The following is a 115,343-nucleotide window of genomic DNA, read 5'->3' on the forward strand; positions in this document are numbered from 1 at the left end:
CACATCCTGGAGTCCGATTCGCCCATGCCTCGAGAAGAGGTGGGTCCGTGCCCGTGTCGGCACTACACCCCCAAACCAATTGCTACGTTGGGTAGCTGAGAAAATACCTTGTGTATCCCCATCTTGGATAGACGCATGCCCGCGTTTCGTGCGGCCACTACCCTGGGCCGGATGACCGAATGGCAGCCACCCACACGTGAACTCGAGGACAGCCTGGTTGCCGGCGGAGCCGGCCCCGTCGCTGGGATCGACGAGGTCGGTCGGGGGGCCTGGGCCGGCCCGGTCGTGGTCTGCGCCGCAGTCCCGGGAGAGACCGCACCCCCCGAAGGGCTCACCGATTCCAAACGTCTGAGCCGCCGTCGCCGCCAGGACGTGGCCGTACACCTACGTTCCTGGGTGCGCTGCTACGCGTTCGGCCAGGCCGAGGCGGAGGAGATCGATGCCGTGGGTATGACCGAGGCCCTGCGCCGTTCGGCGCACCGCGCGCTGGACGGTCTGTCCGCGCAGGGGTGCCCCCCGCCGGAGGCGGTCCTGCTGGACGGCCGGCACGACTTCATCGGTCCCCCGTGGCCAGTCCACACCCGCGTGGGCGCAGATCTGGAGTGTCTCAGCGTCGCCGCCGCGTCGATTCTCGCCAAGTGCCACCGGGACGCCCAGATGACCGAACTCGACCAGCACTATCCAGGCTATGGATTCGCCAGTGGTGTCGGGTATCCCTCGCCGGTGCACCGACAGGCCCTCACCGACTGGGGTCCCACCGACCAGCACCGGCGTTCCTGGGCCTATATGGACGCGCTGCCGCAGTGGCGGCATCTGCGCCGTCCACGCCCCGCCCCTGGTGGCCAGACAACCCTCCTGTGATCCCGGGTGGCGTTCGGGCCGCCACGCCTGTTCCGGGACAGCGGGGGGACTGGCCCCGGTGCGTTATACAAGGTGGTGCGGAGTTGGTCCGCGAGACTCCCGCACTCCGGAGGTGCGGGGGCGTGCGCGGCCGTAGGCTGCCGCCCCCGACGGACCAAATGAGGGGATGGGATGCCACAGAACACGCCGCCCCCAGCGGCGGGCCCGGAGCGCGGCCAGACCAGGGGGGCGCTGTCACGGCTTCGGGAGTGGTACTACCGACACTCGCTGCGCTCCCGACTGGTGGCAGGTGCCCTCGTACTCGCCCTCGTTGCCCTTGCCGCGTGGCTGGCCGGAATGCCGGTGCTCGCCTCCCTGGGCACCGCCCTGCTGGGGCTGGTTCTTCTTGCGGCACTGATGCGCTCGGTCGACGCCGTGGCAACCGTGCTGGTGTGCGTGGTGTGGGCCCTGGTGGCCTATCCCCTGTTCGGCCAGACCGTGGACTACGCCTCACCATGGTCCCTGGTGCCGCTACTGCTGCCGATTCCGGTGGCGCTGCTCGCCAGCCGGATCCGCACCTTCCCCGTCTGGCATACCACGCTGCTCGCACTGCTCGTGGCTCTGATTCTGGGCCTTGCCGTGGGGCTGCCCAGGATGATTACCGACACCGTTCCGGAATGGCTCGGGGTGGGGACGGCCGTCATCGCCGCGGGCGGTGCGCTCCTGTGGCGGGCCCTCGCCGGGCTGGCACTCCAAGGCGGAACCTCCCGGCGCACGACAACCCCACCCGACTCCGCTGTGGACGACACACCGGGAACCTCCGGTCGGGCAGCGGGCCCGGAATCCGAGACGGGGCACGCCATACCGGATCGCGCGGTTGAACAGCGGCAGCGCTCCCCGGCCACCGCCACGCCGGCCTCACCGAACCCGCAGGACGACGAGCCGATTCCGGTTGAGGATGCCCTGGCCCAGCTGGAGGCCATGATCGGCCTGGATCCGGTCAAGCAGCAGGTCCGCTCAATCGCCGCGTCCATCGAGGCCGCCCGCCTTCGCGCGGACGCCGGATTGGAGGTCGAGCGCCCCCTACGGCATCTGGTGTTCTCGGGTCCGCCCGGTACCGGGAAGACAAGTGTGGCACGAACACTGGCCACGATCCTGCACTCCTTTGGTCTGCTGCCCAGCGCACGGGTTGTCGAGGCGCAGCGGGTCGACCTGGTGGGCGAGTATCTCGGGGCGACCGCGATCAAAACCAACGCCCTGATCGACCAAGCCCTGGGGGGAGTCCTGTTCATCGACGAAGCCTACGCACTGGTCAACGACGGCGACGGGCAGCCGGACCGCTTCGGGGCCGAGGCCGTGCAGACCCTGCTGAAACGGGCCGAGGACGACCGGGATCAGCTCGTCGTCATCCTCGCGGGCTACGAGGAAGAGATGGACCGGCTGCTGGCGTCGAACCCGGGGTTGTCCTCGCGGTTCGCGACACGAATCACCTTTCCCAGCTACAGTGCCGAGGAACTGGTCGCGATCGCGGAGCGCCTCTGCGTCCAGCGGGGTGACGAGCTGGACACGGACGCACGTTCCGCGCTCGCCGACCGTTTCGCGCAGGCTGCGGAGCGGATCGACGAGCTGGGAAACGGCCGATTCGCCCGGTCGTTGGTGGAGAAGGCTGCGGAGGCGCGGGATGTGCGTGTGGTCACGAGCGCGCACGGGGGGGATGCGGCCGGCACCGCACATTCCACGGGAAACGAGTCCGGGCCCCCCGACGCCACCGAGCTCACCACGATCCGGGTGGCCGACGTGAACCGTGCCTACGGCGAGCTGACCGAGCGCCTGCATGGTCACGGTACTCCTCCCGACCTCGGTCAGGCATTGGCGGAGTTGGACGCGATGACGGGGTTGGAGCCGGTCAAGGAGCAGGTCCGATCCATCACGGCGCAGCTGCGCGTGGCCCGGCTGCGGAGCGCTCAGGGGCTACAGACCCAACCGCCAATGCGGCACTTCGTCTTTGTTGGCCCGCCGGGCACCGGAAAGACATCCGTCGCACGGGTCCTGGGACGAATCTTCGCAGCACTGGGCCTCCTCAGCCGCCCGGAGGTAGTGGAGGCCCAGCGGGCGGACCTCGTGGGCGAGCACATGGGTGCGACCGCGGTGAAGACCAATCGCCTGGTGGATTCGGCCCTCGGGGGCGTGCTGTTCGTCGATGAGGCCTACTCCCTGGCCAACCCCGGATACAGCGGTGGGGACGCGTTCGGGGCCGAGGCCATCCAGACCCTGCTGAAGCGGGCCGAAGATGACCGCTCACGCCTGGTCGTCGTCCTGGCGGGCTACCCCGAGGAGATGGATCGCTTTCTCGCCAGCAACGCGGGGCTGTCGTCCCGGTTCAACATGCGGGTTCAGTTTCCCAGCTACACTGCGGCCGAACTCACCGACATCGCCGTTGCGCTCGCGGATGCCAGTGGTGATCGGTTCGACAATGACGCCCGCGACGACCTGGAGCGCATCTTTGGCTACGTCTGTGCGGAGGGCTGGATCGACCAGTTGGGCAATGGCCGGTTCGCTCGGTCCCTGTTCGAACGCGCCTGTTCCCATCGGGATCTGCGTGTGGCGGAGCAGTTGGGAGAGGCGGCAAGTGCCGCCGATCTGACCAGGATCACCAGTGCCGACCTCCGGTCCGCCTACACCCGACTTACTCAAGAGTAACTTTTGGGTCGCAGGCGCCGCCACCTGCGGTGTGCCGGTGTTAGCCTCCGGCTATGAACGCATCGACGAGCGGGAGTCCCGCACGCCAGGCCGTCATCCTGGCCGGAGGGCAGGCGACACGACTCCGCCCCTACACCGATACGCGGCCCAAGGCGATGGTGGAGGTAGCCGACCGCCCCATCATCGACTACCAGCTGGAATGGCTCGCGCGGTACGACGTGGAGCACGTTGTGGTCTCCTGCGGGTACAAGGCGGAGGTGTTGCACGACCATCTCCAGCAACGTTCCGGGGCCCCCGACGTCTCCGTGTTGGTCGAGGACGAGCCGCTGGGCCGCGGCGGGGCTCTGCGCTATGCGGCGCGTGCCCTCCCGGAGCGGGATGCGGCCTACCTGGCGCTGAACGGTGACGTGTTGACGTGGTTTCCTCTGGATGATTTCGCCCGGTACCACGCCGCGAAGGGTGGACTGGCGACCTTGGCCCTCGCTCAGTACCGGACCAGCTGGGGGATTGTGGACGTGGTCGAGGACGGAACCATCAAGGGTTTCGAACAGAGCCCGCTCCTGCCGTTCTGGATCAACGCTGGGGTCTATCTGTTCGACGCGGCCACGACCCCGCTGCTCCCCGAACGCGGTGACCACGAATCCTCCACCTTCCCGGAGCTGGCCGCGCAGGGGCGCCTCTTCGGCTACCGGATCGAGGGATTCTGGCGTGGCGTGGACACGGTCAAAGATGTCAAGGAGGCCAGCGCACAGATCCCGGAACTGACCCGGTTCCCGTCCGGGTGAACGGCGGATCCGGGCCTCACAGGTCGTCGAGACGCTTCACCAGTGCGCGGCTGTCCTCACCGTTGGTAAGGACATCCAGGAGCGTTTCCAGAACGACCATCCGACTGTGGCCCCGGTCCAGCAGCCGCCGAGCCGCCGCCCAGAGGTTGGGCGGGTCGTCGTCCCACAGCCGGCGAGCCAGTTCCTCGTGGCAGTCCAGGGCTTCCTCCAGTTCTGGACTGCCCTCGAACGAGTCCGTGCTGTGCCGCCCCTGGCTGGCCTGCTGGCCATTGAAATGGTCGAGCCGTAGCAGAGCCCGCCGCCCCTCTGGGGTGGTCGGATCGTAGGCGTCGTCCTCGGCCAGGTAGTCACTGGTCAACAGGGGGAAGGCGAATATTCGCCGTGGCAGGGCAGCCAGGTCGCCGTCCGGGAGGAGCCGGCGCACGGTTTCCGGGCGCATTCCGGTGACCGCCACCGGATCCTGGCCGGCGTCAACGAGGCACCGTGTCGCCTCCCAGAGGGCATCCAGGGTGGCGTCCCGAGCTTCGGCGGGCAGGCCGGAACGCGGGGCCGCCCACCGTATCCAGGCGGCCAGGACATGGGGCATCGCCTCGCGCTCCGCCGGGCTCAACACCACCCGGCGGGGCAGCCAGGACAGCAGGAACGCCTCCACCTTGCGGGGACTGACGCGCAGCGGACGTCCCGAGTCCAGGTCACTGCCGTAGTCGATGATGTGGTCCACACAGCGACTCGCTGTGTAGCTGTCCGAGAGATCAGCCGCCTCGGGAGAGGCGAGAAATCGTGCGGCCAGTGTCGCGCGGTGCTCCCGGCGCCAGGGTTGGGTCACCACCGAAGGAGCACTGGGAAGCTGCCGAATCCGCGCGCGTAGGAGCGCGTGGTGATGGGCGAGCGTGTCCCGGGTCAGGTCCGTGGATACCGGGCTGACCGCCTGACCCAGTCCTCGTTCGTGGGTGAGTGCGGCTTCGGTGCGGACCACGGCCGTTTCCAGCAGCGTGCGGGCTCGCGTGGCCGGCAGGGGGGTGAACGTCGCCATCGGATCCCGGTGCGTGGTGGCCCAACCATGGTCGACGAGTGTCGTCACCTTGGAGGTGACCCACACATCGCGGAGCACCCCGCCAGCGTTGTGGTCGATCACGGCGATCACCGCATGGCGGTCCGGATCATCGGCATCGCCGTAGTCGAAGGTGCAGATCACGTCGTCGGTGTCTCCGAACCGGGAGCCGGACACGTAGCAGTCTCCGGGGCGGGCCGTGCCCAGGAGTTCGGCCCAACGCGGTCGTGGTGTGCCCTGCCGGAGTAGATCGTAGAGTGCCCACCGCGCAGCCAGCCGCTGGCGCCGCGTTCGCCCCAGGGAGCTGATGCCGCTGAGGAGGGCGCAGGCTGCGGACGTCGCCGAGTCTGCCGCGTGCTGAATCAGCCCCTCACCGATGATCCGCTCGACGTCGCCGTCCGGGACCTGCTGGCCCCACCACGCACCGAGCAGCTCACTGATCGCGAGCTCGGTGTCCAAGGGATGCCGTAGTGCCAGCAGGGACCGCGCGGCACGGAGCATGCCGTCGAACACCTCCGTGGGCGTCGCGGAGGTTACCGGGCCTGCGGTCGGAAAGCGTGACGACACATCCCTGAGGCTACGTCCTGCGGAGGGCTTCGTGCGCGCCTCGGTGACAGTTCGGGTGGAGTTGTACGGGGCCGTCCCGGGGCGCGTTCACATCGGCTCGGGCGGAGCGCTGGTCCGGAGTAGGCTTCGGTTCCTCCCGTGCTCCGATCCGACAGCCGCTGCTGGGATCACGGACGGGCCACGTCGAGCGCGCAGCCGCGCCTCCGACACGCTGGAGTCGCACAGTTACCTGGAGTGCGCCCCACAGATCCGGATCAGAGAAATTCTGGTTGGGGAGTAACACCGGGGGGCTTGGCACCGATGAACCCGATAGAGGGGCCTGTCTATCGACGGCCAGACCATCAGTCAGTGCACCGAGGAGTCCTGGTCCCCGGAACAGCGGAGGGGGTGGAGTATTCGGGTCCGAACACTGTTTCGTCGTTGTTATCCCTCGGTGTCTCCTGCGCCGCGACACCGGGATTTTTCCCGGGTTGTGGCAGGTAGCGTCGCTTGGCGTAGCAGGTTGAGGCGCCGGAAGTGGGGTATCGGACCGTACGAAGAACTCCGTTGCCTTGCCTATGGTGGAAAGAGCTCCCCGCTGGGGGCGGGGTGGTCCAGGCGCGAATGCGCACAACGAAAGAGCGTTCCCCACCGTTGGGGGAGGAGCCCGGCAAGAGCCCCGGCGCGAGTGTCAGTGTCCCCTGTCCCCTTCGCCAAGCTCTCCGGCGCCGGTATCTAGCAAACTCGCCACACGTCCGTTCGAGAGGTGTTTGTGTCGCCTGCCAGTTCGACCCGCTCTAAGCAGCCGGAGTCGCTGTATGAGCCCGTCATCCAGCAACTGATCGAGCGTGGGCGGTCCCAGGGGTACCTTGAGCCCGAGGACGTGCGCCGTGCCTTCGATGAGGCTGCCATCCCGATGTCGGATGCGCAGGCCGTACTGCGCATTCTGAGTAAGGAAGGCGTGACCGTTGTCGTCGGGGCGGACCACTCCGCGCCCAAGCGGAAGCGCTCGAACCGACGGAGTACCACCACCAGCCGTACCGCGGCGGCACGTGAGTCCGCGGACACCGTGACCGCGGTGGTGGACTCCGACGAAACGGCTTCCGATGGTCAGACTGCGCAGACTGCGCAGACTGCGGGGGGCAGCAAGAAGCGTCGTGGTGCGGCATCGGCCTCCGCTTCCGGTACGTCCGCCACGGGTGGCCGCAAGCGACGGAGCCAGGAATCCGCGACGAAGACCGCGGCCGGCAAGGCCACCACGGGAAGCTCTGATTCCACCGCCGCGAAGCCCGCCGCTGGTGAGTCCACCCAGGCGGCCGCGAGTGCACCCGCCGATGGCGATGGCGTCGGTACTGAGGCCGGGGCCGCTCCCGAGGCGGACGCGGTCGCCGCGCCGGAGGCCGCCGTGGATGCCGCGGGCACCGAGGATGCTGCGGGCACCGCCGACAGCAGTGACTCCGTGCTGGACATGGAGGACACCGAGGGCCCGGATGCCGGCGCGGACGGCGACGAGTCGGCCGACCTCGAGGACGTGGGGGTCGAGCTGGAGCTCGTGGAGGATCCGCCGAGCTCGGAGCCCGAGGCGGTTGACGGTCCGGTGGCCGGCGCCGGCCTGAACCCCGAGGTCGCCGGTATCCCGGAGAAGGCGGTGGCCAACACCTCCGAGGACGAGTCCTTCGTCCTGTACGAGGATGATGACGATGCGCCCGCGGCGCAGGTCATCGCGGCCGGGGCGACCGCCGATCCGGTTAAGGACTATCTCAAGCAGATCGGAAAGGTCTCGCTGCTCAACGCTGAGGAGGAGGTGGAGCTGGCGAAACGGATCGAGGCGGGTCTGTTCGCCGAGGAGAAGCTCGCCGAATCCGGCGCCACCCTCAGCCCCGAGGTGCATGAGGAACTCGACTGGATCGCCGAGGACGGCCGTCGGGCCAAGAATCACCTGTTGGAGGCGAACCTGCGGCTGGTGGTCTCGCTCGCCAAGCGCTACACGGGCCGGGGGATGCTGTTCCTGGACCTGATCCAGGAGGGCAACCTCGGGCTGATCCGCGCGGTGGAGAAGTTCGACTACACCAAGGGCTACAAGTTCTCCACCTACGCCACCTGGTGGATCCGCCAGGCCATCACCCGGGCCATGGCCGACCAGGCCCGCACCATCCGCATCCCGGTGCACATGGTCGAGGTCATCAACAAACTCGCCCGGGTGCAGCGCCAGATGCTCCAGGATCTCGGTCGGGAACCCAGCCCTGAGGAGCTGGCCAAGGAACTCGACATGACCCCGGAGAAGGTCGTCGAGGTCCAGAAGTACGGTCGGGAACCGATTTCGCTGCACACTCCGTTGGGTGAGGACGGGGACAGCGAGTTCGGTGACCTCATTGAGGACTCTGAGGCCATCCAGCCTGGAGAAGCGGTCAGCTTCACCCTGCTTCAGGAACAGCTGCACTCCGTGTTGGACACGCTTTCGGAGCGCGAGGCCGGCGTGGTGTCCATGCGCTTTGGCCTGACCGATGGCCAGCCCAAGACCTTGGACGAGATCGGCAAGGTGTACGGAGTCACCCGGGAGCGGATACGGCAGATAGAGAGTAAGACGATGTCCAAGTTGCGGCATCCCTCTCGCTCCCAGGTTCTGCGCGACTACCTCGACTGAGCCCCGCGGTCTCGCGCCCGCGGGCCGGGGCCGATCGATGGACCCTGCGGGCCGCCTGACTGTCGGGCACGGTCGGTACCTGGACTGGCTGGGACGGCCCCGGACCGGGAATCCCGGTCCGGGGCCGCGGCACCCCCTGCCCGGCCTGGACGCTGGTGGGCGACATCCGCCTGGCACTCAGTGTTCCAGGACCGCTTCTCCGGTACTGTCGTGATGATCCCCCTCATCCGACGTTCCCCACGATCCCGCAGCCGTGGTATGAGCGAGATAAAGATGGGCAGCGCCCGGGTGGTGACGCCCCACACGCGTGTCTGTGGGGCCGCGCACGGAAGCGATTGCGGTGGGTTCTCTCGTCTGGTGCTGCCGGGTCAGCCCTGCTCGATCACGTCGATCTGGTCTGCGGAGCCGGAGTGTGCGTCCGGGCTGCGTTCGACGTGGAATCCCTGGGCCCTGAGGGCGTCTACGAGCTCTGCCGGGGACTCGGGATGGACATCGTTGGCCAGCAGGGCATGAGCCACCCGCCCCCGGGCTGCCTTCGCGTGATGGCTGACCACGGAGCGCTCCCGACGGCCCTCGACGCTACGTTCCCGGAGTACCCGAATTGTGACCGTCCTTGTTCCCCGGTGGTCCCCGGCTGGGGACTGGCCTCGGAAGGCGGGGGCGTAGGCGGCGGAGCGGCAGTCCACGAGCAGGTGCCCCCGCGTGTGTTCCCGGAGCGGGTCTTGGAGATGTCCGCGCCAGAATGTCGACAGTCGCCCCAGGGCCGGCAGCCGCACGTCCATGGATAGCCGGTAGTCGGGGATCACGTCATCGATTCCCAGCACGCCCCACAGTCCGGAGAAGATCAGGACGGAGCGGGTGACGTTGAGGCCCGATGGTCCACTGCGCAGTCCTGGCAGGTCCAGGGCGTCGTAGAGCACTCCGGTGTAGCGTTGCGCAGCGGGCAGTGTCGGTGCGTGGCGCAGTTCCCGGTTGGCGGTTACCGCGGCGCCCTGGCGTGCGGAGAGTCCCAGGATCTCCCGTGCGCTCGTGCCGGCGGGGTCACCCTGATCGTCCGCGCAGACCTTTTCCAGCTCGGCCAGGACCTGCTCCCGCGGCCAGGTGAGATCCGGGAACGTGAGCCGGGAGAAATCGACCGGAGGACCGTTCCCCGCGGGTGCCTTCCCGGCGGACGGCGGGAGTAGGACGAACATGTGATCCTCCGGGGTCAGTGATCCTGGTGCTGCCAGAGCGCGCACCCGGGAACGAGTGTCCGGCGTCGTTCTTACCACATGACGCCCCGATGCCCCGTCCGGTCAGCCACCCCAGACCCGCGAACCCCCGTGGGCCTACGGCCGGGGAGCTGTCCGCCGGCGGGTGTATTGGAAACGCGCCGGTCATGAGTTTGGGGACGACCGTGCCCCGCAAGGATAGAGACGGGCAGCCGGCCCATAAACCCGGTGCTGTCGCTGACAGCGTGGCTGACCGTGCAGTTGCCGAGCAGCGGGCACCCGGGATTCCCCGGGACCACACAGTCCGCAACGGTTGTGCGTCCCACTCGGGCGCAGGGAACCGGACATGCCCGCGACCACTGGCCCTATCCACAGGGTGGACGTCCCGCCCCAGTGACCTCGGTGGCGGTTCTGCCCGACCGGCAGAACCGCCACCGCACGTCCTGTTCGGGGCTAACGCTCGTCCTCGGCCGCGGTGGCCGGATTCTCCTGAAGCTTGCTGGTCTCGTCCTGGATTTCTGCGGCGATCTTGCGCAGTTCGTCATCGTGCTTGCGCGCGTGGTGCGCACAGAACAGCAGGTCGCCGCCGGAGTTCAGCACCACCCGGACATACGCCTGGGCGCCACAGCGGTCGCACCGATCTGCGGCGGTCAGGGGCTGTGTGGGTGCAAGAGTTCCAGTCACTTCGCCTTCCTCAATGCTCGGCGTTAGTCACCTCGCTCAACATCTAACCTGACATGGAACTTCCCGGCCAGTGCTGTTGTACGCCAACAGCGGAATCGGCCCAATTTGTGGGGTGTGTCACCGTCATCGTTTGGATCTCGGGTGGGGCTGGCCGGGCGCCAGTGTCGTGGCGTGCCGATAGCCTCGGTTCGAACGGCTGTGCCTATGCTTGCTCCGCGAATGGGACAGTCCACATGTCTGCGGGCACCCGCCGCATACCTTCGATCGTCGTAGTACCGTGCCCTCGTCCGTGACGAGGCCAGACCGCCCTCGACCGCTCGGGAGTGTCTCCGTGACCGCCGCTACTGCCGAATTGCACGAGCCCGACGACTACTCTGCGCGCCATCTCTCGGTGCTGGAGGGGCTGGAGGCGGTCCGTAAACGGCCTGGCATGTACGTCGGGTCGACGGACAGCCGGGGTCTCACCCACTGTCTGTGGGAAATCGTCGACAACTCGGTCGACGAGGCGCTGGCCGGGCACTGTTCCCGGATCGATGTGGTGTTGGCCGCCGACGGTGCCGTCGAGGTCCGGGACGATGGCCGGGGAATCCCGGTGGACATCGAGCCCAAGTCTGGGCTTCCCGGGGTCGAGGTGGTCATGACCCGGCTGCACGCCGGGGGCAAGTTCGGCTCGGGCTCCTACACGGCCTCCGGCGGGCTCCACGGGGTGGGCGCGTCGGTGGTGAATGCGCTCTCGGCCCGACTGGATGTGGAGGTGGACCGGGACGGCCGCACCAGCTCCATGAGTTTTCGCCGTGGAATTCCCGGCACCTTCGACGGCAGCGGCCCGGACGCCGATTTCACTGCGGGCTCCGGGCTGACCGTGGGGCGCCGGGTCGCACGCTCGGTCACGGGAACCCGGGTCCGGTTCTGGCCGGACCGTCAGATCTTTCTGAAGGACGCCGACATTGCCCTGGACGCGCTGCTCGGCCGCGCCCGCCAGACGGCATTCCTTATCCCCGGGCTGACCATCGCGGTCCGGGATGAACGGGGAGAGGGCAGCCCCCCGGTGGAGGAGGAGTTTCGCTTCGACGGGGGAATTAGCGAGTACTGCACCTACCTCGCTCCCGACGAACCCGTCAGCGACGTGCTGCGACTTCAGGGGGCGGGTACCTTCACCGAGACCGTGCCGGTCCTGGACGACAGTGGGCACATGGTGCCCACGGAGGTAGAGCGCACGCTGGACGTGGATGTCGCCTTGCGCTGGGGAAACGGCTATGACCCGACGGTGCGTTCCTTCGTTAACGTGATCGCCACCCCCAAGGGCGGCACCCATGTCGCGGGTTTCGAGCGGGCCCTGGTCCGGGTCGTCAACGATCAGCTGCGCAGCGCGAAGCTCCTCAAGGCGAATGAGGACCCGGTCGTGAAGGAGGACGTGCTGGAGGGGCTGACGGCGGTGGTTACCGTACGCCTGCCCGAGCCCCAGTTCGAAGGCCAAACCAAGGAGATCCTCGGAACTTCGGCGGCGAGCCGGATTGTCTCCCAGGTGGTCGGGCACGAGCTCCGGGCGTTTCTCGGTTCCACCAAGCGGGCGCAGCGTCAACAGGCGCGTACGGTGCTGGAGAAGATCGTCAACGCGGCCAAGGCACGACAGGCCGCCCGGCAACAGCGGGAGAACCAGCGCCGCAAGACCGCCCTGGAGAACTCCGCCCTGCCCGCCAAGCTGGTGGACTGTCGGAGCGAGGGGATGGAGTCCAGCGAACTGTTCATCGTGGAGGGTGACTCCGCCCTGGGCACGGCCAAACTGGCCCGCAATTCCGAGTTCCAGGCGCTGCTACCGATCCGAGGCAAGATTCTCAACGTGCAGAAGGCCTCTATGGCCGACATGCTCAAGAACGCGGAATGTGCCGCGATCTTGCAGGTGATCGGTGCCGGCTCCGGGCGCGGCTTCGACGTGACCGCGGCCCGCTACGGACGGGTCATCATCATGGCGGACGCGGATGTCGACGGTGCCCACATCCGCTGCCTCCTGCTGACCCTGTTCTACCGATACATGCGCCCCCTGCTGGAGGAAGGCCGGGTCTACGCCGCCGTCCCGCCCCTGCACCGGGTGGAACTAACCAATGTTGCCCGGAAACGGGGCGCCAAGGCGGACCGGTACCTCTACACCTACTCGGACGCCGAGCTTCAGCGGCGCCTGTTGGAGCTGGAGCGTAAGGGCTTCACCTGGAAGGAGCCGGTGCAGCGGTACAAGGGACTGGGCGAGATGGACGCCGACCAGTTGGCCGAGACCACCATGGATCCCCGCCACCGGACGCTGCGCCGGATCCGGGTGGAACACGCGGAAGAGGCCGCGGGGGTGTTCGACCTGCTGATGGGTAACGAGGTCGCCCCGCGGCGCCGGTTCATCGCCGAGGGGGCACAGGAGCTGGATCTGTCCCGGATCGACGCTTAACGTCCGGTGCGTAGGCGGCGATCGGATTCTGAAGGTCCCCTGCCAGCTGGATGGCACTGGCGGGGTCCTGGAGGTCCACCATCCGTTCGTTGTTGCGCAGTTGCAGGCGGTTCAGGCAGGACAGTCCGAAGCGTTCGGTGAACAGGTCCCAACGGGCGAACCGGGAGTTCAGCTCGGGGTGATCGTGTTGGTAGTCAGCGACGCACTGCGCAACGACCTGCCAGAAGTCCTCCTCGGCGAGCAGTCCCTCTTCGGCCAGCACGGAGTTGAGGAACCGGAGAAAACAGTCGAATACGTCGGTGAGGATCGACAGTGGACGCAGTTCCTCGTCGACCTCGGCGCGGATGCGCGCCACGCCCTGGGGGAGGGGGCGGTCCGGGTCCAACAGAGCAACTTCTTCGGCGATGTCCTTGATCAGTGCACGGTGAGGCACGCCCTGTTCCAGCACCAGGATGACGTTCTCCCCGTGTGGCATGAAGACCAGGTCGTGGGCGTAGAAACAGTGCAGGATGGGACGGAGATAGACGTCCAGATAGCGTCGCAGCCACTCTCGCGCACCGAGCTGCGACTCGGCGATGAGTGCTGCGACCAGGGACTCACCCGCACTGTCCACGTGCAACAGTGCCGCCATCGTCGCCAGACGCTGGTTGCTGCCCGGGTCGAGGTGCGTGTGGGGGCTCTCCCGCCAGAGTGCGGCGAGCATCATCCGGTACGGCGATCCGCTCTCGGTGGCTGCCTCATAGTGTTCGTGGTGGAAGCCCACGGCGGCGCGTTCCCGCAGCACGGTGAACCCGCTCGCCCGCAGCTCGGGGTCCTCGACAACGATGCGGGTGACCCAGTCGTTGATCGCCGGGGTGGAGCGCATATACGCCGCGGACAGTCCACGCAGGAACCCCATATTGCGTACGGACATGGCTGTTTTGACGTAGTGGCGGTGGGGTGCACTGCGGTTGTAGAGGGTGCGGACGGACTGTTGGGGCTGGTAGTCGTCGTCACCGTAGCCGAGGCAGATGAGGTCACGGCGCGCCAACGCGTCGGCGAAGGTGACTGTGGTGCGGTTCCACCACTGCCAGGGATGGACGGGGATGAGATGCACGTCCGCCAGCGTGAGTGCCTGTTCGGCGAGGACGCGCGTGAATCGCTCCAGCGTGTCCGGGGCCAGCTCGGTGGTGAGCAGCGTCTGGCGGTCCAGGTCGTGGCTGTGGGTGAGCGTGCAGTATTCGCGGCGTGCCGCCAGCCACACCAGTCGGGTTGTGGCACCGGTCTCCGGAGCGTAGGCCAGATACTCATTGGCATCCAGGCCGATCCGGCCGCTGTTGGCGACGAAACACGGGTGCCCCTCGGTCATCCCGGCCTCGATGGTCTGGAAGTCGCTGTGTGCGAGCTCGGCGGCGGTGTGACGGCGGGTGGCCAACTTGTGGGACCAGCTGGCCAGGGTGGTGGTCAGCTCTTCAAGATAGGTCGGTAGCAGTGTGGGATCGATGTCCAGGGTCTCCCGTAGATCCAGGACGAGGGCGGTTGTCTCCGGTGAGAGTTCCTGTCCGTCCCGGATCCGGGTGATGCTCTCGGGATCCACCACCCAGTGGTCCAGCGATCGTCGACGGGCCGTGAAGCGGTATTCGGTGCGGGTGTCGTCACTGGTGACCACGTAGTCCCGCCCTTCGAGCCGAGGGAGCACCAGCCGTTCGTGGGCGAACTCCGCGAGCGCCTTGGCGGTCAGTAGGCGGTTGGCACGGTGCCACGTGTCCGGGGTGAGATGGCTAATGACCGTGTCCGGCCGCTCGCGCGCCGGGTCGGGGCCCGTGGTTGTGGGCTGTGGGGCGGCGCCGTGCGGCGTCGTGGCGTGGTACTGCTGTCGGGTGCAGGTGCTGAGGTAGGCCTGTTTGTCGGGAAGGTCGATGGTGTGGTGGATCTGGAAGCCCACAGCGGCGTTCAACCGGTGCATCTTTCGGTTGCGCACGTCGGGTTCCACGACAACACGCTCCACTCCGGGGGTGGCGAACAGCCACTGCATGACGGTGTCCAGGACGGCACGGGTGAAGCCGTGCCGGGGCGTGTCGGTGGGTGCGACGAGAACGTGCATCCCGGTGTCGCCGGTGCGTCCCTGATAGTGGTGCCGTAGCGGGGTGTGCTGCGGACTGTAGCGCTCGACCAGGAACGCCGGCTGGCCGTCGTGCTGGCCCAGCAGGGCCAGACGGTGTGGATCTTCCTCGATCTCGGTGAATTCGCGTTCGATGTCGGCCTGGGTGGCCGATCCCAATTGCCAGAAGACGGACTTGGGGTGGGTGAGCCATGAGTGCAGCAGTGGGATGTGGCTGGCCCGGTCCACGTGGTGGAGGGAGAATCTCCCCAGGCAAGGGTCGGTACGGACGAACACGGTCTCGGTCACGGCAGCTCCATGGGTGCGGTGAAGGTCTGGAACGTGGTGGTGGACTCGACGGGGTAGGGCTCGCGGCCGGTGAGCTCACGCAGGATGGATGAGTTTCGGTAGGCAGCCATGCCCAGGTCCGGGGTGACGAAGCCGTGCGTGTGCAGTTCGGCGTTCTGGACGAAAACCTCGGAGCCACGCTGGTCCACGCTGTAGTTGCGGGCCGCGACCAGGCGGCCCTCGCCATCCCAGCGCAGCCGTTCGGCGATCGGGGAAAGGAAGTCCGGAGGACGGTAGGAGTAGCCCGTGGCCAGCACCACCTCCGCTGTGGTGTGGGTGTGGCGCACGTCCTGCTCGGTGTGGTGCAGCTGGAGCTCGAAGGTGCCGCTGTCGGGGTCGCGATGGGCACCGGTGACCGCTGTGGCCGGCAGCAGCCGTGTCGGGCAGTGGCCCCGGTGCGACTTCGTGTACAGCAGCTCGTAGATCTCGTTGATCAGGCTGCTGTCGATTCCCTTGTACAGCGGGTTCTGCTGCCGCAGCAGCGCCTCGCGGGTGGCGGCGGGGAGTGCGTGGAAGTGGTCGGTGTAGTCGGGGGAGGTGAGCTCCAGGGTCAGCTTCGTGTACTCCAGGGGAAAGAACCGGGGGGAGCGGGTTACCCAGGTGAGTGCGTAGTCGTGGCGGTCGATGTCGCGCAGTAGGTCGTAGTAGATCTCGGCGGCGCTCTGGCCGCTGCCCACCACGGTGATGCTGCTGCTGGCTACGAGCTGTTCGCGTCGCGACAGATAGTGGGAACTGTGCAGGCCCGCGGTGTCGATTTCGGAGAAGGCGTCCGGTAGGTGCGGCGGTGTGCCGGTGCCCAACACCAGACGGCGGGCGCGGTAGGTGAGCTCCTCGCCGGTCGTGGGCCGGATGGCCTGGACCAGGTAGTGGTCGGTGCCCGGGTCGTGTCGGATCGCGGTGACCCGGGTGTCGAAATGCAGGTGTTGGTTGCCGAGCCGCTCGGTCGCCCAACGGCAGTAGTCGTTGAACTCGCTGCGTAGGGGAAAGAAGCTTTCCCGGATGTAGAAGGGGTATAGGCGGTTGGACGCCTTGAGGTAGTTCAGGAAGGAGTAGGGCGAGGTCGGGTCAGCCAGGGTGACCAGGTCGGCGAGGAAGGGGGTCTGGAGGGTGGCCTCGTCGAGCAGCATGCCACCGTGCCAGGTGAATTCTGGTTCCTGCTCCAGGACCACCACGTCCAGGTCCGAAAGCGGCTCGCTCAGGCAGGCCAGGCCGAGGTTGAACGGCCCCAGCCCGACGGCTAGGACGTCGTGGGCATCGGCGCCGTGCGCGGTTGGTGCTTCGGGCATTGTGTCCTCCGTTCTCCGGTTCTCAGCTTGCGGGGGCGAGGACTCCGTTGGCAGCCAGGTACTCTTCGGCGTGGCCGGCGAGGAGGTCACGCACCGTGGTGATGTCGGCCCGGGTGGTGTCGGGGTTGAGAATGGTCAGCTTGAGATGGCGTCGGCCGTCCACGGTGGTCTGTGCCACCAGCGCGCTTCCGGAGGTGTACAGCGCGTTCCGGGCGTACACCGCGGCGGCATCACCCTGTGCCGCGGAAATACCGGCGCCCGGGACATAGCGGAACACGACCGTGCTGAGTTGGGGTGGGGCGGCGAGTTGGAAGCGTGGGTCGGCCGTCAGGATCTCGGCGGCCTCGGTGGCGCGCTCGATCACGGTGTCGAAGAGTGTGCCGATGGCCTCGGCGCCCATGATGCGGAGGGTCAGCCACAGCTTCAGGGCGTCGAATCGGCGTGTGGTCTGAATGCTCTTGTCCACCTGATTCGGTGTCTGGGTGGCCGTGTCGGCCGGGTTCAGATACTCCGCGTGGTAGGTGGCGTGGCGGAGGGTACGTCTCTCGCGCACGATGACGGCGCTGGAACTGACCGGCTGGAAGAAGGATTTGTGGAAGTCCACGGTGACAGAGTCGGCATGTTCGATCCCGTCGAGGCGGTAACGGTGTCGGGATACGAGGAGACCGCAGCCGTAGGCGGCGTCCACGTGCAGCCACACCCCGCTGCGGGTGCACTCGGCGGCGATGTCGGGCAGTGGGTCAATGCTGCCGAAGTCCGTGGTTCCCGCGGTGGCAACCACCGCCATCGGAACCAACCCCCGCCGCTGGCAGTCCTCAATTTCCGCGCGGAGTGCGGCGGGAACCATACGGCGGGTGGCGTCGCAGGCCACGGTCCGCACCGCGTCGTAGCCCAGCCCCAGGAGTGCGGCCGACTTCGCCACGCTGAAGTGTGCACTCTCGGAGGTCAGAATGCACAGCCGGGACAGGTTTGCGGAGGTGGGGCCAGTGGCGCCGCGGGGATCGTCAGCGTTCAGGCGGCTGATGGTCTCGTCTCGGGCCAGGAGTAGTGCCTGAAGGTTGGACTGGGTGCCGCCACTGGTGAAGACCCCGTCGGCGGAGGGTCCCATGCCGATCTGTTGGGCGGTCCACTCGACCAGGCGTTGTTCGATCAGCGTGGCGCCGGTGCTCTGGTCCCAGGTGTCCAGGGAGGAGTTGACGGCACTGAGGACGGTTTCGCCGAGTAGGGCCGGAAGGGCCACGGGGCAGTTGAGGTGTGCGAGATAGCGGGGATGGTGGAAGTAGACGGCATCCCGGAGGTAGATGTCCTCGAGTTCGTCCAGGGCCAGCTGGCTGTCCCGGAGGGGATGGTCCAAATCGATTCCGGCGAGTCTGGTGGTCAGCTGGCGCACGGTGGGGCCGGTGGTGGGCCCGTCGGCGCCGGCGATCCTGCGGGCCACGCGGTGGGCCCCGGCCGCGACGAGCTGTTGGTACTGCCCGCTGGTCGTTCCGGTGAGCAGGTGCGTACGGGGGGCGGTGTCGGTCCACTGGGAGGGCTCGTGCACGCTCATCGATCACCCTAATTAAGGTTAGCCTAACGAAACAAAAGTTAGCCTAACCTATTAATCGATGATGTCGATACGGGGGTACCCCTGGGCTACACGTTGATGCCGGGACCTCCGGGGACGCGTCGTGTCACGAAACCGGGAACAGCCCGCGTGCTAGGATGAGCGCGCCCGCGTGACCTACGGTTCCGGCGTGGCCGCGGGCGGCAGGGGCGGTAGCTCAGCCGGTCAGAGCAGCGGACTCATAATCCGTCGGTCGCGGGTTCAAGTCCCGCCCGCCCCACGCATCGCCCCGGAGCCTTGGTCTGTTCTGGTTGGTGGCATCGGGCTCGTGGGGGAGCGAGGGGCCCGACGGGGCGGGTATGCCGCCAGCGGCGGTGCTGCGAGTGAGACCCGGGGCCGCCGCGTCCCGCGACGCAGTCCGCAGCGTACGGGCCGATCTCACCGCAGATCGGGGACGCCGCACGTCGATCCCGGATTCTGGTCGGGCCGATCCTGCGCCCGTCGGCGATGAGGTCGTGACCGTCCGGATCATGCGGGCGGAGAGGCTCCCTGTGCTCGTCGCCACTCCGAAAAGATCGTGGTGGATCGATCGTGCTGAATCCCTGTGACCAGGAAATAAAACAATGGCCAGGCGTTCTCTAATCGTGCTCGGGCGGGATTCCTGAGTCTAGGGGTGTGCGAAACCTCCCGTTCCGCATCGACTGAATGGCATGATGTACGGGTGAATATACGGAGATGTCATCACGATCTCCTGGAAGGTCAGTGTTCCTATTGCCAGGAGGTTCCGGCCGGCCTCACCGAACGGGTGGCAGTTACTACTGGTGGCGACGTTTTCCATCGCTCAACGAACTGTGTCGCCCTGCGTGAGGGGCACAAGAAGGCTCGAGCCCGCGGGCAGGACGTATATGATCCGGAGGTTGTCCCCCTCGCGCGGGTGCGCCATGAGCGTGATCCCTGCATCGCCTGCTTTCCCGATTTCACACCCCCCGGTACCCGGCTGTGTTGGGTCTATTCTCAGGGACAATGGAACAAGGGGCTGCTCACCCGGTGGATCGGCCGCAACGCCTCCGGCCAGTGGGAGGCATGGGTGGCTTTTGTGGTGGAGGTCCCACAATTGGAGAAGATCAACGAAACTTACCTCCGGCCACGCGAGGCGGGACAGGAAACGCCGCCCGGTCGCGTTTCCGTAACACGCACCCCTGGCGCGCAACGTCGTCAGCCTGCGGAAACCGGTGGAGAGGCGGAACCGCGGGTGCCGCGGCCCCGCGACGACGGCACACGGGGCGAGCCGCCGGTGGAGGAACGGATCTGGCTTGACGTCCCCTTCGCCGAGAAGGACGAGGCCAAGGCGGCGGGAGCCCGGTGGGACGGCACGGCCCGCCGGTGGTACGCGCCCCGTGCGGGGATCGCGGCACTGGAACGCTGGGCGGCGGCGCCGGAGTTGCCCACGCTTCTCCCCGGTGAGGACCGCTCGTTGGGCTCGGGACTCTATGTCGACCTTGTCCCGAGTAGTTGCTGGTTTACCAACGCCCGCTCCTGCCTGGAGCCCAGGGACTGGGAACGGGTGCGCCGGATGGTCACAGCCCGTGCCGGCAACGTCTGCGAGATCTGCGGAGCCGAGCCGGACCGCGCGCAGCAGCGGTGGATGGAGGTCCACGAGCGCTGGGTGTACGATGCCCGGCTCCGGGTGCAGACCCTGCGCCGGCTGATCTGCGTGTGCACGCCGTGTCACACGGTGACACACTTTGGTTACGCCCAGGTGCGTGGCCTGGAACGGCAGGCGTTCGCGCACCTGATGAGCGTGACGGAGATGGGGCCCTCCCAGGCCCGTGCCCATGTCGACGAGGCGTTCGCGGTGTGGGAGGAGCGGTCCCGCCACGTGTGGTCGCTGGACCTGTCTATGCTGACCGATGCGGGGATCCGCGTGCTGCCCGCCCCTAGGGCCCGTGATCGGGTGGACACAGCGCGGCGCACCCTGGAAGGGGAGCCGTAGGAGGCCGGTTGTGGGGCGTGCGAACCCTCGAACGGATGCGCCCTATTGTGCGTGGTGCGGCCCGTCGTTGCGGAGGCGCCGATGGAGTTCGCGCCCGGGACGTCGTACCCGTCAGGGCAGTCGGCCGGCGTGGGCGAGTGCCTGGCGTACCAGGACGTCCTGGCCGCCGCTCATTTCCTGTTGGACCTCCGGGCTGGCTGCCTCTTCCGGGGTTAGCCACACGAGATCCAGTGCGTCCTGACGGGGTTCGCAGTCGCCGGCGACCGGAACGACGTAGGCCAGGGACACCGCGTGTTGACGCGGATCATGGAACGCGGAGACTCCGGGGGTGGGGAAGTACTCGGCGACTGTGAATGGTTGGGGAGCGGTCGGTAGGTGGGGCAGTGCCACGGCCCCGAGGTCCTTTTCCAGGTGGCGCAGCAACGCATCCCGGATGCGCTCGTGATGCAGGACCCGGCCGGAGACCACGGCACGGCTGATGCTGCCATCCGGGGCCACCCCCAGCAGCAGACCGACGTGGGTCACAGTCCCAGCGTCGTCGACTCGAACGGGAACGGCGTTGATGTACAGGATCGGAAGCTGATCCCGAGCCGTGGCCAGTTCGGTGGATGTCAGCCAACCGGGGGCGTCCCCGTCAGTGGTTTCGCGCATGCCGCCGTTCTATCGCATTCGGGGCCCTGAGAAACACCGACAACCCGTATCCCGTCCACCACGTGACGTTTGCGGAATCCCTCCCCAAACCGTAGTGAGATGGTTACCCTACGGGGAGTAGGGACCCGGAGACTCGACGAGAGTGGGTGCTCATGGAGGCGTTTCGCCTACCCGATTTCTACCTACCGTATCCCCCCCGTCTCAATCCCCAGGTGGAGCGTTCCCGCCAGCACAGCCTGGACTGGGCCCGCACGATGGGCATGCTCGACAGCCGCACCCCGCGTGGCGGCCTGGTGTGGGACGAGGACGCCCTGGCGTCCATGGACTACGCCCTGATGTGCGGGTACACCCATCCCGACTGTGACGGCCCGATGTTGGACCTGATCACCGACTGGTACGTGTGGGTGTTCTTCTTCGACGACGACTTCCTGGAGCGGTTCAAGAACTCCCGGGACCTCCAGGGGGCACGGGCCTATCTGAACCGACTCGACGACATCATGGCTGCCGACGGCCATCCCGAGTCCCCACCCGCGAATGCCGCCGAGACCGGGTTGTGTGACCTGTGGCGCCGAACCGTGCCGCAGATGTCGGCCGAGTGGCGCGAACGATTCACTGTCAGTACCCACAACCTCATGATCGAGTCCCTGTGGGAGCTGGACAACATCAACCGGGAACGCATCGCGAATCCGATCGAGTACATCCAGATGCGGCGTCGAGTCGGGGGAGCACCATGGTCGGCGAATCTGGTCGAGTGCGCCGTGGGTGTGGAGGTGCCGCACCACCTGCGTGACATCCGCGCCGTGTCCAGCCTCAGCGACACCTTCGCCGACGCGGTGCACCTGCGCAACGACCTGTTCTCCTACCAGCGCGAGGTTGAGGAAGAGGGGGAGAACTCCAACGCGGTTCTGGTGTTCGAGCGGTTTTTCGATTGCACGACCCAGGAGGCTGCGGATCGGGTCAATGACCTGTTGACCTCCCGCCTGGTGCAGTTCGAGGACATAGCGTTGCACGAGGTCCCGGGCCTCGTGGCCGACCACGGTGTGCCGCCCGACGAGCAGGCAGCCCTGGCCGCCTACGTGAAGGGACTTCAGGACTGGCAGGCCGGGGGACACGAGTGGCATGCCCGATCCAGCCGCTACATGAATTCCGGTGCCCGCCGCTCCGTGCATGGGCCCACAGGACTGGGTACCGCGGCGGCACGATCCCCGTTCGGGGCCACCGCGCTCGGGCCCGGTCTCCAGCGGCGGCGGGGGCAGCGGTCCCAACCGGTGCTGGCCCCCGTGGGGCATCTTCCCCTACCGGAGATCTACATGCCCTATAGCTACCGGATGAGCCCGCATCTGGACGCGGCGCGGAGTTACGCGGTGGACTGGGCCCGCCGGATGGGCATGTTCGACTCCGTGCCCGGTATTGAGGCCGGAGGCGTCTGGGACGAGCGCAGGTTCCTCTTGTTCGACCTGCCGCACTGCGCGGCCATGATCCACGCTGATGCGAGCCCCGAGCAGTTGAACCTGTCCTCGGACTGGCTGGCCTGGGGAACCTATGGTGACGACTACTTTCCGGTGGTGTTCGGGGCCAGTCGAGACGTGGCCGCAGCCAAGGCATGTAACGACCGGCTTCCGGCGTTCATGCCCCTGGACCTCGGCGCGACTCCCGAGCCCACCAACCCGATCGAACGTGGACTGGCCGACCTGTGGCGTCGGACCGCCGCAGCGATGACCACCGCGGCACGGGATCGGTTCCGTACCGCGGTCATGGACATGACCTCCAGTTGGCTGTGGGAGCTGGACAATCAGGCCCAGCACCGGGTTCCGGATCCGGTGGACTACATCGAGATGCGTCGGAGAACCTTCGGCTCGGACATGACGATGAGCCTGTCCCGGCTCGCCCACGTGGACGACATTCCGCCCGGGCTGGAGCAGACCCGCACCATCCGCGAGATGGAGACCGCGGCACAGGACTACGCCTGCTTCGTCAATGACCTGTTCTCTTACCAGAAGGAGATTCAGTTCGAGGGCGAGTTGCACAACCTCGTGCTCGTCGTGGAGAACTTCCTGTGTCTGGACCGGTTCACAGCCCGGGATGTGGTGGCCGACCTCATGCGCGCCCGTATGGAACAGTTCCAACACATCGTGGCGCACGATCTGCCCGCCCTGTTCGTCGAACACAATCTGGACCAACGGGCCCGAACCGCCCTGAGCGCGCATGCCGCCAAGCTCAAGGACTGGATGTCGGGAATTCTGGAGTGGCACCGCAAGTGTGCGCGTTACCAGGAGCATGAACTGCGGCGGCACCACCTGGGTGCGGGGAGTGCCCTGGCGCAGCCCACCCGGTCGGGCCTGGAACCCCGTCGTTGGGGACCCACCGGAATCGGAACCTCGGCGGCGCGCGTCGCGGTCCCGGCCCAGCACGTCGCCCGGTAGCTAGATCCACAGCGGGGTGCCCCGAACGGGCACCCCGCGGCACCGAATTCGTGGGCCGGGGGTCAGTCCAGAATGCGCACGACGATCTTGCCGCTGGTGTGCCCCTCGTCCCCGCGGCGGTGCGCCTCGGCAATCCCACTCAGAGGGAAGACCTCGCTGACGTGCGGACGCAGCCGACCCTGCTCGACCAGTTCGGCGATCGCCGCCATGCCCCCGTGGTCGGCCTCCACCAACATGGGTGCCACTCGGATCCCCCGCGTGGCGGCCGCTGCGTCCCGCTCCTCGTCCGGAACCGGAAGCAGGGGGATCAGAACGCCACCGGGGCGCAGAGTGGACACCGACCGCCGGCCGTACTCGCCACAGATCGGATCCAGCACCACATCGACCTCGGACACGGCCTCGGCGAAGTCCACCTCCCGGTAGTCGACCAGTTCGTCGGCTCCCAGGTCCTTGAGGAAGGCGTGTTTGCCGGCGCTGGCCGTTCCGATGACGTGGGCACCGCGGGCCTTGGCGATCTGGACCGCGAGATGGCCGACACCGCCGGCCGCGGCATGGACGAGTACGCGCTGCCCGGACTGGAGCCGAGCGGTGTCCACCAGCGCCTGCCAGGCGGTAAGCGCGGCGAGCGGCAGGGCCCCAGCCTCGGTGTGCGAGAGTCCGCTCGGCGCGTGGGCGAAGGCGCGCGTCGGCGCCGTCACGTACTCGGCAAAGGCCCCGGCCCCATGGGGGTAGGGCAGCATCCCGAAGACCCGATCTCCAGGGGCGAACAGGGTGACCCCGAAGCCCACGGCGTCGACTACCCCGGAAACGTCCCAGCCCAGCACATAGGGCGGGTCTCCCAGAAACAGTCGCTGAGCCCGATGCTTCCAGTCCGTGGGGTTAAGTCCGGCCGCATGGACCCGAACCCGGATCTCCGAGATTCCGGGAGCAGGAATCTCCGTGGTGGTCTCGTGCAGGACCTCGGGTCCGCCGAGGACGTCCTGGGATATGGCGCGCATCGTGGTTCGTTCAGTCATGGCCTCCAGCATCGCGCCCCGATTTCCGAGCGACAATGGCAGAAACGCCAGTATCCGATACGATCCTGCCATGGATACGGTGGCCGTGCTCGCCCTCGACGGCGTATACCCCTTCGAACTGGGGATTGCCAGCCGGGTGTTCGGTTCGGCGCCGGAACGCTACACGGTGGCAACCTGTAGCCCAACCGGGGACGCCGTCCGTACCGGTGCGGATTTTGACGTGGAGGTTGCGCACGATGCCGCGCTGCTCGCCACGGCCGACATCGTGGTGATTCCGCCATGTGACCTGGAACCGCTGCTCAGTACCGGCAGCCTCAGCCCGGAGGTGAGCTCTGCCCTGGGGGTGGTACGGCCTGGAACCCAGATCGTGTCCATCTGCACAGCCTCGTTCGTGCTGGCTGCCGCGGGGTTTCTGGACGGGCGTCGTGCGGCCACCCACTGGGCGGAGGCCGCCACCCTACAACGCCTCTTCCCGCGGGTGGCCGTCGATCCGCGGGTGCTGTTCGCCGAGGACGGGGACCTGCTCACATCCGCCGGGGCGGCCTCTGGGGTGGATGCCTGCCTGCATCTGATCCGGCGGGACCACGGCAGTGCTCTCGCCAACCGGGTGGCTCGCGTGTGTGTCGTTCCGCCCTGGCGGGATGGGGGACAGGCTCAGTACATCGAGCATCCGGTTCCGGCCGAGGCCGACCTCGGCACCGCGGCGACCCGTGCCTGGGCCACACATCGACTACACCTGCCGCTCACCGTCACCGAACTTGCCGAGCATGCCCGGATGAGTCCCCGAACCTTCGCCCGGAGATTCCAGGAGGAGACCGGAACCAGCCCCGCCCGGTGGTTGACGCGGCAGCGACTGGCCCGGGCCCGGGAACTCCTGGAGTCCACAAACCTTCCCGTGGAACGGGTGGCGCATCAGGTCGGATTCGGAACCGCCGCCGCACTACGCAAGCACATGCGCGCAGAGCTGGGGGTTCCCCCACTGACCTACCGCCGCACATTCCGCGGTGCGGTACTCGACCGCGCGGAGTAACCGTTGCGGGAGGCCGGATGACCGTGCACCGATGTGTGCGCGAAAATGGCTCTGGGCACCGTATCCTGGAAACCGCCTCTTCAGGATCGTGTGGCCCGGCCCGGTGAGGGACGTGACCCGCAACTGGCAAGGACCCCTGCGGTCGCTGCGTGACATGGCCGACCGTACGCCCGCCCACCGCAATCGGCATGTCGACCTGATGCGTGCGGTGGCGATCTGTGCCGTCGTCCTCGGGCACTGGTTGCTGCTGGTGGTGGAAGACAGGCCGAACGGTCTCCACGGGACCACAGTGCTCGCCGAGCTGTCCTGGACCTCCCCGCTGACCTGGCTGTTCCAGGTAATGCCGGTGGTTTTCTTCGTGGGCGGCTATGCCAACGCGGCCTCCCTGACTGCTCACCTGGGCCGGGGAGGCCAGGCCGCCTCGTGGTTGTGGGGCCGTGCGGTGCGGCTCCTCGCGCCCACGTCGGTGCTTCTGGGTGTGCTCGTCTGCTGTGCGGTATTCGTGTTCGCCGTGAGGGGTGACACCGAACTGGTGGCGTTGGCGGCATGGGTCGCCACCATGCCGTTGTGGTTTCTCGCGGCCTATATGGGCATGGTCCTACTGGCCCCGGTGACCTTTCGGCTGCACCGTCGGTTCGGGTTGGGGGTGGTGGCGGGACTGGTGGTCGGTGTCGCCGTGTTCGACCTGATCTACGTCACCCACGTCACGGACACGCAGCCGGAATCGATGCGAATTCTTCGGCATCTGTGCGCCTGGCTGGCGGTGCACCAGGCCGGATACTGCTGGTACGACCGGCTGCTGCCCACGCGGCCCAGCGCGTGCGCGCTGCTCGCCGGCGGTGGCCTGACGGGGGCCGTACTGTTGGTCACCGTGGGCCCCTACCCGGTCAGTATGGTCACCGTGCCCGGGGTGGAGGCCTCCAACGCGGGCCCTCCGACGATTCCACTCCTTGCGCTGGCCACGGCACAGATTGGGATGATCCTCCTGCTGTCCGGCCCCAGCAACCGGTGGCTGCGGCGCAGGCGGCCGTGGACCGCGGTGGTGGCGGTGAACGCGGTGGTGTTCACCGTGTTTCTGTGGCATATGAGTGCCGCTGTGCTCGGTGCGATGGTGTTGTATCCGACCGGGATTCTGCCGCAGCCTCCGGTGGACTCCGCGGAGTGGCTGCTCCTGCGCCTGCCCTGGCTGGGCGTCCTCGCCGCACTGCTGATCACGCTCGTGGCATTGTTCGGCTGGGTGGAGGCCCGAGCCACGGGCGTGGCGATCGCGGAACACCTGTCGTTGGGCCCCCGCGTGCTGGTGCCCGCCGGGATGGCGCTGTGCATTGTCGCTTTGATCCTCGTGGGCCTTTCCGGACCAGAACTTCACGGTCCCGTGGGAATCCCACTGGGACTGTACGCCCTGTACCTGATCGGTGTCCTCATGGTCTACGGGACACCCCGAATTGCCCGAGCACTGCGCTGACCACCATGCCGTTGATTCCGTACAGCCACCGTGGGTACGGTGACGTCACTCCACGGTGGCTGTGGTCGCGCGTCCCCGGTACACCTCGACGTCGTCACGCTCGGTACGAGAAGGAGCAACATGTCCACGAACGAGCGGTCCGCCGTTCCCGAGCGCAGTCGTGGCGTGAACATCGCCCTGTGGGGGGCGCAGATCCTCCTGGCGGGATATTTCGCCTTCGTGGCTGCGAATAAGCTTCTCGGGGCCTCCGCCGAGGTCGTGTTGTTCGACGAGATCGGGCTGGGACAGTGGTTCCGCTACGTCACCGGAGTTGTGGAGCTCGCCGGTGCCGTAGGCCTGCTTCTGCCCCGACTGGCCGGGATCGCCGCACTCGCATTGGCTGGGGTTATGGTCGGCGCCACCGCCACGAATCTGTTCGTGCTTGAGGACGGCGCGATTCTCGCGGCCCAGACCACTGCACTGCTGGTGCTGTTCCTGCTTCTCGCCTGGGGCCGCTGGCCCTGGACGCGGAGCCTGGTGGACCGGATCCGGGGGCTCTGAGCCAGCGCCCTGGGAACGCCCCGCGCTCGTTCCCCCCACGGGCCCACGACGTGGCCGGGGAACGGCTACGCGGACGTGGGTACGGATCAGCACCACCGCCGCTCCCGGCAGCAGGGCAATCGTTGTCAGCACGCCGTAGGCCACGGCTGCGCTGAGCCCGTCCGCGGCCCCCAGGCCCACCATTGCGAACGTGCCCGCAGCCGCGACTTCCCGCGGCCCCCAACCCCCGACGTTCACCGGCAGGGCCATCGCCACCAGGGCCACCAGCAGCAACGGCACCAGCACACCCAGGGGGGCGGTCGTCCCCGTGCTGCGCGTGGCAACCAGGAACAACGCGAGATAGGCCCCCAGCGCACCCGTGGACAGCGCCACGATCCCCAGCCAGACAGGCAGGAGCCCGGTGCGGACCTCCCTCCAGACAGCCGTCACCGCCCTGCGCAGCCACGAGCGGGGCCGCAGCCATCCGGCCAGAGCCACCCCGGCGGCGAGACCCGCGGCCAGCACGAGAGCCACCCCGGGAACCACCCCCAGCTCGCGAGCCGCCTCCCCGAAGAGTCGCGGATAACCAGCCAGCGCCACCAGGGACGCCCCGATGAGGACAAGCTGCCCCGAGACCCGTTCCAGGACCACGATGCGGGTACCCCGGCCGAGATCCCCGACCTGCCGCCCGTGGCACCAGGCACGGTGCACGTCACCGAGGACACCGCTGGGCAGCACGGCGTTGACGAACTGTGCCCGGTAGGTGTCGGCCAGCGCGGCCGACCAGGGCAGTTCCACCCCGAGCTGCCGCGCGACCAGGCGCCACCGGGCGGCATTGCAGCCGGTCCACACCAGCCCGGCTGCCAGCGCGGTTCCCACGGTGTCCGGCCGGACCGCGGACACTCCGGACGCGAAGGACTCTGCGCCCAGGTGCAGTCCGAGCATCCCCAGCAGGGCGGCAGCCATCGCCAGCCGCACCCACGGCCTGAGCCGGTTCGGCATCAGCACCTCCCCTCGGCAGACCTGGGCAGGGCCAGCACGTCGATATGCGGCACGGTCACCCGGAGCGTCCCCCGGGCCAGCTCCTGGCGGCGCCGAGCGAGGTAGTCCGTTGCGGACTGTTCCAGCGCCGGACGCCAGGCACAGCCGGCCTCAATCCAGCCCAGCAGCCACTGTGTCACCAGCTGTGGCTGTCCTGCCCCAATCCGCCACGGACTCGCGGCGGAGTACGGCACCATTCCCTGCCGCCGGAACTCAGTACACAGGGCCTGTGGTGCGGCCGCACCGAGTAGCGTGCCACGGCCGGGAACAGACCGTTGCTGGTGGGCTGCGAAGGCCGATGCGAACGCCGCGTCGCGCTCGTCGGCGGGATCCAGCTCGGGACGCCGCACCACCGACAGGGCGAACAGTGCCGCACAGCCCACGGACCGGACCACAGTGACCAACTGGCGCAGCTCCGTGGCCGTGAGCAGGTCAAGCAGCGCCGAGGCGCCGACGAGCACGGCGCCACTGGAGCGCAGGTCCCGAGGATCCAGGGCGGCGACGTCACCGACCCGGGTTTCCACGGTGACCGTCCCCCCATCGGCGGTGACTGTTGGCACGCACGCAGCGGCGTGGCGGAGTAGCGTCGCGTCGCGGTCGCAGAGGACCCAGTGCTGGGGGCCGGGTAGCAGCGGTGCCAGCCATCGCATCAGCGCCCCCGTTCCACACCCCAGATCCCAGATGACCAGCGGGTGGTTGGCCGGTGGATCCAGCTCCGCTACCAGCCGGTGCACCAGTTCCGCACTGCGGGCCGCCGCGTCGGCGTCCGCACGCAGGGCCAGCCACTCGGGATCCACGCTGGGCAGGTCCGGGGTACTCAACGTGCAGCTCCTCCAACGCTCAGGGCCACGGCAAGCTGCCGCGCTGTGTGGTCCCACGATTGCAGCGTGGCGCGTCGCCGGATCGCCGCACCGCGCATCCCGGCCCGCAACTGGGGATGGGTCAGCCAGCGATGCAGGCCCCACGCCAGGGCTCGGGCATTTCTGGGGGGGACCAGGATTCCCGCCTGGGCCCCGTCCTCGTCCTGCCCCAGGGCCTCGGGCAGTCCCCCCACCGCTGGGGCCAGGACCGGGATCCCCCGCGCCAGTGCCTCAGTCACCACCATCGCGTAACTCTCCACCCGGGAGGCGAGGACCAACAGATCCGCGTCCGCATAGGTGGATTCGAGTGCCGGGCCGCTACGCGGTCCGGCCAGGTGGATTCGTGTTCCCAGATCGGTGTCGTCGCGCCGACGCCGTACGTGTGCCACGAACTCCGGAGCTCGGCGGAGGGAACCGACCATGGTGCAGGTCCAGTTGTGGGTGCGCAGCCGTGCCAACGCATCGACAAGGAGGTCATGTCCCTTGATCGGACTCACCGACGCGACACAGAGCAACCGCCCGCCCGGATCACTGGGCCGGGTCACCGGTGCGGCCGCGGTGCCCGGGTACGCCACGGACACCCGGCTGGGGGGCACTCCGTGCACCTCCACGACGCGCCGGGCCGCCCAGCTGCTCACGGTCACCACAGTGTGGGCTGCGTGCACCGCGGCGCGTTCCGCACGGTCCAGAACCGCCGGGTCGCCGTCCTCGCCGTTGCGCGCAGCATCGCCCACCGGCAGGTGCAGAAGTATGGCCAGGTGGATCCGTTCGGCGTGGCGGCGCAGCCGTTGGGGCGCGCCAGCCGCAACGAGCCCATCGACGAGAACGGTCTGGCCGCTGGGGATTCCGGCCAGGCAACGGTCCAGCCGTTCCTGTGCCTTCACCTCCGGGTGGGGCCAGGGGCCGTGCACGGGATGTTCGTGCACCTGGTGTCCCCGCGTCGACAGGGCCCGCGCCAACCGCAGGTCGAAAACGTTGCCGCCACTGGGTACGGTCGCGTCCGCCACATCCCCGGGGGTCACGGTGTGGACGATGCGCGGGAGGGGAGGCGTGGGGTCAGGGACCACAGTCACCGGCATACCCCCGTTTCCTGGCCGTGCGCGGGTCGCTAGAGCCGCCGTTCGTAGCTGGCCCAGGCAATGTGTGACTCGTGCAGGGTGATGGTCAGTGCCTCCAGCCCGTGACCCGCGTCCCCGAAGGCACCCGCCCGGACCCGTTCGGCGAGCCGGTCGGCCACCACCTGGGCCAGACGTTCGGTGGTGGTGTTGAGATGCGCCAGCTCGGGGTCCTCGTCGAGGTTGCGGTGGTTCAGGGCGGACAGGACCTGCGACAGTTCCTGTGTGGCCAGACCGATGTCCACCACGATCCCGTTCGGGTCCAGCTCCGGACGCTGGAAGGTCGCGTCCACGAGATAGGTGGCTCCGTGGAGCCGTTGGGCGGGGCCGAACACCTCCCCGTGGAGGCTATGCGCGATCATCATGTGATCCCGGACCGTGACTCGGAACATGGTGAGCTCACCTCGGCATGGTGTCGGCGGCGTAGGTGACGCGATGGGCCAAACCGGGAGGGCGTTCCCGGGCCAACCGTGGCAGTGTGCGCGGTAGCTCCGCAAAGCTTCCTTCGCTTGTGACCAGTGCGTCGAACGTCGGATCGCGCAGCAGCTCCAATGCGAGTTCCATCCGTTGGCGCGAGCTGCGCCGCGCCTGTCGGGCAGGGGAGACGGTTCCGACCTGGCTGCTGCGCAGGGTCAGGCGTCGGGAGTGGAATCCGGCACCCAGGGGAACACGCACCGCCTGGTCTCCGTACCAGCTGAGCTCCAGCACCGTTGCTTCGAATCCGGCTAGCTCCAGCGCGTGGGCCAGCCCCTCCTCGGTGGCGCTACAGTGCACCACGAGATCGCGTTCGCCAGCCGCCTCTGGCGGGGTAGCGAAGTCGGCTCCGAGGTGCGCCGCCACGCCCGCGCGTTCCGACTCGACATCCACCAGCTGGACCTCAACACCCGGAATGCCCGCGCACAGCCGCGCTACGGCGCAGCCCACCATGCCGGCTCCCAGCACCGTGATGCGGTCCCCGATCCGCGGCGCCGCGTCCCACAGTGCGTTGACCGCGGTCTCGACAGTTCCGGCGAGTACGGCCCGCTGGTCTGGAACGCCGCTGGGAACCGGCACCACCGCGGAGGTAGGCACCACGTAGTGCGTCTGATGGGGGTAGAGGCAGAAGACGGTGGTGCCCGTCCACGCAGCCGGCCCCTGCTCAACCACCCCCACGTTGAGATAGCCGTACTTGACGGGAGCCGGAAACGCACCTTCCTGGAAGGGTGCACGCATCGACTCCCGCTGTTCCGGGGGCACCCCACCACGCAGCACCAGGGCCTCGGTGCCCCGGCTCACTGCGGAGAAGCGGGTCCGGATCAGGACCTCGTCGGGACCCGGATCCGGCACCGTCACTGGGCGGATGTCGACGTCCCCCACGGCGCGCAGCCATAGCGCCTCGGCTTCAGTGGGCATCGTCGACCCCTCGGTGCTGGTTCGTGTCCTGCGGGTGGGCTCCGGTGCGCAGCGCGGCCAGGTGACGGCCGAAGGCCGCGACCAGCCCCTCCAACAGTGCCGCTCCCTTGTCGGCGCTAGCCCGGGATGGATGGCCGATGACGCCGTTGTCGGTGTAGGCCGCCATCCCCAGGGTGGGCAGGTGGCGGCGGTCGTCGGCGCGGCGGTCGCTGGTGGTGTATCCCGCACGCACCAGGTGCGGATGGGTGTACAGCAGCAGAGACACCTCGGCCTCGCCGGCGTGCATATCGCTGAGTAGGGAGCTCTCCAGCCCGGCCTGTTCGCGTGCCTCCTGCCAGTCGGCGAGGTCGGGGAACAGGGCTAGGCGCCGGCCCGGGCCGGCGGCTTCCTGGACGGCGTTGATGAGCACGTGGTTGCCGCCGTGGCCGTTGATCACGGCCAGTCGGGATACGCCATCGTGCTGGAGGGACCTGGCCACGTCCCGAATCAGAGCGGTCAGGGTGGTCGAGGTGAGGCTCACTGTTCCTGGCCACTGCGCGTGTTCCTGGGAGCAGGACAGCGGCAGCGGTGGCAGTGGCCGTAGCTGGTAACTGTGGGCGAGCCGCTCGGCGATGCTGCTGGCTACGAGGGTGTCGGTTGCCAGGGGCAGGTATGGCCCGTGCTGTTCGAAGCTCCCAACGGGAAGGACGGCGACATCCGCATTCTGGTGGTGGACCTCGGTGGTGGTCAGTGTGCGCCAGTGTGGCGGCATGGGTTCCGGAGTGCTCACGGCCGGCTCCTGTGGGCCGCCCCGTTGAGCTGGGGGAGGTCGTGGCCAAGCCGGTCGCGTTTGGCGGTCAGGTAGCGCACGTTGTCGGTGGTCGCGGGGATGAGCAAGGGGACCCGTGCGGCCACGTGGACACCGTGGGAGCGCAGGGCCTGCCCCTTTTCCGGATTGTTGGACAGCAGCCGCACCGAGCGAATTCCCAGATGGGTGAGGATCCGCGCGGCCGGAGTGTAGTCACGGGTGTCCACGGGAAACCCCAGCCGGGTCGCGGAGTCCACCGTGTCCATCCCATGCTCGTCCTGGAGAACATGGGTGCGGATCTTGGCGAGCAGACCGATCCCGCGCCCCTCGTGCCCGCGCAGATAGACGAGAACTCCTCGCCCTTCCCGGGATATGTCCCCCAGAGCCGCATGCAGCTGGTCACCGCATTCGCACCGTCGGGCTCCGAATATATCTCCGGTGACGCACTCGGAGTGCACCCGTACCAGGATCCCGTCGTGGCCGTCGGTGTCTCCGAGGACCAGTGCCAGATGCTCGTCGCTGCCGGGGCCGTTCCGGAACGCCACCGCGCGGAAGGTGCCATATCCGGTTACCAGATCGGACTCTGCGAGATCGCCGCTGTCAATACCTTGGCCGTGCATCTGCCTCCCCTTCTCGCCACTGGCGGAAACCGGCTCGGCCGTGCCATTTCGGGAATGGCGGTAATTACCATGCATTTCCCTGCCTTCGCCTAAACGTATCCCACAGTGGTGGGCTGGGGGTGGCCCAAACATCGGGAGCGGCCCAGCAGCCATGCCACGTCCCGCCCGAAGGACCACATCAGCAGCGCCAGTGCTCCAGCGACGAGGGCAGCCGCAGTGGCCACGGGCAGGACAGCTGTGCCCGTGGCCACCAGTACGATTCCCTGGGTGGCTGCCACCCACTGACGGGCACGGCTGAAGGGCAGTGGTGCGCGCAGCACGGGTAGGAACCACCCCGCGGCCACGAAGGCGTAGCGCATCAGGCCGATGGCCAGGACCCATGGCCCCAGCATCGCCGCGGCGTGCAAGCTGAGCACCAGGAGCAGAAACGCGTCCACTTCCATGTCGAACCGGGCCCCGGTAGCGGAGGTCGTGCTGGTGTGGCGGGCCACCGGACCGTCTACCGCATCCAACAGCAGGGCCACGCCGGCGAGGGGAACCAGCAACTCGGGTGGGGCCGCATCGCCAAGGCGGTCCATCACCAGCGCGGTAACCCCGCCGACCAGCAGCGCTCGCGCCAGGGTGATCCGGTCGGCCGGGCCGAGTCGACGGCCCGCTGTCGGCCGGCCGAACAGCAGAGTGAACAACACCACGCCGTAGGCCAGTCCACAGAGCCAGCCCACGGGGCCGAGACCGACCGTGCCCCAGACGCCCGCCAATAGTGCCGGTAGGCCGGCCACGACGACGATACAGTCCCGAACAGTCAGCGCCATGATCCACCCGCCCTGCGGTTGTGTGGCAGGTCGGACGGGGGAGTGTCCCCACAGCCGGGGCCGTGGTGTCCGTTCCGTCCTGACCTCGCCCTTTCGTAACACACACGTAGGCGGGGACCCGGGAGTTCACCTGTGTCGTGTCGGGATTGCTCGGGCTGGGCGTGGCAAGCGGAGGGAAGTCGGGCCGGCAACGGAACCGTGCCGCTGCCGGCCGCACCGCTACGTTCGGTGCTCGCTGAGCAGGCTGGTCAGTAGGGTGGCCATCGCCTGTGCGGGGGTGTTCTCCAGGAGGTCGTCGCCGAGTTCCAGGCGCCATTCCGCGCTGCGGTCGTTGCGCAGGAACAGCTCCAGGGTGCTGGCGTAGGGCAGGTGCGGGTTGGTGATCTCCAGTTCGGCCTCCTCGGGGCCGGTATCCCGTTTGGTCAGACTCAACCCGGCGGCGGACAGCAGCTCGACCACGGTGTCCACGTAGCGGTCGAGCTGGTCTGCGGAGAGGAGCTCCGGGGACTCCTCGTCAATGGAGGTGTCGACCTCCTGCCAGGCTTGGGCGATACTGGGGCTGGGCGGGGTGTGGGTCGTGGCACCCATGGACCGTTCTCCTTTCGAGGACACCGCCCGGGGCGAGACGGGAGCGTCACCTCAGCCTCCGCCCCGGGCGGTGGTCGCTGTCGCTGTGGAATCGGGCTGATCCCGACGGAGCCGGCTCCCGGCTGACGAAATCTTGACCATCACTTTCCGTGAGTGTGACATGGCGCATAGACTTACTGCAAGTGCGAATTCTCAATAGTCTGATTGGTTCAAGGATGACCAAACCAGGACGACGTGTCACACTCCGGGCGCAGTGGCTGGGGCAGATCCTGCGCCAGCTGCGCGAGGACAGCCACGTCACGCTCAAGGAGGCCGGGGAGTACTTGCAGAAGGACCTGTCCTCGGTCAGCCGGTTCGAGCTGGGCACCTTCCCGATCCGGCGCGGGGACCTCACCGCGCTGATGGACCTCTACGGGGTGGACGACGCCGCCCAGCGCGAGCTGTTGGTGCAGCTGTGCACCGAGGCCTGGCAGACCGGCTGGTGGGAGAGCTACACCCGCGACGGGGTCTGGGGCAGCACCATCGACTATGTGTGGCTGGAGGGGCGGGCGGTGCGGCTGGACATCTTCGCCGCGCTGACCGTGCCCGGGCTGCTGCAAACCGCCGACTACGCCCGCGCGCTGATCCACGAGACCAACGAAGGTGCAAGCCGCGAGCAGGTGCAGCGCTGGGTGGAGCTGCGGATGGGCCGCCAGCAGGTCCTGGAGCGGGAGAGTCCACCGGGGCTGTCCGTGGTGCTGGACGAGGCGGCGCTGCGTCGCCCGGTGGGCAGCCGGAGCGTGATGGCCGCGCAATTGCGCCGGCTCGCCGAGCTGGCGCACTCCGGACCGGCCGATATCCGGGTGCTGCCGTTCGCGGTCGGGCCGCACGCCAGCCCGGAGGGCGCGTTCACCCTGATCGGGCTGGAGGAGCCCTTCGACACGGTGGCGCACATTGAGTCCTCTGGTGGCGGAATCTACCTGGAGCGGGGAGATGTGGATCACCTGCGCCGCGTATACGATCGGTTGCAGAGCAGCAGTAGGGCGCCCGCGGACAGCGCGGCGTTTCTCCACGACCTGGCAGAGGACTACCAATGAGCGAGCAGAAGGCGACCAGCCCCCGCGTCGCCTGGCATGTCAGTAGCTACAGCGTGAACGGCCGCGGCGAGTGTGTGGAGGCCGGGCGGGTTCTGGATGCGCCGCGGGTGGCGGTGCGGGACTCCACCCAGCGTGAGCGGGGGTATTTGGCGGTGCCGCATGGCGAGTGGGCCGCGTTCCTGCGCGCGGTCAAGACCGAGCAGATGTGAGTCTCCCGGAGGTGACGGGTCATGGCCCTTTCCCCCAACACCTGGCAGAAGAGTACCTACAGCATGAACGGCGGCGGTGAGTGTGTGGAGGCCGCCTGGCATGTCAGCAGCTACAGCGTGAACGGCGGCGGGCAGTGTGTGGAGGCCGGGCGGGTTCTGGATGCGCCGCGGGTGGCGGTGCGGGACTCTACCCAGCGTGAGCGGGGGTATCTGGCGGTGCCGCACGGCGAGTGGGCCGCGTTCCTGCGCGCGGTCAAGACCGAGTCACTGTAGGGCGGCTAGGCCACCGGCCGCCCCGGCACGGTGGCCCGCCGGGCCGCGTGGGACCCGGCGGGCCGGGGCCGGCACACGGCCTGTTCTCAGGCTGTGCCGTGCAGTGCGGCCAGCATCGGCGGCAGCGGTGCCTCGTGCAGCACGGTCAGCCGGCGCGTGGCCCGGGTTGCCGCGACGTACAGGTCCCGCCCGCCGCGCGGGGACTGCTCCAGGATCTCGTCCGGGGCCACCAGCACCACCGCGTCGAACTCCAGCCCCTTGGCCTGGGTGCAGGTGAGCACCGCGAGTGGCGCGTCCAGCACCTCCGGGGTGGTGTTCGCGGCGGCCCGGGGCAGCAGCGCGGCGAACTCGGTATGCCGGTGGTCCGGCACGAGTACCGCCACCCGCCCTCCGGCCGCAGTAGCGCTGGGATCCGAGCTCGGGGCCGCCTCGTGGCCCGTGTCCGCTTGCTCGGCGCCGATCGCCGTGAGCTCGCCGTCCACCACCTTGGTCAACTGTCGCGACCAGTCCCCGGGCGCGACGCGGACCGCGCGGGGCTCCTCCCCGCTCTCCCGCACTGACTCGGGGGGTCGCTGCTCCGGGGCGACCGCGGCCAGGATGTCCGCGGCCAGGCGCATGATCTCGACCGGGGTGCGGTAGTTCACCAGCAGGTGCTGCTCCTGCAAGCGCCCCTCCGCGTAGGGTCCCAGCATTTCCGTCCAGCTCGTTGCCCCGGCCGCGCTGCCGGTCTGCGCGGTGTCCCCGACCACGGTCAGCGAGCGTGCCGGGTTACGCCGCATGACCGTGCGCCAGGCCATCGCGGACAGTTCCTGGGCCTCGTCCACGATCACGTGCCCGTAGGCCCAGCTGCGATCCTGCGCGGCCCGCTCGGCGGTGGAGACCGACGGGCCGTCGTCGCGGTGGCGTTCCGCCAGCGTCGCCGCGTCCAGCATGCCGGCCTCGAACAGCCCGGTGAACTCCAGGACCCCTTGGGCGTAGCGCTCCGCCTCCCGGCGGCGCTGCTCCTCGGCCTGGTCCCGGGCACGCTGCTGGGATCCGTCCTCGCCCAACAGTTCGGCCGCCTCGTCCAGCAGCGGAACATCGTCGACCGTCCATGAGGCCTCGGCCTCCCGCAGCAGCAGTGGCCACTCGTGGTCGGTGAGTACCCCGTCTGCGGGGAACCGGCGGGACTCCGCGACCGCGGCCAGCAGCCGGCCCGGATCGGAAAACAGCTCGGTGAGTAGCTGTTGTGGGGTGAGTGCCGGCCACAGTTCGTCCAGTGTCGACCGCACGGCCGGGTCGGTCCACAGGGTCTCGCGGGCCGAGGCGAGATCCTCTTCGCTCCACAGCTCGGCGTTCGGGTCCTCCAGTTCCGGTGCGGCGCCGGTCTGAGCGTCCAGTCCGGCGTCCTCCTCGGCCTCCCGCAGGGTGTCCTCCAGCTGACGCTGCTGGTCCTGGGCCAGCGCGGTCAGCACCTCCGCGACGACGTGACCGCGAGCCGCGTTGTGGGGGAGTTCTTTGTCCCGGATCCGCTCGACCAGCTCCGCATAATCCTCCTGGGCGACGCGCAGCTCCATGCCGCCCGCTGCGACGTGCAGGTCGCCGTCCGGGATGTGCTGGCGCTGGCGCACGGCGGCCGCGAGCAGACCGGCCATGCGCACCGACCCCTTGACGGCGGCGACCTCGGGGACATCCGTGTGCTCGGTGTGAACCCCCGGATACAGCCCGCCGACGGTGGTGAACACGACGTCGGTCTCACCCAGCGCGGGCAGTACCTGCCCGATGTAGCGCAGGAAGGTGGGGTTGGGCCCCACGATCAGCACCCCGCGGCGTTCCAGGGTGCGGCGGTGGGTGTAGAGCAGGTAGGCGGTTCGATGGAGCGCGGCCACGGTCTTTCCGGTCCCGGGGCCACCCTGTACCACGAGCACCCCCGCGAGCGCGGAGCGGATCACCTGGTCCTGCTCACCCTGGATGGTGGCCACGATGTCCTGCATCCGGCCGGTGCGGCCCTCCCGAAGCCGCGCCAACAGGGCCGCCTCCCCGACCAGCCCGGACTGTTCGGTGGCGTCCAGCCGGTCCAGGTCGAAGACCTCGTCGTCGATACCGGTTACGCCGCGACCACGGGTGTGGAGGTGGCGGCGGCGGGCCAGCCCTCGCGGGGCCTGGGGTGTGGCGGCGTAGAACGGTTGGGCTGCCGGGGCGCGCCAGTCGACGAGCAGTACCTCGTGGTCGGCGTCGCGCAGACCGATACGTCCGATGTACAGCGGATCCGCGTCCCGGGAAGTGGGGTCGATCCGGCCGAAGCACAGCCCATCCTCCACGCTGTTCAGTCGGGCCAGCGAGCGGGCCTGTTCCTCGGCACCCGCCTCCCGTTCCATGAGGTTGGCGTAGCTGCCGTTGGCGCCGCGAGCCCGGATCTGGTCGAGTGCGGCGCGAGTCTCGCTGCGAGCCGCGTCCAGTCGGGCGTAGTGGGTGTCGAGGACGGCTTGTTCGGCGCGGATCGAGTGGTCACGGGCAGATTCTGGGGCGGTCCGGTCAGCGGTGTCGGGGTGGCGTTGACTGCGGTCCATGTCCAGAGTAAACTCCCAGTTGAATGGGATTTTGTGTCCATTTTTCAGGCGGGTGGGCTAGCTTAGCATGCCCAGCCCAGCGGGAGCATCGAGTGCGAACCCCGGCCGGGCCAGTTGGCCATCCAGCTGTTCAGTGGGCCGCGAACCGGTCAGTCGCCCGGATCACCGCTTCGGCCATTCCCGAGTGCCCGGAACTGTGCCCCGCATTCTCCACCACCACCAACTCGCCGTCCGGCCAGGCCGAAGCCAACTGCCATGCCGTGTCCAGGGGAGCGCTCAGGTCCAGTCGTCCGTGGACCAGCACCCCAGGGATTCCCGCCAGCCGGTGCGCCTCGTGCAGCAGCTCCCCCTCCGTCAGCCAGGCCCCGTGGCTGAAGTAATGCGTGACGAGTCGGGCAAAGGCCATCCGATACTCGGGGTCGTTGAACCTGGGGTCGGGGTCGACTCCCGGAGTGATCATCACCACGGCGTCCTCCCAGGCACACCAGTGACGCGCGGCACGGTCCCGTACCGCCGCATCGGGATGGTCCAGGAGCCGGGCGTAGGCTGCGGCCAGGTCGCCGCAGCGTTCGTCGACGGGCACTCCGCAATTGAACCGCTGCCACTGTTCGGGGAGGAGACGCCCCAGGTCGCGGGTGAGCCAGTCGATCTCCGCGCGACGCGTCGTGGTCACTGCGAGAAGCACCAGCTCCGTGACACGCGTGGGAAATCGCTGGGCATAGGCCAGACCCAGGGTGCACCCCCAGGAGCCTCCGAATACCTGCCAGCGTTCGATGCCGAGATGGCGACGCACAAGCTCCAGATCCGCGATCAGATGGTGAGTGGTGTTCGTGTCCAAGGGGGTGTCCGGACGGCTGGCGTGTGGGCGGCTGCGGCCACACCCCCGTTGGTCCATCGAGACAATGCGGTAGACGGAGGGATCGAAGAATCGCCGCAGGCCGGGGACAGCACCAGCTCCGGGGCCGCCGTGCAGAAGCACTACGGGCTTTCCGGAAGGGTTGCCAGACACGTCGAAGTACACGAGATTGTCATCCCCGACGTCGAGCATTCCCTGCGTATGCGGCTCGGTTTGTGGATACCCCGAATGTGTCGGTGTCATAGCTGTGGTTTCTCTGCTCCCGAAGCGCGGATTGGTGCCGGAAGTCTAGTAGGGCTGCCCGTCGATCCCGGCCCCGTGTGGGGGAGTGGGGCGGTGCACGGATGCCGGATGTGGTTGCCTAGGCTGGGGTCGATGGATGCAGAGGTCACCCGTGTCGCGCAGTGGGTCGCCGAGGCGAATGAGATCACCGTTCTCACCGGAGCGGGGCTGTCCACCGAGTCCGGAATCCCGGATTTTCGTGGACCGCAGGGATTGTGGACCACGGATCCGAACGTGGCGTCCCTGTTTGAGATCGACCGCTATGTCGCTGATCCCGAGGCGCGGCGTCAGGTGTGGCAGCTGCGTCGGGAGAATCCGGCGTGGAGTGCCGAACCCAACGCCGCCCACCGGGCCCTGCGGGAGGTCGAGCTGCGGGGACAGCTTCGGGCGATCGTCACCCAGAACATTGACGGGCTGCACCAACGGGCCGGTAGCGAGCACGTGGTGGAGGTGCACGGCACCATGCACCGGGTGGTGTGTCTGAGCTGCGAGCGGCGTCGGCCGGCGGTCGAGGTGTTGGCACGCCTGGATACCGAGCCCGACCCGGCGTGTGTGGACTGCGGCGGAATCCAGAAGTCGGACACGATCTCGTTCGGGCAGCGTCTGCGTCCCGAGGTCATGGACGAGGCGGTGGCGGCCGCCCAGCAGTGCGAATTGTTCCTGGCGGTGGGAACCTCGCTGTCGGTGCAGCCGGTTGCGGGCCTCTGTGAGGTCGCGCTGGAGTCGGGAGCCCGACTGGTGATCGTGAACGGCCAGGAGACACCCTATGACGCCGTGGCCGCGGCCGTCGTGCGCGGACCGATCGGCACGATCGTGCCGCAGCTCGTCTCCGCGGAAGCCACACCGCCGGACTGACCCCCGCGTCAGAGCGGACACGTGCGGATCCAGACTCGATGTGCCGCGCTGCCTCGTGTCCGCGGGCTCGGTGGTTGTGCCGTCACGGTGCGACGCTCAGCGACAGCGGATCATTCTTTGGGGGCGGCGCAGCGCAGACAGCAGATGTCCTCGTCGTCGGGGTTGCTGTACCCACACAGGCGGCAGGTCCAGTTCTGGATCACCGGGTGACAGCTCCGTGGCGCAGAATGTCGGCATGCTCGGTTCATAGGGCAATAATAAGTCCGATTTGTCCGAATGTCGGTGGCCGGGATCGGTCGTTTGGATTCGCTGGCACGGGGGAAGTCGATGCTCGTGGGGTAGGATTCTCCGGCGCTCGCGCACCGCGATTCGGGAAATGGGCACGGTTTTCGCTCTCATCGGTGGTATGACATAGAGTGGCCCTGAGCCGCCCGTGGCGGGAGCTACTTCCGGATTGATCCGGCGGGAGTAGATCGGCCCAACTGGCGTCGCACGTGGACGGTCCGGCGTGTCCGGGACGCGCCAGGTGGGGTGACGGCCTACCCAGTCGGGATGTGCTGGTTCTTCGAGTCTTCGTACGCCGTCTGCCAACTGCGCAAACAGGGGTTTCTGTCGCTAGAATTGGCCGGATCGGGTGCTTTCGGGCGCCGCCGGTGGCGTAGGTGGTCCGACATCCATCGCAAACAGGGATGAATTGGCGTGAATGGTATGTCTGGTGCGATTGGCGGGTTCGCTGAGGCTGGTGACGCCGCTGATGCCACTGTTGCGGCGTCCACCGATCCGGGTATGGCAAACGCAGCCGAAGATGTGCGTGCCCTACGCGCCTTGGCCGAACTGCGAACCGCGAGCGGTGTGACTGCATTGTGGACGATAGACCTGTCCACGCGAACCCTCAGCGAACTGTTCGGTCCCTCGAAGTTGTGGCAGACCCTGTGCGGTGAGCAGCTCGATCTTCCGGAAGTTCTGACCCGGGTGCACACCGATGACCGGGATCGGCTTCGGGAAGCCGTGGATTCTTCCGCCGGTGGTGCCGACTTCGAGCAACGTTTCCGGATGGTGGACCGCTACGGTGACGAGCGCTGGCTCCACGCCCGGGCGCGATACCTGGACGCGGGACGTCCGCGGCTGGTCGGCCTGGTCGATGATGTCACCGAGCACACCCAGCTGGTACGGCGACTCGCTGATCGTCGCCGGATCGAGGCCGCCCAGGCGCGCCGAGTGAACGAATTGGCAGCCAAACTGGTCTCTGCGACGACCGTCGACGAGATCACCGGGCTGCTGACCCACGATTTCCTGCCCATCTTCTCCGGCGCCTCCTCGGCGGTGATGCTCGTGGAGGACGGGGCGCTGGTGCCCTATCCCGCGAGCGAGGCCGACCATCCTCCCTTCGCACGCATCGCGGGACGCGACGCGGCGGATACCTCGTTTCCCATGGGGGCGGTGATCCGGGACAGCCAACCCCGCTTCTACGACAATCGCGCCGAGGTGGTGGAGCGCTTTCCAGCCGTTCGGGAACTGCTGCCCCACGTACGTTCGCAGGCGTGGGCGACCGTTCCGATCTTCGGTGACGGGCGGTCGGCCATCGGTGTCTGGCAGGTGGCCTGGAACGAGGCCCGCTCCACGCCGCCCGACGAGCGCGCCCTCATGCTGACCCTGGCGGGACTCGCGGGTCAGGCCCTACAGCGTGTCCGTGCCCAGGCGGCACAACTGGAGCTTGCCGACGCCGTGCAGCAACGCATGCTGCCCGGAAAGCCACCCCAGCTGTCCGGGCTGGACCTGGCTGTGCGCTACCTGCCCGCCAGGCAGGGGTCACGCGTGTGCGGCGACTTCTATGACGCAATCCAACTCTCGGAAAACCGGGTTGGTTTGGTCGTCGGCGATGTTCAGGGGCATGGGGTCGAGGCCGCGGCGGCGATGGGACAGGTGCGGATCGCCTTCCGCGCCTATGCCAAGAACCGGTTTGATCCCGGTGAGGTCCTCGCCGAAACCAATCGGATGTTCGCCGAAGGGGTGGACGAGGACGTGTCCTTCTCCACCTGTGGCTACCTCGTGCTGGAACTGGACACGGGGCGGATGCGTGCCGCGTGGGCGGGGCAGCCACCACTGGTGGTCGCATCCGAAGCGGACTACGAGATCTGGCAGCCCGCAACCGGGCCGCCTGTGGGCGTCGACCCGGACAGCACCTATCCGGTCTCCGAACGCCTCCTGGACCCCGGCCAGACCCTGCTGATGTGCTCGGATGGCCTGCTCGAGAGCACCTCCGTACCGATGGACGAAGGGCTTGCCCAGGTGGGCCAGGCCCTGATTTCGCAGCAGACCAACGTGGAGGAGACCGCGAGTCGGCTGGTGGAACTCACCCCGGCCGGGAGAGGCGACGACATCGCCCTGCTGGTCGCCCGCATGTGGGACCGGCACATCTGCGGAATCGGGGACCAGTGAGGTGGTGATTCGCGCCGCGGCCGGTGCAGGTGCACGGCATACGTGAGGAACGGCCCGGCCTCAGAAGAACCCGAGGGACATCAGAATGACGAGGGTCCCCACGGCGATGATCGCCGCACCGACGGCGGCACCCCAGTCATCGGCCTTGTTGGATCCTACCGAGAGCAGACTACCCAGGAACGTCATCCCTCCGAGGATGACGTTCACCAGGAAGTAGCCCAGCAGTAGGGCGTGTCCGAATCCGTCCAGGGTGAAGAAACCGGGGTAGTACCAGTTGGACAGCCAGCTGGTGGACTGGGTGAGCCAAGCCCACCCGGCCGAACAGATCCAGCCGACAGGCAGCTGGACCACGGGTACGGCGCCCATGATGATGATGCCGAACATGGTTCCGAAGAACCCCACATCATTCGACGGCTGTGCCTCGGGAGCTGGCGTTGGCACCTGCGGAGGATGCAGGTTGTGGCTGTTCAGCTCCCGTTCCAGTCGCTGGAGGTCCGGGTCTGGTGGCGGACCGGCGCTTGCAGAGGCCGGAGCATTGGACGGGGGCGCTGCACCGGCCTGATTGTGGGGACGGGGACGCTGGGCAGGCTGGGGCGACACGGGGGGACTGGCTGGTGGTGGCGCCGGAGGTTGGCTCGGTGTCGGGGGTGCTGGCGGCTGGGGCGAGGCTGAGGGGGGTGCCAGGTGGGACGGGCCGCTCCCCAGGGGTGGTGGGCTGGCCGGGCTCGGGGGAGCCGTGCCCGGGTCTCGGGCGTCGGATGCGGGTGGCCGAGACTGCGGGGAACGCTCCACCTCCGGAGCGGATGGTTGCCGCATCGTCGAGCCGGCCCCGGCCGGAGGTTCGGAACGCGGGCCCGGTTCGGGCGCCGCCTCGGTGTAGGTCAGGGTCTCGCCAGGGGACTGGAGGGGTGTGGTCCGCTGCTGCAACATCTGGGTCACCCGCCGGGGAAGCCAGGCCTGTTGGACAGGAAGGCCCTGGGTCAGCCCCAACAGGTCGCTGGGCGTGGGACGTTGCCGTGGGTCTTTCTGGAGGCAGGCGGCCACCGTCTCCTGGAGTGGCTCCGGAACACCCGTCAGATCGGGTTCACCGTCACAGACCTGGCGCACCACAGATGCCAGGGAACCTCCAGTTGGGAAGGCGGTCCGACCTCCCGACGCGAATGCCAGAACGGCGCCGAGGGAGAACATGTCGCTCGCGGGTCCGACCTCACGCCCCTCCAACTGTTCCGGGGACATGTAGCCGATCGTGCCGATCGCCTGGTTGGTCATGGTCAGGCTGGTTGCGTCCGCACTACGGGCGATCCCGAAGTCGAGTACCCGAGGTCCGTCCTCCGAGAGGAGGACGTTCGCCGGCTTGAGATCCCGGTGGGTCAGACCCTGTCGGTGGATATCGAGCAGCGCTTCGGCCAGGCCGGCACCCAGCACCCGGGTGGTGGTCTCTGGTAGGGGCTCGTTCTCACTGACCGCTGCTTCCAGGGTTGGTGCCGGAATATAGGCGGTGGCCAGCCAGGGCAGGTCCGCATCCGCGTCGGCATCCAGAACCGGGGCGGTGAAGGCGCCGCTGACCTTACGTGCGGCACTCACCTCCCGGGCGAACCGGGTGCGGAAGTCCGGGTCCGCGGCGTACTGACGATGGATCGTCTTCACCGCCACCATGCGGTTTCCAGGCGACTGGCCAAGGTAGACCTGGCCCATTCCACCGGCACCGAGGCGACCGAGAAGCCGGTAGTTGCCCAGCTGGGTCGGGTCGCTGTCACGAAGCTGTTCCACGGTGCGGACATCTCCCTGGGGGCAGGAGGCTGGTGTCCTCCCAATCATAACGACGGCACTGCCCCGTGAGCCCGAGGTTGCAGCTGCCGTACGCACATCCATCGGCAGCTCCCTGCGACCGGATACGCCGCCTAGAGTGGGAACCGTGTCCGAAACACTGTTCGATGACGCCGGTGCCGAGGCCCAACGCGCCCAAGAGCCGCTTGCTGTCCGGATGCGGCCACGGACCCTGGACGAGGTCGCCGGTCAGGAGCATCTTCTGGCGGCCGGTTCTCCGCTGCGGAGACTGGTCGAGGACGACGCCCCAATGTCGGTGTTCCTGTGGGGACCTCCGGGAACCGGGAAGACCACCCTGGCTTCGGTCGTTAGCCACGTCACCCAGCGCAAGTTCGTGGAGCTGTCGGCCGTCAGCGCCGGAGTGAAGGACGTGCGGGCCGTGATCGAGACGGCCCGTCGCGATATGGGGATGCGCGGAACCCGCACGCTGCTCTTTGTGGACGAGGTCCACCGTTTCAACAAGACCCAGCAGGACGCCCTGCTGCCCGCGGTCGAGAACCGGTGGGTCAGCTTTATCGGGGCGACCACAGAGAACCCGTTTTTCTCCGTGGTCAGTCCGTTGTTGTCCCGTTCGCTCCTCCTGACCCTGGAACCGCTCAACGAGACGGATATCCGCCAGCTGCTCACCCGTGCCCTTACCGAAGAACGGGGGCTGGACGGAGGGTTCGACCTCGCCGAAGAGGCCACGCAGCAGCTGTTGCGGCTCGCGGGGGGCGATGCTCGACGCGCCCTGACCTACCTGGAGGCGGCCGCGCTGGTCGCCGCACCGGCACAGGACACTACGGTCAGCACCATCACCCTGCGGGATGTGGAACGGGCGGCCGACCGAGCGGCCGTACGTTACGACCGGTCCGGCGACCAGCACTATGACGTGGTCAGCGCTTTCATCAAGAGTATGCGCGGCAGCGACGTGGATGCCGCACTGCACTATCTGGCCCGTATGATCGAGGCAGGCGAAGATCCACGCTTCATCGCTCGACGAATCGTCGTGCACGCGAGCGAGGACGTGGGCATGGCGGATCCCAACGCACTACAGGTCGCGATGGCCGCTGCCCAGGCGGTGGAGTTGATCGGCCTTCCCGAAGCTCGCATTAACCTGGCGCAGGCAGTGATCCACATCGCGCTTGCCCCCAAATCCAACTCGGTGATCACCGCGATAGACGCCGCCACGTCCGACGTGCGCTCCGGTCACCTTGGGCCGGTTCCACCCCATCTGCGCGACGCCCACTACTCCGGAGCACGTGACCTCGGACACGGCGCCGGATATGCCTATGCCCACGACTATCCCGGCGGTGTAGCCCCGCAGCGGCATGCCCCCGAAGAGATCGCCGGGCGGGACTACTACCAGCCCACCAGCCACGGGGCCGAGCGTCGTTACGCCGAGGTGTCCGCGCGGATCAAACGCATCCTGCGTGGCGAAGGGCAACCGGACGCAGAATAGTGCGGCACTCCGCCGGTCCGGGAACACGGCACTCGGCTCGACTGGGGACGGGGCGGCAGCGGCGGAAACACAACCGCTCTCGCGCACCGTGACCCACGGCCGGCGACGTATGGTCTAAGGTCCAATCTGTCGGGGCAACGCCCCGTCCTGAGGCGTGGTTCCGCCCGAGGACGACGGCCCGAGGAGTGGCAATACGCGTGGACGCAGGGAATCACGACTACGTGGCGACACCGGTGGCGCTCCGGGAACTGCCCGAGCGTCCGGCCGGACTTGCCGGACGCGGCGACGAACTCGACGCTGTGTTGGCCGCGCTGGCCCCTGGGCCGCACCAGACACAGACGGAGGGGGGACTCGTATGTGCTCCCCCGGGGATGGGAACCAGTTCGCTCCTACTCGCCGCCGGGCACGAAGCCCTACGCCGGGGCTGGTACCACCGCGCCGTCTACGTGGATGCCACCGGACCCACGAGGGTGGAACCCGCCCGGTTGTTGGACGCCGTCCTACGCGCGCTGGATGTGCCACCCGCCCACATCGGAACCAGCCTGGCCGAACGGTTCGGCCTCTACCGGACCGAGCTGGGGGTTGCGGCGGACCTGGGCCAACCCGTGCTCGTGGTCGTCGATCAGTTGACTGATGTGGAGCAGCTCGGCAACCTGCTTCCCGGGCCTGGAGGTAACTGTTTGCTGGCCTCCGCATCTGGCCCCGTCCCCGGGACGCCGACGGCCCGGGTACGTCAGCACTACCTGGATCCGCTCTCGGTCGAGGACCGGGAACGGGTGTTACAGGCTGCCCTTCGGATCGCGGGAACCGATGACGTCCGGATCGCTACCGATTCGGCGGGGCGGCGTGCCCTGGCCCAGGCGTGCGGAGGCAGCCCGTTGGCTGTACGCATCGCCGCGGCGTTGCTGGAGGTAGAGACCGGTACCGGCCCCGCGGACATCGCGGATGAACTGGCCGAGCGTGTGGCCGCGTGGGAGGAAACGACCGTGCCAGCCGCTGCCGTGGCTCCCACCCTGGACAGTGACCCGACAGCCGATTCCCACGTTCATCGGGACTGTGTCCTGACAGGGAGCGACAGGTCGTGGCCGGCTCGCGAGCCGGAGCTGCGGGCCTGCCTCAGCGCTGCCTGTGCCCGACTAGCGGCGGACCAGGCCGAAGCGCTGCATATGATCGCTCGCGCGCCAGGTGTAGCGATCTCCACCCGCGCCGTCGCCGCCCTGGACGGCCGTTCGCATGGAGAGATCCTGCCGCTGTTGCGAGAACTGGCCCGGCTGCATCTCGTCCAACCGCAGCAGTCCGGATGGTTAACCATGCACCCCCGGGTGCGTTCCTTCGCCCGTACCCAGCTCGGTGGGGTCAGTGACCGTCGGTGGGCGCAGGCGGAGGGTCGCCTGTTGCGTTACTACACCCGGGCCGCGCGGGAGGCAGCCGTTCGTTCGGCATCCGGGGGCGGTCCAGCGGGCATGGGCGCAGCACCGACGGACGCTCCGGAGACCACCGCCCAACACGCCGAGGAGGCGCGGGCATGGCTCGCCGCGGAGCGACGCACCCTGGTAGCGGCCACCCTGCGCGCGCGGGACACGGGGCACACCGACGTAGCTGTCCAGCTTCCCGGACACCTGGCCCGCTTCCTCGACGACAACCGCTATGTGGAGGACTGGGTCACGATCGCAGAGATCGCCAGCAGCAGCGCGGTGGCTGCCGGTGAGCCGCGGGACGTGGCCACCGCCCTCAATCACTACGCCGCCGCCCTCGCACGTGCCAGCCGGACGTCCGAGGCCATCACCGCCTATGAGCGGGCGTGTGCGCTTCTGGGTGAGCTGGACCTGCCCACACAGGAGGCGTGGTCCCGGGAACGGCTCGGGGCGGCCCTCCTTCGTACCAAGGAAGCCGAACGGGCCGCGGAAGAACTGGAACGTTCCCGGGAGCTCTACCAGGAGCGGGGGGAACGGTTTCGGCAGGCCGCCTGTGCCGATCGTCTCGGTGTTGCCCTGACCCGAGCCCAGCGCACCCCCGAGGCGGTTACGGCACACCGGGAGGCCAGCGACCTGTTCGCCGAGCTGGATCGGCCGGCCAACGAAGCCGGTGCCCGGGACCGCCTGGGCACAGCCCTACTGCGCTGTGGCAGTGCAGGGGCCGCTGTGGACCACCTCAGGCGGGCCCGAGAGCTGTACCGAACGCTGGGGGATGCCACGAACGAGTCCGCGGTAGGGGAGCGGCTCGGGACCGCGCTGTGGCGCGGCGCGTCTGCCGCTGACGCCGCCACCGTGTTGGAGGAGACCTGCACCCACTACCGCACCGCCGGTGCGGGCTATCGGGAGGCAGTGACGCGAGACCGGCTGGGGCGGGTCTATACGTCCATGGAGTATTTCGAACGGGCGATGCAGGCTCACAGGCGTGCCTGCACCCTGTTCGCCGAGCTGGGGGAGGCAGGTCGGGAAGCGGCCGCCCAGGATCGTCTGGGCTACGTCTGCTCCCGTCTGGGGCATTACGACACGGCGATCTCGGCCTACCAACGGGCCCAACACCTGTTCCGCGAACTGGGGGATTCTCCCGCGGTGGCGGCATGCAGTAACCGTCTGGGGTCGGTGTTGCTCACCGCCCACCAGTACCCCGAGGCCCTGGCCGCACACGAGGTCGCGCTGGCCCACCTGTCCGTTGAGCGGGAAGAACCGCACCGTGCCGTGGCCGCACACGGCCGGGGGCTCGCGCTGCACCACCTGGGGCGCAGGGACGAGGCGATCGCCGCTATGGAAGACGCCCGCCGAGGGTACGCCGCTGTCGGGGACCACGCGGGTGCGGAACGTGCGGAGGAGAGCCTGCGGCAACTGCGACAGGTGATTCCACAGTCATGGCCCACCCATACCCAGGACCCCGGCCCGTGCTGGTCGGTGGCCAGAGCCACCTTCCGCGCGGGCCGTAGTTGTTTTTCGGGGGGATGCCCCCCGTGCCCCCGTGTGGGGATCCTGCCTATGAGGATCTCCGGCCCGTGTGTAGGACGTGAAACAGCGGGCGATTGACGCACGCCGGTGCGGCCATCCGGAATGTTCCGGGCACGTGGGGCAGCGGGCTGCGTCACACGCCCGTCGGGCACCGCTTACTGTGTCCCACTCGAGGTCCCAGTTGAGGACTGCTCGTCACTCGTCTCCGCGGCTGCGGCTGTGCTTCGCTGCCGGCGCCGAGAAAACTCCCGCAGCTGCTGGAGATACCGGCGTGCCCGCCCCAGCAGCGAGCGTGCCCAACCGAACTCACTGGCCAGCACCGCAAGACCGAGAATCACGGCGGCCCAGCCCGGCCCCGGCGTAAACCACATCACCGCCCCGGCGAGCAGCAGAAAACCCCCGACGATCGTCACACCGATCCGCCATGTCCACAGCAGTACCGGGTGGGAGCGCATCCGGAGCCGCCACAGCCGGCTTCGCGCGCGCAGTCGCCGCCAGCGTCGGTGCCGGCGCTCGGCTCCCGAGCGTTCGTGCCTGTCCTGGCCAGCGGGTGGGCTCGGTGCCATGGCCTTCACCATACCCACCAGGCCGAACCTCCCGAACACGGGGAGCGTATAGCCGCGACACAACATCGCGGCGGCGAACAGCCCCGAGTCCCGATAGCATCGGCACAGATCCATCCGCAGTGGCCCCGGTCGGGGAGTGTCGAGTCAAACGTGGGAGTACACCGTGTCTGTCGTGCCTGATATGCGCATCCATGTCGCCGGAACCGAGCGCGTGGTGGCCGCGGGCACGACCGCCGGCGACGCGCTGGAAGCCGATGGCCGCACCGTTATCGCCGCCCTCGTCAACGGGGAGCAGCGGGACCTCACCCACCAACTCCAGCCCGGTGACGACGTCGCACCGATCACCATCGACTCCGAGCCCGGGCGGGCGATCGTGCGGCACTCCTGCGCGCACGTCCTCGCGCAGGCCGTGCAGGAACTCTTCCCCGAAGCCAAACTCGGTATCGGGCCGCCGGTGGAGAACGGCTTCTACTACGACTTCGATGTCACAGAGCCCTTCACCCCCGACGACCTCAAACGTATCGAGAAGCGCATGCAGCAGATCGTGAAACAGGGGCAGCGCTTCTCCCGCCGCACCGTTTCCGATGAGGCCGCACACGCCGAGCTCGCCGACGAGCCCTACAAACTGGAGCTGATCGGGATCAAGGGTGGCTCCACCACCGACGACGGCTCCAGCGTCGAGGTGGGCGAGGGCGAGCTCACCATGTACGACAACCTGCACCCGCGCACCGGTGACCTGTGCTGGAAAGACCTCTGCCGTGGACCCCACGTTCCCGACACCCGGGCTATTCCCGCGTTCACCCTGATGCGCTCCGCCGGGGCCTACTGGCGTGGCAGTGAGAACAATGCCCAGCTGCAACGCATCTACGGCACCGCCTGGGAGAGCAAGGAAGCCCAGCAGACCTACCTGGAGCGGCTGGCCGAGGCGGAACGCCGCGACCACCGCAAGCTCGGGGCCGAACTGGACCTGTTCAGCTTCCCCGAGGAGATCGGCTCCGGTCTGGCGGTCTGGCATCCCAAGGGTGCCGTGGTCCGACGCGTCATGGAAGAGTACTCCCGGCAGCGGCACGAGTCCGCCGGATACGAGTTCGTCTACACGCCACACATCACCAAGGACATGCTCTTCCAGAAGTCCGGCCACCTGGACTTTTACAAGGACGACCTGTACCCGCCCGTGCACATGGACGCCGAGTACGACGAGAACGGCAACGTTCGCAAGCCCGGGCAGGACTACTACCTCAAGCCCATGAACTGCCCCATGCACACCATGGTGTTCAAGTCGCGGGGGCGCTCCTACCGGGAACTGCCACTGCGTCTTTTCGAGTTCGGCATGGTCTACCGCTACGAGCGGTCCGGAGTCGTGCAGGGGCTGGTGCGTTCGCGTGGGTTCACCCAGGACGACTCGCACATCTTCTGCACCCCGGAGCAGCTGTCCACGGAGCTGGCGAGCCTACTGGAGTTCGTCCTGGGACTGCTGCGCGACTACGGCCTGACGGACTTCCGGGCGGAGCTGTCTACCCGCCCGGAGAAATTCGTCGGCGCGGTCGAGGACTGGAACCAGGCCGAGGCCGCGTTGGAGGAGGCTCTGCACAAGGCTGAGCTGCCCTACACCGTCAACGAGGGAGACGGTGCGTTCTACGCTCCCAAGATCGACGTTCACGTCACCGACGCGATCGGTCGTAGCTGGCAGCTGTCCACACTCCAGGTTGACCTGCAAACCCCCGTGCGGCTGGATGTGGAGTACACCGCCGCCGACGGCAGCCGCCAGCGGCCCTACATGATCCACCGGGCCCTGTTCGGCTCCATCGAACGGTTTTTCGGAATCCTACTGGAACACTACGCCGGCGCCTTCCCCGTGTGGTTGGCTCCGGTGCAGGCCGTGGGTATTCCCATCGCCGACACCCACGCCCCCTACCTCGACGAGGTCGTTGCGAAGCTGCGGCAGCGGGGAATCCGGGCAGAGGTCGACACGTCCGACGACCGCATGCAGAAGAAGATCCGCACCGCGCAGAAGCAGAAGACGCCCTACATGCTGATCGCCGGGGATGACGACGTGGCGCAGGGAGCCGTTTCCTTCCGGTATCGCGACGGCCAGCAGCGCAACGGGGTACCGATCGACGAGGCGATTGCGGAGATCGTCACCGCGGTCGAGGAACATCGCCAGGTGTGACCCGATCGCCCCCGGCCCCGGGGCCAACCGGGCCGGGGGCGCTGTCAGGCGCTCTGCATGGCCACCGCGCGGACCGGGGCCCCGTCCCCACCGTCGATCTTCATGGGAAGCGCACTGAGTAGGGGAGTGGGAAAGTCGATCTGATGCAGCCCACACAGGTTCTCGATGAGGACCCCGCCGTGCGCCGCCACCGTGTGGTGCACCGGCCAGCCCGCACCGGGGTGGGCCTCGTCCGGGGTCTCGTCCGGATTGGGCGCGTCGATGCCGATGGTGCGGATGCCCGCGGCCATGAGGTGGTGTGCGGCGTCGCCGGACAGGTAGGGATGGTCGAAGTAGCGGGGTGTGCCGTGATAGCGATCCCAGCCGGTATGCAGCAGCACGATGGTTCCGGGGGCGAGCGAGTCCAGCTGAGGGGCGATCTCGGTCCAGGTCACCGGCTGGCGATCCACGTGCGCGGTCACGTCCACCACTATCGCCGGGCCGAGGAACAGATCCAGCGGCAGCCGGTCGATCCGTTCCCCGTCGTCCCGGAAGTGGTACGGCGCGTCGACGTGGGTGCCGGTGTGCGAACTCACCGCCACGTGGAGCCGGTTGTACCCCTCGTCGGCAATCGTGGCTGCACACGTCAGCTCGGGCGGCTCGTCCCCGGGAAACGGCTGGGTATCCGGGCCGATCGTGCGGCTCAGGTCGACGACACGCCTCAGATGCATCCCGTTGCTCCCGTCCGGTCGCGGTATGTGCACGGATTCCGCCGCTTCCGCCGTGCGGGCTCCTGCGCCACTGAGCCTAGCGGCCGTGTGGGGCTGGGGCGCCCCACACCGCACGGAGACCACACAGCTCCTATGCTGGCTGCGTAACGGAGGTGAACGTCAATGAGTGAGGCACCACCGGGAGCCGGGGCGGACCCGGGCCAGGGGGACAGCTTCGAACGGTTGTGGACCCCACACCGCATGGCCTACATCAAGGGTGAGGGAAAGCCCGAACGTGGCGCTGTCGGCACGGGGTGCCCGTTCTGTCGTGCACCGAGTCTGGACGAGACCGAGGGGTTGGTGGTCGCCCGGGGCAAGGCGGTCTATGTGGTGCTCAACCGCTACCCCTACAACAGTGGCCACCTGCTGATCTGCCCCTACCGGCATGTCGCCGAATACACCGAGCTCGACGAGGACGAGACGACCGAGTTCGCCCTGCTGACCCAGCGTGCCATCGCATCCCTGCGCACCTCCTACTCTCCTCAGGGGTTCAATGTGGGGATGAACCTCGGCACGGTGGCCGGGGCCGGAATCGCCGCCCACCTTCACCAGCACGTGGTGCCGCGCTGGGGTGGCGACACCAACTTCATGCCGGTGATCGGGCACACGAAGGTGCTTCCCGAGCTGTTGGAACAGTCCCGGGAATTGTTGGCGAGCAACTGGCCCCAGGAGCAGTCGTGACCCACCCGGCCGTCGTGTTGTACGACGGTGAGTGCGCCTTCTGCACCGCCGCAGCCGAGCTGGGTCGATGCCACGTGACCTACGTTCCACCGCAGGCCAGGATGCGTTCCTCCCCGCCACCCGAGGTCTTTCCCGGGGTGGTGTGGCTGCCGTGGCAGGGAGCCAGCTCGGCTGTGGCGGCGCACCTGCGGGAACGGGCACGCCACGAGGTGCTGGTGGTCAGCGCGGACGGTCGGCGGGTCTGGGGTGGAAGCGAGGCCGTGGCCGCACTACTGCTGAACAGCCCGCGTCGCCGGTGGTGGCCCGTGGGGAGCCTGCTGCGCGGCCCGGGTACGCGTCGGCTGGCCCGGGCGCTGTACCGCTGGGTGGCACGCAACCGTGACCGGTTCCCGATGCCCGTCACCGGGGCGCGCTGCCGGGACACGCTTCAGGCCCGCGGGGCGCTCGTGGGTGAGGCGGCTGGTCGGACCTAGGATCGTAAGTAGTCATGTTGCGAAACCTACGTCCTGTTGTGGCGTCAACCCTGGACCCGGTCGGCCGGGCCTTGGCACGGGTCGGTCTGACTCCGAACGCGGTGACCGTGCTCGGGTCGGTCGGCGTGCTCACCAGCGCCCTGGTGCTGTATCCGCGAGGTGAACTGCTCCTCGGGACCCTGCTGGTCACCTTCTTCACCCTGTTCGACATGCTGGACGGCGCCGTCGCCCGGGCGCGAACCAGGGACAACGAGTTCGGAGCGTTCCTCGACTCCTTCATGGACCGCCTCTCCGACGCCGGAATCCTGTGTGGTCTCCTGCTGTGGTTCATCGGGGGCGGGAACTCGCCGGTGTTGACCCTGGTAACCCTGTTCTGCCTGGTCGCCGGGTTCGGAGTGTCCTACGTCAAGGCGCGCGCCGAGGGGCTCGGAGTGCGCTGCGATGTCGGGATCGCCGAGCGCACCGAGCGACTGGTCATCGTGCTGACGGCAGCGGGCCTGGAAGGCATGGGGGTTCCCTACGCCCTGCCCACCGGCCTGTGGCTGCTGGCGCTGTTGAGTGTGGTGACCATTGGCCAGCGGCTACTCGAGACCCACAATCGGCTCGGCGGCGCCGAGCGTAGACCCACGAGTCACTGAGGAATCTGTCGTGCGCAATCCCGCTGTCGGCTACGCCGTGGCCTGGGCCACCCTGCCGCGGATCCCGGAGCGGCTGGGCCGTTGGGCCTTCACCCGGATCGCGGACCGCGCCTGGACACAGCGCGGGTCGGGCGTACGCCAGCTCGAGGCGAATCTGCGCCGTGTCGTGGGCCCCGCGGTGAGTGAAGACGAGCTGCGGATGTGGTCCCGTTGTGGGATGCGCTCCTATCTGCGCTACTTCTACGAGGTGTTTCGCCTGCCGGCACTGCGGCCACACGAGATTCGCGGCCGCACTCAGGTCAGTGGGGTGGCCAACCTCGAAACCGTCCTCGACTCCGGCCGGGGCGCCGTGGTGGCCCTTCCGCACATGGGGAACTGGGATCAGGCCGGGGCCTGGATCACCCTGCGTGGGTATCCCCTGACGACGGTGGCCGAACGCCTGCGCCCCCGATCGGTCTACGAGCGGTTTACCCGGTTCCGTGCCGGCCTTGGGATGGAGGTCCTGCCGTTGGATCGTGGCGACGCCAGCCTGTTCGCGCGGCTGGCGCGTCGCCTCCGGGCCGGTGGGCTGGTGTGCCTGCTCGCCGATCGGGATCTCACCGGAAGTGGAGTGGATGTGACCTTCTTCGGCGAGCAGGCCCGGTTTCCGGCTGGTCCCGCGCTGCTCGCCCACCAGACCGGGGCCGCCCTCGTCCCGGTGACCCTGACCTCCACCCCCCACCAGTGGCAGATCACTATCCACCCCGAGGTGCCCCGCCCGGAGAACGGGGGGCGTGCACAGCGGTGCATGCAGATGACACAGCAGCTCGCGGGGGTGTTCGAGGAGGCCATCACCACCCACCCCGAGGACTGGCACATGCTTCAGCCCGTGTTCATCGCCGACCTGGTCCCGGAGCCGTCACCACGCGGCCAGACCTCAGGCCAGCCGGCTGGCCCTGTCCGCGGCCGTGACCGTAACCGTGGCAGTGGCAGTGACAGTAACACAGCCATGCGGGGGGCTGGATAGCTGTGCGTGTGGGTCTGGTCTGCCCCTACACCTGGGACGTGCCCGGTGGGGTCCAGCAGCATGTGCACGACCTCGCCCAGGCGTTACGGGGTTTTGGGCACACGGTGAGCATCCTGACCCCGGCCGAGGACACCGACGGGTTGCCCGGCCATGTTGTTGCGGCTGGGCGTGCCATCCCCGTCCCCTACAACGGGTCGGTGGCGAGGTTGGCGTTTGGTCCGCGGGCGGCCAGCCGGGTGCGGCGCTGGCTCCGGGACGGCGCGTTCGATGTGGTACACGTGCACGAGCCCACGGCTCCGAGCCTGTCCCTGCTGGCGTGTTGGGTGGCCGAGGAGCCGCTCGTGGCCACCTTCCACACGGCGAATCCGCGGTCGCGGGCCATGGCCCTGTCCGCGGCCGCGTTGCGCACCGCGGTAGAACGCGTGCACGCCAGAATCGCCGTCTCCGAGGCGGCCCGGCGCACGCTCGTGGATCATCTGGGCGGGGATGCCGTGCTGATCCCGAACGGAGTGTCGGTGGACGACTACGCGTCGGCTGCGGCCCACCCCCGGGATCGGGAGCTGGGCGATGGCGGCACCGTGGGCTTCCTCGGACGTCTGGACGAACCCCGCAAGGGGCTGCCGGTGTTGATCCAGGCGTTCCGGATGCTGGTGCAGCACCGTCCGGAGCTGCGACTGCTGCTCGTCGGCCCTGGGGACGCTACCGCCGCACTGCGGGATCTCACCCCCGCGGAACGTGAGCGGGTTGTGGTGCGGGGGCAGGTCACGTCCGCAGAGAAGGTGGACGCCCTGGCATCGATGGACGTGTTCTGCGCCCCCAACCTGGGTGGGGAGAGTTTCGGGATCGTGCTGGCGGAGGCCATGGCCGCTGGTGCGCCCGTTGTCGCCAGCGATATTCCCGCGTTCCGGGCCGTGCTCGCCGACGGCGCTGCGGGAGCACTGTTCCCGGTTGGTAACGAGACCGGTCTGGCCCAGGCCGTGGCGGCACTGTTGGACGCCCCGGACCGCCGTGCCGAGCTCGCCGCGTCAGCCCTGCACGCCGTCCGCGCCTACGACTGGTCCACCGTCGCTGTGGATGTGCTCCGGGTCTATGAGACGGTGACGCTGCGTCCCGCGGGCAGCCCCGGCCCGGGCGGGTTCGGCCCGACAGGAGGATAACGGTGTCCGGAAACCTGGCGGACCTGGTGTTGACGTTCAGTGTCGTTGTGGTGACGGCGCTGCTGGTGGCCTTCTATGTCTCCTGGAGAGCTAGCCGGCTGGATCGGCTGCACACCAGGCTGGAGACGGCGCGGGCCGCGCTGGAGGCCGCCATGGCGCGTCGACACGCGGCGGTGGTGGAGCTGGCTGCCTCCGCCCATCTGGAGCCGGCCTCCCGGATCCTGTTGGCCGACGCCGCCGGACGGGCCCTGCGTGCCGACCGGGACCAGGAGCCTGAGCCGGCACAGGGAGCGGAGCCGCTGGAACAGGCGGAGAGTGCCCTGTCGGGTACCCTGCGCGCCGTGCTGGAAGAGCCCGGGGTTCCCGAGGAGCTGCGCCGGGTCCCCGGGGGACAGGCGGCCCTGGGCGAGCTGTTGGCCCAGGCACGGCGGCTGCAACTGGCGCGTCGCTTTCACAACGATGCGGTGGCGACGATTCGCCAGGCACGACACAGGTGGCTGGTGCGCGTGCTGCGCCTAGCCGGGCACGCCCCGCTGCCCGAGTATGTGGAGATGGACGACCAACCTCCTGACCTGCCCGACGATTGGCCACGGCCGCCCGCGGCGACCGGATAGGGCCGGTTTCGTGTAGCTGGGAGCGAGCTTGGGCCTGACCTGGGGCGCTCCCCAGCCCGCTCCCCCCACCCCCCGTTGGCCGTGGGGTTGGGGCTTCTGGCCGGGGTTGGGGCACTGCCCACGCCGCCCGCACCTCCGCACGACGGCCAGCGGAGATTGGGGGAGTGCGGACGTAGCGTGGGTGGGGGCGCTACCACACTCGAAATACGGGCGCCGGTGGCTCTGGCACGTCCGCAAGAACAGGCACCACTCGGCCCGGAGTCGCCACCAATCGCGGTGCCAGCATTCGGTCCGCGGCACGCACCGTCTTGGCCGCCGGCGGCGTCGCGCCCTGGGGGCGCTCCCCCGTACGACGTCCAGCGGGACGTGGTGGTAGCGGTGGTTGGTTGGCTGTGCGCGCCGCAGTGGCCGCTGGCGGCCGTCATGGCGCTGGCAGGTGGGCCTGTTGTCGTCGTCGGCACTCGTTCCCGGCGGTGGTGGGACGGGGGCGCTCCTCCAGCCTCCCCGGGGGCGTTCCTTCGCGGGCGCCGGGGCGGCGCCCGCGGGTGTGGTGTGGGTGGGACGGCTGAAGTGTCCCTGGCGGCTAGGAGACTCTGCCTCCCGCGTCCCGCACTAGCTGATTGATCCCCAACGGCCTTTTCCGCCCCCATGCACTGGGGGAACCGGCAGGCGTCAGCGTCCCAACCCCGATACCGACCCCGAGCGGCCGAGCGGCCGAGCGGCAACACTGGGTAGCGCCTATGGGGACACGAGCACGGCGACAGTCCGTAAGGAGTACAACGGAGCACAATCCAGTGTGTCCGGAACCGCCCGAGGTGCCGTGTTCTACCATGGGGTGGGGAGACAGCGCCCTGCCGTCCCCAATCATCCCAGTTCAGCTTATGTACGTCCTGTGGAGGCCGGTACCGTGACCCAAACACCCCAGAGCCCAGTCGAGCCCGCGGTGGGCACCGCGCGGGTCAAGCGCGGTATGGCAGACATGCTCAAGGGCGGTGTGATCATGGACGTGGTCACGCCGGATCAGGCCAAGATCGCCGAGGACGCCGGAGCGGTCGCGGTCATGGCGCTGGAGCGTGTCCCCGCCGACATCCGCGCCGACGGCGGGGTGGCTCGCATGTCGGACCCCGACATGATCGACGGGATCGTCAACGCCGTGTCGATTCCCGTCATGGCCAAGGCACGCATCGGCCACTTCGTCGAGGCCCAGGTCCTCCAGACGCTCGGGGTCGACTACATCGACGAGTCCGAGGTGCTCACGCCGGCCGACGAAGCCCACCACATCGACAAGTGGGATCTGACCGTGCCTTTCGTGTGCGGGGCCACCAATCTGGGTGAGGCGCTGCGGCGTATCGCCGAGGGGGCGGCCATGATTCGCTCGAAGGGTGAGGCCGGTACCGGTAATGTCGTCGAGGCCACCCGGCACATGCGGCAGATCCGTGCCGAGATCAACCGGTTGACCCGGCTTGACTCCGCCGAGCTGTTCGACGCCGCCAAGCAACTGCGCGCCCCCTACGAACTGGTGCGGGAGGTCGCCGAGCGCGGCACGCTGCCGGTGGTGCTGTTCACCGCGGGTGGCCTGGCCACCCCCGCGGACGCGGCCATGATGATGCAGCTCGGCGCCGAGGGGGTGTTCGTCGGGTCCGGCATCTTCAAGTCCCGGGAGCCGCAGAAGCGTGCCGAGGCGATCGTGAAGGCCACCACCTTCTACGACGACCCCGACACCATCGCCAAGGTCTCCCGGGGGCTGGGTGGTGCCATGGTCGGCATCAACCTGGATGACCTTGACGACTCCCAGCGTTACGCGGAGCGCGGCTGGTAGTTCCCGTTCGGCCGTTGAGTGTGTTCCGTGTCTTCCACGAGTGAAGGTGAGTCCTGGGAGTGTCTACGTCCCCCGCCCCCACTGTCGGGGTGCTCGCGTTGCAGGGCGACGTCCGCGAACACGTCGCTGCGCTGAACGCCTGCGGGGCACATGCGCACGGGGTGCGCCGCCCCGAGGAACTGGACGCCGTCGATGGGCTGGTCATCCCCGGTGGGGAGTCCACCACCATGTGGAAGCTGGCGGCTGCTTTCGAGCTGTTGGAGCCCCTGCGTAAACAGGTGGCGGCGGGCTTGCCGGTCTACGGGTCCTGCGCCGGGATGATCATGCTGGCCGATCAGGTTCTGGATGGGGCCGAGGGTCAGCAGACGGTCGGCGGAATCGATGTCACGGTGCGGCGGAACGCTTTCGGACGCCAGGTCGACTCCTTCGAGGCCCCGGTGGAGATCCGGGGCCTGTCCGGCGATCCGGTCGAGGCCGTGTTCATCCGTGCACCCTGGGTGGAGTCGGTGGGCCCGCAGGCCGAGGCGCTCGGACACGTCGCCCACGGCCAGCGGGCCGGTAGGATCGTCGCCGTGCGCCAGCAGCGGCTGCTGGCGACGTCCTTCCATCCAGAACTGACCGGAGACACGCGGATTCACCAGCTCTTCGTCGATATGGTGCGGGGACGGCAATGAACATGCTGGCAGGGCAGGCCAGCCACCCCCGGCCTGCCCCCAGCGCGGAACGGGCGAGGACGCCGGCTGGCAGGGCCCACCGCCGCCCGGCGTCCCGGACAGCGATCGGGAGACACACAGTATGAGCGGCCACTCAAAGTGGGCCACTACCAAGCACAAGAAGGCGGCCCTCGATGCTAAGCGGGGAAAGCTCTTCGCGAAGCTGACCAAGAACGTCGAGGTGGCCGCGCGAACCGGGGGCGGGGACCCCGACGCAAACCCCACCCTGTGGGACGCGATTCAGAAGGCCAAGAAGAACTCGGTTCCCGCGGACAACATCGAGCGTGCCCGGAAACGCGGTGCCGGGGAGGAAGCCGGCGGTTCGGACTGGCAGACCGTCATGTACGAGGGGTACGCCCCGGGTGGGGTGGCCTTGCTCGTGGAGTGCCTCACCGACAACCGCAACCGCGCCACCTCCGAGGTGCGGGTGGCGGTGACCCGCAACGGCGGATCCATGGCCGATGCCGGTTCGGTCTCCTACCTCTTCAACCGCAAGGGCGTGGTGATCGTCGGTAAGGAGAAGGTGACCGAGGACGATGTGATGCTTGCGGTCGCCGACGCCGGAGCCGAGGATGTCAACGACCTCGGCGAGTCCTTCGAGATCGTTTCGGATCCGTCTGACCTGGTCAACGTGCGTACCGCCTTGCAGGAGGCCGGGATCGAGTACGACTCTGCGGACACCAGCTTCCTGCCCAGCATGGAGGTGCCCCTGGAGGAGGACACGGCCCGGAAGGTGATGCGGATCGTGGACGCGCTGGAGGACTCCGACGACGTGCAGAACGTCTACAGCAACGCCGATATCCCCGACGAGGTCATGCAGCGCATCGGCTAGGGCCCGGGAATCCTCAGTTTGACCGTGCCGGGAAATTGGTGGATCTTTCGGCGGTCGTGGTTCGCGCGACGGGTCGTGGGCGGAGCACCCGGACGGCCCCGCAGAGCCTGGGCGCCAGAGGCCAGAGCAGCGGAGACGCACTCCCCGGCGAGCAGGCCACCTCCAACTGGGCGGGGGTTTTGGCGATACCCGGGGAGGATGCCCGCTCGCACCGCAGCCCGTAGGGGAACGGAGCGGGCGGGCTTCGTGCCAGCCGACCCGTTCCACGAGTGCCACACCGGAAGTATGGCCTCGGCTGTTTCGCCCGGTTCGACATCTGGCACGGCGCAGTGAGGCCCCCCGGAGGCGATGGGCAGGCGGCGTCAGGGCGTGCGGCGCCACGTACCCGCTCCGTTGGCCAACCGCATACCCAGCCCCAGTCACCGATGCCGATCACTGCGCGAGCACAGCGGCAAGTAGGCGCGCAAACACCAGGCGCCCGGCCCAGGCGAGGGGCATGCTGAATAGTCGGGGTAGCTTCGCCACGCGCACCTCTTCGCGCCACACAACGATCGACCGGTCCCCCCGAGGGTGCACCTCAATCTCGGCCCAGCCCAACACGACGGTGCCGCGTTTCTCCAGACGGCACACACCTGGGTGGTCGTCCCGGGGCGGGGTCCAGTGCACGACCTCCATCCGGTCGTCGAACCCGAATCCACCCACGCCGGTGTGCGCCACGACCACGGTGCCCAGTCGGGTCGGTTCCGGAGGCTCCATGGTGACGCTGGTCAGGGGCACGCGGCCGCCATGGCTCGGCCAGTGGGTGACGCGTCGCCACGCTTCGTGGGCCGGCAGCGACGACGCACGCACAACACGGAAGGTCGGCACAACTGCACTGTAGGCGACGCAGCCTCGTCCGGTCGCCGACTGCTACGCCCGGTAGGGGCCTCTGGGGCTGAGGCCTGCCTGAACCCCCGTATGCCCAGGCGTCGCCCGCAGTGCGGCGATATGTGGTATCCACGCCACCAGCCACTCGTGGGGCGACGTCCTGCGGTCCTGAGCGGGGCCAGCTCGACCCGGTTCGCCCGGGCCGGGCAGGCGACCAGTGCAGCCGCAGCGGGCCCGGCGCGGCACTGTACTCGGATCGATACGGATGAGTCCGGACATACGTGCCCGAGTGCCGCCCGATGATCGATAGTTTCGGAGGCATCTCCACACGCAAGGGCGGAAGAGACGCTCATGGGTTACGGCCAGCTGCACTACACCTGTCACGGACCGACAGCTTCGGCGACCGCCCGGACTCCGACCTCGGCGGAGTGCACGCGCGCTGCGGCCACGTCCGGGCTGGCGGCGCACACGCTGGGTGTGGTCGAACGTTTCGTGGCTACTCAACTGCCCACGGGCAGGGACACTGCTCCGACGGCGGACACTTTGTGTTACACCGCGGATCGTGCGGGGGTGCGGGCCGTCGCCCGCATCCGAGCCGCCCCCACACCCTCGCCGGACCCACCGGACGTGGGCCCGGCGAAGCAGCCTGGGGAGCACCCGCCGGTGTGGTTCGCGCACGTCGTGGTGGTGGAGCAGGCCCCCGCCCACGCAGAGACGCGAACCGACGATTCCCCGGATGACGAGCCACTGCCGATCGAGTTGTGGGACTCGCCCGTGTGGTCGGCCACCGCCGCGGAGTCAGGGGAACTTCCGGAGGTGAGCACACCGTGTCCACCGGGGCCACTGAACCGGTCCCGGATCGCCGCCTGGCTGCGTAACCACCCCACCCAGCTCCTGGCACGATTGGTCGCCGCGGCCGACCGGGCGATCGACGGCGGCCCCCCGATCGTTTTGGTCGCCGATGGTGACACCGTCGCACACTGGATCGCTGCGATCTCCCAGACGCTGGCACCCGAGCGTGCCCGGCGCCTGTCCTTCGCCACCACCAGCCAATCCAGCGATCCTGGCCTGCATATTCGCGGGGTGCCGCCGCAGTACGCCCCACCCCGGAGCCAGGGAATCCTCCGGTTCGACCTGTCACTGGAATGTGCGCTGGCCGACACGGACACCTCCGAGCGGGCCGGTGACGTCCCGCATCCACTCGCGGTGCGCCTGGCCCAAACCGGGGTCGAATTCACCCCCACCCTGTGGCAGGAAGCCCGAGAGCTCGGAGACGGCAGCCAGGCCAGCCTCACCGACTGGCATCCCATCGTGCTGGCCTCGGCAGCATTGCGTCTGGGACAGCGCCTGTCCACCAGTGAGCTGGGGCTCGTCTGCCACTGGCTGCCGGAGGGAGCCCAGCGCATGGCCCGCGAGGAAGTCGCCGAGCTGGTCGGGCTGATTCTCGACGCTCTCGAGCCCACCCTCGGCGACAGTGCCCTGCTGGAGCTCCACCACGCCGCCGAGCGCAGTGGTGCCACCGACGCCGCCGAGCGACTCGCCGAGTCGCTGGCCCTGCGTGCCCTGGACCGGATCGTCCACGGCGGCGGCGCCCCGCCCGTGGTTTCGATCCGAACCGGCCAGGTGCGTCGCACGGTGACCGACCGGGTCTGCGCGGTTTTCGTGGAGGCGGCGCAGGGTTCCGCGCACCTGTGGGTGTCCGTCCTGGCCGAGCTCCTGGACTGGATGCGTTCCAGCGGGCTCGAGCCCCCCGAGGCCGAAACCCGACGGCTTGGGCGTGACGTGATCGCGCCGGTCCTGGTGACCCGACCGCAGGACGAGGCGGTGGCCGCACTCGTGCACACGTATCCGGCCATCGCCCGAGGGGTCGGGGACGCGTTGGCCGGCCACCCCCGGAGCGCACTCCTCGTGCTGCTGCGTGGCCCGGCGGGCACGGTCCTCGCCGGACGCACCAGCGCCCCCGACGTGCCCCCCGCCCTGGTGGAACACCCCCGTCTGTACGAGTTGTACCGTATCGCCGCAGCCGGTCCCCGAACCGATCCCGCCACCGTGCTCGCCGAGATCATCAACCTGCGCCAGGAGATGCGGCACAACGGGAGGGCCAGCGCCAGCGCCGCCTACGATCTCGACATTGACCTGATCCGGGACGTGTGGGGACACCGCAACGATCCCGAGGCCGTGGCTCGTACCCTGCGCGTGCTGCCCGCACCGGTCCAGGTCGACCCCGAGGTCGATACCTGGGTCACGGACGCGGTTCTTCGGTTGCCGGAGCGGGCCGAGGTCAACGCCTGGACGGAGCTGGCCACCGAGCTGAGCCAGCACTGGATGTGGCCGCGGCTGCCCTCCTCGGTCCGGTGGTCGACCCGGCGGTGGGAGCACTACCGCAACCGAAAGGCCACCTACGAGCAGCCCGCCTCGGCGCTGGCCGAGCTGGTGGAGTTCGCCGAACTGGCTGTCCACCAGGCGCCCCCCTCAGTCGAGGACACCCGCACGGCGCGGGCGGGTACCACCGCAACCGCGGTCACCGTCGCCGAACCCGACGACGTCGCCGTGGCCGCTGGCATCCTGCGCCGGGTCGTGCACACGGACCTGTGCGCGGTGCTGTTGCGCACCCGCTGTGTGGAGACGCTGGCCCAGGCACTCCAGTACTGCACCGAGGAGCTGTTCCGCAGCTACTGTGCGCAGCTGTCGCTGTTTCTGGCCCAGCATCCCGCCCCCGAGCTGGCCGCGCGGATCTACCTCGCCGCGGGGGACCCACACCTCCGTGCCACCCACCCACGGCGCTGTCAACACCTGCGTGCGGAGGTTCTCACCCCGGCCGTAGCCCTCTGGCGGCGGCGGGACGTGGCCGCTCTGCGCAACCGCCTGCCGGAGGCGCGGCGACCCGGCCGCAGCGAGTGGTCCCGCCGCGGTGCCGTCCTACACACCGTGGGCGTGCTGCGTGGCCGCCTGCGTGCCCACTCCACCCGCGTGCTGGTCGCGCTGGTGGACCGCCTCCGCACACGTGCCCCCGAGCCCGATACCGGTGCGGCGCCCCGGCCCGACGGGGCCGGAGCGCGATAGGCTCACGACGAACGAACGTTCGAACAACGGGGGAAGGCGGTTGTCCGGTGCGGGTACTGGGGGTCGACCCGGGGTTGACACGGTGCGGTGTGGCCGTGGTAGAGGGAGCTGTGGGGCGGCAGCTGCACCTCGTCGATGCCGGGGTGGTGCGCACCGAGGCGGACACGGAACTCGCGCATCGCCTTCTTGGAATCGAAACCGGACTCGATGCCTGGTTTGAGCGGCACCAACCCGACGCCGTGGCCGTGGAACAGGTATTCGCCCAGCACAACGTGCGCACAGTGATGGGCACCGCCCAGGCCAGCGCGGTGGCACTCACCGCCGCCGCGCGGCGCCAACTGCCGGTGGCGCTGCACACCCCAAGTGAGGCCAAAGCTGCCATCACCGGCAGTGGCCGGGCCGACAAGGCCCAGGTGGGCACGATGGTCGCCAAGCTCCTCGGGCTGGATGCGGCCCCCCGTCCCGCGGACGCCGCCGACGCGGTCGCCCTGGCGATCTGCCACATCTGGCGGGGCGGTGCCCAGGCCCGGATCGCCCGCGCACAGCAGGAGTTCGCACGTAAGGTGGAGCTGGCCCGCACCACCCGTTCCCAGGGCCGGGCACGGTAACGCGAGGGGAGGCAGCCGGGTGATTTCGTTTCTGACCGGCCGGGTCGCCAGCCGGGGCGGCGGCACCGCGGTCATCGACGTCGGCGGGGTGGGCATGACACTGCTGTGCACGCCCGCGTGCCTCGCACAACTCGAAGTGGGCGCGGAGGCGACCGTGGCCACCTCGCTCGTCGTGCGGGAGGAGTCCCTGACCCTGTACGGATTCGCCAGCGACGACGAGCGTCTCGTGTTCGACCAGGTCCAGTCCGCCAGCGGGGTGGGGCCACGGGTGGCCCTCGCCATGGTGTCGGTGCATTCTCCGGCCTCGCTGCGTCAGGCTGTGGCGGACGAGGATACCGCCGCCCTCACCCGGGTCCCCGGGATTGGTAAGAAGGGTGCCCAGCGCATCGTCCTGGAACTCAAGGGCAAACTGGACGGGCCGGTTGGTCCCACCCCCGGAGCTGGAGACGGGCCGGAAGCCGGGCCTGTGGGGGGTGCCGCGCCATGGCGGGAGCAGGTTGTCTCCGGCCTGGTGAACCTGGGCTGGTCCCAACGGGACGCCGAGGCCGCCAGCGACGCGGTTTCCGCGGAACTCAGCGACGCGGAGGCCGCGAACGCCGATGTGGCGAGCCTCCTGAAATATGCGCTACGTAGGCTGAGTCGGGCCTGAGTCAACGGGAGTGGGGGAAGCACGCCGCAATGGCAGAGTCGACACCGAACCCGGAGCCGGCGCCCGAGGAGCCCGGAGGAGGGGATCGGGCGCGGGGCCTGGTTTCCGCGGACGCCGATCTGGACGACCATGCGGTGGAGAGCGCGCTGCGCCCGAAGACCTTGGACGACTTCGTGGGTCAACACCGGGTACGCGAGCAGCTGTCGCTGGTGCTGCGCAGCGCGCAGCGACGTGGTCGTGTGCCCGACCATGTGCTCATGTCCGGCCTGCCCGGGCTTGGTAAGACCACACTGGCCATGATCATTGCCTCGGAACTGGGGGCGCCGTTGCGGATCACCTCCGGGCCGGCCATTGAGCGGTCCGGCGACTTGGCGGCGATCCTCTCCAGCCTCACCGAGGGCGAGGTGGTGTTCCTCGACGAGATTCACCGGATGGCCCGTCCCGCCGAGGAAATGCTGTACGTCGCCATGGAAGATCTGCGGGTGGATGTGGTGGTCGGCAAGGGCCCAGGGGCGACCTCGGTCCCGCTGGACATCGCCCCGTTCACCCTGGTGGGTGCCACCACCCGGGCCGGTCTGCTGCCGGCGCCGCTGCGTGACCGCTTCGGGTTTGTCGCCCAGATGGACTTCTACGAGCCGGCGGAACTGGAGCAGATCCTGCGCCGTTCGGCGACACTGTTGGGGGTCGAGCTGTCCCAGGACGCGGCCGCGGAGATCGCCGGACGCTCGCGGGGCACCCCCCGGATCGCCAACCGGCTGTTGCGTCGGGTACGGGACTACGCCGAGATTCGCGCCGACGGTGCCCTGAGCCGTGAGGTTGCGTCAGCGGCCCTTGATCTCTACGAGGTGGACCAGCAGGGCCTGGACCGGCTGGACCGGGCGGTTCTGCACGCCCTGCTGCGTCGGTTCGGTGGCGGGCCGGTGGGGCTGTCCACACTGGCGGTGTCGGTGGGGGAGGAGTCCCGCACCGTTGAGGAGGTGGCCGAACCGTTCCTCGTGCGTTCCGGGCTGATCGCGCGGACTCCGCGGGGACGCGTTGCCACGGCCGGCGCGTGGCAGCACTTGGGCTTGGCGCCCCCGCCCGATGCCGCCTTCAGTGCCGCGACCCTGTTCGATGAGGTCGACGGCGGCACCGAGGGCGGCTAGGGAGGGCGGCTGCCCTGGCTGCGGATCGGGGTGCGGCGTAGGCTGGAGGTAGGCTGGGGACCGTACCCCGCCCGTCGGGCCGGGGAACACGTGAACGTGCCCGCTCGTTGTACGTCCGGTGCGTTGTCCTGACAGTCACCCGCCGCGTGACGGTTACACACTCTGAGGAAGGATGCCCCGTGCCGGAGGCCCTATTTATCCTGGCGCAGGAGGGACAGCAGGAAGGCCCTGGTCTCTTCATGCAGCTCCTGCCGTTCGTGCTGATCATTCTGGTGTTCTGGCTGCTGTTCTGGCGGCCCCAGCAGAAGCGGCGCCAGCAGGAGCAGGAGATGCAAAGCAGTCTGCTGCCGGGCCAGGAGGTCCTGACCAAGAGTGGGATCTACGGCACCGTGGTTGACGTGCGCGATTCCGATGTCGAGCTGGAGATTTCGCCGGGTACTCGGATCCGGATGGTCAAGCAGGGGATCGGTGAAGTACTGACGCCGCAGGATCCCTCCGGGATCGAGGACCATCCCGACTTCCCGACGCGGGGTCCGGACGACGACCAAGACAACCCAAACCGGCCGTAGTCCCCCACCACGCCTCGGCCCGCCGGAACGCGTGCCGGCGGGCCGACATGCGTGTTTGTGTTTCCGCGTTTCCGCGGTCGCGTCGTTCCGTGCTTCTGGGCCCCTGGGTTGCCCCCCGCTGCCCGGGCCGAATTGTCGAACAGGAAGGAAGTGTCGTCGCTCATGTCCCCCGTGGAACTGGAGCAACGCATCGCCGAGCATGTCCGGGATATCCCGGACTATCCGAAGCCGGGGGTGGTCTTCAAGGACATCACCCCGCTGTTGGCGGATGCGGCGACCTTCGCCACGGTGGTCGAGGCCCTCGCGGCCCCGTTCACCACCGGCGCGGAATCCGGTTCGGAGGGCACGCTGGCGGTGCCGGATGTGGTGGTGGGGATCGAGGCCCGCGGGTTCATCCTGGCGGCGCCGGTCGCCCATGCCCTGGGGGCCGGTTTCGTGCCGATCCGCAAACAGGGAAAACTTCCGGCGCGAACCCTCAGCGCCACCTATGATCTGGAGTACGGCAGCGAGACGATGGAGATGCACGCCGACGCGTTCGCACCCGGGGCACGGGTGCTGATCGTGGACGACGTGCTCGCCACCGGCGGGACCGCGGCGGCTGCGATGGATCTCGTGGCCAAGGCGGGTGGTACCGTACACGGACTCTCGTTCCTGCTGGAGTTGGGTTTCCTGTCCGGCCGGGAGCAGGTGCCGACCGCGCGGCCACACGTGCTCATGACCGTCTGAGCTGGGCGGAGAGGCGGCTTCGTCGGGGCGGAGGGGCGGCGTCGGACTACACTGGCGGGCATAGCTGGTGTGGTGTGGACGTTACGAGGAGTGAGACGGCGTGGTCCGGCGCCGTGGTGGCCTACCGGGTGCGCGGGCGGGACCGCCCGTGCCGGGGGCGGGGCGCCGGCCCGATGTGCGGGCGCCAGCGCCGGCTCGTCTCGTCAGTGACGTCGTCACCGTCGCCGAGGTGGACGGTATGGAGGTGCCGGCCATGCGCGGCCAGGTAACGCAACCGCCGTGCGCGGGGACGAGCGTGGTCACGCAGCAGCCGGGGAGACGTACAGGTAACCCTGCGGGCCGGCCGCGACGGTGCGGCGTGGCTGCACACGACGTCGTACCCAGCGGGGGGTAGGCATGAATCCGGTACTCGAGCCTCTGGTCAAGACCGTGCGGGCCACGCACCCCAAGGTCGACGTGGCACTCCTGGAACGCGCCTATGCGGTCGCCGAGCGCCAACACGCCGGGCAAACCCGCAAGAGCGGTGAAGAGTACATCACGCATCCGCTGGCGGTCGCCACCATCCTCGCCGAGCTGGGAATGCAGGAACCGACCCTGGCCGCGGCGCTGCTGCACGACACGGTGGAGGACACCAACTACCGTCTGGAGGACCTGCGCGACGACTTCGGCGACGAGATCGCCGAGCTGGTGGACGGGGTCACCAAGCTGGACAAGGTGACCTATGGTGAGGCCACCCAGGCCGAGACCGTCCGCAAGATGGTCGTGGCCATGTCGCGGGACATCAAGGTGCTGGTTATCAAACTGTGCGACCGGCTGCACAATATGCGCACGCTGCGGCACCTGCCCGCCGCAAAGCAGGATGCCAAGGCCCGAGAAACCCTGGAGATTTTCGCTCCGCTGGCCCACCGACTGGGGATGAACACCATCAAGTGGGAGCTGGAGGATCTGGCCTTCGCCACGCTGTATCCGAAACGTTTCGACGAGATCGCGCGGCTCGTCTCCGAGCGTGCACCCCGCCGTGACGTCTACCTTCAGGACGTCATCGAGGCGGTGTCGACGGACCTCGCCGGAGCCAAGATCAAGGCCACCGTCAAGGGCAGGCCCAAGCACTACTATTCGATCTACCAGAAGATGATCGCCCGCGACTGCGGGTTCGACGAGATCTACGACCTGGTGGGGATCCGCGTCCTGGTGGACAGCGTCCGCGACTGTTACGCCGCCTTGGGAACCATCCACGCCCGGTGGAACCCCGTTCCCGGGCGGTTCAAAGACTACATCGCGATGCCGAAGTTCAACATGTACCAGTCCCTGCACACCACGGTGATCGGGCCGGAAGGCAACCCCGTGGAGTTGCAGATCCGAACCTTCGCCATGCATCGCCGAGCCGAATACGGCATCGCCGCCCACTGGAAGTACAAGGACGACGCGAAGGCCGGGGCCAGTTCGGGCTCGTCCAGTGGCAAGCGCGGCGATATGGAGTGGCTGCGTCAGCTGCTGGACTGGCAGCAGGAGGTGCAGGACCCGGGGGAGTTCCTGGAGTCGCTGCGTTTCGACCTGTCCGTACAGGAGGTGTTCGTCTTCACCCCGCAGGGAGACGTGATCTCCCTGCCCCAGGGGGCCACCCCCGTGGACTTCGCCTACGCCGTGCACACCGAGGTGGGACACCGCACGGTTGGCGCCCGGGTGAACGGCAAGCTGGTCACCCTGGACTCGGAACTCAGCAACGGTGAGACCGTGGAGATCGTCACGTCGAAATCGCCGGATGCGGGGCCGAGCCGGGACTGGCTGAGTTTCGTCAAGAGCGCACGGGCCCGCAACAAGATTCGGCAGTGGTTCACCAAGGAGCGGCGGGAAGCCTCGATCGAGCGAGGTAAGGACGCCATCGCCAAGGTGATGCGCAAGCAGGAGCTGCCGATCAAACGGTTGCTCACCGGGGAGGCGCTGATCGCGCTGGCCCGGGACATGCGCTACGCGGACGTTTCGGCGCTGTACGCCGCGGTGGGGGAGGGGCACACCAGTGCCCAGAACGTCGTGCAGAAGCTGGTGGACTCCCTTGGCGGCTTGGAGAGCGCTGAGGAGGATATCGCCGAAACATCCATGCCGACCCGGCAGCAGCGGCGACAGCGCCCCACGGGCAACCCCGGGGTCGTGGTCGACGGGGATGCCGACGTGTGGGCGCGGCTGTCCAAGTGCTGCACTCCGGTTCCCGGCGACGAGATCGTTGGTTTCGTCACCCGGGGCAACGGGGTTTCGGTGCACCGCGCGGACTGTGTTAACACCCGCTCACTGGACCGGGAACGCATGGTCGACGTGCAGTGGCAGCCCACCGAGGACTCGATGTTCCTGGTGGCCCTCCAGGTGGAAGCGCTGGACCGAACCCGGCTGCTGTCGGACGTGACCCGGGTGCTTTCGGACCAGCACGTCAACATTCTCTCCGCGTCGGTTCAGACCAGCCGGGACCGGGTGGCGTTGAGCCGGTTCACCTTCGAGATGGCTGACCCCACGCACCTGGGCAGCGTGCTCAAGGCCGTACGCACGATCGACGGGGTCTATGACGTGTACCGGGTGCGCAACTGAGCCCGGTGGGCGTGGCATCGGGACCGCGCGGGGTGTGGGCGGGCACACTTGCCCCATGAAGAAGCTCTCGCTGGACGCGCTGGCCCGGCTGCATCTCGAGCGTGCGAAGCTGTCCTCGGCGGGGCGCAGCTCGGAGACGATCTTCGGTGGACACGATCGCACCCTGCGGCAGACGGTGATCGCGCTGCTGGCCGGCTACGGGCTCGGCGAGCATCCCAACCCGGGGGAGGGCACACTCCAGGTCGTGCGGGGCCGGGTCCGGATGGCCATGGGGGAGCACACCTGGGAGGCACGGGACGGAGACTTCCTGCCGCTGCCAGAGGCCGACCACGCGTTGGAAGCGATCACTGACGCCGCCGTCCTGCTCACCGTGGCCAAGTCCCGCTGAACGCACCACGACCGTGGTCGTGTGCCTGGCGTTGAGCGGGACAACCAGGCTCAACACTGGCCACACGACCACCACGGACGACGTGGGATCCTCCGCGCAGGCGCTAGTTCATCTCCTGGAGGGTCTTCTCCGCTTCGGCCAGCCACGCCCGCCGCGTCTCCAACGACTCACTGGCTTCCCGCAGCTTGCGTTCGTTGCCCGAGGCCCGGGCCTTCTCCACCTGCTGCTCCAGCTGCTCAATGGACTGGCGGAGCTGGTCCACCGTGTCCTGGGCGCGCGCCCGCGCCTCGGGGTTGGTGCGCTGCCACTCCTGTTCCTCGGCCTTGCGCACGGTCTCCTCGATCTTACGGAACGCCCCCTCCAGCTGGTCCCGGGAGTCGCGCGGCACCGGGCCCGCGGCGTCCCAGCGTTCCTTGAGGTCGCGCAGCTGGCTGCGGGCCCGGCGTGGATTCTGCACCGGGAGGAGCTGTTTGGCCTCCTCCAACAACTGCTCCTTGGCCCGGGCGTTGTCCTGAAGCTCGGCGTCCCGCTCGGCGAAGGCCGCGGAGCGGGCCTGAAAGAACACGTCCTGTGCACCCTTGAACCGAGCCCACAGCTCGTCCTCGGCGGACCGGTCGGCCCGGCCGGCAGCTTTCCACTGCTGCATGAGTTCCCGGTACCGGCTGGCTGTCTCTCCCCAGTCCGTGGAGTCCTGCAACGCCTCCGCCTCGGCGACCAGCTTCTCCTTTTCCACCCGGATCCGTTCCCGCTGCTGGTCCAGGTTGGCGAAGTAGGCCTTACGGCGTTTGGAGAAGGCGTTGCGCGCCGCGGACATCCGTTTCCACAGTGCCTGCTCTACCGAACGTTCGGTCCGCGGAGCGGCCTTCCACTCGTCGATGAGTTGCCGCATCCGCTCCCCACCGGACTTCCAGTGGGTGGTTTCCTCCGCGACACGCTCGGCCTCGGCGACGATACGCTCCTTGATTTCCCGCGCCTCGGTGCGCGCCTGTTCCTGGGCCTCCCGTTGGGCGGCGCGGCGCTGTTCGGCCGTTTCCGCGAGAGCGTCCAGCCGACGCTCCAGAGCCTCCAGGTCACCGACCGCGTTCGCGCCCTGCACCGAGGAGCGCAGACGATCGATGCTGGACTGGGCCTGGGCGGCCGACAGGTCCGTGTTGGTGAGCCGCTGCTCCAGCAGTTCGACCTCGGTCACCAGCGCGTCATACTTGCGCCGGAAGAACGCGAGTGCTTCCTCCGGAGCGCCGGCCTGCCACGACCCGACGACGCGCTCGCCCGAGCTCGTGCGCACATAGACCGTTCCGTCGTCGTCTACGCGGCCCCAGGGGTCCGTGGTCACCGTGTCCTCCTGCTGTCCGGGTTCTGGCCGGTAGCCAGTCCCACTGATCGTAGTCGCCTCCCGACGTCTCGGAAGACGCAGCTGTCTGCCCGCCGAGCGATGGATCCGCGTGTTCGGACCGTGCAGTTTGTCGACACACCGCATTCGTTCCGGCGACCCAACCGAGGCGACCAGCGGGTCCATGCCGGATCCACGTTACGGGCATGGCCCAATATTTCACCGCCGCGCCGATTCGCAAAGAGCTGGTGGCCCGGTGGTGACCGAAAGGTGATGCGGTGCCGGCGCCGGCCGGACACCCTGCCCCGGTCCTGGCCCCGGATGTCGCCTCGGTAGGCTCGTTTCCAGGTTCCCACCCGTCCCGATTCCACGGAAAGCCGAGGTCAGTACCCACCGTGCTCGTGCTGGAGTTTCCCGCCGGACTGCTCGCCGCCAACTGCTACGTCCTGGCCCCCGAGCCGGGGGGACCCTGTGTCATCGTCGACCCCGGGCAGGACGCCACTTCGGGTGTGGCCGAGCTGGTGCAGCGCCACCAGCTCGCCCCGCAGGCGGTGTTGCTGACCCACGGCCACTTCGACCACGTGTGGTCGGCTGCGGAACTGTCGGACACCTACGACGTGGACGTTTACGTCCACTCGGCGGACCGTGTGCTGTTGCACGACCCCACCCATGGCCTCACCCCGGATATTGCGGCACAGCTGTCCGCGTTGACCGGTGGGCAGCAGCTTCGTCCACCCGAGCGGATCGTGGAACTCGACCAGCGTGACCGTCTGGACCTGGCCGGGATGAGTATCGGGGTAGAGCACGTTCCCGGGCACACCCCCGGATCAGTGCAGTACGTGCTTCCCGGCCATCTGTGCACCGGGGATCTACTGTTCGCGGGTTCGATCGGACGCACCGACTTTCCGGGTGGGGACCACTCTGCGATACTCGACAGCCTGCGGCGGGTCCTGGCAACCCACCCCGCAGACGCAGCCGCAGACGGAGACGGAGACGGAGACACTGTGGTGCTGCCCGGGCATGGGCCGCGCACTACCCTGGCCCAGGAGCGGGCGGGGAATCCGTTTCTCACTGACATCGCCTGAGCGGTATCCTCACGGCTGACCTGTTCAGACACCTCGATTGACCTGGCGGAGCCCCGTGCGGCCCATGTGTTGCTCGCTCACCCCTCCCGTTCTGGCGTACCCCGCCGCCGCACGAGATAGCGGCGCCGGGCCCGATTGAGGTCCGGCTGCCCCGCCCGGGGCCAGGATTCGCAGGATGTCGCATGCACACGTGAGGGAGAGCACCGTTGATCCGCACACATCAGGCGGGGACGCTACGCGCGGCCCACGCCGAGGAGACCGTCGTTCTCGCCGGCTGGGTGGCGCGCCGCCGCGACCACGGCGGGGTCGTGTTCCTGGACCTGCGCGAAGCTTCCGGGGTGGTGCAGGTCGTGGTTCGGGAGGACGACCTTGCGCACGACCTCCGCGCCGAGTACTGCCTGCGGGTGTCGGGGCGGGTGCGGGTCCGGCCGGACGGTAACGAGAACCCGGAGATCGCCACCGGCGACATCGAGGTGGTCGCCGACGAGATCGAGGTGCTCAGCGAGGCCGCACCGCTGCCGTTCCAGCTGGACGACGCTGCCGACGTCGCCGAGGAGACCCGGCTGACCTACCGGTATCTGGACATGCGGGACGGCGCGACGGCCAACGCGCTGCGCGTGCGGTCCCAGGCCAGCTATCTGGTGCACGATGTGCTTCGCGAGCACGACTTCACCAACATCGAAACCCCCTACCTGACCCGCTCCACGCCGGAGGGGGCGCGGGACTTCCTCGTCCCGGTGCGGCTCCAGCCGGGTCGGTTCTACGCGCTTCCGCAGTCCCCGCAGCTGTTCAAGCAGCTGCTGATGGTTGGGGGGATCGAGCGCTACTACCAGATCGCGCGCTGCTTCCGGGACGAGGATTTCCGCGCCGACCGGCAGCCGGAGTTCACCCAGATCGACGTGGAGATGAGCTTCGTCGACCAGGACGACGTGATCGCGGTGAGCGAGGACCTGGTGGCGCGGCTGTGGTCCGAACTGCTGGGCTACGACATCGCGCGGCCGATCCCGCGGATGCCGTTCTTCGAGGCAATGGACCGCTTCGGCTCAGACAAGCCCGATCTGCGCTTCGGTCAGGAGCTCACCGAACTGACCGGATACTTCGCCCAGACGTCGTTTCGGGTGTTCCAGGCGCCCTACGTCGGGGCCGTGGTCATGCCCGGCGGTGCGGAGCAGACCCGTAAGGAGTTGGACGGCTGGCAGGACTGGGCCAAGGCCCGTGGTGCCAAGGGGCTCGCCTATGTGCTGGTGCAGCAGGACGGCACCCTCGGTGGCCCGGTGGCCAAGAATCTCTCCACGGCCGAGCGGGACGGTCTGGCGGCCGCGGTCGGAGCCACGCCAGGTGACGCGATCTTCTTCGCGGCCGGTGGCCGCACCGAAGCCCAGGAGCTGCTGGGGGCGGCCCGGCTGGAGATCGGACAGCGGCTGGGCCTGATCGACACCAGCCAGTGGTCCTTCGTGTGGATCGTGGACGCGCCCATGTTCGCCGAGGACGGCAACGGCGGCTGGACCCCGGTGCATCATCCCTTCACCGGACCCAAGCCGGAATGGGCGGAAAAGTTCGCCGACGACCCGGGCAACGCCCTGGCCTACGCCTACGATCTGGTGTGCAACGGCTCGGAGATTGCGGGTGGGTCGATCCGTATCCACCGGTGGGACGTGCAGCAGCGCGTGTTCGACGTGTTGGGTATCGACGAGCAGGAGGCCCGCTCCAAGTTCGGGTTCCTGCTGGAGGCATTCCGCTACGGTCCACCGCCGCACGGCGGGATCGCCTTCGGCTGGGATCGGATCGTGGCGCTGTTGGCCGGTGCTGGATCCATCCGTGACGTGATCGCCTTCCCCAAGACCGCCTCGGGCGGGGATCCGCTCACCGGTGCGCCGACGCCGATCACGGCCGCACAGCGCGCCGAAGCCGGCATGGACGCCACCCCGGAGGAGGACGCGGGCACCACGGCCGGTACTGCCAGCGCTACCGACCCGGGAGCCTAGCCCGCCGGGTCCGTGCTGCGTCGATGCCGGTTCCGGGCTGCGGGGCACGTGTGCCCGGAACCGGCATCATCCTCCCGCCGCAGGCGGCAGATGTCCCCTGCCCGTCCACAGGGGCGGGGGTAGACATGGCAACTGAGGCTGGACAACCCCACGATGGAATTCGTGAGGATGGAGGAGGTCGGGGGTGGTTAGCCCCCGGACGGGGTGGGGCGCGGTTGAACACCGCGTCGTCGACGGCCCGGGGCCGCATGAGCCGTTGGTGATGCAGTGTGGCCCGATGTGGCCATTGGGTCGGCAACGGCCCGAATGTGGTGGCGCCGTGCGCGCTGCCCCGGCACCATGAGCACGATGCCCCATCTTGTATATCCCGATGTCCGCTACCGGGACTCCTTCCTGGCCGCGCTGGGGGAGCCTGACCCCCTGGCCGCGGGCGCTCCCTTCCGCCCGGACAGTGACCGTGTGGACATTCCGTTGGCGCGGATCCGGTCCGACTTCGCTGGCTATGTGGCCCAACGCCACGCCGAGGCCCACGAACCGCCCTGGCCCGGCGCCGTGACGGCCACGGCCCTGTGGTGGGTCGAGGGGGAGGAATACCTGGGTCGCGTATCGATCCGGCACGAGCTCAGCGATGCCCTGCGCAGTCACGGCGGACACCTCGGCTACGAGGTTCGTCCCAGCGCGCGGGGACGCGGGCACGCCACCGCGATGCTGCGGGCCGCTCTGCCGTGGGCGGCGAAACTCGGAATTGATCCCGCCCTTATGACGTGCGATGTCATCAACGTGGCCTCCCGGCGTGTGATCGAGAAGAGCGGCGGCAGCCTGGTGGACGAGGACGGCGAAACCTGCTGGTACCACCTGCCCACGGGGGCGTCCGGCTAGAGCGTGGTGTTTGGAGTGTCTGCGGGGTGGGGTGTTGGTGCGGCCGCCTCGGTGGGCGTGGTCGCAGGCCGGGAACCGGGCACTCTCCCCGGATGCCGCATGGGGCTGCGCTGCTGCGCGCCGATCCGCCCAGGTGAGGCTAGAGGGAACGACCCGCATCCACCCGGGGGTCGGGGTGCGGGGAGCGTTTCCGGGTGTGCAGGAACGCCCACGGCGCGGCTTGAGGGGGCGCCCGAGTCCTGGGCTCCCCGGGGAACATGCGGGTGACGGTGATTGGTTGCCTGCACGCGCCGTCTCGGCCGCCGGCGGCATCGCGCCCTGGTGGTCACCGGTGGTGTCCTGTTTCCGGGGCGCTCCCCCGCACGACGGCCAGCGGGATGGGGTGCCGGTGATCGTGGGGCGCATCTCGCTGCCGGGGAGCTCGCTTTTTCCTCCACGGTGGCCAGCGGAGTGGGGGCGCGGTAGGTCGTGGGGCGCGGTCCCTGTCGCCCCCATCGGCCGTTGCACACCCCCAGTGGCTTCCAGTGGCGCTCATGGTGTGGGGGCTGACCCCGATATGCCAATACGCCCCTAGGGCAACCCACCCCGGCCCGACCCAACGCGACCACGGGGACCCCGCCGGCACCACACCCACGCGCGCTCAGGTCGGCGGATCGTGCCCGATCTCCGCCGCACGGATGTCACGAGGGCTTTACCGCACGGTCGAATCATGGTTTCCACGCGATCGATCCCGATCACCAGCATGGGGGCGACATCAGGCACATAACCGACGTTTCCCCTGCCAGCGGCGCGGTGGGAGCACGGGAAGGATCCCCCGAATGGTGCAGTACAGGTGTCGCGGCCTCGTCACGGCCGCGCTGAGTGCAACCGTCCTGCTGCTCGCGGCGTGCGGGCAGAGCGCAGCCGAGCCCGACTCCGAGGGCGACGGTGACCAGCTCGATCCGGACACGCTGGTGATCGGTGCGGTACCGGCCGAAGAGGCCACCGGGCTGCAACAGAGCTACGACCCGATCATCGAGATGCTGGCCGACGAAACCGGAAAGGATGTCGAGTTCGAGTCGGCCACCGACTACGCGGCGGTCATCGAGGCGCAGCGCAGCGGACAGATCCACATCGCCCAGTACGGGCCGTTCGCGTACTACCTGGCCGAGCAGGGCGGCGCCGATGTGAACGTGGCCGGTGTGATGATCCAGGAGGAGGGCGAACCCCCCGGCTACGTCTCCTACGGCCTGGCGCCCGCGGACTCCGACATTGAGGAGCTGGCGGATTTCGCGGACAGGGAGGTCTGCTTCGTCGACGCCAACTCGGCGTCGGGCTACATGTACCCGCTGGCGGGCCTCATCGAGGCCGGACTCGACGAGGGCGACTATGAGGAGGTCATGGCCGGCGGCCACGACGCCTCGGCCATTTCGGTGGCGAGTGGTGACTGTGACGCCGGGTTCGCCTTCGACAGCATGGTCGACGAGGTTCTCATCGAGGGCGGTGATCTGGAGGAGGGCGAGCTGAAGGTGGTCTGGGAGTCCGAGACCATCACCAGCGCCCCCATGGTCGTGCACGGTGGTCTGGACGACGAGCTGTACACCACGGTGATGGACGCTTTCGCCGAGAAGGCCAACGTCGAGTATCTCTCCGCCAACGGCTACTGCCCCTCCGAGGAGGACTGCGACCTCAGCGACCAGGCGATCTGGGGGTGGGAACCGGTGCCCGACGACTTCTTCGACGGCCTGGAGGAGGTCTGTGAAACCACTGGTGCCCCCCAGTGCGAGGACCCCGAGGCCGGCTGACCTGCCGCCCGGCCGAACCGGCACATCGGGCGGCGGGGCGGCGGCCCCGTCCGTGCCCGCCGCCCCGCCCCAGAACGGGAACGTACATGGACGCGCACACCCACATCGCCCAGCCGCAGCCGGCCATCCGGTTCAGTGGCGTCAGCAAACACTTCACCCCGACCGTGACCGCGCTCGACGACGTTTCACTCACCGTCACCCCGGGCGAGGTCGCGATCCTGCTCGGCCTGTCCGGTTCGGGAAAGTCAACCCTGCTCCGGCACGTCGACGGGCTGCAACTACCCACGTCGGGTGAGGTCACGGTGCTCGGCGTCGACGTCGGTGCCGCCGGAACCCGTACGCTGCGTCGGCTACGCCGCCGCGTCGGGTTCGTGTTCCAACAGTTTCACTTGGTGGGGCCGCTGACCGTGTTGGAGAACGTCTGCACCGGGGCCTTGGGGCGCCTTCGGGGCCCGCGGCTGGGTCTCGTGACCTACCCGCGAACCGTGCGCACCCAGGCCCTGGAGCAGCTCGATCGGGTGGGCATGGCCGACCGGGCCTTCCAACGGGCCGACACTCTCTCCGGTGGTCAACAGCAACGGGTCGCGGTTGCCCGCGCCCTCGTGCAACAGCCAGAGATTCTCCTCGCTGACGAACCTGTGGCCTCCCTGGACCCCGAGACCGCCGCCCAGGTCTTGGACCTGATCCGTCGCGTCGCCACCGAGGACCGTCTCACCGTGTTGTGTAGCCTGCACCAGGTCGATCTGGCCCTGGGCTGGGGCGACCGGGTGATCGGCCTGCGCACCGGAGCCGTCGTGCTGGACACCCCCACCGCCGGGCTGCGGCGCGCCGACGCGATGGCGGTGTACTCCCGGGTGGGCGTACACCTGGATCCCGAGCCGGCCGGTGGGTCCCTGGCCGGTCCCAGCGCCGCACCCGCCGGAGAAGGCGCAGCGAGGTGAGTACCGGAATGACGCAGGCCACCAGGGCGCCCGGCTCCACCGGTGCAGGCCAGCCTGAGCACCCCCAGCCACACCCGCCCGGGCCGCTGGCGCCCCGGCGCACACTGGCCACGCCCCGCCCCAACACCGTTGCCGCGGCGTTGGCCGTTGTGGCGCTCCTCGCGGCTGGCGTGTGGTCCCTGGTCGAGCTGCGGATCAATGCCGCAACCCTTCTCGACAGCGCCGACAACGCCGCGGACTTCCTGGGCCGCATGCTTCCCCTGGACTTTCCCCCTGCCGCCGAGATCGCCGGCCTGGTCGGTGAAACCCTGGCCATTGTCATCGCTGCGACCCTGCTTTCGGTTCTGCTGAGCGTCCCCGTCGCGATCTGGGCCGCCGCCAACACCACCCCCAACCCCTCGGTGCGTTACGCAGCCCGCGCCCTCATCGTGATCAGCCGTGCCATCCCGGATCTGGTGCTGGCCATCGTGTTTCTGCGCATCTTCGGCCTGGGCGCCCTCACCGGGGTGCTGGCGATGGGGCTGCATTCGGTGGGGATGGTCGCCAAGCTCTACGCTGACGCTGTCGAACAGATCGACGAGGGGCCGCGGACAGCCATCCGCGCCACCGGCGCCGGTCGCCGGCAGGAACTGCGTGCCGGAGTGATTCCGCAGGTCGTTCCGGCGTTCGTTGCCACCGCCATGCACCGGCTGGACATTAACCTGCGCATCTCGGTGCTGTTGGGTTTCGTCGGCGTGGGCGGCATCGGACTTGCGATCTCCCAGGCATTGGAGATCATGGACTACCAGCGCGGTATGGCACTGGCGCTGGTGGTGCTGGTGCTGTGCGTGGCGATGGAGCTGATCTCGGGTGCGGTGCGCCGCGCCGTCCTGGGGCCCGCAGCGGCTGGTGCGGCGCCGACGGGCCTGACGGGGTTCCTCAGCCGCACGGTGCGGCCCCGCCGCCGCACAGGTGAACCCCAGCGGCCATCGCCGAGGGGCGGTGATCCCCGCGCGGACTCCGCCGCGGCCCTGCGCGTTGGACGGACCCGCCCACCCTGGACCGCGCGCCGCGTGCTTCGCACCGGATATGTGGCCATCGCACTGGGAGTGGTTGCCGCCGCGCTGTTGCCCGTGGCCCGCGAGCTCAGCGGGATCGCCGGAGCCGGCGCCGACGCTGTGGATGCGCTCCAGCGATTCTGGCCTCCCGAACACGGCGGCATCCTGCCCGCCCTCCTGGACGCCCTACTCGTGACGGTTCAGATCGCCCTGGCCGCGACCCTGCTGGGCGCGATCCTTGCCCTGCCCGTGGGCGTGTTGGCCGCGCGCAACGTCGCCCCGAATGCGCGTATCGCCCAGACCTTGCGGATGTTCATCGTGTTCGTGCGCGGTGTCCCGGAACTGATCCTCGCTATCGTCTTCGTGGTGATGATCGGTCTCGGCCCGGTTGCGGGAACGCTGGCCCTGGCCATCGGCGCCGTGGGCCTGCTCGGCAAACTGGTTGCCGATTCGGTTGAGGAGGTCGACCCTGGCTCCGAACAGGCCCTGCGCACCACCGGAGCCAGCCGAACTCAGGTGTTCTTCGGCGCCACTCTGCCCCAGGCGCTGCCCGCCTTCGTCGCCCATCTGCTGTACCAGCTGGACGTGAATATCCGCTCTGCCACCCTGCTCGGTATCGTCGGCGCGGGCGGCATCGGTTTCTACCTGCTCAACGCCGCGCGGGTGCTGGAGTTCGGCGTCGTCACCTTCATTGTGCTCCTGCTGTTCGCCGTGGTGATGGCCGTGGAGGTGCTGGCCATGTGGCTGCGCCGCAGCGTCGGGGCAGCCCGGTGACGCTGCGGCGCCCGCCCCGTCATCGGCCCGCCCCGGTCGGGGCCTGGGTGGCCCCAGGGCGGTAATGCCGTCTCGGGGTGTCCCCCAGACACTGGAGGTAGGGAGAAGCCGATGGGGGTTGGTAAAGGCCGATGGGGGTTGGTAAAGGCCGATGGGGGAGGGTTCCTGGGCGGTGTTCCGCGGGGGCGCCGGTAGCTCCGAGGGGAGGGGCTACCGGCGCCTGGTGGGGTCAGGAGTTGGCGGGGGTGTCCTGGTAGACGTCGAAGTCGAATTCGCCGTTTTTGGCGCCGTTGAGGAAGGCGCGCCATTCGGTGCGGGTGTAGATGTGGGGGCCGCGGTCGGGGTGCTTGCTGTCGGTGACGTGGAACTCGTCCCCGACCTGTTCCACCTGGACACAGGCGCCCTGCTGCGTACTGTAGCTGGATGTCAACTTCACGTGTATTCCTTCAGGTACTGGCGCATGAGGTCTGCTGAATCGTTCGGATTCAACGCGAATCCTAGGAGCTGCTCGAAGGCGTGGGAGCAGGTGGTGACTTCAGGGCTCCGCTCCAAGTACAGTTGCCCAGCCATCGTGTCCACGTAAACAACTCTGGTTCCTGCACAGTCAATCAACGTGAAGCTGCCCGAAGCGCCGGGATGTGCTCCTGCCGTATACGGGACCACCTGGATTGACGTGCGAGCCTGCCTGGACAGTTGCAGTAGGTGATCTATCTGGGCATGCATCACGGCTCTGCCACCGACGGCTCTGCCTAGTGCTCCTTCGTCCATGATGGTGAGTAGGCGTGGTCGGTCTGCCTGATCCAGGATCTCCTGCCGAGCCATACGCAGTTCCAGCCGGCGTTCGACCTCTTCGGTTGAGATCTCCTGTGGGCCATATTGCAGGATATGTCTGGCGTAGTCCGGAGTCTGGAACAGGCCCGGGACCAGGATCTCGAAGGTCCGGATCTCGGCCGCATCAGCCTCCAGGTCGATGAGCGCCGCGTACTCAGGCTGAAGCAAGTCCCGGTACGGGTACCACCAGCTGGGTCGTTCGGCGAGGCGATAGAGGGTCATGACTTCCTCGCGTTCGTTCGCGCTGACGTCGTAGAGCGCGAACAGCTCGGACATGATGGCGCGTTTCGGGACGCGCTCACCACGTTCGTAGCGCGCGAGAGTGGCCTGGTTCCAGCCGAGCTGCTCCGTTACCTCCGTCTGCTTGAGCGCCGCTCGCTTGCGAAGCTCGGCGAGCTTGCTCCCCAGGCGTCGATGTCGAATTCCCGCGTAGGCCATAGCCGACCTTTCTGGACATACCAAGGAGAATCATATGTCTAGCTTGTGCATTCACTTGCTTACTGTCATATGTCAGTCTACAGTGAGGTAATCATCACAACACCAGGAGTGATCACTATGCCAACCGTCTTCTTCCTCCGCTCGGTCGTCACACCCACCAACCTGAACAGGCTTCCATCCTGGCGCTGGGTGGTGCTAGAGCGACTGGAGGAGGGCGAACCGGGGGAGTTCCGCGATCAGCTGTACCCGTGGATGCGCGAGATGTTGGCGGGTGGGGACACCTTCGGGCTGTTCTGCGGGGAGTACGGCCTCGTCGAGGAGGAGGAACTCACCGAGGTGGGGATCCCGCTGCGGCCACCGCGTCCGTGCTGGCGGCACCAGCTGTCCGAGGCGTGCAGTTTCGAACCATCGCTGGAGACCTGTTACCGCGAGGAGCTGATTGTGTGGGACGGCAGCCAACCGCTGTTCCGCGAGATTGAGGAGCGCGTACCCGCCTGAGCGGCGCGGTGGCCTCAGCCCAGGCGACGACCGACCGCGGTCAGGTCGATGTCGATCGGGTACGGCACGCTGACCTGGAGCCGGTCGTGGTGAATGCCGGTGGGAACGTATCCGGTGGCGGCCGGGTCACGCTCGTAGGCGTATACCACGGCCCGGCCCGCGGCGTTCTCCACGCGCCAGTAGTGCGGGATCCCCGCCGCGGCGTACTTGGGGGGCTTGGTGTCCCGGTCCCGATCCACCGAGTCCGGGGACACCGCCTCCACCACCAGGTGCACATCCGCCGGAAGGTAGTGGGTGCTCGGCTTGTCCCGGTCGTAGGCCTGTGCCGTGACCACGAGGATGTCCGGTTCGGGCACCTGCCGTGCGCCGATGCGCAGGGCCATCTCGCGCTCCGCCCGCAGGTGTGGAGGAGCCTGCCGGTCCAACTCCCGCAGGATCAGGTTGATCACGCGGCTGTGCCACTTCTCCTGCGGACTTACGAAGACGAGGCTACCGTCGATCAACTCGGTGCGTGGTGGAAGGCCGGACATGCCGAGGAACTCTTCGGCGGTGAACCCTCCCGGCGGCGGAATCACCCAGTCGGGCAGGGCCTCAGCGGCGCTCATATTGTTCAGGATATCTACAAGCGACCTGTTTCCCTAGGGAAACTCCGTTAGTTTCCCCACGGAAACGCCGTCAGCCCGAGTGGCGCTGTGTCCGTCCCGGCCGAACCTCAGGCGGCTGTGGCGGGTAGGTCCGCGGCTTTGGAGAGTAGCTCCACCGAGCGCATCCGGGCATTGAGATCGCCGGCCTGGTGCGCAACAATAACCTCATCCGCCCGGGCGTAGCCGGCGAACCAGGACAGGTAGTCCATGGCCTCCGCGCCGGTGCCGATGGCCGAGTAGGTGGCCATCTGCTGGATGCGCTGCCCGGCACGGGAGGCCAACAGGGCATCGGCCTCCTCGTCCGTCAACGCCTTGCCACCGGCCAGCAGCTGCACCGCCATTCGTCGCCGCGCACGGTGGGCCTGCTGCTGGGCCTCTTCGGTCGTGTCGGCGGCGGTAACGTTCATTCCCGCGATCACGTAGGGCTCGGCCAGCTGCACCGAGGGGGTGAACTCCGCGCGGTAGGCGGCCACGGCATCCACCAGCGCGGCCGGGGCGAAGTGAGAGGCGAAGGCGTAAGGCAGGCCCAGAGAGGCAGCCAGCTTCGCGCCGAACAGTGAGGATCCCAGGATGTACAACGGCACGTTGGTGCCCGTGCCGGGGATCGCGGCCACGCCCGGGATCCGGGACTCTCCGGTGAGGTAACCCTGGAGTTCAAGGACGTCCTGCGGGAAGCTGTCCGCCGCCGAGCCGTCCCGACGCAGCGCCCGCATGGTCGCCTGGTCCGTCCCGGGGGCGCGGCCCAAACCGAGGTCGATCCGGCCGGGATGCAGGGTCTCCAGGGTGCCGAACTGCTCGGCGATGGTCAGCGGGGCATGGTTGGGCAACATGACGCCGCCCGAGCCCAGCCTGATCCGTTCGGTATGCGCCGCGATGTGGCTGATCAGCACGCTGGTGGCGGAGGAGGCGATCGTGCTCATGTTGTGGTGCTCGGCGTACCAGACCCGGGTGTAGCCCAGTTCCTCGGCGCGGCGGGCCATCGTGACACTGGCGTCCAGACTGTCGCGCACCGTCATGCCGTCGGCGATGTGGGCGAGGTCCAGGATCGAGATGGGTACGGACACGAGCGGGCCTTTCCGGGACGGCGAGTGATGCGGGGTGGGCGCGCGGCCCAGCAACCGGTCTTCCGGTTCGCTCAACCCCGCGCGGGCGGGCGCTATTTCCACTGCCGCGGGTTGCGTGTGTCATGCCCGTAGTTTGATAACGATTATCATTTTCTATAGTCTTGGGTGGTGTGGGCCGTGCCCAGCGACACCCGCGGCCCTTCGCCCTCCGGTCGGTGCCCCGGATTCTCCTCGCGGCACAGGCAGCCCGCGTCATCCCGCCCGACCGCGGGTTGCCGGCTCCGGCGGCCCGACCGGAGGACCCCGCCACCCGAGCACCCGCGACCAAGGAGGCCACCGTGTCCCGCGTCTGTCAGGTCACCGGGAAACACCCGAGCTTCGGCAACAACGTTTCCCACTCCAACCAGCGAACCCGCCGCCGCTTCAACCCCAACATCCAGAACAAGCGCTACTGGCTGCCCAGCGAGGGCCGTTTCGTGCGGCTACGACTCAGCACCGCAGGAATGCGGATCATCGACCGGCGCGGCATCGAACCCGTCGTTGCCGAGATCCGGGCGCGAGGCGGGAAGGTCTGACGTCATGGCCAAGAAGAGCAAGATCGCGCGCAATCTCCAGCGGCAGCGTACGGTCGAACGGTACGCCGAACGTCGCGCGGAACTGAAGCGCCTCATCGCCCACCCCGACACCGACGCCGACACTCGCGCCGCCGCCGTGCAGACGCTGAATAAGCAGCCCCGCGACGCCAGCCGAACCCGGGTGCGCAACCGCGACAGTGTGGACGGGCGTCCCCGCGGATACCTGCGCAAGGCCGGGGTTTCCCGCATCCGGTTTCGCGAGTTGGCCCATCGCGGGGAACTTCCCGGGATCACCAAATCCAGTTGGTGACCGCGGTGCGGCACCGGAGCTGACCAGCGGTCCAGGTCCGAACTTCCGGCCCGTGCTAGGGACCATTCCTCCGGTTCCCCCAGGACCGCCGCACCCCTCGTCCCGTGGGCGGCGCGGCACACCGCGGTGGTTCGGACCTGGACAGGCGCCGCTCCTCGCCGATGCCCGGGGATGATCATCCCCGGGCCGGCGTGCGCCCGCGCTCCAGTTCCGTCAGAACGGCACGGTCAGGAACTCGGTGTGCTCCACGTTCCGGACCACGACCGAGGCAACCTCCTCGGGACGCACATCCACCAGACCACCGGGCTCACTGCCCTCCTCCGCGGCCTCGGGAGTCACCGTCCACTCCGCGGCTACCGTGCTCGTGCCATCCTCGGCCAGAACCACGATTTCACAGTCCTCGCCCGCCGGAAGCCCCGTGATCAGCGAGTCCACCTGGGTCCCGTCCTCGGAGGGAGCCAAGGCCACCGTCGCCGCGGCACCCGTGTCCGGGTTTTCCTGCGCAGCGACCACCGTTCCCGCGTCCAGCTCCGGCACCGCCGGCTCCTCACCGGAGCCGGCCCCCAGAGCCGCACCCACCGCCAGGCTTCCGCCGATCAGGACCACGCCCGCCAGCACGGCCACCGCCGTCAGGACGAACCACTGGCGCCGGGACTGGTGTAGTCGCTGGGAACGCACCTGACGCACCGTACGCTGCAACGGCAGATCGTTCTCCGGTGGCCCGTCGAGCAGGGCCTCGGGGGGAAGCTCGCCCAGCGCCTCGCGCACCTGACGCAGTTCCGAGACCTCGTCCCGGCACCGTGCGCATTCCTCCAGGTGCGCCTCCACCTGCGTGCTCTCCTGCACGTCGAGAGTGCCCAGGACGTAGGCACCGAGCAGGTGACTGTCGTGCTCGGTCGTGCTCATCCCATCACCCCCGTGCGGCTGGCCGTGCGCTCTCCACGTTCGCCCAGGATGCGGCGTAGGGCCTGCAAGGCATAGTGCGAACGCGACTTGACTGTACCCGGCGGTACGGAAAGTTCCTCGGCCGCCTCGGCCACGGTGCGGCCCTGGAGATAGATCTGGACGAGCACCTCCCGATGCTCGACCGACAGCTGTTCCAGCGCCTCCAGCACCGTGATCATGTCGACCACGCCCTGGGCGTGATCCCCGGTCGCGGCGAGCCCCGGGGATTCGGCGACCTCGGCCGGTCGGGACGAGCGGGCCCGCGCCCGGTCCGTCACGATGTTTCGGGTCACCGTCAACAGCCATCCACGCACCGAGCCGCGCCCGTTGGTGAGCACGTCCGGATGCCGCCAGGCACGGATGAGGGTCTCCTGAAGCACATCCTCGGCGATGGCGACATCGCCGGTGAGTCTGGTCGCATAGGCGAGCACCGCGCGACCGTGCTCGTTGTACAGCGAGCGGATCAGCGCCTCGTCGCCAGACGAGCGCCGGGCACGTCTGCCCGTCATCGCCATCCACGCCCTCCGATCACGCCGCTGGCCGGCGGCGTCAGGGGATCGAACACGCCCCGCGCGCGTCCGGTCCTCGAACCGCAGGCTCACTTCGGCCGTGGCCCCGCCCGAGAACGCCCTCAGCATGGCGTGACAGCGCCCACCTGAGCAAGTCCCGCGGGGCCCGGCCGTTCCGGTCCGCCTCAGTACGCTGTGTCTTCGTCGTCGCTGTCTCCGTCTTCGTCGGCGCCGTGTCCGCCGTGCCCGCTCGTGCCCGCCTCGACAGCCGCACCATCGGGGGTGACGGCATACCAGCTGCCGTCCACACCGTGCCCCGTGGCCGCACCGGGGGCGTCGTCCCCGGCGTAGCGGTACAACGGCCACCCGCCCAGCGTCACCTGGTCGAGAGCACCGTCCCGAGCCACGGCGTCGAAGGCCGCAGGGTCCACGCCGTCGTAGCTGAACTCCGCCATATCCAACACCGGCGGCCAGGTGTCGGCACAGTCGTCGTAGCAGTGCGTCTGGGACGGCTCGGACCGGTCCTCGTCCCAGCGGTACAGCGTGTAGCCCTCATCATCCACGAGGATCTCCCCCAACTCGGGATGCTCCCAGGCCTCGAATCCCAGCGGACAGTATCCTTCCGTCCAGCCCTGCGCATTCGCCTTGGTGCCCAGCGGGCTGACGGCGTACCAGTCCCCGTCCGCGCCCTCGCCCTCCACCTGTCCCGGAGTGTCTTCGGCGTGCCGGTACAGGGGCCACCCGTCCAGGGTGACCTGCTCGACACCGTCGCCGCGGATGATGCTGCCCAGCAGGGACTCGTCCCCGTCGAAGTCGGTGTCGTCGGTGCTCCGGACCGGCGGCCACTGCTCGGCACAATCATCCAGGCAGGCCGACTCCCCCGAGGAGGGGTCATCTCGGTCGTACCGGTAGAGGCGGTACCCGTCCGCATCGGCGACCACTTCGCCCAGTTCCGGATCGCCGGTGATGTTCAGCGCGTGGCGCAGCGCCTGTCCGTCGGGACTGTCCTCGTTCGTCGAGGCCCCGGATCCCTCGTAGGAGTCCGGGTGGTCCTGCCCGGTGTCCGCGGGGGTGTCCTCGCCCGACAGCCCGGGGATCTCCACTCCCTGGCAGGCGGTGGTCAGGGCCAGGCCGGTGGTGGCCAGAGCGATGGTGAGCCTCTGGGGGATGCGCTGCATGGGGGCCTCCTCGAGTGCGGGTTCCGGGAACCGGCGTGGCGTATGCGCAGCGACGCGGCCCGGTAGCGACTTGGTTCACTCCATACACGGCCCCGTTGTCGTGGCGGTTCACCCCGGTTCGCCCGTGCCCCGGCCCAGGCGTGGTGGCACCGCCACGGCGGCCTCCAGTGTGGCTAGGCCGACAGGCGCGCCGTCGTCGCTCGGTCGAGCTGGTAGCGCCGCAGCGGAACCAGACACAGCAGCATCACAACGGCCGGGAGTACCGTGCTGCCCAGCAGCATGCCGTGTAGGGCGGTCGCCGACTGGGTGACCTCCTGGCCCGCCTCCGAGGCCGCGTATCCGGACACGGCCAGGGTTCCCGCCAACAACTGGGCGCCCACCGCCTGAGCGAGCGTCTCGGTGGAGGTCCACACCCCGGTGAGCATGCCCGCCTGGTGATGCCCACCCACCGCACGGCTCACCGCCACACAGTCGCCGAGCATCGAATAGGGCAGCATTGTGCAGCCCGCATAGCCGACCCCCACCACCATCGACATGGCGATCGCCCAGGGAAGCCCGCCCAGCTGGGGGATCAGCGCCAGGCCGAACGCACCCGCAGAGAAGATCACGGCGGCCAGCACCGCCGCTCCGCGCTTGTCGAGGCGCGCGGACAGCCGGGTCCACAGCGGCATGGTCGCGACCAGCGGCAGGGTCACACACACCACCAGCAGGCTGGTGTAGGCGCCGTCGCCCAAGACGTGGGCGGTGACGTACGGGACCCCGGCCACCATCGCCCCAGCCGCCGTCATCATCAGCACGTTGGTGACCAACAGCCACCGGAAGTGCGGATGGCGCGCCGCGGCGCCCACCTGAGCCCACACGCCCTGCTGGTTGTGGGTGGGGATCACGGCCCGAACTCTGCGGGTGCCCCGCACCGTGCCCAGCATCGCAACCAGCATCACCGTAGCCATCACCATGGCCATCGTGCGGTAGCCGGTCAGTTCGTCCTCGGCGCGGTCAACCAGTAACGGAGCGAGCGCACCCCCCAGGAGGATGGCCACACCCACGAACGCCGTGCGCCAACTCTGGAGCACCGAACGCCGATGGTAGCTGGCGGTGATCTCGCCGGGTAGGGCGACGTAGGGCACCTGAAACATGGCGGCGGCCACCGCCGCCAGGACGAAGGCCGCCAGGACGTAGGCGGCTGCGGCCGGCCCGCGCAGGGGCAGCCCCGCGAAGACGAGTACGAACAGCAGCGGCAGGGTGACCGCCCCGACCAGCATCCACGGATGTCGCGGCCCCCACCGAGACCGGGTGCGGTCGGACAGCATCCCGACATAGGGACTCGCGACCAGGTCCACCAGCTTGGGAACCACGACCACCAGCCCGGCCAGCGCCGGGGCCACCGCAAGCGCGTCGGTGAGGTAGTACAGCAGAAGCAGCCCCGGAACCGTGTTGAACAGGCTGGTGGCCACCGCCCCCGTTCCGTACCAGGCCTGCGTGCTGCGACGCAGTTCACGATCACGGTCACGCAGACCTGGGGCGGACACACCTCACCTGCCAATCCGGTTCGCACTACGGAGCCGCACCCGCCCGGGTGCGGCGTTCTATGTTCTACTCGGAGCGACCGTCCTGGGCCTCGACCTCGGACTGGTTCGCCCCCGCCTGCTCGTGCGGCACCGGGCACCCGGCCGGGAAGGTCCCCATCTGACGCACGTCGAAGCCGTTCGGGTAGCTGCGGAAGTTCGGGTTGTCCTCCGGCCAGAACGGCTCGGTGCGGGGCCGCATGAACCGCACGATCCAGGCACGTGTGCGCAGTGCGGAGCGGGCGGCCCAGCGCCACGCCGCACTCGGCCGGTCGTAGCGGAACGCCTCGATCAGCGAGTCGTCGATCAGGGCCAGGGTGAATTTGCGCATGACTCCGGCCATGCGCGGTGAGTAGAAGCTGGCCATGAGATCCAGGGTGGCGTCGGACACGGCCCGGGCCCCCGGGGTGTAGGCGAAGTGTTCCCGCTCGTAGTCGTCGAGCAGCCGCTCGAATCCGGCGTAGTCCTCCGGAATGTCGCGGATCCCCATGTAGTGGCCCATGAGCCGGTAGTAGTGCACCGTGGACGCGATCTCGTGTTCGGTCAACCGGCGCCAGCCGAAGCCGCAGTCGTTGAGCCAGCGCACCGGCATCACCACAAACGCGCTCAGCACGTAGCGGTAGTCGTCGTTACTGATGTCATAGGAGCGGTGCATCTGGTTCATGCGCTTGAGGGCTTCTCGCCCCTCACCCTCGGTGAACCCGTAGCGCAGCATCGTACCGAGCAGCAGGCCGGTGTCGTCGTAACGCTTCTGGGGCCGCTCGGTGAACTCCCCGGTCTGGTACAGCAACTCCCCGATGCTGGGAACCGCGTAGGTACGGTACAACGCCAGCCCCAACGCCCGGTTCATGTCCCACGGGAACTCGTGGGCGGTAAGGATCTGACGGATCCGGACGCAGTCCTCCTTGGCGTCGAGACGGTGGATCGTGTCACGCCACTCGAAACGTCGCATGCGCAAACTCCAACTGTGGGGGGAACGGACAGGGTGAATTCACGGTCGACTCACGGGCAGCGTGTAGCCCCGTCCGTAGCCACAGCCGGTGGGCCGGAGGGGGCGGACAGCCGCTGGAGCGCATGCTCCAGCAACGTTCGCAGCACGACGATCCCGGAGTCACGCTCCCGAGCATCGCACAGGACGATCGGGATCTCCGGAGACAGGGCGAGCGCGTCCCGAACCTCGCTGGTGGTGTAGCGTTCGGCCTCGTCGAAGAGGTTCACGGCGAGCACGAACGGGAATCCGCGCTGCTCCACAAAGTCCACCGCGGCGAAGCAGTCGGCCAGCCGACGGGTGTCCGCCAGGACCACCACACCCAAGGCCCCGTGTGCCAGGTCGTCCCACATGAACCAGAACCGGTCCTGGCCCGGGGTGCCGAACAGATACAGCATCAGCTGGTCCCCGAGGGAGATCTTGCCGAAGTCCAGGGCGACCGTGGTGGTGTTCTTCGCCGCCACCCCGGTGAGGTCGTCGACGTCTCCGGAAGCGACCGTGAGTAGTTCCTCGGTGCGCAGCGGCGCGATGTCGCTCACCGAGCGCACCATGGTGGTCTTACCGACACCGAAACCACCAGCGATCAGGATCTTGGTGGAGGATGGCAGAGTGGCCCGTGCCGGGGGCTCAGAGCCGTTGGATGCCATCGAGTACCGCCTCCAACATCTCCCGACGTGCGGGATTCTCCTGGGGATTGCGCGTGTGGACCTGGCCACGGGTGGCCAGGTCGGCAACGAGGATCTTGACCACGGCCACCGGTAAGTCCAGGCGGGCCGCCAGCTCGGCCACGGACATGGGGGCATGGCACAGGCGCAGGATCGACAGCTGCTCGGGTTCCAGACTGTTCGGCTCTGCTGCCTCGGTCGTGCTGGCCACGACCACGCTGATCATCGTCAGCTGGGCACCAGAAGCGTGCTGTCGGCCACTGGTGAGGACGTACGGTCGCACGAGCGCATCGTCGTCGTCCGGCGACGGTGGCGGACCTGGATCCGTCATGGCTCAGGAGGCTCCGGACGACTCGGGCGCACCGAGTGTCTGCCGGTCGGAGGTCTCCAGAGTTGACCCCACCCGGTTGACGAAGGCGTTCAGCTCGTAGGCGATCAGACCAATGTTGGCCTCGGCCTCCGCGAGAACCGCGAGGCAGGCACCATTGCCCGCGGCGGTGACCAGTAGATAGGCGCGCTCCATCTCCACCACACTCTGGAGTACCTGGCCGCTGTGAAAGTGCTCGCCCGCCCCGCGCGCCAGGCTGTGTAGTCCAGAGGCCAGGGCGGCCAGATGCTCGGCGTCCTCGGTGGGCAACTCGCTTGAGGACCCCAGTAGGAGACCGTCCGCTGACAGCAGCACGGCCGCCGTCGTTCCGGCCGCCCGCTCGAGGAGCTGGTCCAAGAGCCAGTCCAACTGGCCGATGTCGGTGCTCATGAGGTGTCCTCCGTGGGCAGTTCGGTTGGGGGAGGTCCGAAGTCGGCCCGGCCTTGTCGCGTTCCCTGCTGGAACGCTGCGAGGCGTTCGCGGATGCTGCGCATCCGTTCGGTCTCCTCATCGGTGTTGGTCCGGGCGCTGTCGACGGGGTGGGCGCTGTCGTCCGGGGCAACCGACGCTTGCTCCGTTTCCGCCATCGCCGATGGGGCCGACGCGGCCGACGCGGTCGACACGGCCGACACTTCGCCGTTCGCGCCGGGGTGGGCAGAGCTCGGAGCGAGCTTCGGGTTCAGGTTGGCCTGGGGGTTACGCCGGGGCAGTGGCGGACGTCCCGGTGAGGGGGCGGCGCCGGAGTCGGTGCCCGTGTCGCCGGCTTCCGCTGAGTGGGCGGGGGCCTCGGGGCGGGGATGGGATTCGGCCCCGGTGGCGGCCCCGTCCGTGCGGCTGGTGCCCGTGCTGTTCGCCGTCGGCGGGTGTGCCGTGGCTCCGCTGTCCGCAGAACCGGTGCCCGGTGTCGCAGCGGGCTCGCTCTCCTCGGGTGCTGTGGCGGCCGCGGCATCGGGATCGCTGTGGTCCGTCGGCGGCGCTGCGGAGGCGTCTGTGGCCGAACCACGTTCCAACGCCGCGGGAGGCTGAGCATCCAACAGTTCCACCGGAAGGAGCACCACAGCCAGGATGCCGCCGTAGGCGGAGGGCCGAAGCTGTACCCGGATTCCGTGCCGGTGGGCCAGCCACGCCACCACGAACAGTCCCAGCCGCATGTCCTCCCGGAGATGCAGCAGGTCGAACTCGGGCTTGTGCCCCAGCAACTCGTTGGTTTGGGCGAGCTCCTCCTCCCGCATGCCGATACCGCGGTCCTCGATCTCGACCACGACCCCGTTGGGAACCTGTTCCGCGGCCAACCGCACCTTCGTATGCGGTGGGGAGTAGGTGGTGGCGTTGTCGAGCAGCTCGGCCAGCAGGTGAATGACGTCGGACACGGCGTCGCCCCGCAGCGACAGCGCCGACACCTGTTGACGTTCGATCCGGCTGTACTCTCCGGACTCGGAGATAGCCGCGCGCACCACGTCCAGCAGCTGCATCGGGCGGACCCGGCGGGCCCCCGGATTCTCACCCCCCAGCAGCAGCAGATTCTCGGCATTGCGCCGGGAGCGGGTCGCCAGGTGGTCCAGTTTGAACAGGTCGGTGAGGTGCTGGGGCTCCTCCTGCTCCCGCTCCATCTTGTCGAGCAGGCGCAGCTGGCGCTGGGTCACGGCCAGGCTGCGATTCGCGATGCTGGCATAGGCCCGGTTGGCACCGTGTCGCAGCTCGGACTGCTGGGTTGCGGCGGCGACCGCGGTGTGTTGGGCCGTGTTGAACGCTCCGGCGACCTGACCGACCTCGTCGTCGGAATCCTGCCGCAGGTCCGGAAGCTCGGTGTCCAGGTCAATGTTGACCCGGTCCCCAGAGCTGAGCCGTCGCACGATATCGGGAAGGCGGTTCTCGGCGAGATCCGTGGTCTGGTCGCGCAGGGTTACCAGGCGGTTGACCAGGTGCAGCCCCATGCGCCGGGCCAGGATCAGCGCAGCGGTGAACACGGCCAGAATCGCCAGACTGGTTCCGACGGCGGTGAGGAGCTGCTGGTTGGCGGAGGACCGGGACACCGTGACGGCGTAGCCGGCCTGGTCCGCGCCGATCTCGGTGATCTCTTCCTTCACCGGATCCACGGCACTGCGCCACGCGCTGTCGGTGATGGGCGGCGTGGTGCTCATGCTCGACTCGCCGGTGATCGGGTCCGTGTCGATCTCGACGTCTCGGCTGATCACGGACTCTTCGAGATCGCGGAACTGGGCCCAGACCGAGCTGGCCACCAGGGTGTCCCAGGCCTCGGCCTGTTCCGGTCCGAGATGTTCGGTTACCGTGTCCACCCGGTTGTGGAACGACCCCATATGTGCGGCGAAGGCCGCATGGTCCTCGGGGGCCAGTTCCCCCGTGGCCAAGGCATCCGTGACCCGGGCATCGGCCAGGCTGAGCTGGTCGAGCGCATAGAACTGTTGGGCGGCGGTGAGTCCGGCCATCGCCGAGGGCGGGTGGCGCCCCTCCCGGGACTGCACATCGAACAGTTCGGCCCCGGCCTGGGTGACCTCGGTGTAGGCGGCCAGGGCCCCGTCGCGGTCCACATCGCCCCGGTCGATCTGGTCGCGGAGCTCCGGCAGACCGGCCACCTGCTCGTCGAGTTCGTCTACCCGCTCCACGATGGCATCGCTCAGCAGGGGACGCAGCGCGTCCAACTCCTCCAGAACCGTCTCCATGGACGTGTCAACTGTCGAGCGGTCCTCGCTGAGCTGAGCGCGATAGTCGTCCGGGGCATGCAGATACGACACGGTGGTGGAACGTTCGTCCATGACCGCGGACAGCGCCAACGACGCCGGGATCAGCAGGTCATCCGCCGCGTTGGCCATGGCGTGCTGCACGGTCGCCCGTGTGAAGAGGACGCCGCTGACCACCAGCCACACCAGCAGGAGCACCACCATCGGTATGGCCACGATGCGGCGCATCTGGGAGTGAATGGATGCGGGGCGGCGCCTGGTTGCTTCCTGCGCTTCCTGCACGGTTCTCCCTGCGCTTCGGTCCCGGAGCGGCAAGCTCGGTCATATCGGACACACAGTGTGTGTCGACCATAGCGGGTAAAATACCGGATCTTGGCGTGTGGTGCAGCAGCGCCCTTCCGGGAATGCGGCGTGACCCGTCTCGACGACACGTGGGTGGGGCCGGCGGGCATACCCGCCGGCCCCACCCGTCACGCGCTGCTTACCAGCTGGCGAACGGCTCCACCCCGTCGGGGGTCGGGCGCTGGAGATCGAAGGTCTCGATCTCGTCACCCTCGTCGCGGCCGGTGACCATCGGCTCCTGGACGACGTCAACCTGGCCTTCGTCCACGAACTCGGAGACGTAGGCACCGGTGAAGCCCGAGTGGTCCCCCTCCTCGGCGACGAAGGGCACCAGTCCGGGGCCGGACAGCTCAGTGTCGTTGATCGTGTCGATCAGGGTCTGACGGGTGAGGTCCTCCCCGGCCTCTTCCAGCAGCTGGACGAACTTCACGCCCTGGACCATGCCGTACAGCAGGGTGTCGGTGAACGGCTCGTCCGGGATGTACTCCTCGTGGATGTCGGCGAACAACGCCACCCACGGGTCGTCACTCTGCTCGGCCTGGGGCAGGTAGCCGGTCGCGATCAGGCCCTCCAGCAGCGCCGAGGCGGGCACGTCGTCGTCGGTGAACTCTTGCAGCAGCTGGAGGAGGAACACCGTGTCTCCGCCGATGCTGCTGACCACGAACTGCGGCTCGTACCCGATGCTCTCCGCGGTGAGCACCATCATCGCCACATAGTTCGGCACGCAGGAGCACACAACCACCTCGGCCTCGGCCGTGGCGAGCGCCTCCATCTGCTCGTCGATCGCGTCCTCACCCGGCTCGTAGGTCTCCTCGGCCACCACCTGGTCTTCCAGGTACATATTGAGACCCTCGGCCGCGTCGTCGGCGATGTCGTCTCCCTGCTGTAGGTAGCCGACATCGGCGTCCGGGAAGTTCTCGGCGATGTACTCACCCTGGATCTTGCCCTCGCGGGTGTAGTCCACCTGGTACCCGTAGGTCAGCGGGTACTCCTCGGGCTTGTTCCACAGCAGTGCGCCCGAGGACACGAACAGGTCCGGGACCCCCTCGTTGTTCAGCGTGTCAATGACCTGGGAGTGGGTTGGTGTGCCGAGTCCCCCAACCATCGCGAAGATCTCTTCGCGGTGGATGAGTTCCTCGGTCACCTCGACCGTGTTGGTGGGGTCGTACACATCGTCCTCGATGATGTACTCGATCTCCCGGTCGTGGATTCCCCCCTGGTCGTTGGCGTAGTCGAACACGGCCTCGGCCCCCACGGGAATTGAACTGTAGCCGGGGGAGGCGGGTCCGGTGAGCGGGCTGTGCGTGCCGATGGTGACCGTGTCGTCGGTGACACCGGTCGACACGTCCAGATCGGCGTCCTCGGTTTCGGCCACGTCGCCGGCGCCCGCACACGCGCTCAGCAGCACGGCGGCGGCGCTAGTGACCGCCACCATGCGGAGTTGTCGTCGTGCCATTGGAATCTCACTTTCGGATCGGACGGTAACGGGGATCAGTGGTGGGGTGCTTAGAAGCGGGACTGCACCCAGTTGCGGGCGCTGCGCAGCGCACCCTGGATACCGCCGGGCCACAGCCGGATCACAAGAATGAGCAGCACCCCGTACAGCACCAGCGGCAGATTGTTCGCCACGTTGGTGGGAAGCTCGAGGGTGCGACGCACCTCGTCGCCCCACACTTCGATGTAGACCATGGCGACGGCGGCCCAGAACGCACCCCACAGACTGCCGAGGCCCCCGAAGACGAGCACGGCGAGCAGGGTCAGCGACAGCACCACACTGAAGGTGTCCGGGCTCGCCGTCCCCAGCGTGTACGCCTGGAGTGCTCCGGCCAGGCCGCCGCAGCCCGCACTGATGACAAACGCGACCACCTTGGTCCAGCCGACCTGGATCCCGCACATGGCCGCGGCGGTCTCGTCGTCCCGCAGCGCGCGCATCTGACGCCCGAGCCGCCCCTTGCTGATGTTGGCCAGTACCACCAGTGCCAGCAGGACGACGAGCCACACCACGATGGCCTGCCACTGGGTGGAGGGCACCATGGTGCCCAGGAAGTCCGGTGCGCCGCGGGTCTGGAACGTCAACCCGATATTGCCCCCCAGCACGTCGGGGAATCGCAGCGCGAGTTCGGGGAGTCCCAGGGCCAGGGCCAGCGTCGCACCGGCGAGATAGGGCCCGTGCAGCCGGGACGTCGCGGCTCCCACGAGAAGCCCCGCAACACAGCTGACCGCCACTGCGAGGAGTAGGTTCAGCCACAGGGGCACCATCGGTGCGTTGAGGATCAGCAGCGCCGTGGTGTAGGCGCCGACGAACATGAATGCGCCGTGCCCCAGTGAGATCTGTCCGCTGTAGCCGATGAGGATGCTCAGACCGGCGAGGGCGACCAGATAGAAGCCGATACGCGCGATGCGGATATCGGTGATCTGGTCGGTGATGGAGGTGGCCGCTACGACGATGAGCAGTGCCGCGAGCGCTGCCAGAATGTGTCGCACCAGCATCGGCAGGGTGTTCCAACGAGTCACCAACGTGTGGGGGCCACCCCCGCTGTCGGGACCCGTGCCGTCGTCCGCTGTGGACAGCGCGTTTGAGTTCCGGGACAACACAGTCAGACCTTCCGTGCGGTGGGCCGGGTGAACAAGCCGTCAGGGCGGACGCTGAGCACGACGATGAGTACGCCCAACGCGGCCAGCGCCGTCAGCTCGGAGCCGAAGTACCCGGAGACGTAGGACGTCGTCAGCCCCATCAGGAGTCCGCCGAGAATGGCACCGAAGGGGTTGTCGAGACCGCCGATGACCGCCGCGGCCAAGCCGAGGACGAAGATGGTGTCCAAAACGTTGGGATACAGGAACGGTGGGGCGGCCAGCATGCCCGCCAGTGCGCCGATCACCGAGGCGATACCCCAGCCCAGGGTGAGCATGCTGCCCACCCGAACCCCGAGCATGCGCGCGATCTCCGGGCGCATAGCCGCGGCGCGCATCCGCAGTCCCAGCGGGGTCAGCCGGTACAGGGCGAACAGCAGCGCCGCCGCCAGGGCCACCGACACCACCGCCCAGATATCGGCCGGGGAGGGGCGGCCCCGATAGTCGAAGGCATACCCGAACGAGTGCGGTTCGTTGCCCCAGATCATCCCGACCGCGCCCATGAGCAGCAGTAGCAGGCCCAGGGTTACGATGACCGGGTTCAGTGGGGAGGCGCTCGACTGCACCGGCCGGATCAGAACGCGCTCGACCAGGGCACCGCTCGCCAGGCCGCAGACCAGAGCGGCCACGAAGCCCAGCCAGTAGCTGCCGCTCGCCTGGGTCACCGCCATCGCGGTGTAGGCGGCGACTAGGGCCAGAGCCGGCTGCGCGAAGTTCACCACGCGGGTGGCCTGGTAGATGATGATCAGAGACAGGGCCAGGGCCGCGAAGATCGCTCCGTTCGCGAATCCGTTGATCGTGAGATTGAGGAAGTGCTCCACGGTGCGTCCTCTCAGAAGCCCAGGTAGGCGTGGCGCGTCTGTTCGTCCCCGAGCAGCTGCTCGGCCGTGTCCCGCAGGACGACCCGACCGCCCGCGAGTACGACCCCGTGGTCCGCGATGGACAGGGCGCTGTTGGCGTTCTGCTCGACGATGAGCACGGTCAGCCCGCGATCGTTGCGCAACTGCCGGATCAGCTGCATGATCTGCCGCGTCACCAGTGGAGCCAGCCCCAGGGACGGCTCGTCGAGCAGCAGTACCCGCGGCTCGGCCATCAGGGCACGGCCGATCGCCAGCATCTGGCGTTCGCCACCGGAGAGGTTGCTTGCCGGCTGGGCACTGCGTTCCCGCAGCACCGGAAACAGCTCGTAGGTGCGTTCCAGGGAGGTGGCGGCCGCGGATCGGTCACCGCGCCACAGCGCACCCAACCGCAGGTTCTCCACCACGGTCAGTTCCCCGATGATGCCGGCACCCTCCGGAACGTGCGCCACGCCGAGCCGGATCAGGGACTCGGGTGGCACGGACGTCAGGTCGGTGCCGTTCAGACGTATCTGGCCGTACTGGGGACGGTTCAGGCCACTCACCGTGCGCAGCAGGGTGGTCTTCCCGGCTCCGTTGGCGCCGAGTACGGCACAGATCGTGCCTTCCTCCACCCGCAGGGACACGCCACTCAGCGCACGTACTGGACCGAACCGTACGTCCAGGTCCTCGATGGTCAACGCGAGTTCCTCAGGCATGGTTGTCCTCCGCGGGTTCGCCGAGGTAGGCCTGGGTGACCTTGGGGTCGTTGCGTACCTCGTCCGGTGAGCCGGTGCTGATGACCTCACCGAAGTTCAGCACCACGATGTGGTCACACACGGACATGACCAGGTCCATGTGGTGCTCGACGAGCACCACGGTCATTCGCTCGCTCAGGGTGCGGATTCGTGCGCCGAGCGTGGTGAGCTCCTCTTCGGACAGTCCACTCGCCGGTTCGTCCAACAGCAGGACTTCCGGTTCGCTCACCAGGGCCCGTGCCAGCGCGACACGTTTCTGTACGCCGAACGGCAGGGTCGCCGGCAGTGCGAAGGCGTATTCGCTCGCGTCCACCTCGGCCAGGGCACTCATCGCGCGTTGGCGCAGCTCCCGCTCGTCCCGGGCGGCACGGCCGAGCCCCGTCAGAGCGGTGAGCCAGGATGCTCGTGCGTGTCGGTCCGCTCCCACGGCCACGTTGTCGACCGCGGTCATTCCGGGGAACAGGTTCAGCCCCTGGAAGGTGCGGGCGATGCGCAACCCCGCCAGATGGTGGGGACGCAGTCGGGGATGCGGCCGACCGCGGATGGCCACGTGCCCCGCATTCGGGGTGATCAGCCCGGAGAGCACGTTGAACAGGGTGGTTTTCCCTGCGCCGTTGGGGCCGATGAGCCCCACCACGCTGCCGGGTTGGGCCTCCAGGTTCACCTCGTTCAACGCCAGGAGACCGCCGAAGCGGACCGTTACCCCGTGGGCGGCGAGCATCGGATCGGGATCGGTGGTAGTCAACCGGCCTCTCTTCATGGTCGGGTGTGCGGGTTCTGCTACAGGCAGGACGAATGGCCGGTGTTCCTAGCCGTCGGGGTGACCACGCAGGATCAGCCTGGACAGCTCCACACGGGAGCGGACCTGTAGCAGACGGAAGATGTTGCGTAGGTGGTGCTCAACCGTGCGCGGGCTGATGTGCAGCTGCGCCGCGATCTCACGGTTCGTGGCACCCTCGGCCACCAGTTCGGCGATCTGCCGTTGCTGGCCGGTCAGGGGAATGGACGGCCCCGCCGTCTCCTCCGCCTCGCGATGTTTGGCGTCTCCGGTGGCACGCAGTTCCGTGCGTGCCCGCGCCGCCAAGAGCCGCACGTCGAGGTGTTCGAACACCTCCAGTGCGCAGTGCAGATGGTCCAGAGCCTGGCGGGGGGAACGCTGCCGCCGCAGGGTGGTCCCGTAGAGCAGCTGGGTCCGTGCGTACTCGATGCCGTCGTGCCCACCGGTGCGGTGGAGACGCAGTGCTTCTTCGAAGTGTTCCCGGCTGGACTCGCCGCTGGCCAGCAGTGCCCGGCAGCGCGCGAGCAGGGCCAGTGGCCCCGGACTGTCGGTGGTCGTGGCCCACCGCGCGTACTCGTTGAGGGCGACCGCCGCGCTGTCCGACTCTTCGTTGAGTGCCGCCGCCTCCACGAAGTGGGGAATGGTCAGCACGCGGATGGCCGAATGGCTCTGGCCAGTCCCGCTGTGGGCCAGGGCCCGCAGACGATAGGCCGCCTGGGCCGCCTCCCCCCGGGACAGGTCCAGAAAAGCCAACCCCCAGGTGCTCAGGGCCCGGGGCAAACCGAGACAGTTCTGGGCCGCCTGCTCAGTCGCGGTTCTCGCGCGTAGCCGACACGTTTCGCTGTCCCCCTGGATCGCCGAGAGCAAGGACAGCGCCGCGGTGAGATGCGCAGCCGAGTTGGACTGGCCGGTTTCCCGGGACAGGCGCAGCCCGGTCAGGCAGTGACCCACCGCTGAGGGGTAGCGTTCGGTCCAGAACTCGGCGTAGACCAGGAATTCCAGGGCCTGTGGAATCAACGCGACCGCACCGGACTCACGTGCCAGTTCTACCGCCCGAGTAGCCAGAGTGTGGGCCTGGGCTTCGTCCCCCAGCTGGAGGGCACAGATCGTGGACCAGATCAGTTCGGTGGGGTCGGCCGAGTGCGCGGCCAGATTCACCGCACGGCGCAGTGGCTCCACCGCCGAGGCATAGTTCCCCTGGAGTAGCGCGGCCGACCCCCGCACGTAGTCCGTTCCCAGCCGCACCGAGGGAGGATCGTCCACTCCGCACAGTTCGGTCACACGTTCCGCCGCAGCGGTGTAGCGGCGAACGTCGCCCGCCAGTGAGGCGGCTTCGGCCGCGCGCACCAGCGCACGCAGCGCCAGGTGTCGTTCCTTGGGTGCCAACGACTCCGCGGCCCCACGCAGCATGGCGTAGGCGTCGATGGCGTTGTCGGAGCGCAGTGCCATGCTGCCCGTGATCAGATCGGTGATTCCGGGCGCCAGTGGAGTCGAGGAGTAGTGCCGTTGCCGCTCCAGCAGGTGCTGGGCCCGATGGGGCTGGCCGGCGAGCCAGGCGTGATGGGCTGCGGTTGCGATCCGGCAGCTCTTCGTTCCGGACATGGGGGTCAGTTCCGCCGCCCGTTCCAGGGCGGTCGCGGAGGCTTCATAGCCGTAGGTGCTGCGCATGGACTCGGAACGCGCAGCCAGATCCGAGGCGATTCGCGCATCCGGCCCACGCGCCGCCGCCGCCCGGTGCCAGGCCTGGCGTGCCGGGTCCCGCCAGGCACCGAGGGTTTCGGCGAGCACCGCGTGTGCGGCACGACGCCGATACAGAGGCGCATCCTGGTACACCGCATCCCGCAGGAGCGGATCACAGAACTCGACCTTGTTGTCCACCACACGCACCACGCCACGCTCCTCGGCGGGCTCCAGGGCCGCCACCGAGTCGGTTCCCGAATCGAGTGCCAGCACGAGAGTGTCCACGGGCAGTTCCGGGTCGGTCGCCGCGAGGTGCAGCAGCTGGAGCGTGGAGTCCGGTAGGTCAGCGATTCGGGCGACGTAGTCCTCGATGATGTCCCGCCCCAACGGCATGGGGTGGGGGAGTGCCTCCTGGCCGGCGAGCTGGGTGTCGCTCAGGGCGCCCAACAGGCTCAGCGCCGCGCGTGGATTTCCGTGTGCGGCGCGGACCAGTTCCGCGCGCACCGTGTCGGTGGGGGCGATCGGTGCGGCGTCCGTCACCAGCTGGGCCACCGCATCCGGGGACAGGGGGGGAACGGGGAGCTGGGGGAGGCTGGGGAGTACCGGCTTGGACTGGCCGTCACACGTGGCGCACAGCAGCACCAGTGCCGTGTTGTGTCGGATCCGTCGCGCCACGAAGGTCAGTACTTCCAGGGAGGACGGGTCCAGCAGGTGGGCGTCGTCCACGGTCAGGGTAAGGGGACGCTCCTGGGCCACCTGGTGCAGCAGGTCGTGTACCGCGATCGATAGGGGAAACCGCTCCGTGTCGGCGATGCGACCGGTGTCCAGCATCTGACGCAGCAGGGCGCCGTGTTCGCCGGACAGCATCGTGGTGCGTTCCAGGAGCGGAAGCAGAAGCTGCTGGAGGCCGGCGTAGGCGAGGGTGGTCTCCGTGGGGACCCCGGCGGCCTCGAGGTGCAGATGCTCGGCGCTTTCGCCTCGGGCGGCGTCCAACAGCGCCGACTTGCCACAGCCCGGCGCTCCGGACAACACCAGTGAACCGCCGGAGCCCGCGGCGGCCCCGGACAGTAGGCGCGCGATCCGGGAGCGCTCGCGGGAGCGTCCCCGCAGCGTCGGCGGATGCGTGAGGAACCTAACACTGTTCTGCACAAGTGCGATTATTGGACATTACCCCCTGCTTTGGGGAGACCCTCGTCACGATGACTGGTGATTTCCCTGACCTGGATCGGCGAGATCCGGGTCGCCTGCACCGGCGGGAGGTGCCTTGTGGGGTGTCCGCGGGGGCGCGGGGAGACGGGGAGGCGAGGAGGCATCGCCAGGGCGGGCAGCACTCACCATTGACTACATATTGTGATGAATAGTCACTTTTTGTGCCCGAGGTGTTCGCGAGTCGTGGCGCCGGAAGGTCAGGGATGAGGCGGAGCTGACTCGGTCGTCTGTGCAGGGGGAGCGCAGTTGGGCGTCCGGAATATCTAGCACGCGAGGAATTTAGTTCGATTTCAGGGTGACCAAAAATGTAGCCTAAAATGTAAAATGATATTCGCGCCAGATTGGTGGTATGGTAAGGGGAATATATCCTGGAGGGTCTGGTTGTCAAGTCGGTCGGATGATACGGTATTTCTTGAATCTAGTTCTGGCTCACGGGGTGAAGTGCGGGCCGGATTGCTTGCGGAGCTTTTTCAATTTCGTGTCTATCGATGTCACTGTGTGTAGCGGCTCAGATATAAGGAGGTACGGTGCCGACGGATGCGGTGCTCTTCGTGTCACCGGATGGTCGCAAACTCCAGGGGGTCGCCTCGGCCTTGGCAGACCGCGGATACACCGTCTGCTGGGCTCAGTCCGTGGACCAGGCCCGTGGGGAGATCGCGGACCTGGGCAATCTCAGTGCTGTCGTCGTGGACAGCTCCCTGGATCGAGAATCAGCCGATTTCGTATCGGTCCATGGCTCCGTGGCACGGGTGGTGTCCACGGTTCGCGGTCGATCTCGGCGGGACTCGGGGCGGGTGTCCGTTTTTCTCGCCCTCGCATCGGTGTCGACCGAGGTCAGTCACCTGATGCATCCATTCGGTATATCTGACTACTTCGCTCCGGACGAAGACGGCGATGATTTTGTTTCCGGGAGAATTCATGCCGCTGTTCGTGGCGATCGGTCGCCTCGGCGTCCTCCATTCTATCGAGCGCTGCGCGAGGCCTACGAGGATCGGACGTACTCCTGGCACACGCCTTCGCACTCGGGGGGAGCGGCCTTCCTGAAGTCAGACCTGGGGCGAGATTTCGTGGAGTTCTATGGTGAGCAGTTGTTCCGTACCGACGTTTCCGTGTCGGTCCCACGCCTCGGTTCTCTGGTCGAGCACGATGGTCCGATCGGCGAGGCGGAACGGAACGCAGCGCGTGTCTTCGGAGCCGACCACACCTACTTTGTCCTGAACGGAACGTCCACAGCCGACCGCATCGTTGGCCAGCACATGCTGGGGCCCGGAGATATAGCGATCGTGGATCGCAACTGTCACAAGGCAGTGGTGCACGCGTTGGTGCTGGGGCATGCCCGTCCCGTCTTCCTTCCCCCCACGCGCAACGGCCTGGGCATGATCGGTCCGGTCCCGGTCCGGAATCTGGAACGCGAGGGGGTGCGTTCCTTGGTAGCGGCCAACCCCCTGGTCCACGCACAGGAGGATGCCCACCACCTCGCCGTCATCACCAATTCCACCTACGACGGCGTGTGCTACGACGCCCCGTGGGCCAGTTCACTCCTCGCCCAGAGTGTCGCCTGCGTTCACTTCGACGAGGCCTGGTTCGGATACGCGCACTTCCACCCCCTGTACCAGGGGCGGTACGGGATGGCTGTCGACGCGCACACACTGCCGTCCGCGGACCGCCCCGCAGTGTTCGCAAGCCAGTCCACCCACAAGATGCTGCCTGCCCTCTCCCAGAGCGCGATGCTCCATGTGCGTACCGCACCCCGGGCCCCGATCGATCCCGCGCAGCTGGATGAGACCTTCATGATGCATGCCAGTACCTCACCCTCCTACCCGTTACTCGCCTCCCTGGACGTGGCGACCGGGATGCTGGACGGCCCCGCGGGCAGTGAGCTGATCGCCGACTCGGTGGCCGAAGCGGTCAGCTTTCGTCAGTCGTTCATACGCCTGCGGGACATGTTCATCGGCCAGGGAACGGACTGGTTCTTCAACCTGTGGCAACCACCGAAGGTCACCGACCCGGAAACGGGATCCCGCTACGGTTTCGCCGAAGCTCCCCAGGAGCTGCTCGTCACCACACCAAGCTGCTGGACGCTCGATCCTGAGGAAGACTGGCACGGCTTCGACGGACTCCACCCCGGATACTGTCTCCTTGACCCGTTGAAAGTCACCGTGATGTGCCCGGGTGTACAGGTGGACGGGACGGTCGACAGCTGGGGGGTTCCGGCGTCCGTTCTCGCTGCCTACCTGCGTAGTCGGCGCGTTCTGGTGGAAAAGACCAGCGGCTATACGGTACTCGTACTGTTCTCCCTGGGCAGCACCCGGTCCAAGAGCATCAGCCTGTTGCAGACGCTGCGGGACTTCAAGGAGCTGTACGACCGCGGCGCACCGCTCACAGAGGTCCTGCCCGACCTGGTGGAACAGTACCCACACCGGTACGCCGAGCTCACACTGCCCGAGTTGTGCTCCCACCTCCACGATCTATACCGGAGCACGCAGCTGACCGAGTTGTTGGATCTCGCGTTCACGACCCTTCCCGAACCGGCCCTGACTCCGGCTGACTGCTACCAGCGGGTACGCCGCCAGGGCACGGACCGCGTCCCACTCGCCAAGGCGGCGAGTCGCGTCGTTGCCACGATGGTTGTTGTGACACCTCCCGGAATCCCGCTGCTCGTTCCGGGGGAACGCGTGGGTGCCCCGGACGGCCCGGTCCTGCGCTACCTGCGGGCGCTCGAGGAGTATGACCGGATGTTCCCCGGCCTCGGCACGGAGATTCACGGAATCATCCGAGATCCGCAGACCGGAGACTACAGCCTGAGCTGCCTCGCCGAGTGATCCGGCGCCGTGACCGGGACTGTGCGCCCAGCCCGCCGGTGCACGCGACATCTCGCGGGACCACTGCGCGTACACCGAGCCCGCCGCCGTGGTGATGCGCTGCGGCGTCAGCGATTCGGGAAGCCCGGGGAGGTGTCCAGGTCGAGCCCCAGCAGTGCAGCAGCGTTGTCGTGGCACACCGCCCGCAGCCAGTCCGAACCGAGCTCGAGGCGCACCAGAGCCTGGAGTGCCTCGACGTAGGGGTAGGGAATGTTGGGGAAGTCGCTGCCGAACAGCACCCGATGGCCCAGCGCCCGCAGCCGGGGCAGCTCGTCCCGGGGGAACGGGGTCGTGCGTTCCGTGAACTCCGTGAAGACCATCGTCGTGTCCAGGTACACGTTTGGGTACCGCTCCACGAGATCCAGGAAGGAGCGGTACTCCGGCAAACCGAGATGGGCCACCACCAGGTACAGGCGCGGAAACCGCGCCAGTACCTCACGAATCGGCCCGGGGCCCGTGTAGCTACCCGGCATGGGGCCGGATCCACAGTGGATCACCACGGGCGTCTGCCGCTCCTGGAGGGCCGCCCACACCGGATCCAGCAGCCTCGACCGCGGGTCATAGTCGCCCACCTGGACATGCGCCTTGACGATGCGGGCCCCGGAATCCAGTGCCGCCACCATATAGTCCCCCGCCCCGGGCTCCGGGTAGAACGTGGCCGTGTGCACACAGTCCGGGGTGCGGGCGGCGAAATCACCGGCCCAGGCGTTGAGCCAGGCCGCCATCTGGGGCTTATGCGGGTACACCAGGGACGAAAACGCCCGCACCCCGTAGGCCCGCAACCGCTCCAGCCGACGGTGCTCCGCCTCCCGATAGGTGATCGGCCAGGCTCGACCAACGAGTGGTCCCGCCGCGTCAAAGTAGGCCCACACCTTGTCCAACACCCGCTGCGGCATGAAGTGGGTATGGACATCAACCAGACCAGGCAGACCCAGCGCACGCCAGAATTCCACCACCGGCGCGGAGTCGTCATCCGCGGTCGGGCCGGCACCCGGAGGCGGTTCGGCCCCGTCGTGCGGCGCGGCCGCCCGCGAGTGCCCGAGTGTCCCGGTGGGATCCGGTGTCCCGGATACGCACACGATGCCCCCAACAACGATCCGGTCCGCTCGTTCGATCCCACACAGCCTAGGACGTGGCCTCGGACAGCCGTGCGTCGGGACCGAACCGTCGGCACCGGTGTGCTCCCCGCCGACGCGCCACCAACCGTGCCCGCCATCCACGCACCCGGTGCGTTCGGTATCCCCGTGCGTGTGTGTCTGGATCGTGTCCCAGCACCGGCACCCTTAGAGTGGCGCTGGACAGCCGAAAGGGGAGGGCGAGTTGACCCAGCAACAGCGGATGGTCGACCTCGCGGGTGACGTCTCGGCGCCCGCCGTTGGTCAGGGAACCTGGTTCATGGGTGAGGACCACAGTCAGCGTGCTGCCGAGGTACGCGCGCTCCAGATGGGGCTCGACCTGGGGATGACCCTGATCGACACCGCGGAGATGTACGGAGAAGGCGGTGCTGAAGAGGTCGTGGGGTCCGCCATCGCCGGGCGTCGGGACGAGGTGACTCTGGTCTCCAAGGTCTATCCCCACAACGCGGGCAACCCGGCGGCGAAACGCTCCTGTGAGCGCAGCCTCCAACGGCTTGGCACCGACTATCTGGACGTGTACCTGCTGCACTGGCGGGGTTCCGTGCCGCTGGAAGAGACCGTCGAGGTGCTGGAGGAGCTCCGGCACAGTGGCAAGATCCGGCGCTGGGGCGTCTCCAACCTGGACGTCGACGAAATGCGCGAACTGTGGAGCGTGCCCGGTGGGGTTGGCTGCGTGACCAACCAGGTCCTCTACCACCTGGGATCCCGCGGAATCGAGTACGACCTGCTGCCGTGGTGTCGGGAACACGGCGTCCCGGTGATGGCCTACGCCCCACTCGGACACGGCGGCGCCGCCAAGCGTCAGGTACTCGAGAATCCCACACTGGTAGAGATCGCTTCCGGGCACGGGGTCAGCCCGGCCCAGGTCGCCCTCGCGTGGACGATCCGTGAGCGTGACGTCCTGGCCATCCCCAAGGCGGTTAGCGAGCAGCACGTCCGGGACAATGCCGCTGCGCTACGCCTCCGCCTCACCGAGGCGGAACTGGCCCAGCTGGACGCCGCGTTTCCACCTCCGCAGCGTCGGCAGCCGCTCGACATCATCTGAGGTTCCGCGGTGCCGTGCGGGGCCGCGCGCCGTGGGTGCGCCCGGGGCGGCCCCGCACGCACCCACCGGGCAGCGCAGTGTGAATCGTGAACCCCGCGGTCGCTGTCAGTCGTTGGTTCCAGCCAGCGGCCCGGCGGCCTTGACCCGCAGACGCACCGCGGGCTCCCGCAGGTAAGAAAGCGGAATCTCGTCGATCTCCACGACCTCGACAACGGAGGGGTCCGCACCCGCCCGCACCGCAGCCGCGACGGCTGCCTCGCGGGCGTCGTCGATCAGTCGGGTGCGGCTCGCCCCGCCCTGGCCAACCTCGACGATCCGGTCCACGTTGCCACTAACCGTGCCGATCGCCGCCCCGATCGCGTTGGCCACATCATGGTGGGCCGGGCGGAGCACTCCCGTGGTTCCGGGAACGGTGTCGGGAACGAGGACGCTACCGCCGCCCACCGCAATGAGTGGTAGATCGGTACCCGAGGACTTGATCCGATCGATGGCATCGGCGATTTCCGCGTCGGCATGCTCCAGGGCTGCGGACAGCGATAGGTGCCCGGGCAGTAGGGAACGGTCACCGAACTCGCCACGCCCGGCGGCCACCGCCGCATCCGACAGGGTTGGTGTCGCGCCACCGAACACCAGCGCCTCCTCGGCGAGCCGATAGCCGACGCTGTCCGGACCGACCGTGGGCGGCCCCTCGTCCCGGAAGCGCACCACAGTCCCGCCACCGATGGCGATACTGACCAGGTCGGGCATACGGAAGTTGGTCGCGACACCACCAACCTCCACCCCGAATGCCGATTCGCGGGGGAAGGTCTGGGTGAGCGCGCCCACGTCCGCCGACGTTCCACCCACATCCACGACCAGGGCATTGGGCTCACCGGTGAGCATCGCCGCCCCGCGCAGGCTGTTGGCGGGTCCGGAGCCGATGGTCAGAACCGGAGCGCGTCGGGTTTCCTCCAGGCTGAGGAGAGTCCCGTCGTTCTGCGCGAAATAGGGGATCGCGTGTCCCAGGTCGTGGCTGTCCAGTCCAGCCCGGATCGCGTCGATGAGGTGAGTGGCCACCCCGCCCAGGGCCGCGTTGAGGATCGTCGTGTTCTCCCGCTCCAGCAACCCCAGGGAACCCAGCTCGTGGGACATGGACACCGGGATGTCGCCCAGCTCCCTCCGGATCACCTCGGCCGCGTGCCGCTCCTGGTCGGGAGCAGCCGGAGAGAACACACCGCACACGGCGATGGCTTCGGCTCGCTCCGCCACCGTCGCGCAGAACCGCGACACGGCCTCGGTGTCGAAGGCGGCGGCCGCACTTCCGTCGAGCTCCACCCCGCCCCGGACAATGGCGGAGCCCGCGTCGACCTGGGCGCACAGGTCCGGTGGCCAACCGAACATGGGTCTGATCGCGGTCGAGGCGGGTGCCCCGATCCGCAGCACGGCCACGCGGCGCAGCCCGTTCCGCTGGAGCACCGCGTTGGTCGCGTGTGTGGTGCCGATCATGACCCGGGCGACCTGGTGTGGATGCGCCCCCGCACGTTCGGGCGTGGTGGGGTCCGCGAGCACGCCGCGTAGGGCCTGCGTGACCCCTGAAGTGATGTCGGCGGATGTGGCGACCTTGGTTCGCGCGAGGACGTCCGCGGCCGTCATGGTGTTCTGGCTCGTGGACGTGGGGTCCTGCTCGCGCAGGACCACGGCGTCGGTGTTGGTTCCGCCCACATCGATTCCGATCCGCAGGCGCGGCGCGTGCGCGCGGGGGTTGGGCTTGTTCATCGGTGGGCCTCCGCGAGTAGCTCATCTACGGGCTGGTAGTCGAGGTCGAATCCGAACGCGCGCGGCCCGGCCACCTCAAGTCCGCGGGGAGTGCGCCAGATATCGGGGGCGGGAACCGCAAGCAGACTCACCCGCTGCCCGTAGCGCAGCAGCTCGGTGAAGATCACCTCGCTGGTCTGCGTGTCCAGCACGGTGATGATGTCGGGCACACAGGCCAGGGTGCGCTCGTTCTCGGTCACCACCAGGTTCTCGTTCTGGATCGCCACCCCGACCCGGCGCCCCTGGTCTGCACCCAGCCCGTCGACGGTCAGGTGTCCACGCACGAAACCGTCCACGGTGCGGCGCTCGATGTCGGTGACTTTGCCGGTGATGAGCAGGTGTCCGGAGAGGTGGCGCAACACCGCGCCTAGCCGGCCCTGTTCCGTCGCGGACTGCCCCGATGCCGGTTCGGTCCCGGTCGCGCTCTGCTCGGTGGTGGCTGCGGACACGGCCCGTCCGATCTCCACAGCTCGGGTCACACTGCCGGCGATCGCGCCCGTGCGCAGCTCATGGCCGGTCATGGGGTGGTCCACCGTGCAGACGAACCCACCGCAGGCCACAGCCAGGGCGCGTGCGCTACGTTCCAGCCAGTAGGCGTCCATGTCCCGCAGCATGAACCGGTGCCCCCGCTCGTCGACCACCGCCGACGGAGTGGCGGGAATGTCGGCCAGATGCATACTGACCATCTGGGCCTCGGGAAAAGCACGGCCCATGCCGTCGGCGTCCACGAGAGGCAGTCCCGTCAGGGCGGCCCACACCACGGGAAGCAGGGCGTTGCTGCCGCCGACCTCGGTGGCCATGAAGGCGTGCGCGGTGCGGCCGGTCTCCTGCTCCATCATCTCCCGCAGCCAGCGTCCCTGCTCCGGGTTGCCGATCTTCTCCTGGGTGATGTCCGGAGAGCCCAGGCCGGCGGCCGGAAGAACCAGAGACTCCTCGGGAACCTGGTCCACGGAAATGACGTCCACCGGTCCGTGGGTTTCGATCGCCTGGAGTGCGGCCAACAGCCCCACCCTGGTGGCGCCGCCGCCACCAGCTCCGAGGATCGCCGCGCCGCGCGCGTAGTCCACCAGGGTTTCTGCGTCCAGGGTGACGGGGGCGTTGTCCGCCCCGTCCGTGGTTGTGTGGGAGGTTCTATTCACCGGATATCCGATCATGTGATCTGCGATGGGTTGGACCGTGCGTCGGCCCGGCCGCGGACACCCCAGCTAGGTGGTGGCTGGCCGCGACCGGGCCGGGCGGGTCAGGCGTCCGGGTGCCTAGGCGGTGGTGTGTGCATTCGTGCGCAGCAGGGAACGGTCCTGGCGGGCAGGACCGCGCACGCCCGATGTGCCAACGGCATCCTGGTTTGGTTGTCTGGGCACATCGACGCGGCGCGTGTCGCCCGGTGGGCCGTGACCCCGCATTGCTTCACCCACCCCGGCCTAGCCTCGGGTCAGCTCGTAGGCGAACACCGCGTTGGGGTACAGCGGGTTGTCCACATAGCCCTCGTACTCGGACCGTAGCGCCCGCTGGTAGACGGTCGTCCCCAGGAACAGCGCGGGATTGTCCTCGATGAGGATCTGCTGCATCTGGTCGTAGGTGTCTTCGGCCGCCTCCTCGTCGGTCGCGGCCAGTGGCCCCACCTCCTCGATGAGCTCGTCCAGCTCCGGGTTCGAGTAGTAGGCGAGGTTGAACACGATGTCGTCCTCGGACATGAACATGTTGTAGAACCAGGACAGCGCCTGGGGATCATCCGGCCACCAGTACATGAGGGTGATGTCCTGGCGATCCTCCGGGTCCTCCTCCTGGGCGCGGGGCCAGTGGCCGGACTCCCAGGGCAGCGCCTCGATCTGGAGCTCGATGTTCAGTGAGGACAGGTGGTCCTGCATCAGCTCGGCGATGGTGCCGAGGTCTTCCTCACCCTCGGTGTAGGTCAGCTCCAGGGTCAGGATCTCGCCGTTCTCTTCCCCGTAGCCGGCGTCGGCGAGGAGCTCCTCGGCTCGGTCCGGGTCGTAGTTGGGGATGTCGAGATCGGTGTTGTGTCCGAGCAGACCCTCCGGAATCACCCCGTCGGAGGGCTCGAACGCTCCCTGGGTGGCCTCGATGATCTCGTCGTAGTTCACGCCGTGCGCGATGGCCTCCCGGACCTGGGGGTCGTCCAGCGGCTCCACCTCGGTGTTGATCAACCCGAAGAGGTTCTGCCAGGAGGGTGTCTCAATGACATCCACGTCCTCGGTTTCCCGAAGCTGATCGATGAGCTGGACCGGAAGGTTCTGGGCGAAGTCCGCCTCGCCGCCCTCCATCATCTGGGCAACGGTCTCCGGCTGGGAGACGACCTGGTATTCGATCTCCTCGATCTGGTCGTCCTCCCAGCCGCGCCAGTAGTCCTCGAACGCGGTGAGCTGAAGCTCGCGCTCGGAACCGGGGTTCCATTCGGCCACCGTGTAGGGGCCGGTGCCGTGAGACTCCGCCTCGAACGGGCTGTCCTCGGCGTCGGGCCCCTCGGGGGCGCCCTCCGGAATCTCGTAGATGAAGGCCGCGTAGTTGGCGGCGGCGATGAGGTCGAGGGCCGCCGGGTAGTCCAGATCGAACACCACGGTGTGCTCGTCCGTGGCCTCGATACTGCTGACCGGGTCCCACAGGTAGGCTGCGCCCAGGTCCAGCTCCATCGTGCGTTCGATGGCGGCCTGGACCGACTCGGCGGTCATCGGTTCCCCCGAGTGGAAGGTCACATCCTCGGCGAGATCGAAGGTCCAGGTTTCCCCGTCTTCGGAGACCTCCCAGTCTTCGGCGAGGAGTGGCTCAGCCTCCTCGGTGTCGGGGTTGTAGCGCGTCAGGGTTTCGTAGAGGTTGGGGAGGGCGAGGGCCTCGTTCGAGTAGGCCTGTGCCGGATCCCATTCGGTGATGACGTCTGTGGAGGAGAGGTAGACGAAGGGGGCCGTCCCACCGCCGGTCGGGTCGCCGTCGATGGAGCATCCGGCTACCAGCAGGCTGAGTGCCCCGACGGTGGCGACGGGGGCGTGATGCCGGGCCCGCCGGGCCCAGACGGTGGTCGCGCTGGATATCGCAGTCATTAGGTACCTTGATCGGATCCTGGGATGGGTTCACTGCGGGCTCGGCGCAGTCGCCGATCCAAAGTGTCTGCACACGGTGTGGTCGAAGGGACCCACCCGCACTGTGGATGTGCAAACAGCCCACGCTCAGCCCACTCTGTGTGCCCGTGGGCGATTTGCCGACATCCAGAAGTTGATCTTAGTAGCCCATGGCCGCACCCGCCGCAGCTGACACCTAGCGATTCCATAACCCTGAATGCCCACGGCCGAGGTACTCGGGTGATCCGTGTGACAATCCCCGCCACGGCGAAGGGCTCGGGCCGTCACGCGGCCCGAGCCCGGTTCTCCAGGGCAGCCGGGGTGGCCGCCTGGACCTGGCCCCGATCGGCGTCGATTCAGTCGGGGTTGGCGGATCCGGGGGACGTCGAGGCTCCGGACTGCCGGGAATCTGTGGCCGCAGGCTCCTCCTGCTGTTCCTGCTGTGCCGGTGCGTCCGGTGGGAGCACGTTGCCCGGAACATCGGGATCGCGCCGCAGCTCCTTGAGCAGGGCGGCGATCATCAGGAAGGACATGATGAAGAACGGCAGGCCGACCACGGTGATGACCTCGGAGAGGGCGTCCACCGCACTGACGGTCTCCTCCGCGTCCCCAGCCGCAATGACCGCGGCTCCTGCCCCGCCCACCAAGGCGAGCGCGACCAACCCCTCCAGCACGGCCCAGTAGACCCGCTGACGGGTCGGGGGCAGCACGTTCTGGTCCCCGGTGCACATCATGTCGATGACGAGCGAGGCCGAATCCGAGGAAGTGATGAAGAAGATGGCGACGATCACCACGGCGATCGCGGCGATGATTGTGCCCACCGTCGTTGCGACCGGGAAGTTCTCCAGGAACACGAACAGGGCCCCGGGAATGTCGCCCTCCTCAACGACGGGGCCGACCAGGACACCCGGATTGGCGCGTTCAATGTCGAAGGCGGCCAGGCCGAACACGCTGAACCAGATCACGCTGAACAGGGTGGGGAGCCCCAGGACACCGGCCACGAACTCCCGAATGGTGCGCCCCTTGGAGATCCTGGCGATGAAGATACCGATGAAGGGAGCCCAGGTGATGGTCCAGGCCCAGTAGAACACCGTCCAGCCGTCCTGCCATCCGGTGTTGGCGTAGGCGTCGTTCCAGAACCCGAGCTGAATCACGTTGGCGAGGTAGTCCCCGGTCTGCTCGACGACCCCCTTGGCCAGGAAGAGGGTCGACCCCGCGACCAGTACGAAGATCAGCAGTCCGATCGAGGCCAGGATGTTGATGTTCGACAGGCGCTTGATGCCCTTGTCCAGCCCCAAAGCCACGGACACGATGGCGATCGCCGTGATGACCACGATGATGATGAGCTGACTCAGCAGGGTCATCGGGTTGGTCGGATCGGTGGGCAGGTCGATGAGGTTCGCCAGGCCGCTGTTGATCTGGGAGGAGCCCAGACCAATGGATACGGAGAGCCCGAAGAGGGTCCCCACCACCGCGATGACATCGATGATCTTGCCGATGGGGCCGTGGATCTGGTTGCCGAGGAAGGGGTGGAAGATCGAGCTGACCCGCATCGGGAGCCCGCGCTTGAAGATGAAGTAGGCGAAGGCCAGGGCCGGAACCGTGAAGATTGCCCAGGTGTGCAGGGCGAAGTGGTAGTTGGTAATGGTGATCGCCTGCTGGGCGGCACCGGCCGTCTCCGCATAGGCGTTGGCCGCCGCCTCGGGGTCGGTGTGCCCGTCGAATCCCTCCGGGGCCATGGGGGGATTCGCGTAGTGGTTGATCGGTTCGGCCACACCCCAGAACATCAGGATGGTTCCGATGCCGGCGGCGAAGAGCATGGCGAACCAGGCCCAGTTACTGTACTCCGGTCGAGAGTCCGGCCCACCGAGACGAACGCTTCCGTACTTGCTGATCGCTATCCAGATCAGAAAGATAAGAAAGACCGTGACGCCGAGGATGTAGAACCAACTCAGGTTGGAGAGGATGATGTGTTCGGTGGCCCAGCCGAAGGCCGCGTTCACATCCTCAGTGAAGATTATGGTCAGCGCCACGAACAGAATAGCGAGGGCTGTGGAACTGAAAAATATCTGCGGGTTGGTGCGAAGTCCGAGCCGGTGGGCCCAGTTTTCCAACATCGCGGCTCCCGAGGGGTTGGTGCGGACAACTCGATTCGACTCGCTGTCGATAGGGAGTGGAGGCCTCCTCTGCGGTACTTGCTGGAGCTTGTGGCCATCGCTGTGCTTCGGCCAGGCCGGCCAGTGCCACGGCAGGCCTGGATGATCCCTCCGGCCGACCGGGCCCCGGAATCCGCCAACGAACTGCACAGGCCATTTCCTGCGCTATGAATGCGGGAGGCTAGTTCGGATTCCAGTCGATTGTCAACAATCGGCTGCGACCGGATCGAGATAATATCGATACGCGTCGGGCGTTTTAGGTGAGACGCGGGAGGCGAAGGTGTCACGGCTACCCGTGAACGTCCTGGTGACCTCGCTCTCCGTGGCCATTCGTCCCAACCGACAGAATCTCGTGACCGTGTGTGCGGGAATCGAGCGCTCGGGATTGTTATGTGTCGGTCGTAGGATGATTACCGGATCGGTGATTTCCTGATTCCGGTTCCTGCTCCACAGCTGCACGGCTCTGCCACGGCCGTGTCCACGCTCGCAGCACCCCCGAATCCGCGGGGGATTCGGGGTCCCCGAACCGGGCTCACCGCTCCAGCCCGGCCCGACGCAGCGCCTCGGCCATGGCCCCCTGCGGTGCCGACGAGGAGGCTCCGGCGCCACCCGAGTCGCCGGAGCCCCCGCCACGCTTGCGACGACGCTGCGCCGAACGACCCGACGGCGCGGCTGCGCCAGCGGAGGGATCCTGGTCCCGGTCCGCAGCGGAGACCTCGTCATCGAGAC

Annotated in this window: 95 protein-coding genes, 1 tRNA gene and 1 pseudogene (2 of these 97 cut by a window edge); 47 read left to right on the forward strand and 50 right to left on the reverse strand. The window is 68.2% G+C overall.

Annotated elements, in window-relative coordinates; translation table 11 throughout:
* On the reverse strand, nt 1-3 hold the beginning of the coding sequence (locus RIF23_RS13260; RefSeq protein WP_310912800.1) for a DoxX family protein. 528 nt of this gene lie to the left of the window's left edge; the window shows 3 of its 531 coding nt (coding positions 1-3); its start codon is at nt 1-3; its stop codon lies beyond the left edge, outside the window.
* Nucleotides 4-171: 168 nt separating this feature from the next.
* Here RIF23_RS13260 and RIF23_RS13265 point away from each other — a divergent pair, with 168 nt between their 5' ends.
* From RIF23_RS13265 to RIF23_RS13275, 3 genes are all read left to right on the forward strand, one after another.
* The gene (locus tag RIF23_RS13265) at nt 172-861 is read left to right on the forward strand and encodes a ribonuclease HII (RefSeq protein WP_310912955.1); all 690 of its coding nucleotides are present in this window, start codon (nt 172-174) and stop codon (nt 859-861) included.
* Nucleotides 862-1,032: 171 nt separating this feature from the next.
* Nucleotides 1,033-3,540 (forward strand): AAA family ATPase, encoded by a 2,508-nt coding sequence (locus tag RIF23_RS13270; protein ID WP_310912801.1) that lies wholly within the window; start codon nt 1,033-1,035, stop codon nt 3,538-3,540.
* A 53-nt stretch (nt 3,541-3,593) separates the two neighbouring features.
* Nucleotides 3,594-4,325: a nucleotidyltransferase family protein gene (locus RIF23_RS13275; protein ID WP_310912802.1), complete on the forward strand. Its 732-nt coding sequence runs from the start codon at nt 3,594-3,596 to the stop codon at nt 4,323-4,325.
* Nucleotides 4,326-4,341: 16 nt separating this feature from the next.
* On the opposite strand, the gene RIF23_RS13280 is transcribed toward RIF23_RS13275, so the two are convergent.
* Nucleotides 4,342-5,877 carry a hypothetical protein gene (locus RIF23_RS13280; RefSeq protein WP_310912803.1) on the reverse strand — a complete coding sequence of 512 codons (1,536 nt, stop codon included), beginning with the start codon at nt 5,875-5,877 and terminating at the stop codon, nt 4,342-4,344.
* Nucleotides 5,878-6,805: 928 nt separating this feature from the next.
* On the opposite strand from RIF23_RS13280, the gene RIF23_RS13285 reads away from it, so the two are divergent.
* Entirely contained in the window at nt 6,806-8,566 is a 1,761-nt protein-coding gene (locus tag RIF23_RS13285; RefSeq protein WP_310912956.1) for an RNA polymerase sigma factor, read from the forward strand.
* Between the two features lie 368 nt (nt 8,567-8,934).
* Here RIF23_RS13285 and RIF23_RS13290 read toward each other — a convergent pair whose 3' ends face one another.
* The gene (locus RIF23_RS13290; RefSeq protein ID WP_310912804.1) at nt 8,935-9,759 is read right to left on the reverse strand and encodes a YaaA family protein; all 825 of its coding nucleotides are present in this window, start codon (nt 9,757-9,759) and stop codon (nt 8,935-8,937) included.
* Nucleotides 9,760-10,230: 471 nt separating this feature from the next.
* Nucleotides 10,231-10,461: a DUF7455 domain-containing protein gene (locus tag RIF23_RS13295; protein WP_310912805.1), complete on the reverse strand. Its 231-nt coding sequence runs from the start codon at nt 10,459-10,461 to the stop codon at nt 10,231-10,233.
* A gap of 331 nt (nt 10,462-10,792) precedes the next feature.
* Here RIF23_RS13295 and RIF23_RS13300 point away from each other — a divergent pair, with 331 nt between their 5' ends.
* A complete protein-coding gene (locus RIF23_RS13300; protein WP_310912806.1) occupies nt 10,793-12,895 on the forward strand; it encodes a DNA gyrase/topoisomerase IV subunit B in 2,103 nt (700 codons plus the stop codon).
* Here RIF23_RS13300 and RIF23_RS13305 read toward each other — a convergent pair.
* Genes RIF23_RS13305 through RIF23_RS13315 form a run of 3 tightly spaced genes read right to left on the reverse strand, consistent with a single transcriptional unit; the run spans nt 12,846 to nt 18,158 of the window.
* Nucleotides 12,846-15,284, reverse strand: a complete 2,439-nt coding sequence (locus RIF23_RS13305) for a GNAT family N-acetyltransferase (RefSeq protein ID WP_310912807.1) — start codon at nt 15,282-15,284, stop codon at nt 12,846-12,848. The genes RIF23_RS13300 and RIF23_RS13305 overlap by 50 nt on opposite strands.
* Nucleotides 15,281-16,609: a lysine N(6)-hydroxylase/L-ornithine N(5)-oxygenase family protein gene (locus RIF23_RS13310; RefSeq protein WP_310912808.1), complete on the reverse strand. Its 1,329-nt coding sequence runs from the start codon at nt 16,607-16,609 to the stop codon at nt 15,281-15,283. The genes RIF23_RS13305 and RIF23_RS13310 overlap by 4 nt, the downstream gene beginning before the upstream one ends.
* Before the next feature lie 22 nt (nt 16,610-16,631).
* Nucleotides 16,632-18,158 (reverse strand): pyridoxal phosphate-dependent decarboxylase family protein, encoded by a 1,527-nt coding sequence (locus tag RIF23_RS13315; RefSeq protein WP_310912809.1) that lies wholly within the window; start codon nt 18,156-18,158, stop codon nt 16,632-16,634.
* 203 nt (nt 18,159-18,361) lie between these two features.
* On the opposite strand from RIF23_RS13315, the gene RIF23_RS13320 reads away from it, so the two are divergent.
* Together RIF23_RS13320 and RIF23_RS13325 are read left to right on the forward strand one after the other, a co-directional pair.
* Nucleotides 18,362-18,435, forward strand: a tRNA-Ile gene (locus RIF23_RS13320).
* 972 nt (nt 18,436-19,407) lie between these two features.
* A complete protein-coding gene (locus tag RIF23_RS13325; RefSeq protein ID WP_310912810.1) occupies nt 19,408-20,148 on the forward strand; it encodes a DUF5710 domain-containing protein in 741 nt (246 codons plus the stop codon).
* Nucleotides 20,149-20,259: 111 nt separating this feature from the next.
* Here the strand turns inward: RIF23_RS13325 and RIF23_RS13330 are convergent, their stop codons facing one another.
* The gene (locus tag RIF23_RS13330; RefSeq protein ID WP_310912811.1) at nt 20,260-20,799 is read right to left on the reverse strand and encodes an NUDIX hydrolase family protein; all 540 of its coding nucleotides are present in this window, start codon (nt 20,797-20,799) and stop codon (nt 20,260-20,262) included.
* A gap of 152 nt (nt 20,800-20,951) precedes the next feature.
* Between RIF23_RS13330 and RIF23_RS13335 the strand changes: the two genes are divergently transcribed.
* Nucleotides 20,952-23,222, forward strand: a complete 2,271-nt coding sequence (locus RIF23_RS13335) for a terpene synthase family protein (protein WP_310912812.1) — start codon at nt 20,952-20,954, stop codon at nt 23,220-23,222.
* Between the two features lie 62 nt (nt 23,223-23,284).
* Here the strand turns inward: RIF23_RS13335 and RIF23_RS13340 are convergent, their stop codons facing one another.
* Entirely contained in the window at nt 23,285-24,238 is a 954-nt protein-coding gene (locus tag RIF23_RS13340) for an NADP-dependent oxidoreductase (RefSeq protein WP_310912813.1), read from the reverse strand.
* Nucleotides 24,239-24,308: 70 nt separating this feature from the next.
* Here RIF23_RS13340 and RIF23_RS13345 point away from each other — a divergent pair, with 70 nt between their 5' ends.
* The 3 genes from RIF23_RS13345 (at nt 24,309) to RIF23_RS20830 (ending at nt 27,273) form a co-directional block, all read left to right on the forward strand.
* Entirely contained in the window at nt 24,309-25,268 is a 960-nt protein-coding gene (locus tag RIF23_RS13345) for a GlxA family transcriptional regulator (RefSeq protein ID WP_310912814.1), read from the forward strand.
* 112 nt (nt 25,269-25,380) lie between these two features.
* Nucleotides 25,381-26,733 (forward strand): acyltransferase family protein, encoded by a 1,353-nt coding sequence (locus tag RIF23_RS13350; protein WP_310912815.1) that lies wholly within the window; start codon nt 25,381-25,383, stop codon nt 26,731-26,733.
* Between the two features lie 120 nt (nt 26,734-26,853).
* Nucleotides 26,854-27,273, forward strand: coding sequence for a DoxX family protein (locus RIF23_RS20830; protein ID WP_407659470.1), 420 nt, complete (start codon nt 26,854-26,856; stop codon nt 27,271-27,273).
* Nucleotides 27,274-27,393: 120 nt separating this feature from the next.
* Here the strand turns inward: RIF23_RS20830 and RIF23_RS20835 are convergent.
* The 9 genes and pseudogenes from RIF23_RS20835 to RIF23_RS13395 form a co-directional block, all read right to left on the reverse strand.
* Nucleotides 27,394-28,254, reverse strand: a pseudogene (locus RIF23_RS20835) (lysylphosphatidylglycerol synthase transmembrane domain-containing protein); the annotation flags it as partial.
* Nucleotides 28,254-29,114: a class I SAM-dependent methyltransferase gene (locus tag RIF23_RS13360; protein ID WP_310912817.1), complete on the reverse strand. Its 861-nt coding sequence runs from the start codon at nt 29,112-29,114 to the stop codon at nt 28,254-28,256. The pseudogene RIF23_RS20835 and the gene RIF23_RS13360, both read right to left, overlap by 1 nt.
* Complete coding sequence (locus RIF23_RS13365; RefSeq protein ID WP_310912818.1) at nt 29,111-30,232, reverse strand: glycosyltransferase family 4 protein; 1,122 nt, start codon at nt 30,230-30,232, stop codon at nt 29,111-29,113. The genes RIF23_RS13360 and RIF23_RS13365 overlap by 4 nt, the downstream gene beginning before the upstream one ends.
* A 29-nt stretch (nt 30,233-30,261) precedes the next feature.
* A complete protein-coding gene (locus tag RIF23_RS13370; RefSeq protein ID WP_310912819.1) occupies nt 30,262-30,660 on the reverse strand; it encodes a 6-pyruvoyl trahydropterin synthase family protein in 399 nt (132 codons plus the stop codon).
* A 7-nt stretch (nt 30,661-30,667) separates the two neighbouring features.
* Nucleotides 30,668-31,660 carry a zinc-dependent alcohol dehydrogenase gene (locus tag RIF23_RS13375; RefSeq protein ID WP_310912820.1) on the reverse strand — a complete coding sequence of 331 codons (993 nt, stop codon included), beginning with the start codon at nt 31,658-31,660 and terminating at the stop codon, nt 30,668-30,670.
* Nucleotides 31,650-32,429: a creatininase family protein gene (locus tag RIF23_RS13380; protein WP_310912821.1), complete on the reverse strand. Its 780-nt coding sequence runs from the start codon at nt 32,427-32,429 to the stop codon at nt 31,650-31,652. The genes RIF23_RS13375 and RIF23_RS13380 overlap by 11 nt, the downstream gene beginning before the upstream one ends.
* Nucleotides 32,426-33,067, reverse strand: a complete 642-nt coding sequence (gene ribA / locus RIF23_RS13385; protein ID WP_310912822.1) for a GTP cyclohydrolase II — start codon at nt 33,065-33,067, stop codon at nt 32,426-32,428. Before ribA ends, RIF23_RS13380 begins: the two co-directional genes overlap by 4 nt.
* A gap of 89 nt (nt 33,068-33,156) precedes the next feature.
* Nucleotides 33,157-33,879: a CDP-alcohol phosphatidyltransferase family protein gene (locus RIF23_RS13390; protein ID WP_310912823.1), complete on the reverse strand. Its 723-nt coding sequence runs from the start codon at nt 33,877-33,879 to the stop codon at nt 33,157-33,159.
* A gap of 219 nt (nt 33,880-34,098) precedes the next feature.
* A complete protein-coding gene (locus RIF23_RS13395; protein WP_310912824.1) occupies nt 34,099-34,467 on the reverse strand; it encodes a hypothetical protein in 369 nt (122 codons plus the stop codon).
* A 215-nt stretch (nt 34,468-34,682) separates the two neighbouring features.
* On the opposite strand from RIF23_RS13395, the gene RIF23_RS13400 reads away from it, so the two are divergent.
* From RIF23_RS13400 to RIF23_RS13410, 3 genes are read left to right on the forward strand one after another with little or no spacing between them, the layout of a single operon-like run.
* On the forward strand, nt 34,683-35,543 hold the full coding sequence (locus tag RIF23_RS13400; RefSeq protein WP_310912825.1) for a helix-turn-helix domain-containing protein: 861 nt from the start codon (nt 34,683-34,685) through the stop codon (nt 35,541-35,543).
* Complete coding sequence (locus RIF23_RS13405) at nt 35,540-35,752, forward strand: DUF397 domain-containing protein (protein ID WP_310912826.1); 213 nt, start codon at nt 35,540-35,542, stop codon at nt 35,750-35,752. Before RIF23_RS13400 ends, RIF23_RS13405 begins: the two co-directional genes overlap by 4 nt.
* A gap of 21 nt (nt 35,753-35,773) precedes the next feature.
* A complete protein-coding gene (locus RIF23_RS13410) occupies nt 35,774-36,025 on the forward strand; it encodes a DUF397 domain-containing protein (RefSeq protein WP_310912827.1) in 252 nt (83 codons plus the stop codon).
* 86 nt (nt 36,026-36,111) lie between these two features.
* Here the strand turns inward: RIF23_RS13410 and RIF23_RS13415 are convergent, their stop codons facing one another.
* Together RIF23_RS13415 and pip are read right to left on the reverse strand one after the other, a co-directional pair.
* A complete protein-coding gene (locus RIF23_RS13415; RefSeq protein WP_310912828.1) occupies nt 36,112-38,574 on the reverse strand; it encodes a HelD family protein in 2,463 nt (820 codons plus the stop codon).
* Nucleotides 38,575-38,704: 130 nt separating this feature from the next.
* The gene (pip, locus tag RIF23_RS13420) at nt 38,705-39,673 is read right to left on the reverse strand and encodes a prolyl aminopeptidase (RefSeq protein WP_310912829.1); all 969 of its coding nucleotides are present in this window, start codon (nt 39,671-39,673) and stop codon (nt 38,705-38,707) included.
* 132 nt (nt 39,674-39,805) lie between these two features.
* Here pip and RIF23_RS13425 point away from each other — a divergent pair, with 132 nt between their 5' ends.
* Nucleotides 39,806-40,567: an SIR2 family NAD-dependent protein deacylase gene (locus RIF23_RS13425; protein ID WP_310912830.1), complete on the forward strand. Its 762-nt coding sequence runs from the start codon at nt 39,806-39,808 to the stop codon at nt 40,565-40,567.
* A 708-nt stretch (nt 40,568-41,275) separates the two neighbouring features.
* Entirely contained in the window at nt 41,276-43,006 is a 1,731-nt protein-coding gene (locus RIF23_RS13430) for a SpoIIE family protein phosphatase (RefSeq protein WP_310912957.1), read from the forward strand.
* 60 nt (nt 43,007-43,066) lie between these two features.
* Here RIF23_RS13430 and RIF23_RS13435 read toward each other — a convergent pair whose 3' ends face one another.
* On the reverse strand, nt 43,067-44,776 hold the full coding sequence (locus tag RIF23_RS13435) for a serine/threonine-protein kinase (protein ID WP_310912831.1): 1,710 nt from the start codon (nt 44,774-44,776) through the stop codon (nt 43,067-43,069).
* Between the two features lie 145 nt (nt 44,777-44,921).
* On the opposite strand from RIF23_RS13435, the gene RIF23_RS13440 reads away from it, so the two are divergent.
* Nucleotides 44,922-46,274 carry a replication-associated recombination protein A gene (locus RIF23_RS13440; RefSeq protein ID WP_310912832.1) on the forward strand — a complete coding sequence of 451 codons (1,353 nt, stop codon included), beginning with the start codon at nt 44,922-44,924 and terminating at the stop codon, nt 46,272-46,274.
* A 197-nt stretch (nt 46,275-46,471) separates the two neighbouring features.
* Nucleotides 46,472-49,294, forward strand: coding sequence for a tetratricopeptide repeat protein (locus RIF23_RS13445; protein WP_310912833.1), 2,823 nt, complete (start codon nt 46,472-46,474; stop codon nt 49,292-49,294).
* A 77-nt stretch (nt 49,295-49,371) separates the two neighbouring features.
* Here RIF23_RS13445 and RIF23_RS13450 read toward each other — a convergent pair whose 3' ends face one another.
* Complete coding sequence (locus tag RIF23_RS13450) at nt 49,372-49,782, reverse strand: PGPGW domain-containing protein (RefSeq protein WP_310912834.1); 411 nt, start codon at nt 49,780-49,782, stop codon at nt 49,372-49,374.
* 163 nt (nt 49,783-49,945) lie between these two features.
* Between RIF23_RS13450 and thrS the strand changes: the two genes are divergently transcribed.
* The gene (gene thrS, locus RIF23_RS13455; RefSeq protein WP_310912835.1) at nt 49,946-51,952 is read left to right on the forward strand and encodes a threonine--tRNA ligase; all 2,007 of its coding nucleotides are present in this window, start codon (nt 49,946-49,948) and stop codon (nt 51,950-51,952) included.
* A 44-nt stretch (nt 51,953-51,996) separates the two neighbouring features.
* Here thrS and RIF23_RS13460 read toward each other — a convergent pair whose 3' ends face one another.
* The gene (locus RIF23_RS13460; RefSeq protein ID WP_310912836.1) at nt 51,997-52,662 is read right to left on the reverse strand and encodes a cyclase family protein; all 666 of its coding nucleotides are present in this window, start codon (nt 52,660-52,662) and stop codon (nt 51,997-51,999) included.
* Between the two features lie 162 nt (nt 52,663-52,824).
* Here RIF23_RS13460 and RIF23_RS13465 point away from each other — a divergent pair, with 162 nt between their 5' ends.
* The 9 genes from RIF23_RS13465 to RIF23_RS13505 all read left to right on the forward strand — a co-directional run bounded on the left by RIF23_RS13465 (nt 52,825) and on the right by RIF23_RS13505 (nt 60,634).
* Nucleotides 52,825-53,382 (forward strand): HIT family protein, encoded by a 558-nt coding sequence (locus RIF23_RS13465; protein WP_310912837.1) that lies wholly within the window; start codon nt 52,825-52,827, stop codon nt 53,380-53,382.
* A complete protein-coding gene (locus RIF23_RS13470) occupies nt 53,379-53,855 on the forward strand; it encodes a thiol-disulfide oxidoreductase DCC family protein (protein WP_310912838.1) in 477 nt (158 codons plus the stop codon). Before RIF23_RS13465 ends, RIF23_RS13470 begins: the two co-directional genes overlap by 4 nt.
* Nucleotides 53,856-53,869: 14 nt before the next feature.
* Nucleotides 53,870-54,493, forward strand: a complete 624-nt coding sequence (gene pgsA / locus RIF23_RS13475) for a phosphatidylinositol phosphate synthase (RefSeq protein ID WP_310912839.1) — start codon at nt 53,870-53,872, stop codon at nt 54,491-54,493.
* A gap of 10 nt (nt 54,494-54,503) precedes the next feature.
* A complete protein-coding gene (locus RIF23_RS13480; protein ID WP_310912840.1) occupies nt 54,504-55,499 on the forward strand; it encodes a phosphatidylinositol mannoside acyltransferase in 996 nt (331 codons plus the stop codon).
* A gap of 2 nt (nt 55,500-55,501) precedes the next feature.
* Nucleotides 55,502-56,656, forward strand: coding sequence for a glycosyltransferase family 4 protein (locus tag RIF23_RS13485; RefSeq protein WP_310912841.1), 1,155 nt, complete (start codon nt 55,502-55,504; stop codon nt 56,654-56,656).
* 2 nt (nt 56,657-56,658) lie between these two features.
* Entirely contained in the window at nt 56,659-57,270 is a 612-nt protein-coding gene (locus RIF23_RS13490; RefSeq protein WP_310912842.1) for a hypothetical protein, read from the forward strand.
* An 892-nt stretch (nt 57,271-58,162) separates the two neighbouring features.
* Nucleotides 58,163-59,089: a pyridoxal 5'-phosphate synthase lyase subunit PdxS gene (gene pdxS, locus RIF23_RS13495; protein ID WP_310912843.1), complete on the forward strand. Its 927-nt coding sequence runs from the start codon at nt 58,163-58,165 to the stop codon at nt 59,087-59,089.
* Between the two features lie 59 nt (nt 59,090-59,148).
* Nucleotides 59,149-59,763, forward strand: coding sequence for a pyridoxal 5'-phosphate synthase glutaminase subunit PdxT (gene pdxT, locus RIF23_RS13500; RefSeq protein ID WP_310912844.1), 615 nt, complete (start codon nt 59,149-59,151; stop codon nt 59,761-59,763).
* Nucleotides 59,764-59,884: 121 nt separating this feature from the next.
* The gene (locus RIF23_RS13505; RefSeq protein ID WP_310912845.1) at nt 59,885-60,634 is read left to right on the forward strand and encodes a YebC/PmpR family DNA-binding transcriptional regulator; all 750 of its coding nucleotides are present in this window, start codon (nt 59,885-59,887) and stop codon (nt 60,632-60,634) included.
* Between the two features lie 432 nt (nt 60,635-61,066).
* Here RIF23_RS13505 and RIF23_RS13510 read toward each other — a convergent pair whose 3' ends face one another.
* Complete coding sequence (locus RIF23_RS13510; protein ID WP_310912846.1) at nt 61,067-61,411, reverse strand: SRPBCC family protein; 345 nt, start codon at nt 61,409-61,411, stop codon at nt 61,067-61,069.
* Between the two features lie 441 nt (nt 61,412-61,852).
* Between RIF23_RS13510 and RIF23_RS13515 the strand changes: the two genes are divergently transcribed.
* The 8 genes from RIF23_RS13515 (at nt 61,853) to RIF23_RS13550 (ending at nt 71,226) form a co-directional block, all read left to right on the forward strand.
* On the forward strand, nt 61,853-64,564 hold the full coding sequence (locus RIF23_RS13515) for a GTPase-associated protein 1-related protein (RefSeq protein WP_310912847.1): 2,712 nt from the start codon (nt 61,853-61,855) through the stop codon (nt 64,562-64,564).
* 47 nt (nt 64,565-64,611) lie between these two features.
* Complete coding sequence (gene ruvC, locus RIF23_RS13520) at nt 64,612-65,172, forward strand: crossover junction endodeoxyribonuclease RuvC (RefSeq protein WP_310912848.1); 561 nt, start codon at nt 64,612-64,614, stop codon at nt 65,170-65,172.
* A gap of 19 nt (nt 65,173-65,191) precedes the next feature.
* Nucleotides 65,192-65,821 carry a Holliday junction branch migration protein RuvA gene (gene ruvA, locus RIF23_RS13525; RefSeq protein ID WP_310912849.1) on the forward strand — a complete coding sequence of 210 codons (630 nt, stop codon included), beginning with the start codon at nt 65,192-65,194 and terminating at the stop codon, nt 65,819-65,821.
* Between the two features lie 29 nt (nt 65,822-65,850).
* On the forward strand, nt 65,851-66,966 hold the full coding sequence (gene ruvB / locus RIF23_RS13530) for a Holliday junction branch migration DNA helicase RuvB (protein WP_310912850.1): 1,116 nt from the start codon (nt 65,851-65,853) through the stop codon (nt 66,964-66,966).
* Nucleotides 66,967-67,205: 239 nt separating this feature from the next.
* The gene (gene yajC, locus RIF23_RS13535) at nt 67,206-67,535 is read left to right on the forward strand and encodes a preprotein translocase subunit YajC (protein ID WP_310912958.1); all 330 of its coding nucleotides are present in this window, start codon (nt 67,206-67,208) and stop codon (nt 67,533-67,535) included.
* A 162-nt stretch (nt 67,536-67,697) separates the two neighbouring features.
* Complete coding sequence (locus RIF23_RS13540; RefSeq protein WP_310912851.1) at nt 67,698-68,261, forward strand: adenine phosphoribosyltransferase; 564 nt, start codon at nt 67,698-67,700, stop codon at nt 68,259-68,261.
* Between the two features lie 396 nt (nt 68,262-68,657).
* Entirely contained in the window at nt 68,658-70,838 is a 2,181-nt protein-coding gene (locus RIF23_RS13545) for a RelA/SpoT family protein (RefSeq protein WP_310912852.1), read from the forward strand.
* Nucleotides 70,839-70,893: 55 nt separating this feature from the next.
* Nucleotides 70,894-71,226: a cupin domain-containing protein gene (locus RIF23_RS13550; protein WP_310912853.1), complete on the forward strand. Its 333-nt coding sequence runs from the start codon at nt 70,894-70,896 to the stop codon at nt 71,224-71,226.
* 103 nt (nt 71,227-71,329) lie between these two features.
* Here the strand turns inward: RIF23_RS13550 and RIF23_RS13555 are convergent, their stop codons facing one another.
* Nucleotides 71,330-72,559, reverse strand: a complete 1,230-nt coding sequence (locus tag RIF23_RS13555; RefSeq protein ID WP_310912854.1) for a DUF349 domain-containing protein — start codon at nt 72,557-72,559, stop codon at nt 71,330-71,332.
* A gap of 392 nt (nt 72,560-72,951) precedes the next feature.
* Between RIF23_RS13555 and RIF23_RS13560 the strand changes: the two genes are divergently transcribed.
* The 6 genes from RIF23_RS13560 to phnE all read left to right on the forward strand — a co-directional run bounded on the left by RIF23_RS13560 (nt 72,952) and on the right by phnE (nt 81,041).
* Nucleotides 72,952-73,641, forward strand: a complete 690-nt coding sequence (locus RIF23_RS13560) for an MBL fold metallo-hydrolase (RefSeq protein WP_310912855.1) — start codon at nt 72,952-72,954, stop codon at nt 73,639-73,641.
* 206 nt (nt 73,642-73,847) lie between these two features.
* Complete coding sequence (gene aspS, locus RIF23_RS13565) at nt 73,848-75,626, forward strand: aspartate--tRNA ligase (protein WP_310912856.1); 1,779 nt, start codon at nt 73,848-73,850, stop codon at nt 75,624-75,626.
* Between the two features lie 348 nt (nt 75,627-75,974).
* On the forward strand, nt 75,975-76,505 hold the full coding sequence (locus RIF23_RS13570; protein ID WP_310912857.1) for a GNAT family N-acetyltransferase: 531 nt from the start codon (nt 75,975-75,977) through the stop codon (nt 76,503-76,505).
* A gap of 818 nt (nt 76,506-77,323) precedes the next feature.
* On the forward strand, nt 77,324-78,289 hold the full coding sequence (locus tag RIF23_RS13575; protein WP_310912858.1) for a phosphate/phosphite/phosphonate ABC transporter substrate-binding protein: 966 nt from the start codon (nt 77,324-77,326) through the stop codon (nt 78,287-78,289).
* An 86-nt stretch (nt 78,290-78,375) separates the two neighbouring features.
* A complete protein-coding gene (gene phnC / locus RIF23_RS13580) occupies nt 78,376-79,230 on the forward strand; it encodes a phosphonate ABC transporter ATP-binding protein (protein ID WP_310912859.1) in 855 nt (284 codons plus the stop codon).
* Between the two features lie 8 nt (nt 79,231-79,238).
* Complete coding sequence (gene phnE, locus RIF23_RS13585) at nt 79,239-81,041, forward strand: phosphonate ABC transporter, permease protein PhnE (RefSeq protein WP_310912860.1); 1,803 nt, start codon at nt 79,239-79,241, stop codon at nt 81,039-81,041.
* Between the two features lie 229 nt (nt 81,042-81,270).
* Here the strand turns inward: phnE and RIF23_RS13590 are convergent, their stop codons facing one another.
* Both RIF23_RS13590 and RIF23_RS13595 read right to left on the reverse strand, forming a co-directional pair.
* Nucleotides 81,271-81,477, reverse strand: coding sequence for a DUF397 domain-containing protein (locus RIF23_RS13590; RefSeq protein ID WP_310912861.1), 207 nt, complete (start codon nt 81,475-81,477; stop codon nt 81,271-81,273).
* On the reverse strand, nt 81,474-82,310 hold the full coding sequence (locus RIF23_RS13595; protein ID WP_310912862.1) for a helix-turn-helix domain-containing protein: 837 nt from the start codon (nt 82,308-82,310) through the stop codon (nt 81,474-81,476). The genes RIF23_RS13590 and RIF23_RS13595 overlap by 4 nt, the downstream gene beginning before the upstream one ends.
* Nucleotides 82,311-82,427: 117 nt before the next feature.
* Here RIF23_RS13595 and RIF23_RS13600 point away from each other — a divergent pair, with 117 nt between their 5' ends.
* Nucleotides 82,428-82,808 (forward strand): hypothetical protein, encoded by a 381-nt coding sequence (locus RIF23_RS13600; protein ID WP_310912863.1) that lies wholly within the window; start codon nt 82,428-82,430, stop codon nt 82,806-82,808.
* A gap of 14 nt (nt 82,809-82,822) precedes the next feature.
* On the opposite strand, the gene RIF23_RS13605 is transcribed toward RIF23_RS13600, so the two are convergent.
* Both RIF23_RS13605 and RIF23_RS13610 read right to left on the reverse strand, forming a co-directional pair.
* Nucleotides 82,823-83,413 carry a Uma2 family endonuclease gene (locus RIF23_RS13605; RefSeq protein ID WP_310912864.1) on the reverse strand — a complete coding sequence of 197 codons (591 nt, stop codon included), beginning with the start codon at nt 83,411-83,413 and terminating at the stop codon, nt 82,823-82,825.
* A 107-nt stretch (nt 83,414-83,520) separates the two neighbouring features.
* Nucleotides 83,521-84,516, reverse strand: a complete 996-nt coding sequence (locus tag RIF23_RS13610; protein ID WP_310912865.1) for an LLM class flavin-dependent oxidoreductase — start codon at nt 84,514-84,516, stop codon at nt 83,521-83,523.
* A gap of 338 nt (nt 84,517-84,854) precedes the next feature.
* Between RIF23_RS13610 and rpmB the strand changes: the two genes are divergently transcribed.
* A complete protein-coding gene (rpmB, locus tag RIF23_RS13615; protein ID WP_310912866.1) occupies nt 84,855-85,091 on the forward strand; it encodes a 50S ribosomal protein L28 in 237 nt (78 codons plus the stop codon).
* A 4-nt stretch (nt 85,092-85,095) separates the two neighbouring features.
* Complete coding sequence (rpsN, locus tag RIF23_RS13620) at nt 85,096-85,401, forward strand: 30S ribosomal protein S14 (RefSeq protein ID WP_310912867.1); 306 nt, start codon at nt 85,096-85,098, stop codon at nt 85,399-85,401.
* 213 nt (nt 85,402-85,614) lie between these two features.
* Here rpsN and RIF23_RS13625 read toward each other — a convergent pair whose 3' ends face one another.
* The 15 genes from RIF23_RS13625 to RIF23_RS13695 form a co-directional block, all read right to left on the reverse strand.
* The gene (locus tag RIF23_RS13625; protein ID WP_310912868.1) at nt 85,615-86,307 is read right to left on the reverse strand and encodes a zf-HC2 domain-containing protein; all 693 of its coding nucleotides are present in this window, start codon (nt 86,305-86,307) and stop codon (nt 85,615-85,617) included.
* The gene (locus RIF23_RS13630; protein ID WP_310912869.1) at nt 86,304-86,855 is read right to left on the reverse strand and encodes a sigma-70 family RNA polymerase sigma factor; all 552 of its coding nucleotides are present in this window, start codon (nt 86,853-86,855) and stop codon (nt 86,304-86,306) included. Before RIF23_RS13630 ends, RIF23_RS13625 begins: the two co-directional genes overlap by 4 nt.
* A 185-nt stretch (nt 86,856-87,040) precedes the next feature.
* A complete protein-coding gene (locus tag RIF23_RS13635) occupies nt 87,041-88,033 on the reverse strand; it encodes a hypothetical protein (protein ID WP_310912870.1) in 993 nt (330 codons plus the stop codon).
* A 173-nt stretch (nt 88,034-88,206) separates the two neighbouring features.
* Complete coding sequence (locus tag RIF23_RS13640) at nt 88,207-89,562, reverse strand: MFS transporter (RefSeq protein ID WP_310912871.1); 1,356 nt, start codon at nt 89,560-89,562, stop codon at nt 88,207-88,209.
* Between the two features lie 64 nt (nt 89,563-89,626).
* On the reverse strand, nt 89,627-90,550 hold the full coding sequence (locus tag RIF23_RS13645) for an oxygenase MpaB family protein (protein ID WP_310912872.1): 924 nt from the start codon (nt 90,548-90,550) through the stop codon (nt 89,627-89,629).
* A 50-nt stretch (nt 90,551-90,600) separates the two neighbouring features.
* Nucleotides 90,601-91,233, reverse strand: coding sequence for a GTP-binding protein (locus tag RIF23_RS13650; RefSeq protein ID WP_310912873.1), 633 nt, complete (start codon nt 91,231-91,233; stop codon nt 90,601-90,603).
* A complete protein-coding gene (locus RIF23_RS13655) occupies nt 91,214-91,582 on the reverse strand; it encodes a DUF742 domain-containing protein (protein WP_310912874.1) in 369 nt (122 codons plus the stop codon). The genes RIF23_RS13650 and RIF23_RS13655 overlap by 20 nt, the downstream gene beginning before the upstream one ends.
* A gap of 3 nt (nt 91,583-91,585) precedes the next feature.
* Entirely contained in the window at nt 91,586-92,008 is a 423-nt protein-coding gene (locus RIF23_RS13660) for a roadblock/LC7 domain-containing protein (RefSeq protein WP_310912875.1), read from the reverse strand.
* Nucleotides 92,005-94,599 (reverse strand): sensor histidine kinase, encoded by a 2,595-nt coding sequence (locus RIF23_RS13665; RefSeq protein ID WP_310912876.1) that lies wholly within the window; start codon nt 94,597-94,599, stop codon nt 92,005-92,007. The genes RIF23_RS13660 and RIF23_RS13665 overlap by 4 nt, the downstream gene beginning before the upstream one ends.
* Nucleotides 94,600-94,798: 199 nt before the next feature.
* Entirely contained in the window at nt 94,799-96,115 is a 1,317-nt protein-coding gene (locus RIF23_RS13670) for an ABC transporter substrate-binding protein (RefSeq protein ID WP_310912877.1), read from the reverse strand.
* 50 nt (nt 96,116-96,165) lie between these two features.
* Nucleotides 96,166-97,173: a branched-chain amino acid ABC transporter permease gene (locus RIF23_RS13675; RefSeq protein ID WP_310912878.1), complete on the reverse strand. Its 1,008-nt coding sequence runs from the start codon at nt 97,171-97,173 to the stop codon at nt 96,166-96,168.
* Between the two features lie 83 nt (nt 97,174-97,256).
* Nucleotides 97,257-98,111 (reverse strand): branched-chain amino acid ABC transporter permease, encoded by an 855-nt coding sequence (locus tag RIF23_RS13680; RefSeq protein WP_310912879.1) that lies wholly within the window; start codon nt 98,109-98,111, stop codon nt 97,257-97,259.
* Between the two features lie 11 nt (nt 98,112-98,122).
* A complete protein-coding gene (locus tag RIF23_RS13685) occupies nt 98,123-98,845 on the reverse strand; it encodes an ABC transporter ATP-binding protein (protein WP_310912880.1) in 723 nt (240 codons plus the stop codon).
* Nucleotides 98,838-99,629: an ABC transporter ATP-binding protein gene (locus RIF23_RS13690; RefSeq protein ID WP_310912881.1), complete on the reverse strand. Its 792-nt coding sequence runs from the start codon at nt 99,627-99,629 to the stop codon at nt 98,838-98,840. Before RIF23_RS13690 ends, RIF23_RS13685 begins: the two co-directional genes overlap by 8 nt.
* A 63-nt stretch (nt 99,630-99,692) precedes the next feature.
* Nucleotides 99,693-102,491: a LuxR C-terminal-related transcriptional regulator gene (locus RIF23_RS13695; RefSeq protein WP_310912882.1), complete on the reverse strand. Its 2,799-nt coding sequence runs from the start codon at nt 102,489-102,491 to the stop codon at nt 99,693-99,695.
* A 587-nt stretch (nt 102,492-103,078) separates the two neighbouring features.
* On the opposite strand from RIF23_RS13695, the gene RIF23_RS13700 reads away from it, so the two are divergent.
* Nucleotides 103,079-105,373 carry an Orn/Lys/Arg family decarboxylase gene (locus RIF23_RS13700; RefSeq protein ID WP_310912883.1) on the forward strand — a complete coding sequence of 765 codons (2,295 nt, stop codon included), beginning with the start codon at nt 103,079-103,081 and terminating at the stop codon, nt 105,371-105,373.
* A 107-nt stretch (nt 105,374-105,480) separates the two neighbouring features.
* Here the strand turns inward: RIF23_RS13700 and RIF23_RS13705 are convergent, their stop codons facing one another.
* The gene (locus RIF23_RS13705) at nt 105,481-106,491 is read right to left on the reverse strand and encodes an amidohydrolase family protein (protein ID WP_310912884.1); all 1,011 of its coding nucleotides are present in this window, start codon (nt 106,489-106,491) and stop codon (nt 105,481-105,483) included.
* Between the two features lie 241 nt (nt 106,492-106,732).
* Here RIF23_RS13705 and RIF23_RS13710 point away from each other — a divergent pair, with 241 nt between their 5' ends.
* The gene (locus RIF23_RS13710) at nt 106,733-107,593 is read left to right on the forward strand and encodes an aldo/keto reductase (RefSeq protein ID WP_310912885.1); all 861 of its coding nucleotides are present in this window, start codon (nt 106,733-106,735) and stop codon (nt 107,591-107,593) included.
* 105 nt (nt 107,594-107,698) lie between these two features.
* On the opposite strand, the gene RIF23_RS13715 is transcribed toward RIF23_RS13710, so the two are convergent.
* The 5 genes from RIF23_RS13715 to RIF23_RS13735 all read right to left on the reverse strand — a co-directional run.
* Nucleotides 107,699-109,348 carry a hydantoinase/oxoprolinase family protein gene (locus RIF23_RS13715; protein WP_310912886.1) on the reverse strand — a complete coding sequence of 550 codons (1,650 nt, stop codon included), beginning with the start codon at nt 109,346-109,348 and terminating at the stop codon, nt 107,699-107,701.
* Nucleotides 109,345-110,526, reverse strand: coding sequence for a DUF917 domain-containing protein (locus RIF23_RS13720; RefSeq protein WP_310912887.1), 1,182 nt, complete (start codon nt 110,524-110,526; stop codon nt 109,345-109,347). The genes RIF23_RS13715 and RIF23_RS13720 overlap by 4 nt, the downstream gene beginning before the upstream one ends.
* Before the next feature lie 282 nt (nt 110,527-110,808).
* Nucleotides 110,809-112,440, reverse strand: a complete 1,632-nt coding sequence (locus RIF23_RS13725; RefSeq protein WP_310912888.1) for an ABC transporter substrate-binding protein — start codon at nt 112,438-112,440, stop codon at nt 110,809-110,811.
* A 374-nt stretch (nt 112,441-112,814) separates the two neighbouring features.
* The gene (locus RIF23_RS13730; protein WP_310912889.1) at nt 112,815-114,575 is read right to left on the reverse strand and encodes a BCCT family transporter; all 1,761 of its coding nucleotides are present in this window, start codon (nt 114,573-114,575) and stop codon (nt 112,815-112,817) included.
* A 571-nt stretch (nt 114,576-115,146) separates the two neighbouring features.
* A protein-coding gene (locus RIF23_RS13735; RefSeq protein WP_310912890.1) for a Tex family protein crosses the window boundary here: on the reverse strand, nt 115,147-115,343 show its 3' portion. It continues 2,248 nt past the right edge of the window; the window shows 197 of its 2,445 coding nt (coding positions 2,249-2,445); the start codon falls outside the window, past its right edge; its stop codon occupies nt 115,147-115,149.

It is taken from the genome of Lipingzhangella rawalii (assembly GCF_031628175.1).
GTDB classification, from domain to species: domain Bacteria; phylum Actinomycetota; class Actinomycetes; order Streptosporangiales; family Streptosporangiaceae; genus Lipingzhangella_A; species Lipingzhangella_A rawalii.

Bases quoted from the DNA above. Each gene is read 5' to 3' on its own strand.
- RIF23_RS13265 (WP_310912955.1), top strand. From the start codon at position 172: ATGACCGAATGGCAGCCACCCACACGTGAACTCGAGGACAGCCTGGTT.
- RIF23_RS13270 (WP_310912801.1), top strand. From the start codon at position 1,033: ATGCCACAGAACACGCCGCCCCCAGCGGCGGGCCCGGAGCGCGGCCAG.
- RIF23_RS13275 (WP_310912802.1), top strand. From the start codon at position 3,594: ATGAACGCATCGACGAGCGGGAGTCCCGCACGCCAGGCCGTCATCCTG.
- RIF23_RS13280 (WP_310912803.1), bottom strand. From the start codon at position 5,877: ATGCTCCGTGCCGCGCGGTCCCTGCTGGCACTACGGCATCCCTTGGAC.
- RIF23_RS13290 (WP_310912804.1), bottom strand. From the start codon at position 9,759: ATGTTCGTCCTACTCCCGCCGTCCGCCGGGAAGGCACCCGCGGGGAAC.
- RIF23_RS13310 (WP_310912808.1), bottom strand. From the start codon at position 16,609: ATGCCCGAAGCACCAACCGCGCACGGCGCCGATGCCCACGACGTCCTA.
- RIF23_RS13315 (WP_310912809.1), bottom strand. From the start codon at position 18,158: ATGAGCGTGCACGAGCCCTCCCAGTGGACCGACACCGCCCCCCGTACG.
- RIF23_RS13330 (WP_310912811.1), bottom strand. From the start codon at position 20,799: ATGCGCGAAACCACTGACGGGGACGCCCCCGGTTGGCTGACATCCACC.
- RIF23_RS13335 (WP_310912812.1), top strand. From the start codon at position 20,952: ATGGAGGCGTTTCGCCTACCCGATTTCTACCTACCGTATCCCCCCCGT.
- RIF23_RS13340 (WP_310912813.1), bottom strand. From the start codon at position 24,238: ATGACTGAACGAACCACGATGCGCGCCATATCCCAGGACGTCCTCGGC.
- RIF23_RS13345 (WP_310912814.1), top strand. From the start codon at position 24,309: ATGGATACGGTGGCCGTGCTCGCCCTCGACGGCGTATACCCCTTCGAA.
- RIF23_RS20830 (WP_407659470.1), top strand. From the start codon at position 26,854: ATGTCCACGAACGAGCGGTCCGCCGTTCCCGAGCGCAGTCGTGGCGTG.
- RIF23_RS13365 (WP_310912818.1), bottom strand. From the start codon at position 30,232: ATGCCGGTGACTGTGGTCCCTGACCCCACGCCTCCCCTCCCGCGCATC.
- RIF23_RS13370 (WP_310912819.1), bottom strand. From the start codon at position 30,660: ATGTTCCGAGTCACGGTCCGGGATCACATGATGATCGCGCATAGCCTC.
- RIF23_RS13375 (WP_310912820.1), bottom strand. From the start codon at position 31,660: ATGCCCACTGAAGCCGAGGCGCTATGGCTGCGCGCCGTGGGGGACGTC.
- ribA (WP_310912822.1), bottom strand. From the start codon at position 33,067: ATGCACGGCCAAGGTATTGACAGCGGCGATCTCGCAGAGTCCGATCTG.
- RIF23_RS13390 (WP_310912823.1), bottom strand. From the start codon at position 33,879: ATGGCGCTGACTGTTCGGGACTGTATCGTCGTCGTGGCCGGCCTACCG.
- RIF23_RS13395 (WP_310912824.1), bottom strand. From the start codon at position 34,467: ATGGGTGCCACGACCCACACCCCGCCCAGCCCCAGTATCGCCCAAGCC.
- RIF23_RS13400 (WP_310912825.1), top strand. From the start codon at position 34,683: ATGACCAAACCAGGACGACGTGTCACACTCCGGGCGCAGTGGCTGGGG.
- RIF23_RS13405 (WP_310912826.1), top strand. From the start codon at position 35,540: ATGAGCGAGCAGAAGGCGACCAGCCCCCGCGTCGCCTGGCATGTCAGT.
- RIF23_RS13410 (WP_310912827.1), top strand. From the start codon at position 35,774: ATGGCCCTTTCCCCCAACACCTGGCAGAAGAGTACCTACAGCATGAAC.
- RIF23_RS13415 (WP_310912828.1), bottom strand. From the start codon at position 38,574: ATGGACCGCAGTCAACGCCACCCCGACACCGCTGACCGGACCGCCCCA.
- pip (WP_310912829.1), bottom strand. From the start codon at position 39,673: ATGACACCGACACATTCGGGGTATCCACAAACCGAGCCGCATACGCAG.
- RIF23_RS13425 (WP_310912830.1), top strand. From the start codon at position 39,806: ATGGATGCAGAGGTCACCCGTGTCGCGCAGTGGGTCGCCGAGGCGAAT.
- RIF23_RS13430 (WP_310912957.1), top strand. From the start codon at position 41,276: ATGTCTGGTGCGATTGGCGGGTTCGCTGAGGCTGGTGACGCCGCTGAT.
- RIF23_RS13450 (WP_310912834.1), bottom strand. From the start codon at position 49,782: ATGGCACCGAGCCCACCCGCTGGCCAGGACAGGCACGAACGCTCGGGA.
- RIF23_RS13460 (WP_310912836.1), bottom strand. From the start codon at position 52,662: ATGCATCTGAGGCGTGTCGTCGACCTGAGCCGCACGATCGGCCCGGAT.
- RIF23_RS13465 (WP_310912837.1), top strand. From the start codon at position 52,825: ATGAGTGAGGCACCACCGGGAGCCGGGGCGGACCCGGGCCAGGGGGAC.
- pgsA (WP_310912839.1), top strand. From the start codon at position 53,870: ATGTTGCGAAACCTACGTCCTGTTGTGGCGTCAACCCTGGACCCGGTC.
- RIF23_RS13505 (WP_310912845.1), top strand. From the start codon at position 59,885: ATGAGCGGCCACTCAAAGTGGGCCACTACCAAGCACAAGAAGGCGGCC.
- RIF23_RS13515 (WP_310912847.1), top strand. From the start codon at position 61,853: ATGGGTTACGGCCAGCTGCACTACACCTGTCACGGACCGACAGCTTCG.
- ruvB (WP_310912850.1), top strand. From the start codon at position 65,851: ATGGCAGAGTCGACACCGAACCCGGAGCCGGCGCCCGAGGAGCCCGGA.
- yajC (WP_310912958.1), top strand. From the start codon at position 67,206: ATGCAGCTCCTGCCGTTCGTGCTGATCATTCTGGTGTTCTGGCTGCTG.
- RIF23_RS13540 (WP_310912851.1), top strand. From the start codon at position 67,698: ATGTCCCCCGTGGAACTGGAGCAACGCATCGCCGAGCATGTCCGGGAT.
- RIF23_RS13545 (WP_310912852.1), top strand. From the start codon at position 68,658: ATGAATCCGGTACTCGAGCCTCTGGTCAAGACCGTGCGGGCCACGCAC.
- RIF23_RS13550 (WP_310912853.1), top strand. From the start codon at position 70,894: ATGAAGAAGCTCTCGCTGGACGCGCTGGCCCGGCTGCATCTCGAGCGT.
- RIF23_RS13570 (WP_310912857.1), top strand. From the start codon at position 75,975: ATGCCCCATCTTGTATATCCCGATGTCCGCTACCGGGACTCCTTCCTG.
- RIF23_RS13575 (WP_310912858.1), top strand. From the start codon at position 77,324: ATGGTGCAGTACAGGTGTCGCGGCCTCGTCACGGCCGCGCTGAGTGCA.
- phnC (WP_310912859.1), top strand. From the start codon at position 78,376: ATGGACGCGCACACCCACATCGCCCAGCCGCAGCCGGCCATCCGGTTC.
- phnE (WP_310912860.1), top strand. From the start codon at position 79,239: ATGACGCAGGCCACCAGGGCGCCCGGCTCCACCGGTGCAGGCCAGCCT.
- RIF23_RS13595 (WP_310912862.1), bottom strand. From the start codon at position 82,310: ATGGCCTACGCGGGAATTCGACATCGACGCCTGGGGAGCAAGCTCGCC.
- RIF23_RS13600 (WP_310912863.1), top strand. From the start codon at position 82,428: ATGCCAACCGTCTTCTTCCTCCGCTCGGTCGTCACACCCACCAACCTG.
- RIF23_RS13605 (WP_310912864.1), bottom strand. From the start codon at position 83,413: ATGAGCGCCGCTGAGGCCCTGCCCGACTGGGTGATTCCGCCGCCGGGA.
- rpsN (WP_310912867.1), top strand. From the start codon at position 85,096: ATGGCCAAGAAGAGCAAGATCGCGCGCAATCTCCAGCGGCAGCGTACG.
- RIF23_RS13625 (WP_310912868.1), bottom strand. From the start codon at position 86,307: ATGAGCACGACCGAGCACGACAGTCACCTGCTCGGTGCCTACGTCCTG.
- RIF23_RS13630 (WP_310912869.1), bottom strand. From the start codon at position 86,855: ATGACGGGCAGACGTGCCCGGCGCTCGTCTGGCGACGAGGCGCTGATC.
- RIF23_RS13635 (WP_310912870.1), bottom strand. From the start codon at position 88,033: ATGCAGCGCATCCCCCAGAGGCTCACCATCGCTCTGGCCACCACCGGC.
- RIF23_RS13645 (WP_310912872.1), bottom strand. From the start codon at position 90,550: ATGCGACGTTTCGAGTGGCGTGACACGATCCACCGTCTCGACGCCAAG.
- RIF23_RS13650 (WP_310912873.1), bottom strand. From the start codon at position 91,233: ATGGCATCCAACGGCTCTGAGCCCCCGGCACGGGCCACTCTGCCATCC.
- RIF23_RS13655 (WP_310912874.1), bottom strand. From the start codon at position 91,582: ATGACGGATCCAGGTCCGCCACCGTCGCCGGACGACGACGATGCGCTC.
- RIF23_RS13660 (WP_310912875.1), bottom strand. From the start codon at position 92,008: ATGAGCACCGACATCGGCCAGTTGGACTGGCTCTTGGACCAGCTCCTC.
- RIF23_RS13670 (WP_310912877.1), bottom strand. From the start codon at position 96,115: ATGGCACGACGACAACTCCGCATGGTGGCGGTCACTAGCGCCGCCGCC.
- RIF23_RS13685 (WP_310912880.1), bottom strand. From the start codon at position 98,845: ATGCCTGAGGAACTCGCGTTGACCATCGAGGACCTGGACGTACGGTTC.
- RIF23_RS13715 (WP_310912886.1), bottom strand. From the start codon at position 109,348: ATGAACAAGCCCAACCCCCGCGCGCACGCGCCGCGCCTGCGGATCGGA.
- RIF23_RS13725 (WP_310912888.1), bottom strand. From the start codon at position 112,440: ATGACTGCGATATCCAGCGCGACCACCGTCTGGGCCCGGCGGGCCCGG.
- RIF23_RS13730 (WP_310912889.1), bottom strand. From the start codon at position 114,575: ATGTTGGAAAACTGGGCCCACCGGCTCGGACTTCGCACCAACCCGCAG.